Raw genomic sequence first — 115,343 nt, 5'->3', positions numbered from 1 at the left:
TGTCATAACAGAGCTTGCAGTCTCATGCGAACTGCGGTTCCAGGAATTTTCAACGATAGCTCCGGCAATTAATGCTCACAGATTATGACATTTAAGTAGCAGAAATTAAGTATGCGAATCGATATTTGGTGTGTGTTCAATTTCTACGTCATATAGAGGAGATTTCATGAATATTTCATATAAAGCATTTTTAATCACCAGCACGCTCAGCTTCCTGACTATTACCGGAGCTCAGGCAGGATATGAGCACATGAAATTGGAGGAAACACGGAAGATAAAAGGGGACTTGACGTATGGTGGTCAAGCAATAGTCCCAAGCATGAAGGGTCATTCAGTCAGGGTCAGGGTGGATTCCGATGCAGGCCACGAGCACATTAAATTGGAGGAAACACGGAAGATAAAAGGAGATTTGACGTATGGCGGCCAGAAAATAATCCCCAGTATGAAGGATCATTCGATCGGAGTCAGAGCGGATTCCGATGCAGGACATGAGCACGTTAAATTGGAGGAAACACGGAAGATAAAAGGAGATTTGACGTATGGCGGCCAGGAAATATCCCGGATATGAAGGGCCATTCACGGAGCCGCGGCAGACTCCTGTAGGTCAACATGCGTATGCATACATAAGAAGAAGGGCCTTAAATCTTTTTGGCCCAGATATCCACGACTAACCATTATGAATAATACCCCACCCCTGAGGTGGGGTTGTAGTGGAGGTAGGTGCGTTGAGCCTGAGATCGATCGTGATACATCAGGTCGATCAGGGATTGTTTGGATTAAAAGTAGCGTGTTCTTCAATTCGGTTTTCTTAAACGGTTGGAATATGGTGATTCCGGCGTATTAAGAATTTTTATTATCAATATCATGCAAGAGGGATTTCTAATGATTTCAACGAAGAAACTAGCTCGCCTGGTGCCATTAGCGGCCATATGCGTGCTTACGCTGTCAGCGGGTACTGCCAGTGCAATGGATGAAACTGCACCACTGTCAGCTTCTCAATATCCTGAGAAACCACTGCCCACTTATCAATATCCAAATGTTTATAATAATTATCTGCAGCCGATAGCAACCTCCATCGATTATCACACTCGTGTGATCTATCTCTTCAACTATGAGAATGACAAGCTAATAATAGTGGACCCAACCAGTATCCCCGGCTGGCCGGGAGATCTTCCTCTGCAGCACACGGTGGTGATGCCGGAAGGAAATAAGATTTATATAACGTCCGATAACACGCCGGATCATCCTTCCTACATTATCGCCCTGAACGTCAACAGCATCAATTGGGATGCGGGTTCGGCTTCGCTAACAGTGGACTCATTGTTGCCGGTCGATACCCCAAACACGCCTTCGGAACTCCCGTTTGTCAAATCGGTTAATGACGTCCAGGCTGTTCCTAACTGGATGATAGGCAGGGGAACTCAGATTCATGGTCCCACGATATTGCCTTACTCGGATTTCCTTTATTTCACGGAGTTTACTTCGGACAGAGTGCGTGTGATCAATCACAAGACGAATCAATTCGCGAGTGTGGACCCTATCGTCATACCTGGATACACGGAACAGACACATGGCGTGAATTTCAACAGGTCAGGCACCGTTGGCCTTGGAACGGGGTATTTCTTTGATAACAGTGTGATTGATGTATACAAATCCAACCGGGAAACCGGAGCGCTGCAGGTGGTAGGCCAGATCATGCTGGGCAATGAGAAAAGGCATGCGGCTTTAACCCACTTCGTGTATTGGCTGGACGAACGATATGCGGTTACCGCCTCCATGCAATTCGATAAAACCTCGCTCACTCCGTCAACCACAAACAAAATCATCCCACCCAGTGTATGGATACTCGATACTTTGGCGGGAACCGCCAAAAAAATTGTCGACCATACCAATAATGTCAATGGTGCTGGCGTCCTTCGTTCAGCATCGGATATTGCTGTAGTGAATGGCAAGCTCTATGTTGCGGAAGAAGATACGCTTGACAATACATTCGCGAATGATGGGTTCATTTCGGTTTTCGATTTAACCAATCGAGATAAACCGCGATTCATAAAAAGACTCAAACCGGGTTTCGAGCTCCCCAGAGGGTATACCGTCGCGCACACGATTAGCCCAACTCCGGATAATCGTTACTTGTTGGTGGCAAGCTGGGTTTCCGGGTACGTGATCAAAATTGATACCACCACGGATACAGTCACCAAGGTATGGGGGCCTAACGACGGCCTTGTGCAACCGCATGGCATATTCGCGGCAGGCGGTCTTCGCTAATTCTTAATCATCGCCATCCCCGGCCCATCTTCATTCATTACCGATTCATCATGAGGTGAAATGGAAGATGGGTCGCTTTAATGATCATCAAGATTTCGCGAGTTTAAATACCATTGCTAAAATACTGCGGTTAATTCCGCCGCATCCTTGCCCAGCAAGGATACCCGCATGTCCGGGAAATTGCCTGTCGAGATTCATTTCAAATACAGTAGTGTAACCCGGCAATTTAATTCGAGAATCTAAATCTCGTTCCCATCTCGCGGACACTTGTGTTCATCCAGATTAATCAAATTTTACATCATCAGCTGGAATGATAATTTGAAAACATCCACTTTGTCGCCGACCACATCTGGTGCGTAGTTCGAGCCTTTGGTGCGGAGATCGCCATGCTGGTAATACGCCGCAATACGCATCTTAAAGTCATCAATGATATAGTTCACGCCTGCCTCGATTTCCTCTCGCTTGCTGCTGTGATCAGGCTGAATACTGGTGAATCTTCCATAAGGCTGGAATTGTCCTATCCCTACCGTGACGGGTATCAGATAAAGCCCGGTAACCGTCCATGATTTTCCATCGAATATGCAAAAGCAGTCCGGATCGGCAAAGGCCGAGGGGGAATAATTGGCATAAAATTGCTTATATTCCCCATTGACGGTGAATACCCCCATATTTTTAGGCAGAACTTTTTCAAACAGGGCATCGCCGACAAGACCAAGGAAATCACTGCGATTCGCGAATGAGCCGGCGCCGTCTTTTTGATACGAAGCGCCGACCGCAAGCGCGAGAATGTCTCCGGCTTTACCAAAGTAAGTACTGCGGGTGTAATAGCCTGGATTCTTTTCCGGATTCAGGAAATTGTAAGTCAGGCGTCCGGCCCACGACACACTATTACCCTGGTTGGGTCCCATATGCATCGGGGTGGATGACTGGAGGCCTCTATACACGCCTCCGGCATAACCCAGCGTACCTTTGATGAAACCTGGCTCAATGCTGCCCCAGAAAGTGCCGCCGTCATCGTGGCCATAGCGGCCCGCGCCTCCGCTGCCAAATTTAGTACTGAAATCTTGCGGAAAAAAAGGCGTCTTGAAGGCATCATGAGTCGCCTGGTGAAAAGGACCGCTTAATTCTCCCCGTTCTGTCGGTATCTGCATGCGTCCGCCCCAAATATTGATATAACGGTTAATTTCGACTTTTCCTATCGCGGCGAGAATATTATAGGACATCTTGGGGTTATCCCCCGGATGGGTGTTATTGCAGAAAATGCATTCGGTATAGCTTTCGAATTTGAGATATTTATGGATCTGCCCGTTGAGAAAGACACGGGCATTGTCGATGCTGAAGTGATCCCGGAAGTCCCCCGTGTCCCGGTTTTCCACCCACACGCCCGAACCGCGGAAACCAGCGCCGAGGGTAAACCATCTGGTGTCATCAATGGCCCACTTAGGTCTCATCCCGGGGTGACCCAGACCGTTCAGAGCGAGTGCCTCGGGTAGCGAAGACAGAGAACTTGCCGTTAGGGCCGCTAACATCGCGACTCTAGCGTACAAACAATTTTTCTTTTTTTGTTTGAACCGTTTGGCTGGGAGTGATGCGCTCATGTGCCCTTCTGTTTTCCACATTTTCTTCCCATCAATTCTCATGATGATGCATCTCCCATAGAATAAAGATTATCAATTAGATTCGGATGTCATCTCCTTTATTGTGCCGTTATGCAATGCGTTTTTTTTGAAGATTGCTTCGCAAAAGTTTCACACGGCAACATTGCACGGCGTTTACGAGAACGTTAAGTTTAATTGAAACGATGATACTTAAAGCCTACAGCCCGCAGGCTTTCCTATGCTTACAGAATAACAATTGATGGCGAGCACTTATATAGATTCATTGAAGCAACCATTTTTAAAGCCTGGCTAATAGTTGCGGAGCTGATCTCAATTATCATGTGCCCATCCTTCCCCGCCACCTGGTAGAAACGATGAACACATGATGTACAAATACCGGCTTCCATACTCCATGCTTATAAATATTATTGTCTGGTAATGGATTGGGTACTTGTGATGAACCAGATTTGCGGTAAAAGGATTGAACTGGCCCCACCGAGTTCTGGAAAGGCAGATTTGCCTGATCGATGAAAATGAAGGGTGCGGGTATTAACGCTAATCAGCTTTGATCCGCGCAATAACAGATGAGTGCCGAACAAAAAAAGAACCCGGCGCAGAATTAACTTCTACTGCGCCGGGTTGACGTGCCTATATCGGATAGACACCAGAACGTCTATCAAGGAGAAGATAGACATCGCTACTCTCTCATAATGGTATGTCGAGCTTATGACAGCGGAAGGATATGCCAGGCGTGTGCTTGGCGATTGGTCGAACCTAGAAGCCTATCTTTCCGCGCTAGGCGTCGTTGCAAATCATGGTTCAAAGATGCGGTAATGAAGAAATGGATCAAAGGATCGCTACAGTCGGATACTCCACCATGCCGAAGAGCAATCGAACACCCAGCGCCTTTGAAAACGACAATAAGCCGCTACACAAGGTTTTTTCTTGCAATACTCAATACCAAGAGATTCCCGATACTTTTACTTTTTTAATGGCCTTGCACCTGTGCTTTGTATATGTCGGAAAGAACTTCACAGTATTTTATGGGATAGCGCGTATACCAATGTGGCAGGGTATATGACTCGCACAATTTATCCATGGATCAATCTTGATCCCGTGAATCCATTCAATGGGCGAAGGTCAAGTTTATGATTTTCATGCGTCTCGTCAACTTTCGTAATCATTCTGTCACGTGAGACCCCTAAACTCTGTGCCATGCAAGTCAATGAACAGATCAAGAAACTGAAATGAAATATTGGAGTATCCGACGTCGCGCGCAAGCAGAAAATGGATTCACGTTACTCGAGTTGCTGGTCGTCATGGTCATCATTGGACTGCTGGCCGGTTATGTGGCGCCCAAGTATTTTTCCCAGGTGGGCAAGTCCGAAGTCAAAGCAGCTCAGGCGCAAATTGATGCCATAGAGAAGGCGCTGGATCAGTATCGCCTGGATATCGGCCGCTATCCCGCCACTGAGCAAGGGTTGGCCGCGCTGGTGACACGTCCGGGCAATGAGCTGAGATGGCAGGGGCCTTACCTCAAAAAGATGGTGCCGCCTGATCCGTGGGGGCGGCCATACATTTATAAAAATCCGGGCGAACGCTCGGAATTCGATTTGTACTCCCACGGTAAGGACGGTCAGCCTGGCGGGACGGGCGACGCGGCGGATATCACGAACTGGTAGGTTGAGATGCGTTACGAAGTGAAAGCTGTGCTTACCGGACAAGGCACGGTATTTCTCGAACTCGATGCGGAGAACGAGGATGACGCCCGCCTCCAGATAACGTCGCAGGGCGGCATGGTTTTGAATGTGCGCCGAAGGTTTACCGGCTGGATGCCGAAATCCAGATTGCGTTTTCCGCTGGCGCATTTCAGCCAGGAGTTGCTATCCCTGCTGGAAGCGGGACTCAGCCTGGTGGAGAGTATCGAGACGCTATTGGATAAAGAGCAGGATGCCGCCGTGCGAAAAATTATCGAAGGCCTGCTGGCGCGGCTCTATGAAGGCATCACTTTATCGCGTGCATTGGAGCTGTATCCCCAAGCATTTCCCCCCCTTTATGTCGCGACTGCGCGGGCCAGCGAGCGCACCGGCGATCTTCCCGAAGCACTGACGCGTTTCATCAGCTATCAGACGCAGATGGATCTGGTTCGCAAGAAACTGATCGGCGCCTCCATTTACCCGGTTCTTTTGCTGGTGATCGGGTTGCTCGTGGCAGTATTTCTGCTGATCTTCGTCGTACCGAAGTTCAGCGCCATTTACGAGGACATCGGGTCCGATTTGCCCTGGCTTTCCGTCATGCTGATTGAATGGGGGCATTTCGTGCATAAGCAGGGGTGGCAATTGGCAGTCACCGGAACGGCCGTGCTCGGCGTTGTTATCTACGCTATAACGCGGCCATCGTTCAGAGTGTGGCTGGCCCAGCAATTATGGCGCATCCCCGCCATTGGCGAGCGTATGCGAGTTTATCAGCTTGCCCGTTTCTACCGGACGCTGGGCATGCTGTTACGCGGCGGCATTCCGATAACAAAAGCGCTGGAAATGGTCAGCGGCCTGCTGCAGCCGCACTTTCGGCCCAGGGTGCAAGCAGCCGCCTCTCGCATAAGCGAGGGAAAAACAATCTCCAGCGCGATGGAAACAGAGGGGCTGACCACCGCGGTGGGCGATCGCATGCTGCGGGTCGGAGAAAGAACCGGCCTCATGGGAGAAATGATGGAGCGCATCGGCCATTTTCACGATGAGGAAATTGCACGCTGGGTCGAGTGGATGACGAAACTGATCGAACCCTTGCTCATGGCGGTGATTGGCGGCGTGATCGGTGGAATTATCATACTCATGTATATGCCGATATTCCAGTTGGCGGGAAGTGTCAATTGAGTCAATCAGCTGAAGCCGCCTTGCCGCTATCGATGGCTACAACGCTGCCGGTAGATGTGCTTTCCGAAAATATGGCTGAAGCGGCGCGTGATCTCGCGTTATCTTCGGCCGCAACGCCGCTGGTGGATGCACATCGGCTTGAGCAGGCGCGTGCGGAGGCCTTGGTCCGGGGCGTTTCAGTGATGGCGGTTCTGGAAGAAACCTGCGGCCTTGCGCCCGATCCGCTGGTTGCGGAACTCGGCCGTCTATTCCGGATGCCGGTATTGACGATGGAAGGTTTGCGGGCATTTCATCCCGCATTTGAGACGCTGCCTTTTAATGAGGCGGTTATGCGGGAATGTGTATTGCTTCGGCGGGAGAAACAATACGTTCTTGCCGTGGGCAATCCATTCTCGCCCAACCTGAGATCGTGGGCGGAAGACCGGTTTGCTGTCGCGGCGGCATGGCATCTAGTGCATCCTGCCGACCTGGCCGCCTTTTTTGCGCTGCAGGAAAAGACGATGCGCGCAATGGATAGCGTGCTTCCCGCAGCGGAACGCGGGAGTACGAAAGCGGGCGAGGAGGATCTCTCACTCAAGACGATCAACGAAGGCAGCAGCCCGGTGGTGCGGCTGGTGCATTCCACGCTGTATGACGCCCATAAGTCGCAGGCAAGCGATATTCATCTTGAAATGGTGGTGGGCGCATTGTCGATCAAGTATCGGATCGATGGCGTGCTGACCCTGATCGGGGTGGTGCAGGGCCCTGACCTGGCCGAGCAAGTCATTTCCCGGATCAAGGTGATGTCAGATCTGGATATTGCCGAGCGCCGCGTACCGCAAGATGGCCGCTTCAAGATCTCGATCCAGGGACGGGAGATCGATTTCCGCGTCTCGATCATGCCGAGTATTTTTGGCGAGGATGCCGTGCTGCGTATTCTCGACCGGCAGGCGCTTGCCGACCATGTCGAGGGACTGACATTGAACCACCTCGGTTTCAATCAGGCCGCCATCGCAAGTTTCCGCCGTCTCAGTTCCGAACCGTATGGCATGTTGCTGGTTACCGGTCCCACGGGCAGCGGCAAGACCACAACGCTGTATGCCGCGATTTCGGAAGTCAATGATGGACAAGACAAAATCATCACCATAGAAGACCCTATCGAGTACCAGCTACCCGGCGTGCTGCAGATACCGGTGAACGAAAAAAAGGGACTAACCTTTGTACGGGGTTTACGCTCGATTTTGCGCCACGATCCGGACAAGATCATGGTCGGCGAAATCCGTGACCCGGAAACGGCGCAGATCGCCATACAAGCGGCATTGACGGGCCATCTTGTATTTACCACGGTACATGCCAATAACGTGTTCGACGTCATCGGCCGTTTTTCACATATGGGGGTGGACCCCTATAGTTTTGTCTCCGCCTTGAACGGAATCGCCGCGCAAAGGCTGATTCGTCTGCTTTGCTCACATTGCGCGGTGGAAGAACGGCCAGACGAGCAACTGATCACGGAATCCGGCATGACTTCCGAGCAAGCCGACACATTCCGGTTCCGCGTTGGCAAAGGCTGCGGCCAGTGCCGGGGGAGCGGTTACCGTGGAAGAAATGCAATCGCGGAAATGCTGATATTGAACGACGAAATCCGTGAACTCATCATAGCGCGTGAGCCCATACGCCGGATAAAAGAGGCGGCGCGGCGCGGCGGGACTCGCTTCCTGCGCGAAGCGGCGCTGGAGATGGTAAAGACCGGACAAACAAGCTTGCAGGAGGCCAATCGTGTCACCATTGTGGCGTGATCAGATACGGGTTTTCTTTGCCCCCGGCCGGGTCGAGCTGGTCCGTTCGTACCGGGGAATAAAGCCGGTGCAGGCTGCCAAGCTTACAGCAGCTTGCGAACGCGAGCAGGATGCGCCTGCCTGGGAGCAGCCTCTGCGGCAATTGGACCGGATGATCGCGGATGCCGCCGGGCTGGATATGATTATTACGCTATCCAACGATTTTGTGCGCTACGCGGTGGTATCACCGCAAGTGCAGATCGTGACCCCCGCCGAGCTGTACGCGTATGCGGCTTTTCACATGCGCGAGGTGTACGGAGAGAGAGCCGCGGCCTGGACACTCGCCATGAGTTCCTGGGACCCCTGCAACGGCGGCATTTGTGCTGCGATAGAAAGCACCCTGCTTCAGCAATTGAATGAACTCGCTATGCAACACAAAGTCAGGTTGAAAAGTATAGCGCCGTACCTGGCCAGCTCCTTCGATCAATGGTGCAAACGATTCAAGGGAGAACGGATATGGTTTGCCCTTGTGGAAACCGGGCGCCTTTGCCTCGCCTCGTTATCGAACGGCGTCTGGCAGGGGATACGCAACCAGCGTATGTTGCATAACGCAGAAGACGAATTACTTGCGGCGCTGGATCAGGAAGCAATACTGTTTTCAGCGCGCAAGGAAGCCGTCGAACAGGTCTATCTGTTTGCGCCGGAGCACCCGGAATTGGCGTTACCGAGCGATTGCGGCTGGCGGATTATTCCATTGCAGACCGGGAATATGCCCGCGCCGCCGCTTTATCCGGTCGCTGTCGCGGCTCCAGACCGGAAAAACTGATGCGTAGCCTGAATCTGAAATTTCCTGACAGTGGGCAGGAAGCAAGAAATGCCGGATACGCCATGCTGCTGGTGGGTATGCTGGCTTTGGCCGGTGTGCTGCATCAATTCCAAGAGGCAACGGACGAAGTGGCCTACTGGGATTTGCGCATTGCCTCAATGGATCGCCAGACGGGAAGGAAGACGACGCCACTCGTTTCTCCAGGTCAGGGAGGAGGAGGAGGACGGGAAGTAAAGCAGGAGATTAGAAGAGCCAACGCGGTGCTGAGCGAGATCGACTTGCCGTGGGGTGCGCTCTTTGATTCTGTCGAGTATGCAACAGGCCCCGAGGTAGCCTTGCTCTCGTTCCAGCCGGATGCCGCCGGCCGCACGATGCTGATGGGTGGCGAGGCAAAGAGTATGCCGGCACTGCTTGACTTCGTCAGCGCCCTGGAGCGCGAACCCGTTCTCAAGGATGCCTATCTGCTTAAGTATGAAATCAAGCAGGACGATCCACATCGGCCGATTGTTTTTTCCGTTATGGCATCATGGATCGAAGCGTCCTGACAAATGCATTGCTGCGGGTGCGCTGGCAAACGGAGCGGCTCGGCAATGCCGGAAAAATCGGCTTCGGACTGCTGGTTTTCTCGGTTGTATTTTTCTTTTCGGCGGTGTTGCCGCGCCAAACCGAGTCAATCGCACTCATGGAGAAAGCCGAAACGATGCGATTGCACTTTCGGGCGGAACCGATGCGTGTGTCAGGCGGTAAAAAAATACAAAGGGATCAGGGGTTGGGGGATTTCTATGCCTTCTTCCCGAATATCGATTCATCACCGTTCTGGATCAGGGAACTCGTGCAGGTTGCGGAGACAGCCAAGGTGGAGATCAGCGGTAGCGAATATCGTATGGTGCGCGACAAGGGATGGAAGCTTGCGCGCTATGAAATGATGCTGCCGGTTCGGGGCGGCTATCCGCAAATACGCGCTTTTATCGCCGATGCCTTGCGGGTTGTTCCCGCCATGGCGCTCGTGGATATTGCGATCAAACGTGAAGGCGTAGAGTCCGATTTACTCGAAGCGAGTCTCAAGTTTCATCTCTATCTGAACGACGGCAAGAGATGAAGACAACGGAACGGGGGCGCGTATTGTGGCTGGGAGGAGCGTTGCTGGCGACACTTCTCGCCACCCAGTGGGTGAGCGGTGGAGATGGAGGCGCGGATCCGGGATCCGCCGCTCCCGAACAGAAGGCCCCAAGGGAGCTAAAAGGAGAGATGAAGGGGGAGACGAAGGAGATGCGCGCCACTGAAGATGACACCGCGCAACTGGAACTTGAGCGCCTGGAACGCAGAAAATTCAGTGCACAGGCTGGCGATCTCTTTAGCCGTCAATCATGGATACCGCCTCCTCCTCCCGCAAAGCCCCAGCCACCCTCTCCGCCGCCTCTGACGTTCAAATATCTCGGCAAGGTAACCGAGGGGGATGAAACACAGGTCTTTCTCGCTTTGGCTGAACGCAACTACGTCGTCAAGGTTGGAGAAAACATAGATAGCCAATATCGGGTGGATGAGGTGACCGATCACACCGTCACCCTAACTTATATACCGCTCAATGCCAAGCAGGTGCTTTCGACAGGTGGCGGAGTATAAGGAAACCTGCGATGAAAACTGGAAAGTACATTTTGATTATGATGATCCCGGCCCTGTTTGTCGGATGCGCGACAAATAAGGCTTTTGTCGAAGGCAAGCAGCTTATTGCCGAGGGCAAGGTGGATAGCGGCCTGGCAAGCCTGGAAAAGGCGGCACGCGAAGAACCGGACAATCTGGAGATTCGCGCGGTACTCGCGCGTCAGCGCGAGGCGGTGGCGGCACGCTTTCTCACCGAGGCCCAGAATGCCAGGTCCTCGGGCGATCTCGATGCCGCGGAGCAGGGATTTCGCCATGTACTTGAGTTGAATCAGCACAATGAACGTGCGCAGGTGGGTTTGGCGGCCATCGATATGGACCGCCGTCATATCGAGGTGTTGAAACAGGCGGAAGCATTGCTTGAGCGCAACGACTATCCCGCCGCGGAAGCCGGAATCCGGTCGGTACTGCAGGAAAACCCTATGCAGGGGGATGCCCGCCGGCTGATAAAACGGCTTACCGAGCTTGAGTTGCAAGACGGGGCCGCCATGGAGCCACCCTTGTTGAAAACAGGTTTCAAGCAACCGATTACCCTTGAATTTCGCGATACCGGTTTGAAATCGATATTTGAAATCATGGCGCGTACCGCAGGCATCAACTTTGTATTCGACAAGGACGTCAAGCAGGATACCAAGACCACCGTTTTTCTGCGCAACACCCACATTGAGGATGTGTTCAAGTTGCTGCTCATGACAAATCAGCTGACACACAAAGTACTGAACGAAAATTCGGTGTTGATTTATCCCAATACACCCGCCAAGCTGAAGGAATACCAGGAACTGGCGGTGCGCAGTTTTTATGTCGCGAACGTGGAAGTGAAGCAGATGGTCGCCATGGTCAAGGGGCTGGTCAAAACCAAGGATATCCATGTGGATGAGGCGCTAAACCTCTTCGTCATGAAAGACACGCCGGATGCAATTCGACTTGTCGAGCGGCTGGTTACACTGAATGATCTGGCCGATCCTGAAGTCATGCTGGAAGTCGAAGTACTGGAAATCGGACGCAATAAGCTGCTTAATCTTGGTTTGCAGTATCCCGACAAGATCAATGTGAACATGCTTAACGCAGGCGCTACCGCCGCCGGCATTCCGGCTGGTTTCGAGATCAGTAGCGCCGGCGTCAATCGCAACGGGTCCAATCTGGACCAGTTAACCGGATTCATCGCCAATCCCGCGCTGATCGTCAATCTCAAGCAACAGGATGGGATCATCAACGTGCTTGCCAATCCGCGCATTCGTGTCAAGAACCGCGAGAAAGCAAAAATTCTCATCGGCGACAAGGTTCCGGTTGTCACCACGACTGCCACCGCCAATGTCGGCGTGGCCTCATCGGTGAGTTATCTTGACGTGGGACTCAAACTGGATGTCGAATCCACGGTTTCGCTTCAGGATGAGGTCTCAATGAAGGTCAGTCTCGAAGTCAGCAATATCGTCAAGGAAGTGCCGATAGCAAACGGGGGGCTTGCCTACCAGGTCGGTACCCGTACCGCGACGACCACGCTGATGCTGAAGGATGGCGAAACCCAGGTTCTCGCAGGATTGATCAGCGACGATGAGCGCGTCACCTTAACCAAGGTTCCCGGATTGGGGGATTTGCCCTGGATAGGTAGATTATTCTTGAGTCAGAATCTTACGCGCAACAAGAACGAGATCGCGCTGCTGATAACGCCGCGTGTCCTGCGCAATATTTCGCGGCGGGCAAAAACGGACAGCGAGTTTCATTTTGGCACAGAGAATACCGTGGGGATGCTGCCGGTGAAGATCGGCAAGGTTGCGGCGCGATCGCTGGCGATATCATCCACACCCACGGGAGGCATGGCGGCGGCTCCGAGAGATATCCCACGCCCTCCTCCTTCCGATGAGCTCCGGCCGGCACGTGATGCCGCTCCCCAAGCCGCGTCGCCGGTACTATCGTTGATCGCGCCGGAACAGGCGGGGATGGGCAAGGATTTCACCGTCAGCGCGAATCTTACGGGCGCGGAAAATCTGCCCGCCGCGGAACTGGAACTGAGTTACGACGCAACCCAGCTTGAAGCGCAGGGGGAAGGGGAGAAATCCGGGACGCGCCAATTGAAACTGGGCAAGGGTGGAGGAGTGGTGGATCTGGCATTCAAGATCATTGCGCAAAAACCAGGCACGGCTCAGGTCAGTGTCAAAAGCATTACATTCCAGGGAGACAGTGAGAATCCAGCACCAGAGGTTATATTACCGCCCGCGGTGAATATCGAGATTAAATGATTCCAATCAAGAGCCCGGCGAGTAACCACGGCTTTTCGCTGGTCGAATTGACGGTTGTGATGGCCATCATGGCGGTTTTGGTTTCTTCGGCCATACCGTTGTATGAACTCACCGCGCAGCGCGAAAAAGAAAAAGAATTGCGGGTGGGTCTGCGGCAAATCCGGGAAGCGCTCGATGCCTATAAACGGGCAGTGAATGAAGGGCGGGTCGCTAGAAAAGCGGATGAATCGGAATATCCGCGCAAGCTGGAGGATCTGGTTGCCGGGGTACCCGATGCCAAGGAGCCGGAAAAACGCAAGATCTATTTTTTGCGGCGATTGCCCCGCGATCCCATGTCCACCGACCCGGCGCTGGCTGATGCCGAAACCTGGGGCAAACGTTCTTATGAAAGCCCACCGGACAATCCGCAGGAAGGTAACGATGTATTCGATGTGTACTCCCGCTCGCAACAAATTGGCTTGAATGGCATTGCTTACGACAGGTGGTGAGAAATGCGTGAGGCTTATTCCGCCTTCATTCTGAAGATCAGGCAAGGCACCGGAAAAGCCGGCGAGAAGGTTCCAGCAGAGGGCTGGAGATTTTCCGGTTTTACCCTGATCGAACTACTGGTTGTGATGGCCATCATTGCAACGCTGCTAAGCATTGTGGTGCCCAGGTATTTCAATTCGCTCGATAGATCCAAAGAAGTGGTGCTGCGACAGGATCTTAGCATCATGCGCGATGCCATTGATAAATTTTATAGTGATACCGGAAAATACCCAAGCGAACTGATCGAATTGGTGGAAAAGCGGTATCTGCGCGCTATTCCGGTCGATCCCCTGACCGAAAGCGCGGCAACGTGGGTTGCCGTGCCTCCCCGTGAGGGCAGTGGCATTTACGATGTGCGCAGTGGTTCACCTGAGCAGGCAAAAGATGGCACATTTTACGAGGCGTGGTGAAAAAGGGGTCTGAGACATGGGTGCGGAAAGAGGATTCACCTATATCTGGATACTCTTCGCGGTGGCGGTGGCGGGTATTGTTTTGGCTGCTGCGGGACAACTATGGCAAACCGAGGCGCAACGGGAAAAAGAAGTGGAGCTTATGTTCGTGGGAGAACAGTTCAGGCAGGCGATCGGGTCATACTACGAGAGCTCTCCGGGAATGCCCAAGCGTTACCCCGATTCGCAGGAAAGATTGCTTTTCGACGACCGTTTCCCGATACCCAAACGTCATCTACGCAAAATCTATTTTGATCCCATGACGGGCAGAGCCGAGTGGGGGCTGATCAGAAAGCCCGGCATCGGAATTGTCGGGATCCACAGTCTTTCGACTCGGAAACCAGTTAAGCGGGCAAATTTTCACGAGCGCTATGCGAAGTTCGCCGACGCCGTGAGTTATGAGGACTGGACGTTCGTCTATACGCCGGGAGAAACGGGTGGAACCGCGCAGCAACCGGGATCGCAACCCCAATCTCAGTCCAAATCTCGGCCCGAATCTCAATCGCAACCAAAGCCCCAACCCCAGCCGAAATCCCCGGCACAGCCGGACGCGCCGCCGGACGCGCCGCCACCCCCCGCCTCATCTGATCCATCGGCTGCGGCGGGGGGTTCAATTCCCCCATCGCCAGCCTATTGAACGCATGCCTTAGCTCGGGAAACCATTCATCACGGCAACAACCCAGGTATGAGGCCGCCGGGAATCGGTCAGTGGAGAGATGCCGCGGCTGCGTTACACCCCCCCATCGGTGCCCGCACCCCCGCTGCGGGTCGTGCCATTTCATGTTGCTACGCATAACCCCCTGCGTCCAAACAACCGCGCACTCCGCCCCATCCAATTGCCGGATTCAGGTTAAACCCAGATCCGGATCTGTGCCGCGGCGCCATGAGCCCCCATATGCCGCCTGGCATGATCCTTTCTGCTTACAGCATATTCATGAATCTGACACACCATCTTAATTATTTTGTCATCCGGAGCACTGAGAATAGGTGGGCTTTCAAAATTGATCAAAAAATAAACGTGCCGATGTCGTGGCCGAGTATGCGACGCAAATAAAATCAAGGCATAAGAAATACCATGGGGGGAACCATTACTCTGACTGAACGAGAAATGGAATATCTATTCCGGATCATCGAGTCATCAACTTCCATTTTCCAACGCCATCAATTCTTCCTATGGTCGCAAGGCGAGCTACAGAGCCTTTTGCCGCACGGACTGCTCATATGCCTATTCGATGAAGGGTCCGGACAGTCGATCAACATAGAGAAATTCAGCCGTACCAATATAAGTGAAATCAGGTTTTCAGAGCTTTGCCGTCCGGATGGAGGCATTATATTCCGTGTCATGTCAGCATGGAGCGCGGGTAAGAACCAGCCATTCCTGCTTTGTCCGCACAATCCAAATGGCATTACCTACAAACATTTTGCGAATGATCTCAAGCGCGACGATCTGGAGCGCCTCGCGGCGCACGGAATGTTCGATGCCCAGGGCCGCACCAGTAGTCTATTCGCCTTTACGCAAATTTCCGGCACGTTAACCGAGCGCCACGCATACTTTCTTGAACTGCTGACACCGCATATGCACATGGCGTTGGTACGCATGCTATTCCATGAACGGCATCGCCAGCATGGCGCCATAGCGGGAAAAAGCGGAAAACTCATCACGGACCGGGAAACGGAAGTTCTGCGCTACGTACAGATGGGCAAGAACAATCTTGAAATCGGGAGCCTGCTTAATATCAGCCCGCTTACCGTTAAAAACCATGTCCAAAAAATCCTGCGCAAACTGAATGTCAACAACCGGGCGCATGCAGTGGCCAAGGCGATGGCATTGAAGATCACGCTCTAGCCGGTGAGGCATCCGGGCTCGAGCGACTGCATAGTCCGAACGCCTTATGGAAAATTCATTGACTTATCGATTCGCCGTCATATTGGGTCTTTAACCTTACAGGGCAGCATGAAAAGAATTCATATTGATCAGGTGTCGTTACGGTACAGAAAAATAGACAGGAAGGACTACAGAAACCAAGGTTGGGATTCATAAGCACTTAACCATCACTGCATATAGTGGCAAGCATCCGGCAGAAAGCCCAAGCACTTCACGCCGGATGGGAATAAAGCCAAACCCGTTGCGAGGCGGGGACGGAAAGCTGCGGGCCTAAGCGCAAGCGGAGGTAGCCGGGTTGCTCCAGGATGGCTGATCAAGTGGGCCACGAGTCGCATGGATCAGCCGGTTGGAATCGAATATCAACGCAACTCATTTAACCTTTTAGGGAGTATCAGTAATGAAAATGAACTTCAAGCTTAAGGCACTCGCAGTTGCCGCCATCATGGCAGCCTCGGCGCCAGCTTTTGCCGCTATCGACGGCGGTGTGACCGGCAACGGCGAACTGCTGCTCAATGTGCGCTACTACGGTGGCGATTCCGCAACCACCGGCGGGGATGACATCTCGGGCCTGTTCGATCTCGGCTTCCATCTGAACGACATGCTCGCCGCGAATGGCCAGACCGGTTTCAGCAAAACCTGGGACCTGGCCACCGGTGCCTATGGCGCCTCATGGAATCAACTACTTAATTTTGTCGGTGCGAACAAAGGTCAAATCGAATTCAATGTGATCGCGCTGGATGACACCGATCGGAATCTCACCGGCGGTTCGCGTTATCTGATGACGGGAAATGTGGATTCTTGGCCAAGCCAAGGAAATACAAACGTGAAAACGATGAACGTCATGGAGCAGTATCTCGATGCCAACAACAGCCGTGGCACGCATGCCACCGCTGCTAATGGCGCCAGCACTGCCACACCGACAGACGCTCCCAATACCTTCTTCGGGGCAATCAATGGTTTTGGGCAGGGCGACAACTGGTTGGCGAAGACCACTGTCGATACTACTCAAGTATTGGGCACGGAGCAGAACTTCTGGTTCTTGACAACTTCTTCCACTTCCAATCTCGCCCAGGCCACCAAGACCCCTTTTGGTGTTGATCTGAATCATGACGGCGTTATCGGTGCAGGCGAGTTCACCAAAGTTACATTGAGCCAAGACGGCGTCCTCAGCATTACCAGCCCGGTGCCGGAAGCCGACACCTGGGCCATGCTGCTGGCCGGGCTCGGCATGCTCGGCGCGATGGTCCGCCGCCGCGCAGGGGCCTAAAACCGCTGCCACTCGCTTCTTCGATCCGCTCCCGCCTCCCGCTTGGGGAGGCGGAGGGATGAATACGCATATCAACCCGTTAAAAGGATATCGAAATGAAAATGAAATTGAGTAAAATCGCGCTGGCCGTGGCCGCGCTGGGGACGACTCCGGTTGCTTTCGCCCTCACCCCCGCACAGGTTGCCGCCGGCCCTACCACCTATGTATGGTTGTCCGGCGCATCCGCCCCCACCAATGCCGTGTTCCGCAGCGTGATGTCGCTCTGCAACGGCCTGGCGGGCAACGGCGGCGCCAATGATGCCCACATGTACCTGGAAAGCACCGGCACCGAGCCCGGCAAGAGCAGCGGCGACCGGGTCGCCTATGCCTGCACCATGAGTGCCGCCGCCGGTTCGCTGGCGGGCAAGAAAGTGGTGGTGTACCACACGGTTGAAGCCGGTTCCTTCAACGCCTACGCCCCGCACCTGAGCATGGCGGGCGAGCCCAATCCCAACGGTTACCTGCCGGGCAATATCAAGCGCATCAATAACCTGGCGTTGCTGGGCGGTGCGGGTAAATGCGCGGCGGCCGGCGCGGGCAGCACCAACGTCGTCCTGAATGGCGTGTCCTATCCCATCGGCCGCTACAACAACTGTAGCGACACGGTTACCAAGACCTTCACCGCCACCCTCAAGGGCGATGCCTCGGGCCTTCCCGGCCAGAGCTATCCCGACGGCGGTTTTTCCGACACCGAGTACCTGATCAACAAGCAGAACCTGGAAATCGGACGGGATCTGAGCGCCATTGGCAGCGAGGTGGCAACCAACATTGGCCAGGCCTTCGGCGTGGCGGTAAGCTACCCGCTGTACCTTCAGTTGCAGAAGAATGACGTGGCCGACGGCTTGCTGGCCGCGACCTGCGATGATGGCACGCCTACCGCACCCAACCTTACGCCTGCCTGCCAGCCGAGCATTCCCGCCCAACGCTATACCGCTGTGGCTGGCCAAGGTACGGTCGGCAGCGTAGACGGCAGCCTGTTCGGCGGTCCTGCCGGTTCCGTGGTCAATCTGGCGCGCCGCGTGCCTACCTCCGGCACCCAGTCCGCTTCCAACATTCGCTTCCTGGCCAAGCCTTGCGCCACCGGATTGTCCCAAGGCTCGCTGGAACCGGCACGGGCCACCGACAGCACGGCTACCGCTATCGTGACCGAGCAGTCCAGCACCGGCGGCGTGAAAACCGCGCTGAACACAGCAACCGGCGCGGGTCAATTTGGATTGGGCGTGGTATCCATGGAAAACACCCCGGCGCCTACCGCTACGGCTGACCGTTGGGCCTTTGTCAAGCTGGATCGTGTTGTCCCCAATTCCGACGCCCAGCAGCGTGAAGAGGCGATGGACGGTTCTTACAACTTCTGGTTTGAGCTGGCAGCATTCACCGCCGGCGGTTCGGTCAGCCCCGCCAGCGCCAGTGGCGCCGCCCTGATCGCGGCCGTCACCGGCACTCTGGGCGAAAGCGATCTGAAGGGCATCTTCGCCACACCGGTGGCCGGTGCCAGCGGTCCCACCTCCAAGGGCGCGCGGCTCGGCAACTCTTGCCAGCCTGCTGTCCAGTAATAATCTAGCGTAAAAGGCGGTGCAATGCCGCCAGTCGGTGTTCGGGACAACCCTTTCGAGGGTTGTCCCATTTGTACATATATAGAAGGCGATTTGCGCCGGGTGGCCAAAGTGGGTTTGGATGTTGCGAATGATTAGGAAACCGCTGAATCAGTCTCCGATTTTGCTGGCGGGCGGTAAGTCTTGGTGCAGCGGGAGCGGTGGTAGTCTCACCCCTTTCTGGGGTGCGCGGGGTGATTCTTTCCATCTTGCGGGCGGTGTGCCCCGCAGGGGATTGATTCGGCGATTTCTTGGCAAGGTACTGCGAGCGGGATGCCTGGTTTTTCTGGCGGGATGGATGCATGCGTCCCATGCGCAGGATGCGATATTCGATGTATTCGAATATCGCATCCAGGGTACGACATTGTTGCCCGTCACCGTCGTGGAGCAGGCGGTTTATCCCTACCTGGGCGAAAAGAAATCGTTGCAGGAAGTGGAACAGGCGCGCGATGCATTGGAACGCGCCTATCATGAGTCGGGTTACCTGACGGTTCTGGTGAGCATTCCGCAACAAAAAGTCGATGACGGCGTTGTCAGGCTGACGGTGACTGAAGCGCCGGTGAAACGCTTGCGCGTGGTTGATTCGCGCTATTTCAGCCCGGCTGATATCAAAGCCGCGGTGCCTGAACTGGCGGAAGGAAATGTGCCGAACTTCACCGCATTGAGCTCTGTCGAATTGACATTGTATTTATGTTCGCTTAGCGCCCCAAGGCGCACCAGGCACTGAGCAACCGTAAGAAGCGGCAAAATCCAGTATAAAAGAAAATAAAACCAGCCTCCGCTTAAGGATAATGCGGCCGCGACTATCATCCAGAATGCGAAGCGTACCCACTTTGGCGTCGGGTTCCGCCGCTGGAATTCATCACGCACGCCGGCGGCTTCGGGCCGCTTTCCTCGAATCAGGCGCCAAATGTTGAGCCCAAAAATGTCACCAAGAAATAGACGCACGAGTTGCTGCCGCGACATCGGAATGCTCCATTCAAGTCCCGATTTACGGGTAAAGTCAGGATCCTTGTCTGTATAGAAGTACTTGTGATGCGCCAAATGCACTTGGGCATAACCCTCAACCGATAGCACGAGCAACGGATAAGCGGCAAACAAGTTAGTAATTAGGTCGCCATAGCGTCCGCGTGAGCCTAATCTATGAACTTGCTCATGCACGAGCAGACCCAGCAAATTCTGGCGGGTACCTACCAGAAAAATTGCGAGGAGGCTTGCCCATATACTCTCGACCCAGATCGCGAGCGTGATTGCGGCGGCGATCACACACCAGGCACCCAATAACTGCCATATAAATAAAAGAGGGCGGGCTCCTACCAGGCTTCTGACATGGGCCTTGATCTCGGCTTCTCGTATTCGATCACCTGGTTTTATTATTGGAGGGAGAGCCTCTCTGTTAATAAGGGATATATCCATATCACTTGAGCTCCTTGGATACCGAAGGCACCTTGTTGCGAAGAAGAGTCGGCCGTTTTGCGATCAACGTTCGTCCCGTTTTCCTATTTGTCTCGTACCAGGCTTAAGAGTCAACACGGATCGCAGGTTTTTATCGCTAAAAATATTGCTCCCACAATCAAGCGAATGATCATCAATATGGAGCTTGTCTAAGAAGAAAAATGAAAAACCAGGAAACCATGAAGAGGTTTTGCTGGCAGGTACAAATATATACCTGGATATTCCGGCTCTAATTGGGATAACACCTCGAATTCAGGTGCTATTTCCCCAATTGCTCCAAGTGCGGACGTGTTAGGCGATGTAAAATCTGTTGGCGTTTGGAGCGAGCAATTTATTGAAGCAGGCGGCATCGGATGACCCATCCTCACCTCTGCAATCCATTATAGTACTTAACGATTGAATGCGTCTATGAGCGTTCCGGCTTATTTGGGATCTTGCCCTAAAATCATCCGCATGAGAGATTTTTATCGTAGCATAGTAGCGCTTCTCTACGAGTGTGTATAGCTATCTAGATGCCTTACTGGTAGAGTCCCCGGTGTACTCGTCATAACATCCCGGTTTCAGCTTCAGTTCAGAAACAAGAGATTGTTCGACCATGCGAGTATCCGTATCACCGTTCGCAGTCATGAACAGAATTTCCCAACTCGGATTCCTTTTTGACGTCACATTCTCATCCATCATCAGCTCACTGCGAGGATTCTACTCGTTGCTGCCTCATGAAAAGCAGATGCTGCGGGTCGTTGCGGCTGTCTGATGACCCGTAAAATATTGCTATTTCAGCACCGATTCTTCTGGAGACAATTTTTATGGATCACGAAAGTCAATATCGGTTATTTCTGGAGAGGATGACTGACGAATTGGGCTCTAGCCAAGTGCTTGACCAGTCGGCGGCCGAAGGCAAATATGGTGTTTGCACCACTGGTGTACACAGGACTATTCCGGGCGCAGTTTGTCCTATTTCCCAAGACCAGATTAAGGCCATCGTCAAAGCTTCGCGGGAGCTGAAGGTACCGTTGTACCCTGTCAGTACCGGTAATAATTGGGGTTATGGCAGCGCAAATCCAGTTATCGATGGGTGTGTGATTGTTGATCTTTCAGGCATGACCCGCATTACGCTGGACATCGATGCCGGACTGGCGACACTTGAGCCGGGGGTCACGCAGCGACTTCTGCAGAAGTATCTTGATGAAAACTCGCTAAGATTTCTTTGTCCGGTTACCGGTGCCGGTCCTGATTGCAGTCTGGTAGGAAACGCGCTTGAGCGTGGTTATGGCATGACTCCGCATGCTGACCACTTTCTTTCGGTGACGTCACTGGAGGCAGTACTTTCCGATGGCAGAGTTTACAGGCCTCCACTGGCCGAACTGGGTTGCATTGAGGTGGACAGGGCTTTCAAATGGGGGGTTGGGCCATTTCTCGATGGTATTTTTTCTCAGGGCGCATTTGGTATTGTCACGCAGATGACAATTGCGCTTGCACCGATTCCCGAGCGGGTGGAAGCTTTTTTTTTCGGGTTGCCGCATGATGCCGATATCGAACGCGCGGTGGAAGCGGTACGCGTTTTATTGAGCGAGGTGGGGGGAACGCTTGGATTAATCAACCTGCTGAATACGCGCAGAGTGTTATCGATGATGGAGCCCTATCCTCGCGATCAGCTTGATGAAAATGGCCTCATCGATGAACAGTATCTTTTGAAAATGGCTCGTCGAAATCAGGTCATGCCTTGGATGGGGACGGGCGCAATATATGGCAATGTACAAGTGGTTCGCGCCGTCAAGTCCGTGATAAAAAAGAGACTCTCAGGTATTGTCAAAAAATTGGTTTTTTTCACGCCGGAGTCGGTGGGCAATCTTAAACGGCTGAGTCATTTCATCCCCGGTGAATCGGGCCTGGGGCTGCAAAATATGCTTGGTCTGCTTGACAAGACCTTGCAGGCGCTGGCGGGCAGACCTAGCGAGATCGCGCTGCCTTTGGCTTACTGGATCTCGGGTAAGCGGCCGGCGGATAACTCACCGATGAACCCCGCACGGGACGGCTGCGGCTTGATATGGTATTCGCCCCTGGTGCCCATGCGTGCGGATACTGTCAGGGCGTATGCGCGGATGGTGCATGAGGTCTGCCTCGCGCATGGTTTTGAGCCACTGATAACGCTAACCAGTTTATCCGATCGCTGTTTCAACAGTACCGTACCATTGCTCTTCGATCGCGCCAGTGAAGAAGCGGTAGAACGTGGCAGGCAATGCTACGATGCGCTCTTCGAGGCGGGGCGCGCAATCGGCTGTATTCCTTATCGTGCCACCGTCGACTCGATGCAGCATTTCATAAAACTTGAAACGCCTTACTGGCAAGCTGTTGCCGCACTCAAACGGGAGTTGGATCCCGACGGATTGATAGCGCCTGGGAGATATTCCCAGGGTTGAGCCTGCTGAAGCCCTGCTATCCAAATTCGGTAGCTGGAAGGGTGAAGTGTGCGGTTTTTGAAGTACAGGGCAAGGCGCAGCGACGCGGAATGCCGTTTATACCAGGGATGTTGCGAATGACGCAGTGCCTGCGCAAAAGTTATGCAATCCGCCCCTTGGCGGACTCGTCCAGAAGGTGGGAATCATGGTCCGAGATTGATAAATGAGCGGTCAATCGCCAGATTTAGGATTATTGTGACAGGCAAAAAAAGCGCCCACCAGGGTGGGCGCTTTTGTTTCTGGCTAAGCCTATTATTATGGTATTGCGGTTGATCAGGCTTTGCGGCGGCGGACTGCTGTGCCTAAGCCGAGAAGACCGATGCCGACCAGTCCAAGTATGCCGGGTTCGGGGATTTGAGTGTCGCCACGCAAATTAGCCGTACCTTGAAAGCACCACGCTCCTGCCTGAGCCGTCCCGTTCTGGCATCCGTTGGCAAGACCATGCAATTGATCGAAGGGATTCAGGACTCTGTTGTTAAATGAACTGGTCAACACAATGTCGGTAGGATTGCCCGCGGCATCCAGAACACCGTTTGCGTCGAGATATGAAATTACCGCAGCTTCGCCGGGACCCGTTACATCAAATAAACCGAAACCCGTACCACTTGCGGTTGCACCAGTCAAGACGCCGCCGCCATTAACAACCGCCAGGGGATCGGCGATACCGCCGAGATTGCCGTGACCCGCCAGCGTTACCCATGGATTCCCGCCATTAAGCGCCTGGATGGTGGCGATATTGGTCGGCGAGTCCTGGCTCAGTAAATTGATAGGTGAAGAGTTGCTGAAAAAAACCGAAACCGTTGCACTGGTGAACTCAACATAAGAGGAGCTGAAGTTCTGTGAATCATTGAAGTGCGCGACATAAAACAACCCGCAATTGCCACTTCCATCGGCGCAATAGGTATTATCCCCGTTAAGCGTGGTGATGTACCCATAGGCGGTCGCGTTCTGTCCGTTCCCGGTGATAAGGGTTTGGGCAAGCGTGGCGGTTTCCAGGTGTATGTTAGTAGGAGCTGCTCCCAATGCTCCGAAATCAACACCGCCAACAACTATCGCAGATGCTGGAGCCGACGCGGCAATACCTATTGCGGCAAGAAGTGTTGTTATAGTTTTGTTCATTTTATGATCCTTAAAGGTTATAGAAGTAATATTATTGGTTCCAACCCCACCGGGGAATTTAATATCGGTGAATCTTTTGAGCTGCTACTTTCTTATAAGCAAACTCCGTGCCTGTTATTAAATTATTTATTAACATGATGATATATATGGAATAAATCATGCATAGCAAGGGGCTAGGTAAAATCCTATCGTCAGGTTTGTCAAAACCTGTGACAAAAGTACTGAACTTTGATAGTACCTTGGTACTAGTCAAATAGTCTTGAGAATTACCCCTAGTACTTATCTCTGATCCTCAGCGAAACGGGAGGCGCTCCCAGCTGAGTCTGCTGAATGTTTATCACGGTGACACAAAAAACGCCCATCATGGTGGGCGTGTCTGTTTCTGGTTAAAGCGTTACGGCGGCAACGGCGGTATTGCGGTGGGTCAGGCTTTGCAGCGGCGCCCCAATCCGAGAAGACCGAGCTGAGCAGCCCGAGTTTGCCAGGCTCTGGAATCCGAGCACATCCGGGTATATTCGATGTCTTGAAAGCACCAAGCTCCTGGGCGCTGCAATCATTGGCAAGACCATGCGCTAAGTTGAAAGAATTCAACACGGCGCTATCAAATGAACGGGTCAGCACAATGTCTGTGTGCACCACCTGCAGCATCCGACACCCCGCATGCGTTAAGGTAAGAAGCGGCCGGCAAGGTCGTCAGCTGACGCTACCGCAGCCTGGTGAAGCATCGTCCGCGGCACCTAGAATGGACGATAAACAGAAAAATAGGGAACTCGGCGACGAACGCGCCTTAGAATGGGCTACCGATCAGCTGTATTCAAAAATACCGGCAGTAGTACCTTAAAATCTTGGGTACCACTTCCTGTTCAGCGCTTCCTTAACAAAGTTTACTGTAGCCACATAAAAAAGCGCCCACCATGGTGGGCGCTTTTATTTCTGCTAAAGCCTGTTACTGCGGTATTGAGGCTAATCAGGCTTTGCGGCGGCGAACTGCTGCGCCCAATCCGAGAAGACCGATGCCCACCAGCCCAAGTATGCCGGGTTCGGGGATCTGGGTGTCACCGCGTATATTTGCCGTACCTTGAAAGCACCAGGCTCCCGGGGCAGCTGTTCCATCCTGGCAGCCATTGGCAAAACCATTCGCTACGTCGAAGGAATTCAACACTTCGTTGTTAAACGAGCTGGTGAGCACGATGTCCGTTGCACCACCCGCGGCATCCAGCACGCCGTTTGCGTTGAGGAACGAGATTACCGAGGCATCGCCGGGGCCTGTCACATCAAACAGCCCGAAACCAGTTCCGCTCAAGGTTGCACCGGTTAAGATACCGCCACCGTTAACAACTGCCAGGGGATCGGCGATACCGCCCAGATTGCCGTGACCCGTCAGCGTTACCCAGGGATTTCCGCCGTTAAACGCCTGGATGGTCGCTAAATTGGTCGGCGAATCCTGATTCAGCAAATTGATAGGGGAGACATTGCTGTAATAAACCGAAACGGTTGCACTGGTGAATTCGACGTAAGAGGGACTGAAGTTCTGCGAACCGCTAAAGGTCGCAGTATAGAACAGTCCGCAATTACCGCTGCCGTCGGCGCAATAGGTGTTATCGCCATTGACAGTGGTAATGTATCCGTAGACAGATGCACTTTGCCCGTTGCCATTTACGAAGGTTTGTGCGAGCGTAGCGGTCTCTATATGTGTACGGGTAGGATCTCCTCCCAATACCCCGAAATCAATCCCACCGACGATAATCGCCGATGCCGGAGCCGATGCTGCAATGCCTACTGCCGCAAGAACCGAAGTTATAGTTTTATTCATAATGTGACCCTCAAAAGATTAAAAGTAATTATTTGGTTCCAACTCCGCTGTGGGAGCTTGAATTCCCCGAGCTCTTTGCTACTCGGTTTTATATAAGCAAGCCTTGTGCCTAGGATAGATGTTTTTTATATAAGCTTATGATCTATAAATGAATTAAATAATACCTTAAACAATTTTGAGGTAGTTCTTTTATCAAAGTGTAAAAATACTCGACAAAAATTCCGAACTTTCCTGAGGGCTATCTTATAAGAACGCTTAGCGCTAATAGCGGGAATATCCTATAAGTCATTGATATTTAAATGATAGTATCGATTATTAATCGAAATATTTCGCAGATCTCTCGTATCCCGGTGTAAAAATACTCGACAAGAAAAATCAGACATTCTCTGCAACGGCATCAGGGCTTTCTTGAGAGTTCAGCGAGCAGTAGCTTGATCGCTCATCAAATGACCGTTACGGGTGATTATTACTTGGGTTGCAAGCTTTTAAACATGGCTTGTCCATAGTAATTATGGATAAAGGTCGTGGGATGCATGATATCCCAGAAAGCGAAAGGCTGTGCTAAGGCGGCGGTCACATCGACATCCGGACAAGTCGTGGGATCTATAAAAAAACAACTTGCGGCCCCGGTTCCACCAGGAAGCGTTTCAAGGGCGGGCGGCATGGTAATGATGGGATTTTCGCTTTCGTTCAGGAGGTCTTGTGATACCTTGAACAGGTCGACGAGGAAAATCCTGATTCCTGGTAGTCTGGGCGTAAGCTCATTTAGGGCTTGAGACAGTAGCGCATTATGGCCTTCGGTGAGCAGCAGGAATTCCGCTCCCAGCCCTTTTTCCTGAATAAAGGGGGTTAAGCCCAAGTTAGGCAGATTTGGTATGAGGAAATTGCGTGCACCGAGGGAATGGAGCGTTTGTATGGCCTTAGTGATGTTTGCCACAGTATTAGCGGGCGAAGGTGGACTCATTCCTGCTTCCAGGCCCAGTAGATAGTCATTCACCCCCGTCCAAACCGTGTATAACGCAGTGTCTTTGGCTCGTTTGCCTTTTAATGCTTTGCGGAATAATTCTATTTGACCGAGCGCTCCCGGTACATAAATCCCTCCGGGCATCTGGTTCAAGTAGCCTGACGTCGACCCCCCAAACGCAAAGTTGATGCCTCCTTGAGCGGGAAGATTGATATTGGAAAGAAAAGGGTTAAGCGATGCGCTGTCGTTACCTCGCAACAGGCGCCATAGATATTCGACCGCAACCGGACCATTGGAGAAGCGCCCGTTGTAGTATGTGCGGTGGGGACTCTCTGAAGGGGGGATAGGCGGATCAATTCTCTGGACTCTGGTAAGAATAATATCGTTACCGGTGTCAGACAAGCTATCGCCAAATACATAAAGCGTGTCGTATTTGGGTGGTGCAGCCCAAACGACAGGCAGCGAAAACACTGTTATCAGCAGCACACATGCGCTGAGTATCTTTCTCATTCCACCCTCCACCTATGATTTTTTGCTTCGGGGTATCTCCAGGATCTTATTGTAGAGACGTGGAATGTAGAGAGCAATCAAAACTATTTTCCCAAGCTACAAGCGGGCGAATTTAGATTTCCGGCCATAAAACAAGCCCGTGGCACTGCGGCTCAGTTGTTGTACCATTGGAGTTTCCGCGCTAATCCTATTTCCTCATGCCGCGAAAAGAAATAGGGATAGAGAGACTTTTCGCCAGATTTGCACGAGCCAGCCAAGGAAGCAATCTGGGCGTCCACATAATCCAGCTCAAGGTGCATCAATACCGCCGGCGCCTGGACACGCCGGCAGGTTCGTTCCTCTCCGATCTGGCGAAGTCCGAGCATACGTTTGTAGAACCCTGCATGACGCGGGTTGACCTCGATAAACAAGTCTGTCGCTTTATGAATATTGCGCCCAAAAATGTAAGCAAGGTGAAAAAGTGAAGCCAGCATTTCTTTTGAGCTGTACTCGGAATCTATAGCGAGTTTTGAGAGTTCGCAGACTTTTCTACCCCCTCCACGAAAGCTATTGATTTCCTGCTCGTAAAGCTCGTCCGCGAGCAGACCCCTTTCGGAGTCCATGCCCAGCGTTAACGTCCCGAAAATTTGATGCTCGCTGGATGCCTCGAGCGTCAATTGGTTGATGTTATTCAGCATCGCCGCTGCGGCGGTGTCCGTATGGTAACCGCGCCACGAGTACATGCGCTCAATAAGCATGCCGGCTCTGGCGCGTTGTCTGGGTGTATCCACCAAGCGAATATGGTAACCACTGCGCTTCAGAACAAATTCTTCATCGGGGGTTTTGTCGAAGTGGCGCTCAATCGACGAAGAGTGTGGTATAGCGTAGTTCTCGCTGATTCCCGCCGGGAAGTGAGAGCGGATATTGGGGTGCAGATATTCTTTAGTATTTAGTTGCATGTCAGAGGGTCCAGAGATTTAGTAGACATAGGTCTCTTCCGGGATGCAATACCTGAGGTGTATGGGGTATGCACGCAATTTCAGTATGGCCACCGTTTCCCCGATAGATGAATGTATGAGAACTGACCGGGCTGCACTCACCATGGGAGGACACTTGCTTGGTTGCCACGTCGTGAAGTGTTCTTGCTTGAGCTAACCGAATTCGTTGCCCTACCATTAAGCACAATCCATGCCACAACATTCATCCATTAATAATCATAAAGTTATTAGTTATGCCAGATAGATTTTGTCTCCAAATTCGACTGTTTATTGTCGCTTTAAAAATAACTATATGTTTATGAACTAAATTTTTTGTCGTCAAAAGGAGACAATTTTGGTCGGGTTTATTGACAACTACCCGATGAAACGGATATTCAGGAAGGGAGAATTGGAAGGCGATAAAAAAGCGCGATTTATCGATGCGCCCGCACCCAGTCGCGCCATTGGATAAACAGCCCTGGATCGAGTGCAGCGATGGCCGAGCGTTGCCAGAGCGGCTCCGCCCAGAAATCGTCCTGATCGAACCCGCACATGTGCCCACCCGCCTCTTGCAGAATGAGACTGCCTGCGGCGTAATCCCACAGTTTTTGTCCCCCATGCAGAGAAAGATCAAATCTTCCGGCGGCGGTGTAGCACCATTCCAGTGCACAGGAGCCGAAGTTGCGTTGGGAAGAGAACGGCCGCTTGGTGCAGACTCCCTCCGCAAGTTTGGCGCTAAGCCGCTTCAAATCCACGTTCGCCATCGCGCTTCTGAGTAGCGGGACATGTTCTTTGATCGGCAGCTTTTCGCCGTTGAGATAGGCCCCGCCGCCTTGCTCCGCGTAGAACATTTCGTCCGCGACCGGGTTATAGACCACACCAAGAATGCTTCTTCCCTGCCGCATCAGTGCCACCGAAACGGCAAAATAGGGTAGGCCATTGACAAAATTAGAGGTACCATCTATCGGATCCATGCACCACAGTCCGGCATCCCCTGCAAGCCACTGGTCGATTTGCTCCTGTTCCGTCATCTCTTCTCCCACCACGGCACCGGGGCAAATTTTTCGCAACTCGCACGACAGCGCTTCCTGCGTGGCAAGATCAGCTTCGGTAATCAGGCTGCCATCAGCCTTTCGCTGGCGCGCAACTCTTAGGTACCGCGGCACAATCTCCTGTTGTGCAACCGCCCTAATAGCACTAATGACCGCATCCAGCACCTGTTATTCCGTCCGCCATTTGATCGAACAACCGATGCTGGGGATCTGATCATCAGGCCCGCGCCCGGTTTTCACGACCTGAAGCATGCCTTCGAACAGGTCGCGGCGGGCGTTAACCGGCGCGGCCTCCTTGCGGGAGGCATCCAGCCGACCGCGGTACTGTAGTTCAAGTTTGTTGTTAAACCCAAAGAAATCCGGTGTGCACACCGCGCCATATGCTTTCGCTACCTGCTGGGTTTCATCCCACACGTAGGGGAAAGGAAAATCGTGTTCCCTTGCTATCCGTACCATGTTATCGAATGAGTCCTCGGGATAGTCGGCAGGATCGTTCGACATGATGGCGATGGCACCTATACCATGCGTCCTCAATTCTCTTACGTCGCGGACAATACGATCCCGGATCGCCTTTACATAGGGACAGTGGTTGCAGATAAACATCACAAGCAACCCCCTGTCACCCTCTACCGAGGCCAGCGTGTAGCGTTTCCCATCTACACCTGGTAAATTAAAATCTGGCGCCTTCCAGCCGAAATCACAAACAGGCGTTTCCAGGCTAGCCATGTCTCTCCTCCCATATAAATGACAAAAAATGCTTTCGATACATCCATGCCGGGCGAAAAATGCCAAGTGGAATCAGCACGGATAAGATCTTAACTTACCGTATATAATTGAAAGCCAAACACTGAGATATTCTTGAATAGCGCGTCCGGACAATATTCACATTCCTCGGAGTGCTGTTATATTATCATGGGGGACTGATTATTGATTGCCGTGCTCTGGAAACGATGGCACTTCCCCGTTTTTACTGTCCTGAACCGATTATCGCGGGGCAGATCATCAAGTTACCCGCTGGCGTCGCACACCATGCCTTAGGCGTATTGAGACTGGAACAAGGCGATAAATTGATTTTATTTGATGGTAGCGGGGGCGAATTCCAGGCGACTATGGCGCGTATTGGCAAAGGCGGTGCGACAGCGGCGGTTGAAGAATACCTGGAAATTGAACGTGAGTCGCCACTTGCCATCACGCTTGCACAGGCTATATGTGCGAATGAAAAAATGGATTGGATTGTGCAGAAGGCCGTGGAACTGGGCGTTTCACGTGTTCAGCCTCTCGTCACAAAGCTGAGCACAGTAAAACTTTCGGGCGAGCGAGCGGAAAGACGCATAAAGCATTGGCAAAAAATAGTGGTTTCAGCTTGCGAGCAGTGCGGGAGAAATCGCGTGCCGCAAGTGTTGCCGTTGCTATCATTATCCGGCTGGCTCGGTTCGCAGATGGATGAGCGGAGAAATTTAAGTAATGGAGCTCCGCCCAATCCATGTTTTATGCTCTTGCCCACTGCCCGGAAGGGATTGCATGATTTTCGCGAACCCGCCGCTATTACTGCTTTAACTATAGTAGTGGGGCCGGAAGGCGGTTTCACGCCTGAGGAAGAGGCGGCCGCTCTGACGACCGGTTTTATTCCGATACGCCTGGGTCGGCGCATCCTCCGTACAGAGAGCGCCGCATTGGCAGCAGTTGCGGCGATACAGGCACTATGGGGTGACTATTGATTCCGCCGCACCTGGATCGCACACAGCTTGAGGTATGCGCCTATCAAGACCCGGGATTTACCGATATATAAAGTGCAAGCATGAAACCTGACGCCGACTTTGTAAGCTGGTTCCGTTCAGTGGCACCTTATATCAACGCGTTTCGCGGCAAGACCTTCGTCGTTGCTTTCGGTGGCGAAGTGGTGGCTGATGGAAAGTTTGTCGAGCTGGTTCATGATCTCAACTTGCTGGCGAGCCTCGGTGTGCGGCTGGTGCTGGTGCATGGCGCGCGTCCGCAGATCGAAGCGCGATTGAATGAACGCCAGCTTCAGACGGCATATGTTAGAGGAATGCGCGTCACCGATGCCGCCACGCTGCAATGCGTGAAAGAATCGATAGGGCGCGTCCGCGTCGAAATTGAGGCTCTGTTGTCGATGGGATTGCCAAACTCACCCATGGCCAATGCCGATATTCGCGTCGCCAGCGGAAATTTCGTCACGGCCCGCCCGGTGGGCGTGATCGAAGGTATTGACCTGATGCATACCGGCGAGGTGCGCAAGGTGGATATTGCGGCTATCCGCTCGCGGCTGGAACAGGGTGAGGTGGCGCTGCTTTCGCCACTGGGATATTCACCCACTGGTGAGATTTTTAATTTGACCCTCGAAAACGTTGCGGCTGAAGCGGCAATTGCGCTCAAAGCTGAGAAGCTTATTTTTTTGATGGACACCGCAGGCGTAGAGAAGGAATATGGTAGTGGCGCAGAGCCACCACTGCTACGCGAACTGACCGTCGCCGAGAGCAAGGCGTTGCTCACGAACCTTGCAAACAAGAACACCCAACTTTCCGATGACGCCCAGCTGTACCTGCCTTTCGCCGTAAGCGCCTGCGAAGGTGGCGTATCGCGTGTCCACCTCATCAGCCGTCATGTGGATGGTGCCATGTTGCAGGAATTATTCACTCATAGCGGTATCGGCAGCATGATATCGAAAGGGCCGTTGCAGAACCTGCGGGAAGCAGGAATTGAAGATGTGGGCGGTATCCTGCAATTGATTGAACCGCTCGAAATCGATGGTACGCTGGTGCGGCGGAACCGCGAACTGCTGGAAATGGAAATCGATCGCTTTGTCGTGGTAGAGCATGACGGCATGATCGTAGGCTGCGCCGCACTCTACCCTTTTCCCGACGACAAGGCAGGTGAGCTTGCATGCCTCACCGTCCACTCCGATTATCGAAGTACCGGATGCGGCGATGCGTTGCTCAAGAACATTGAGACGAAGCTCCGGTTGCAAGGCGGTAAAAAATTATTTGTCCTCACCACTCGGACCGCTCACTGGTTTGTCGAGCGGGGTTTTATCGAAACCGGTGTAGCGGAATTACCAAAAGCCAAACAGGGACTCTACAATTATCAGCGCCGTTCCAAGGTATTCGTCAAAGAAATATAATTACGCCGATTGTTTTCTGCGGCAAGTCACTATTTCGGCATCCACTGGTCGCGTTCATTGATGGTATGCTGCCGTGCGTGGTTTACGCGATAGCACGAAGTAGCCATAATGAGCTCACAATTTCTTATCTGGAGACCATCAATGGCAAGAGTCGTTAAATGCATCAAACTCGGGCGAGAAGCAGAAGGGCTGGATTTTCCGCCTTATCCGGGTGAGTTGGGAAAGCGTATTGCCGATAACGTATCAAAAGAGGCGTGGGCAGGGTGGATCAAACACCAGACCATGCTGGTCAATGAAAACCGCCTGAATCTTGCAGAAATCAAGGCCCGTAAATATCTGGCCGAACAGATGGAAGCCTATTTTTTTGGAACCGGGGCGGAACAGCCTGCGGGCTATGTGCCTCCCACGAAATGACAAAGGGCAGGGAAGAATGGCCGCGTCCTTTGCATGGACGGCAAGCCCGCCATTCCGCCTATTTCTAACTGAATCCGCGTAGAACAACTTTTTTTATGCCAAATCTCCCAACCGGCAGCCAGTTTCTCAACCGCGAACTCGGCCAGATCGAGTTTAACCGGCGGGTTCTAGCTCAGGCCGATAATAAAGACAATCCTCTTCTGGAGCGGCTGAAATTTCTTTGCATCGTCAGCAGTAATCTCGATGAGTTTTTCGAGGTTCGCGTCGCCGGGTTAAAGGAGCAGATCACTCTGGATACGCACGGTTTCGGACCCGATGGCATGTTGCCGCAGCAGGTATTCAAGCAGGTCGCCGAGCACGCTCATTCGCTGGTGGCGCGCCAATACCAGTTATTGAATCAGGAGGTCCTGCCCGGACTTGCAAACGAAGGTATCCGCTTCCTGCGCCGCGCTGCCTGGAATGATGCCCAGTGCGAATGGATCAAGGCTTTTTTCTTTCGCGAACTGATGCCTGTGCTCACTCCCATAGGCCTTGACATCTCGCACCCTTTTCCGCGAGTACTCAACAAAAGTTTGAATTTTGCAGTCGAGCTGGAAGGCAAGGATGCTTTCGGGCGCAGTTCCGGAACAGCTATCGTGCAAGCCCCCCGGGTATTGCCGCGCGTAATTCTTCTGCCGAGCGAGATCAGTACCTGCGAATATAACTTCGTATTTCTGTCATCCATTCTGCATGCCCATGTGGGTGAATTGTTCTCCGGCATGAGCGTGCTGGGCTGCTACCAATTTCGTGCCACCCGGAATAGCGACTTGTTCGTGGATGAGGAGGAGGTTAAAAATCTGCGCATCGCGCTGCAGGGAGAATTGCCTCAGCGCCATTTCGGCAACGCGGTACGGCTGGAAGTGGCAGATAACTGCCCGCAACACATGGCGGATTTTTTGCTAGAGCAGCTCGGCCTTTCGCGCGATGACTTCTATCAAGTGGAAGGACCGGTGAATCTTGTACGGCTGATGCAGGTGCCTGACCGCATTGCGCGTCCCAATCTGAAATACTCCCCCTTTATTCCCGGTCTGCCGCTCACGCTGCAAAAGAAAAAGGCCGCCGACATTTTTCAGATAATTCGTAAAAACGATGTTCTCCTGCATCACCCGTATCAATCGTTCCAGCCAGTGATTCACTTCATTCAACAGGCCTCGACGGATCCCGACGTCGTGGCAATCAAACAGACGGTATACCGCACGGGAACGGATTCATTGGTCATGATGGCGCTTATCGCCGCGGCAAGTAGCGGTAAGGAAGTCACGGTCGTGGTGGAATTGCTGGCGCGCTTCGATGAAGAGGCCAACATAAACTGGGCCAGCCGTCTGGAGGAAGTCGGCGCACATGTGGTGTATGGCGTGGTGGCTCACAAAACCCACGCCAAGATGGCAATGGTAGTACGGCGCGAAGAGGGCAAACTCCGGCGTTATGTGCACGTGAGTACCGGTAATTATCATCCCAGCACTGCCCGGCTTTACACCGATTTCGGTTTGTTTACCTGCAATGAGGAAGTCTGCGCCGATGTGAATGAAGTCTTCATGCAATTGACCGGTCTCGGCAAGGCGGGAAAATTAAAGCATTTATGGCAGTCTCCCTTCAGTTTTCACAGCCAGATGCTGGTCGCTATCGATAAAGAGGCGCAGAACGCCAAAGCGGGAAAACCCTCGCGTATCATCGCTAAAATGAATGCGTTACTTGAGCCGGAAATTATTAAAGCGCTTTATGCCGCTTCAGGCGCGGGGGTAAAGATCGATCTCATCGTTCGCGGTGTGTGCGCCTTGCGCCCCGGCATTGCGGGATTATCGGAAAACATCCGCGTGCGTTCGATAATTGGACGCTTCCTTGAGCACACCCGAATTTTCTATTTCCGAAGTGGCGGCGCCCATGCTATGTATCTTTCCAGCGCCGACTGGATGGATCGGAACTTTTTTCGCCGCATTGAAATATGCTTTCCTGTCCTGGAGCCCAAGCTGAAAAAGCGTGTGCTCGTCGAAGGTTTGAATATATACCTCAAGGACAACACACAAGCATGGGAAATGGACAGCGACGGTAATTATCGTCTCAGGCTGGCCCGTGCAAGCAAAAAATTCTGCGCCCAAGAAGTTCTGCTGACGGAACTGGTGGCAGCGCAGCAGACCGAGGTGTAGAGCGCGGGGCTCATGCCTACCGAAATCGAACTCAAATTGCGTTTGCCGCCGGCCGCTACCGCCAGGTTGCAGCGCAACCCACTGCTGAAATCCTTAAGTATTTCAAATTCCGTCACGCGGAAACTTTACAGCATCTACTATGACACGCCTGATTTTGCTCTCAGGCGCAATGGAATCGCACTGCGGTTGCGCCGTGAAGGCAAGCAGTGGGTGCAGACTATCAAGGGTGGAGGCAGCGCCGCAGCGGGATTGCATCAGCGCGACGAGTCGGAAGCGCCTGTGCTGAAGGCGCGACCCGATTTCACCAAAATCTCCGATCCACAGCTTATTAAACTGATTAGTACCGCCAGTTTGCGTGAGCAACTGCATCCGGTGTTTACGACGGTGTTCAACCGCCATACGCGCATACTGCGCCTGCCTGACGGCGGCGAAGCGGAGTTCTGTCTCGATCGGGGAACGATTGTCGCCGGTGATATCAGCACGCCAATTTGTGAAATTGAACTGGAGCTGGAATCGGGGAGTCCGTTGCCATTATTCCAGCTTGCGCAGGATCTGCTGCACGACATTCCCCTCAGGCTGGAAAATGTCAGTAAAGCAGAGCGTGGCTATGTACTGGCTTCCGGCTCCGGTTCTCCGCCGCTTAAGGCCCAGCCAGTCCAACTTGCGGCCGAAATGAGCGTCAGTGAAGCGTTCAAAGCGATCACATGGAATTGCCTCGGTCATTTGCACAGCAACGAAGCCGGTATGCTGGATGGAAGCGATATCGAATACCTGCATCAAATGCGTGTTGCTTTGCGCAGACAACGTTCGGCCTTGAGTATTTTTTCCAGGGTATTTTCCAAGACAGCATTTTTACCCATCGCGCAGGAATTGAAGTGGCTGGCCGGGCAGTTTGGCCCGGCGCGGGATTGGGATGTATTCGTCAAGGAAACATTCGCTGCGGTTTACCCCGCCTTTCCCAATCATCAGGGCATGGTGGCGCTGCGCGGAAAGTGTGAGCGACTGCGCCGCCATCACAACGATACTGCGCGTAAGGCCATAGAATCCAGGCATTATACGGAATTGATGTTGAAGCTGGGTGCGTGGTTATGCACGGAATCCTGGCTCGCCCAGCCGGATCTGGCGGCATCCGACAATCCGGCTGGCAGATCTGATGTACCAGTGAGAGAATTCGCTGGAACGCTATTGGCGCATCGCCATCGTCAACTGAAGAAATACGGTAAGAAACTGGAGAGTCTCAGTGTACCGGAATTACACGCGTTGCGCATCGTCGCCAAGAAACAACGTTACGCCGCCGAGTTTTTTGCCGGATTCTTTCCGCATAAGGAATCCACCAAACGTTACATTCAGTCTTTATCCACGCTTCAAGATATTTTGGGCGCAATGAACGATACTGCCGTTGTCGAGCGCTTGCTGAGCGAAGTATCTATTACCAGAGATGAAAGTGGGGAGCATGAAGCAGCCGGCATCATACGGGGCTGGAGTGCGAGCCTGGCACTGATAAAGAAGCAGGAACTGAACGCCGCCTGGAAACATTTCCATAAAAATGACCCATTCTGGTAAATGGTGCTTGTGCCATGCAGCCGTCAATGGGAGGCATGCGTTGTCCATCCACCGGCAGGTCTTATTTCGGACAAAAAAAGGCGGTCGATGTTGACCGCCTTTTTGTATATCCGGACTTCCGTCACCCTTCATGGGCCGAAAGGGAAGTATCGCCTGGATCAGTTTTCCCTACTTATTTGATAACGGCCTTCAACTCACCCTTGGCGTATTTGTTTGCCATATTGTCCAGCAGGACAGGTTTGATCTTGTCGGCCTGGCCGGCGCAACCAAATGCTTCGAAGCGTGCCTTGCAAATATCCTTCGCCGCAGCGGTTGCATCCTTGAGAAATTTGCGCGGATCGAACTCGCTCTTGTTTTTGGCAAGATGGCGGCGGATCGCACCTGTCATGGCGAGGCGGATGTCGGTATCGATATTGATCTTGCGCACACCATGCTTGATGCCTTCCTGGATTTCCTCCACCGGGACGCCATAAGTTTCCTTCATTTCTCCACCATATTCGCGGATGATATCGAGCCACTCCTGCGGAACAGAACTGGAACCGTGCATGACCAGATGAGTATTGGGAATACGCTGATGGATTTCCTTGACGCGTTCGATAGCGAGAATGTCTCCAGTTGGCTTGCGCGTGAATTTGTATGCGCCATGAGAAGTCCCGATGGCAATGGCCAGCGCATCCACGCCCGTTTGTTTGACGAAGTCCGCCGCCTGCTCCGGGTCGGTCAGCAGCTGATCGTGCGATAGCTTTCCTTCGGCCCCATGGCCGTCTTCCGCTTCACCCATGCCGGACTCGAGCGAGCCCAGACAACCCAGTTCGCCTTCGACGGAAACACCCACGGAGTGGGCCATCTCGACCACCTTGGCGGTGACCTCAACGTTGTATTCATAGGATGATGGCGTCTTCGCGTCCGACTCCAGCGAACCGTCCATCATCACGCTGGAAAAACCGCTACGGATGGCGTTAATGCATACCGCCGGAGAAGCACCGTGATCCTGATGCATAACGACGGGAATATGCGGGTAAGACTCCACCGCCGCTGCAATCAGGTGGCGCAGAAAAGCTTCACCGGCATATTTACGGGCACCGGCGGAACCCTGCATGATTACTGGGCTGTTGCATTCATCGGCCGCCTGCATGATGGCCTGAATCTGCTCCAGATTATTTACATTGAAAGCGGGCAGACCATAGCCATTTTCCGCCGCATGATCCAAAAGTTGACGCAATGATACGAGTGCCATTTGAGCCTCCTCTAAGTTAGAATCTGTATAGGGTGAATATCATGTAACCATAGTTCTGACACGTTACTCAGATTTCATGCTTCACCGACGCCTTTCTGTATTCTCCCACCTTGACGATCTTCATGGTATTGGTGCCGCCCGCCTTGCCCACCGGTTCGCCGATGGTCATGATGATCAGATCGCCATTGCGTACCACGCCCCGCTTGAGCAGTTCGTTTTCCGCATGATTCAGGATGATCTCGGGATCATTCGAACCCCCGCCGAATTTTATCGGATAAACACCGCGAAACAAGGTCATCTTACGGCGAGTATCCTCTTGCGGGCTTAAAGCAAATATAGGTACATTAGAGCTTCTACGTGACATCAGCAATACTGTTCTGCCGCTCTGTGTAAGCGCGGCAATGGCGCGGAGTTTCAGACCACCGGCAGTGAACATGGTGGCGCGAGCGATCGCTTCCTCAATGGTGTCCGGAAGCCCGCCCTGAAGCCGGCGAAGTTCGCTGCTCGCCAGATATTCCTTTTCCGCTTCAAGACAAACCCTGGCCATGGCCGCAACGGATTCGACCGGGTACTGTCCGGCAGCGGACTCCGCGGACAGCATTACCGCGTCGGTGCCGTCCAGCACCGCATTCGCGACATCGGATACTTCGGCACGGGTAGGTACCGGACTGGTGACCATTGATTCCATCATCTGCGTAGCGGTGACCACCAGTTTATTGTTGGCGCGTGCCGTGCGGATCATGCGTTTCTGCAGCGCCGGTACCACCGCGTCGCCGACTTCCACCGCAAGATCACCACGTGCTACCATAATGGCATCGGATGCCTGCAAGATATCATCCAGCGCCAGAATGGCCTCGGATCGCTCAATTTTTGCCATCAGTAAACTTTTGCCACCCGCTTCCTGCATCACTTCGCGTGCCCAACGCATATCCTCTCCCGAACGCGGGAAGGATACCGCGAGGTAGTCCGCCTTGAGCGCCGCAGCCGTCCTGATATCTTCCACGTCCTTGCTGGTCAACGCGGGGGCGCTGAGTCCGCCGCCTTTGCGGTTGATACCCTTGTTGTTGGACAGCACGCCGCCCTGTTCAACCACGCAATACACCCGGGGTCCCTTGACATCGGAGACGCCGAGCACGATACGGCCATCATCCAGGATGAGTGTCGCACCCGTTTCGACGTCATTGGGAAGCTCTTTGTAATCCAGCCCCACCCGTTCCTGATCGCCAAGCGTACATTCGGCGTCGAGTATGAATTTGTCGCCGGTCTTGAGCGCGATTTTTCCTTTCTCAAATTTGCCAATCCGGATTTTTGGTCCCTGCAAATCCGCCAATACCCCCACGGCATGGCCTGCAGCGCGTGCCAGCGAACGCGTCAGTTCGGCACATTCGATGTGCTCCTCTCGGGTGCCATGAGAGAAGTTGATACGTACTACATCCACACCGGCATTTATCATGCGTTCCAGAACCTTGGGATCCCGGGATGCAGGGCCAAGCGTAGCAACAATTTTTGTTCTTCGAATCATCCTAAATCCGGTAGTTGTAGCAAACTGACTCAAGAGTAAAGGCTACACAATATAAAAAATCTTTGTCGACCATGGCGCCGAGCTTAAAAATGAATCAAGAACAAGTGCCGCCTACCTGCTCCAGGAGCATTTCCGGATAGGTGCTGCGCATCGGTTTTACCCGGACAAAATCAGCGTGCACGCTGCTCGAGTATTTCCACGGCAGGCAGTTTCTTGCCTTCCAGAAATTCCAGGAAGGCGCCGCCCGCGGTGGAAATGTACGATATCTTGTCATAGATACCGTATTTTTGGATCGCGGCGATGGTATCGCCCCCACCCGCCAGGGTGAATGCCTTGGTATCGGCAATTGCCATGGCGATGGTTCTGGTACCGGAGCCGAACTGATCAAATTCGAATACGCCAACAGGGCCATTCCATACCACGGTGCCGGCTTTCATGATGATATCCGCCAATTCTTGGGCGCTCTTTGGACCAATATCGAAGATCATCTCATCATCGGCGACCGAATCGGCGTCTTTCAATATTGCGGGTTCGTTGGCATCGAATTTTTTTCCCACCACGACATCCACCGCGATAGGAATGGACGCCTGGCGTTTCGCCATCTTATCCATCAACGTCTTCGCGGTTGGAACCAGGTCGTCTTCGCACAAGGATTTTCCGGTATTCTTGCCGGCAGCTTTGAGGAAGGTATTGGCGATGCCGCCGCCAACCACCATCTGATCCACTTTCTCAGAGAGAGACTCAAGCACGGTAAGCTTGGTCGAAACTTTCGAGCCTCCAACGATGGCGACCATGGGACGCGCCGGATTCAGTAGCGCTTTGGTCAGTGCCTCCAGTTCTTCCGTCAGCAAAATACCGGCGCAAGCAACCGGGGCATACTTGGCAATACCATGGGTCGAGGCCTCAGCGCGATGCGCTGTGCCGAAGGCATCCATCACAAATACATCGCACAACCTGGCATATTTTTGCGCGGTTTCATCAACATTCTTCTTTTCGCCTTTGTTGATACGGCAGTTTTCCAGAACGACCAACTCCCCTTCTGCGACCTCAAATCCGCTATCTACCCAATCCTTGATCAGGCGTATGGGTTTTCCCAGACGGACCGCGATATTATCGGCAACCGGCTTGAGTGAATTCTCCTCGGACCACACGCCTTCTTCGGGGCGGCCCAGATGCGAAGTCACCATGACCCTGGCCCCTTGTTTCAGACAGTGATTGATGGTGGCCATGGAAGCGGTAATACGCGCATCGGATGTAACCTTGCCGTCTTTAACAGGTACATTCAGATCGGCGCGAATGAATACACGCTTGCCTTTAAGATCGAGGTCGATGACTTTGATGACAGACACGGGAAGCTCCAAATTTGTGCGGCATAAGGACGGCTTGCGCGCAATTCCTTATGCCTGGTCGAAATGAAAGTGGAAGATGGAAAGAGGATCGGGCGAATTTTTTATATTCCGCCGATTCCAGACACGTCACAATAACTATTTGGCAGCGGCAACACGGACCATTTCCAGAATCTTGCTGGAGTAACCCCATTCGTTGTCGTACCAGGAAACAACCTTTACGAAACTGCCATCCAAAGACATGCCGGCCTCCGCGTCAAAGATGGAGGTACAGCTTTCACCCCGAAAATCGGTGGAAACCACTTTCTCATCGGTATAACCCAGTACACCCTTCATGGATCCCTCCGATGCTTTCTTCATGGCGGCACAGATTTCCTCGTAGGTGGCATCCTTGTTCAATTCGACCGTAAGGTCGACCACCGATACGTCGGAAGTCGGTACGCGAAAGGCCATGCCGGTAAGTTTCTTGTTCAGTTCGGGAATAACCGCGCCCACCGCTTTGGCCGCGCCGGTCGAGGACGGGATGATGTTTTCGAGTATACCGCGTCCTCCGCGCCAATCCTTGTTGGAAGGTCCATCGACAGTCTTCTGCGTGGCGGTGGCGGCATGTACGGTAGTCATCAAGCCGCGCTTGATACCGAAGGTGTCGTTCAATACCTTGGCGACAGGGGCAAGACAGTTGGTGGTACATGAAGCATTGGAAATGATGGGTTGTCCAGTATATGTTTTATCATTCACGCCATAAACAAACATGGGTGTGTCATCCTTGGACGGCGCTGACATGATGACCTTCTTGGCACCGGCCGCAATGTGTTTCTGGCAAGTTTCCTTGGTGAGAAAAAGCCCGGTAGACTCAATGACAATATCGGCACCTACCTCGTTCCACTTCAGTTCAGCCGGATCCTTGATGGCGGTCAGGCGGATCTTCTGACCGTTGACGACCAGAGTGTCACCTTCGATAGAGACATCGCCCTTGAAGCGGCCATGCACGGAATCGTGTTGCAGCATATAGGCCAGGTAGTCTGGTTCAAGCAGATCGTTAATCGCGACGACTTCGATGTCTTTGAAATTTTGTATCGCCGCACGAAATACCATGCGTCCAATACGGCCAAACCCATTGATACCGACTTTAATTGTCATATTTTCAACTCCTTGGATAAAAAAATCGAACCGTAGCGCAAAGAATCTCCATGCCGCGAGTTTCCGCCGGGAATTAAATAACGCTATTCACCGCTTTTATCACGTTCTCGACGGTGAAGCCGAAATGCTTGAATAGATCGCCGGCTGGCGCTGACTCGCCAAATGTATCCATGCCGACCACCGCGCCTTCAAGTCCAACATATTTGCGCCAGTAATCGGTGACACCTGCCTCCACCGCCACGCGGCCTATGCCCTTTGGCAACACGCTATCTTTATAAGCCGGGTCCTGGCGATCAAACAGGTTTGTGCAAGGCATTGAAACCACACGCACGTGGACACCTGTTTCAGCAAGTGCCTTTTGCGCCATTATTGCCAGTCCCACTTCGGAACCGGTGGCGATAATGACTGCCTGTGGCTTGTCGCCTGCGGCCTCGGAAAGGACATAACCCCCCTTGTCGATCAGCTTGAGAGTGGTGGCATCGCGCTTCTGAAAAGGCAGATTCTGGCGGCTGAAGATCAGTATTGAGGGACCATCCTTGCGTTCAATTGCGCGTGCCCAGGCGACAGTGGATTCAACCGTATCACAAGGTCGCCATACGTCCATGTTGGGGATATAACGTAACGTCGCAGTCTGCTCCACCGGCTGGTGTGTCGGGCCATCTTCGCCCAGGCCTATCGAGTCATGGGTAAACACAAACAACGTGCGAATTTTCATTAGTGCCGCCATGCGCAAGGCATTGCGGGCATATTCCGAAAACATCAGGAAGGTTGCGCCATACGGGATGATGCCGCCGTGCAGGGACAGTCCGTTCATCATTGCGCTCATGCCGAATTCGCGCACACCGTAATAAACGTAGTTGCCCCCGTTCTCCTGGTTGCAATCCTTGGAGCCTGACCAGAGGGTAAGATTGGACCCGGCCAGATCCGCCGAACCACCGACCAGTTCCGGCAACGCCGACGCCAAGCCTTCAATGGCGTTTTGCGAAGCCTTGCGGGTGGCGATCGTTTCCTGCTTGGCATCGACACGGCCGATCAGGCCATCCACATGCTCGCGCCAGGCCTCCGGCAATTCTCCCGACATGCGCCGCGTGAACTCGGCGGCCTCCGCGGGATATTTCTCGCTATACTCGGCGAACTTGCGGTTCCACTCGCTCTCCAGCTTTTCACCTTTTGCGCGGCCATCCCACATTGCGTAGACATCGTTGGGGATTTCGAATGGCAGATGATGCCAGCCGATATGTGGCCGGGTGGCGGCTATCTCTACGTCGCCCAGCGCGGCGCCATGCACTTCGTGAGTATCGGCCTTGTTGGGAGAACCCATGCCGATGACGGTTTTGCAGCAGATCATCGAGGGTTTGCCGCTGGCCCGCTTGGCCGCCTCGATCGCCGCCTCGATGGCTACGGGATCATGGCCGTTCACATTGGGAACGACATGCCAGCCGTAAGCTTCGAAACGCTTGGGCGTGTCATCGGTGAACCATCCTTCCACATGACCGTCGATGGAAATGCCATTGTCGTCATAAAAACAGATCAGTTTGCCGAGTCCCAGCGTGCCTGCCAACGAACAGGCCTCATGAGAAATTCCTTCCATAAGGCAACCATCGCCAAGAAATACATACGTGTAATGATTGACGATATCAAAGCCGGGCCGGTTGAAATCCGCGGCAAGTATTTTCTCGGCAAGTGCCATGCCTACCGCGTTGGCGAGCCCTTGTCCCAAGGGGCCGGTGGTGGTTTCCACGCCGGGCGTATAGCCGTATTCGGGATGGCCAGGCGTCTTGGAATGAAGCTGACGGAAGCGTTTGATTTCCTCCATCGGCAAATCATAGCCGGTAAGATGCAGCAAAGCATAAATCAGCATCGAACCATGCCCATTGGACAGCACAAACCGGTCGCGGTCCACCCATTTGGGATTGGCGGGGTTGTGGCGCAAATGATGAATCCATAATACCTCGGCTATCTCCGCCATACCCATGGGCATGCCGGGGTGGCCTGAATTGGCTTTTTGCACAGCGTCCATAGCCAGCGCGCGGATAGCGCTGGTAAGATTCTTGAACACCGGCGCATCAAAATCTCTAAATGTTCCCATGGACACAAACTCCCTCGTTCAATAGATATATGGCAATAAAAAACTACCCCCTAACCCGGGCAGCGGCGTAGGTCGGCAAAACCGTTATTATCGCTTAAGATACGATGTCAGACAACCGTTGACGCTAATGCCGGATTCCAAATGGGTGGGCAGTAAACCTAAAAGCGCTAGGGGTGAGTGGCTGCTACGCGCTATTGCTCTGACCGCATATCCGTTAATCTGGATGATTCCGGTAAATGAGGGGGGTAAACAGAATAATTTTTCAGTGATTGCGCAGCTTGATCCCCAGGAGTTTGAGCTTGCGGTAAAGATGAGTGCGTTCCAGCCCCGCTCTCTCCGCCACCCGAGTCATATTGCCGCTTTCCTGATCAATGAGCTGTTCAAAATAAATTTTCTCAAACATATCGCGTGCCTCGCGTAATGGAATATTAAGCGGAACACCCGCTACCGCTTGGGCGGGAGATGAAGAAATCAGTATCTGTTTTACATCATCCGCCGATATTTCGTCGTCAGCGCATGTGAGGGCCAGAGAGTGCACCGCGCCGGTGAGCTGCGCAAGATTGCCGGGCCAGTCGTAATTTCGCAGGCCGTTGAGTGCGGCGGTACTAAATTGCCGCAGGGGTACTTCGCCTGATTCAATACAGCGCGAGAGAATCTGGTTGGCCAGTTCGGGAATGTCTTCCCGATGTTCTCTCAGTGCGGGAACGTTGATGCAAAGGCCACTCAAAATTTCATATAATTTCTGGTCATAGGCGCCCTGCGCAGTTAACCCCGCCAACGGCATCGATGTGGCGCACACTAACCGCACGCTGTACTTTTCCAGTTTGCCCAGCAGCAGCAGCAGACCTTTTTGTGCCAATCTGTTGAGATCTCCAATCTCCTTGAGAAACAACAAACCGCCTTTTGCGCGTTCAAGCAGATCAAATGGGGCGTTCGCAAGCGCCGTGAGGGTATCCGGCTCCACCCAGGGGGTGTTTGGGCGATGTAGAAATCGTGCGCACAAATCCGCACCGGTTCCTGGTTCGCCGGTGAGCAATAGCGGCGTTCTAAGGTTGGCTACCTGTTCCAGCCTTTTCTTCAGGTCGGCGATCAATGGCCCCCTGCCCAGGGTAGCAAGCGGAAGTATCGTGGGAAGGTTGCCTTGTCCGCCACGCAGCGCGCGCCCTACCGTGCTCAATAGCTTTTGCAGCGGCACCGGTTTCTCCAAATAACCGGATGCCCCCATCCGGGTTGCCTCTACCGCCGTGTCTATGGTGCCATGTCCTGACATCATTACCACCGGCATGGTGAGCAATCCGCCACTTGCCCATTCCTTCAGCAACGTGATGCCGTCGGTATCCGGCATCCAGATATCCAGCAGTACCAGATCGGGCCGCGTTTGCTTGCGCCAGTTGCGTGCTTGTCCCGCATTTTCTGCAAGGGCTACTTGATAGCCTTCATCCCGCAAGATTTCGGACAATAACTCACGTATACCGATTTCGTCATCAACGACAAGTATTGTATTGTTGCTCATAATTCAATCTAAAATCCTTAGTTGGATTGAGTGCGATCCGCCTGGTAGCGAATTCATCAAAAATATGAAGATTAAGTTGGATAAAAAATATTTATAAATCATAGCCTCCGGCTGAAGAAACGAGCAATCAATTGTTCCCTTGCCTAACCGGAAGGGTAATTGAAACTCGCGCGCCGTGAGGCTGGATATTCTCTATTTGGATCGTTCCGCTGTGTTCTTCGACTATTTTTTTTACAATGGGTAGTCCGAGTCCCGTGCCCCTGGATTTGGTGGTCACGTACGGCTCGAATACGCGAGCCCTGACTTGTTCCGGGAATCCCGCACCGTTATCACTTACGCTAAACTGTACTCCACCGGGTGCAATTTCGGTTCGCACCGTGATTGCGGGTTCGGGGACACCTATCAGTGTATCTTGAGCATTTTGCAGGAGATTGTGAATAACCTGGCGTAACCGTGCGGAATCACCCCTTACGGCCGGCAGATCTGACGCCAGAGTCAAATAAATGTGCGGTTGCGGATTTCCAGGCGCCGCTATGCTTGCAGCCTCATACAATGCGAGCACTTCCCGCACCAGACCGTTGAAATCCAGTTCATGGAATTCCAGTTCAGGCGCCCGCGCATATTCGCTGAATTCATTGACCATCTTCTTAAGCGCCTCGACCTGATTGACGATAGTTTCGGTGGAGCGCTGCAAAATATGTGCATCCTGCGTACCTAATTTCTCCGCGAGCTTGTGCTGCATACGTTCTGCGGACAGCTGTATCGGTGTGAGCGGATTCTTGATCTCGTGGGCCAGGCGCCGCGCCACCTCGCCCCACGCGGCGGTACGCTGAGCCTGCAATAAACTGGTAATGTCATCAAATACCACCACACCTCCGCCGCCTGATACGTCCGGCAGGCGTGTCCCGCGAAGCAGCAATACCTGGCTGGCACGGTCCCTTAGGCGCTCTACCTGACACTGCCATTCGCCTCTTTTCCCTGAATGAAATCCTTCAAGAATTTCTGCCTTGAAAGAGTTAAGTTGAGGTTCGCGCGCCGCACATTCTTCAATGGTTAATCCCTGAAGACTCATCAGCGGAACCTTCAGAATTTGCTCCGCGCTAAGATTGGCAGTACGCATGCGCAAGTTTTCGTCGAATACCAAAACGCCCGATGAGAGGTTGGCCAATATATTTTCCAGATAAGCCCGGGCGCTTTCCACTTCCTGCTGATTGCGTTCAGCGGTCACGCGAGCTTCCTCCAGTTGCTGGGTCATGAGGTTGAATGATTCAGTCAACACGCCCAGTTCATCCCGGCTTTGAACTGGATGACGTCTGCTGAAATCGCCTTGCGCCACAGCCCGGGTACCTTCGGCCAGCATGCCCAGCGGCGCGCTCAACCGCTCACTGATGAGGAACGCCGCTGCTAGTGCGGAAAAAAGCGAAAGCAGGAGCGCGAGTGTGAGCGTCACCCCATACAGCCCCTTCAGGCCTTCGCGCGAGAGCAACAATTCCTGATAATCGCGATATGCCGCCTGCACTATTTCCGCATCTTCGGTTAGCTGTTTCGGTACCGGTTGCAATAATTGCAATACCCATGCATCTCCTTGCGTGCCGGTTCCATGGATAGGCATCACTACTCTCAAATACAAGCCTTTATCAGGAATCGATTCAACCGTGCTGTAGACATTTTCTGTTCTTACCTGCCGCATTACTGCCGTACTCAATGTTTCCGGGAATAACCCTTTGTCATGTAAGCCGGCAAATACGATTATTTCGCCGTTCTGATCAAACAATGCGGCTTCCTGTATCTGCGATTGATTCAGCAATTGATCCAGCGCCGGGAGCGGTGAGGCAGATTCTTCGGACAGCGTAAGTGCGGCGGCTTTAGCTTTATTGCGTAGTTCCACCAGTAGATTGTCAAGGATGGTGCGCCCCAGATTCAATCCCCCTTCGAGCGCCCGATCCACCTTGACATCGAACCAGGATTCGATGCTTTTCCCGAGAAACTGCACCGAGACGCCATATACCAGCGCACCCGGCAGGATCGCCATCAGGGAAAAGATCAGCAACAGGCGCAGCGCCAGCCTGGAACCGAAGACGCCAGCCTTGAGCCTGTGTTTGAGTCTCCATAGCAAATATCCCACCACTGCCATGAGAAACAGCACGAAGCCGACGTTGATCCGGATCAGAAGTCTATACTTTCGCTCAAAGAGTCCTGTGTCGGCCCCCGCGGTGGCGAGCAGAAATAACATGACGGCACCGAGGCTCACTCCGATGATGATGACATATTTCACGGCCGAGTACCATCTTGGAACTTGGGTAATGGTAACCTTGTGCTCCACCGTAGGGTGCCGGTGCTGAAATCCCACTCCCTGGAGCCAAGTGTTTCCACTTGGAAAGGCTTAGGTAATGCCGATATATCAAGTCGCATCCGCAATTCCACTGTATATTCCATATCCGGCTTTAGCTCGGAGCTTGCGATAAGGGGACGATCGCGCACGCGACTTAGCGCTTGTAACGCTTCCTTAAGGGTGTTGAAATTCTGTGACAATGTTCCGCGACTCAGACGGTACTGACGGGTCAGCGCGTAATAGCTCAAGCCCTCACGTACCCTGCTCTGTGCAACTCTTTCATCCAGCCAGTACCATCGGAAATTCATCAGATTGAGTTCGGTGACGAAGTAAAGCACAATGCCTTTCTCAAGTGCGCGTTCCAGCTTGGGGTTAAGCGCGATCTCGAAATCAGCGTCAAACTGATAACCTTCGTCTGCCGCGTCTATCACGATGGATTTTATCTGTATGCCTTCCGCATGAGCACCAGTGCTCAGCGGCAACACCAGGCTCAGCAGTATTGCCGCTGCTCCCTGCAACAAGCGCGCGAAGGAATCAGACTTTGTGCAGCAAGGCATAAAAGAAACCGTCATGATGAGAATTCGGCAACAGTTGCCCATCGATTGTTTCAACCTGGGACAGAGGCAACAGACGGGCATCTGAATGATGGTGCAGAAACTTCTCCACCTGCAGCTTGTTTTCTTCGGCAAATATCGAACAGGTGGCATAGAGCAATTTACCATCTCTGATCAGGATCTGCCACAAGGCATCCAGGATTTCGCCCTGCTTCTGGCCAAACCGGGAGAGATCACTTTCACGCCTTAGCCATTTGATATCCGGGTGGCGGCACACCACGCCCGAGGCGGAGCAAGGTACATCGGCCAGAATGCGATCGAATGGCTTGCCATCCCACCATTCCGCCGGGTGCGCGGCGTCCCCGCGAATGATGCGGTGGATGTCTAATTCCAGGCGAGATAGATTTTCTGCTATGCGAGCGACTCGCACGCTGTCATTGTCTAATGCGGTTAATTCCACTTTCGCCAATTCCAGCAAATGCGCGCTTTTGCCCCCGGGCGCGGCACAAGCATCCAAAACACGCATGCCGTTGTGTGCGTCCAGCAATGGCGCGGCGAGTTGGGCGCCGGCATCTTGGACCGAGACCAGTCCTTGCGCAAATCCCGGCAGCCTATCAACTGCGACCGGTTGCACCAACTCAAGCGCGCCATTCCATAATTGTCGCGCATCCATGCCGGCTTGATTGAGAAGTTTCTCGTATTCCGCCACGCTGATTTTGCGCCGGTTGACCCTCAGCGTCATGGGTGGGCGCCGATTACCGGCCTCCAATATTGCCTGATAGTTTTGCGGATAGTGCGCGTGGAGTTTGTCTATCCACCACTGTGAATGAGAATACCGTCCCACCTCACTTTCAGCCGCCCGTTCGAGAAGACTTGCGCGTTGTCGTACGAAGTTGCGCAATACCGCATTGACCAGTCCTTGCGCACCTTTATTGCCGCTTACAACATGAGTAGCGGATACGGCGTGATCCACGATCGCATGCGCGGAGGCTTTGCTATATGCCAGCTGATACAGGCCGACCAATAATAAATGACGTATATCCTGGTTCCACAATGGCTTGTTCAGCAATAAGCCAAGCACGCTGTCGAGCTGGCCGTAGAAACGCAGCACACCATAGCTTAAATCCTGAATTGCGCCGCGTTGTTGACCGGAAAGATCGAGGTGGGCACGCCAGACTCCCTGCAATACCTCTGTCAGGCTCGCGCCGGCCAATACTTTGCCCACCGCTGCGGCAGCCAAACGCTGAGTGGTAATCATGCCGGCATTCAACCTAAATCCGGCAATTGTAGCGGACTCATCAGGCAGGTGAAGCTCAAGTATGGCAAGAAATCATTATGGGTCATGGTCCCGAGCGGAGAAATGAGTAATCAGCTATCGCGTTTAGGTTCAAATAGATCGCCCGGCCGCAGTGAATGCCCCGACAGAAATTCTGCTGCACCCATTTTTTTCCCATCAGATCTCTGCAAGACTTCCAGTACAAGCGACCCTTTGCCGCATGCGACCACGATTCCGTCGCGTCCTGTTGCAACAACTTCTCCCGGCTGGCCAGCGGCATCCACGGCGACCTTCGCCTGCCATATTTTCATAGAGTTTCCACATACCTGCGAATAAGCGCCGGGGCGAGGATTGAACGCCCGCACTACCCGATTGATGTTTTCCGCGCTTAATCGCCAGTCAATTTCCGCTTCCTTTTTTTCCAGTTTCGGTGCATATGTCGCGGCAATTTCATCCTGGGGAGCTTCGGCAAGCATATTTCCACACAAATGCGCCAATGCTTCAACAATACAAACTGCTCCCAGCAAGGCAAGCCTATCATGCAGAGTCTGCGCGGTATCATTCTGTGCAATTGCGACGCTTCGTTGCAATAGGATTGCGCCTGTATCTAGGCCGCGATCCATTTGTATGATAGTGATCCCGGTCTCCTGATCACCCGCCAATATTGCCCGCTGGATCGGGGCCGCACCCCGCCAGCGAGGCAGCAAGGAAGCGTGGATATTAAGACAACCCAGTCGAGGAATACTCAAAATGGCTGAAGGAAGGATCAATCCATAAGCGACAACTATCATGACATCTGCATTGATGGCGGCGAGCTGCGCATGCAACTCCGGCTGTTTAAGCGAGTATGGCTGCAGTACCGTAAGTTTGCGTTGCTGCGCAAGTAATTTGATCGCGCTTGCGGTGGGTTTCATACCCCGTCCGGAAGGGCGGTCTGGCTGGGTCAACACCAGTGCAATCTCGTGCCCGGCATTTGCCAGGGCTTCAAGCGCAGGGACGGAAAATGGCGGAGTGCCCGCAAAAATAATTTTCATATGAGGTGCGGTTTAACCGGGAGCGTACATGAACAAGCCTTACAAAGAGAAGGCGTGATCGCCACTGCAAGAAACCGCTGAACAAAATATCTCGTCAGCGCGCGCTGCGAGTTACGTGTCTTGGCGTAGTGAATCAAGCCAGGACTCAAATCGTACACTTCGTGATTATCCCGATTTTCCAGACAGCGTGCTCTTATAGCCTTGGATCTACGCAGGGTTTCTCAATTCAGCGGTCAACTACTGTGCCAGCGGGCCTGGAAACGGGCTCTCACATTACCTTGCGTCGCTGCTTTTTGAACTTGGTCTGAATACGTGATTGCTTCATCCGCGACCAGTATTCAACAAATACCTTACCTACCAAATGATCCATTTCGTGTTGAATGCATACCGCCAGCAAGCCATCGGCGTCGAGCACAAACGGATTACCCTCGCGATCCCACGCCTCGACTGTGATCCGCTCCGCGCGCTCGACTTTCCCGAAGATTCCAGGTACCGACAGACAACCTTCTTCGTAGTCGGACTCACCGCTGCGAGCGGTAATTTCAGGGTTGATCAATACGTGCAACTGGTTATGGGTATCGGAGACGTCGATGACGATGACACGCTGGTGCACGTCAACCTGGGTCGCGGCCAGTCCAATTCCCGGAGCGGAGTACATGGTTTCCGCCATATCATTCACCAGAGCACGAGTCTCGTCAGTAACCTTCGGCACTTGGCTCGCCACGGTATGCAGCCGTTCATCCGGGTACTGTAGTATCTTCAGAAGTGCCATGAGCCTAAATTCAGTAGTTGGCCGCTCATTTAATAGATCAATATCATGATTAATAACAATATTTCGTATTATTTAACTTTCATCCTCCGGGTAAAGCCGCTATGGATGAATAGTATCGTTTCCGGGGCATATACCTGCGTTGTTCGCAACATCTTGGAATGGAACGGTCATTCCATGTTGTCATGCCTTGCCTCTGCATCCCAAAAACCGCGCACTTCACCCTGTCCAACATGACTGGTTTAGGATAAAAAGACTTGCGCATTTAATAATCTAAATGCAGAATTTAAATTGTATTATTACGATATTCTGTTTGACCCCTTGTCTTGGGTCTACGTCTGCGGTCTCGGTACCGGTGATTCTCCACGCGTAAGTCCATTATATCCTGATTTGGGCCGGAGGCTTGAGCCCGGTCAGTCCGCCGAAGACACCGATACGAAATTTCGGACAGTCTGATTATCAATTCGTTGATCTGGACAATAGGTTGAGCTTTTCTTGGGTTTTCCGGAAGAGTCAATCGTTTCTCGGTAATCAAAAAATACTGTTAGCTTGTGGGTCATCACGCAGCGTGATTACCGTAGCGTTTATCCAAAAGCTGACTCACCAATGAAGATCAGACGCAAAAATTGTTCCGGGTCATGGCGCCAAAAATATGAGCTTCGAAATGTGCGATCAAACTGCCGGATCATGGGTCGATTAAGATGAAATCGACAGAAGGTATCGAATCCTGGCTTGCGCTTGGCTTGATTGATGGTCTCGGTGACGAGTCAATTCGGCGATTGCTGGTGGCTTTCGGCAGTCCCGCAGGTATTTTCTCCGCAGAAACTGCTGCACTCGAACGCCTCGTGAAAAGAAAAGTAGCCGACAGCATTGTACAAGGGGCGGATAGGAAGAAAATTGCGGTAACGCTCAGATGGCTTGAAGATCCCGCGAACTCGATTATGACGCTGGCTGACCCCGATTATTCCCCGATGCTGCTCAATATTGCGGATCCACCCCCGCTTCTTTATCTCAAGGGGAAGCGGGAGTTGTTGAGTTCACGCGCTCTTGCGGTGGTGGGCAGCCGTAATGCCACACCCCAAGGGCTTGCCAACGCGGAAGCTTTTGCCGAGGCCGCAAGCAATGCGGGATTGTGCATCGTGAGTGGAATGGCACTTGGTGTTGATGCGGCGGCGCATCGTGGAGGTCTGCGTGGAACAGCAGCCAGTATCGCGGTCGTGGGAACCGGACTGGATATCGTTTATCCTGCCCGCAACCGTGATCTTGCCCATGAGCTGGCGGAACATGGAGTGCTTGTTTCCGAGTTTCCATTGGGCACTCCTGCCGTGGGTAGCAATTTTCCACGCCGCAACCGCATTATAAGCGGCATCAGCCAGGGTTGCCTGGTAGTGGAAGCCGCGTTGCAAAGTGGCTCTCTTATTACCGCCCGGCAGGCGCTGGAGCAGGGCCGCGACGTATTTGCCATTCCCGGTTCGATTCATTCTCCATTATCGAAGGGTTGTCACGCGCTTATCAAACAGGGGGCAAAACTGGTAGAAAGTGCCGAAGATATACTGGATGAGCTTGGGTATGAGGCCGCGCGAAGTGAAGTCGACCATACAGATGAACCTGCTGCGAAAGAATCGCTATTGCTGAGATATCTCGGCCATGATGCCGCCAATATCGATACACTGTGCATCCGCAGCGGCTTGACGGCGGAAACGGTATCGGCGATGCTATTGTCACTTGAGCTGGATGGCGTGGTCGCCACGCTGCCGGGTGGGTGCTATCAGCGGCTTCGGTAGTTACTACGGCAGATAGTCCAATTGTTCTCGCCATCCGTGTATCCAAAAACGGTTGAGTGTGAAGTAACCGTAATTCTTGCATAGTTGGATTGTTGCCGCCCGGTAATAGTGTGTGCTTTCTCAGGACCGCCACTCAACTACGGAATGTTCACAGGAGTTTCATGGGAAAAACCTTAATCATCGCTGAGAAACCTTCCGTCGCCGCCGATATCGCGCGGGTACTAGGAGGCTTTACCAAGCATACCGATTATTTCGAGAACGATACGTACGTGCTGTCGTCGGCTGTCGGCCACTTGCTTGAGCTGGCGGTACCTGAGCAATACGAAGTCAAACGCGGAAAATGGAGTTTTTCCAATTTACCGGTAATTCCGCCATACTTTGATCTCAATCCTATCGAGAAATCAGAATCACGCCTAAAGCTTTTAACTAAGCTCATCAAACGCAAGGATGTGAGCGAACTTATCAATGCCTGCGATGCAGGACGCGAGGGCGAATTGATTTTTCGTTACATTGTGCGTCATGCGGGCAACAAGAAACCGGTGAAGCGACTTTGGCTGCAATCGATGACTCCCGCCTCGATCCGCGAGGGGTTTACCAAATTACTTGACGACGCTGCTGTTCAGCCGCTGGCGGAAGCGGCCGTGAGCCGCTCGGAAGCCGATTGGCTCGTGGGAATAAATGGTACTCGCGCCATGACCGCGTTTAATTCTCAGGAGGGTGGCTTTCATAAAACCACTGTGGGACGGGTGCAAACTCCCACACTGGCAATTCTGATTGAACGGGAAGATACGATCAGGAAATTTATTCCCCGCAGTTACTGGGAAGTACACGGCACATTTGCCGCCAATGCGGGAACTTATAACGGACGCTGGTTCGATGAAAAGTTTTCAAAAGATAAAAAGGATAGCGAACAAAAGGCCGAGCGATTATGGGACCAGAACAAGGCTGAGGTTATTCGCGCCAAATGTCAGGATAAGCCTGGCATTGTCAGCGAAGAAAGCAAACCAACCGCAGAAATCTGTCCGCTGCTATATGATCTCACCAGCTTGCAGCGCGATGCTAACGGGCGCTTTGGTTTTTCCGCCAAAACAACGCTGGGACTGGCCCAGGCGCTATATGAAAAGCATAAAGCATTGACCTATCCGCGTACTGATTCGCGTGCGCTGCCGGAAGACTATATTGGAACCGTCAAGGATACCCTTAATTCTCTGGAAAAGACCCGGTATCGCATATTTGCCAGACAGATTCTCAAAGCGGACTGGGTCAAGCCCAATAAGCGGGTATTTAATAATGCGAAGATTTCTGATCACTTCGCCATTATTCCAACTTTGCTTGAACCCAGAGGTCTAAGCGAGGCGGAAGAGAAACTTTATGATCTTGTAACCAAGCGGTTTTTAGCCATTTTTTATCCCGCTGCGGAATTTCTTGTAACCACTCGAATCACCCGTGTAGAGAACGAGCCATTCAAAACCGAAGGTAAGGTGATGATCAATCCCGGCTGGCAGGCGGTTTACGGCAAAGAGGCTCAGATGGAGGATGCGGATGATGGCTCGACTCTGGTTGCGGTGACTTCCAACGAGCCGGTGCTCACCAGAGAGATTAACGTCGTGGCCAGCAAGACCCGGCCACCGGCCAGATTCAATGAAGCTACGCTGCTATCCGCCATGGAAGGCGCGGGTAAGCTGGTGGAAGATGAGGATCTTCGGGAAGCCATGAGCGCGAAAGGGCTAGGCACACCCGCTACCCGGGCTTCGATCATCGAAGGCCTGGTATTCGAAAACTATATGCAGCGCGTGGGAAGGGAACTGCATCCTACCGCCAAGGCATTCTCGTTAATTACATTGCTGCGTGGATTGAAGGTGCCCGAACTTACCTCACCGGAATTAACGGGTGACTGGGAATTCAAACTCCGTCAGATCGAGCAGGGCAAACTCGAACGCAACAAATTCATGGAAGAAATTGCCGGCATGACGAATCATATGGTGACGCAGGCGAAAAGTCATCGCGGTGAAACCATAAGCGGGGATTTTTCCACGCTCAAGTCCCCTTGCCCCAAATGCGGTAGCGTAGTACAGGAGACTTACAAAAAATTTCAGTGTCAGAAATGCGATTTTGCATTATGGAAAATTCTGGCTGGCCGGCAATTCGAAACTGAGGAAATGGAGCAACTGATCACCCGGCGCGAAGTGGGTCCGTTGCAAGGCTTTCGTAGCAAAATGGGGCGACTGTTCAATGCCAATATTAAGCTTACCGACGAATTTGAAATGAAATTTGATTTTGGTGGCGACAGTGAAGACAGTGCCGGACCTATCGATTTTTCCGGCCAGGAATCGCTGGGAAAATGTCCCCGCTGCGACGGCGGGGTATTTGATCACGGGATGAGTTACGCGTGCGAGAAGGCTGTCGGTTCTGCGCATACCTGCAATTTTAAAATCGGAAAAATAATCCTCGCACGTCCCCTTGAACGGGAACAGGTCAGCAAATTGTTGCGCTCCGGCAAAACCGACTTGCTAACAAAATTCATATCCAAGAAGGGAAGGCCGTTTTCAGCCTATCTTGTGGTCGGTGCGGACGGAAAAGTGGGGTTTGAGTTTGAGCCAAGAGAAACAAAAACAAAAGCAACCATTGCAACTGTGGAAACCAAGATGGCGAGACCAAAATCCAGAACATCCGCCGTCAGGAAAACTAATAGCGGTAAATCATAGTCCCGGCCATTTTCGCCGCTTGCCGGGCGTCCTGGGATTATCTGGGTTTAGGGCTTCGATAGGTCAGGTGGATTGGCTGAGATGCGGTATTCGACTTTCATCCTTCAGTGGTCGGTACCTGATTTTTTTCAATATAGGAAACAATATCTCCCACACTGGTAAATCCTTTCGCTTCTTCGCTATCAAAATTAATACCGAATGTATCTTCCGCATCGAATAAAAGTTGGATCGTATCCATGGAATCAAGTCCAAGGTCTTCAAATTTTGAAGACCTGTTTATGGTGGAAGCATCCAGATTCTCCACTTTTGTCGCGATAAACTGTACTACCTTTGCTTCAATATCCGCTGTATCCATAATCTGGTTCCATTCCTTCATTCAAGGGTTGTGAAGATAATACTTGCATTGTTGCCACCAAAACCAAAAGCATTACATAGCCCGTTTCGTGGGTTCCGCTGCTGTGCGCGGTTGGGTATGTAATCAAGATCGCATTCCGGATCAGCCTCATCAAGATTGATAGTTGGATGTATGGTACCCGTATGCAGGGCCATGATAGTGGCAATGCTACCCATGGCGGCCGATGCGCCGATCGAATGTCCGATCATGGATTTGGTGGCATTCACGGCAATATCCCCTGCCCGGGTGCCAAAAAGATTCTTAATGGCCCGGGTTTCCACGATATCTCCAAGGGGTGTGGATGTCGCATGCGCGTTGATATGGTCAATGGAGTCAATATTCATTCCAGCGTCCAGCACCGCCGTCCGCATTGCCGTTATCTGGCCCTCCATGTCGGGCATCACGATATGCGTCGCATCACATGCCTGTCCATACCCAGCAAGGCAAGCGTACATTTTTGCCCCTCGCAGCTGGGCCTGATCTTCCCTCTCCAGGATGAGCATACCCGCGCCCTCCGCCATCGCAAATCCATCCCGACCCTTGGCGAAAGGCCGGGATGCTCGTGCCGGATCAGCATTAGAGCCGGTAGTCAGCGCATGCAGAACTTCGAAACTTGTCATGGTTAGAGGCAATACGCAACCCTCCGCACCACCGGCAATCACCGCATCGGCCCTTCCCGTCCGCAAAAGATCAAGAGCCATGCCAATCGCATTGGCTCCGGAGGAACATGCCGTGCTGCAGGTCAGATTCACCCCTTTAAATCGATGTTTGATCGCGATCCAGGCAGCCGCGGCGTTTGCCATGGTCCGAGGTACTGTAAACGGTGGGATAGGCTGATTCCGGAACTTGCGCGTAGCAGAGGATTCGAAGGTACCGAAACCGCCCATTCCCGAACCGATACTTATGGCTACACGCTGAGGCGCGTATGTATCAAGTCCACCCGCGTCTTCCAGCGCGAGTTTAGCGGCCAGCAGCGCCAGTTGGGTGAATCTGTCCGTTTGGTCTATATACTTGGCAGTCAGAAAGCTGGCGGGATCGAACCCCGGGATCTCTCCCGCTACCTGGGAGCGCTGACTGGATGGATCGAAGCCCGTAATCGTTCGGATACCACTGACACCATTGACGGCCGCTGTCCAGAATTGGTCAACGCCTATGCCAATTGGCGAGACAATCCCCATTCCTGTAACGACTATGCGCATACGCAATCAGGATTAATCATCAAATTCGAAAAGTAGCGCAAGAAAGAAAAAATAAAGTGGATAGTTTGCACGACAAAACAGCGATTCCATCTGTCGCAGGTTGAATTAAAGGAACTGGTTGATCTTCGGCTGCTACCTGGTTTCTCGGATCGCGAATTACTGCGCATTAAATATGACGGGGAACAGGTATCTCAATAGAGCTCCCATGATCCAGATAATGAGTATTAGACTGCCGATAACGGCTAATCCCTCGGCAATTGCGGATAAGAGCGTTGCCGCAAGGCTATCGAATTCCTGTTGTCCGGATTCATTACGCCGGCGGACCCGACGTTGTCTCACCCACATCTGCAGCATAAAAACGACAGGGATAAGAGCCAGGGAAATTAACAGGTTATACTCAGGACTGTCCATTAATCATTAACCTCTTCGTGAAGTATTGCCAGGAAAATTTTATCTGTTTTTTACTTTTTCTTGTAGCCAGTAAGACCTCAATAATTCTTTCACTCCATTTTTTTGTTTGCTGATAAGCCATTTTATTGAGCAGGAGAAACAAAAGTTTCGTTTGCCGATTCAGACCAAGCGTTATCGCTTTTGATTCTTCCTTTTGCGGGTTACGCACTTTTGTCACAAGTAAATGATATCGCAAATGCCTCAATGGTAAAATCAACAATTGTGCGAGCTCAGTATCCGGCACGGTGGTAGTGGCCTGATGCGCGCTTTGGTATGTGAAGCATTGCTGAAAACCGGTTGTCTTAAGTCGGCAATTATAATAGCACACGTCATCAATGTGCCATCGAGTTAACGCACTGTGTTAAATGCAGGCTGATAACGGGTGAAATCGAGCAGAGCAAATTCAATAATCGATTAAGTTTATTTGATTTCCCGGATAACCAACATATGATGCCTAGCCTGATGGCTCGCTTATTAGCCATACCCTGTTATGAATGAAAGGCCGGATCCGCCAATAGACGGAGCCATCACTATATGCCCGGTCACAAATCATCGCGAGATGGGCGTATTTATCGATATCCCCTGGCGCATATATGCGGACGATCCGATGTGGGTACCCCCCCTACGTCTGGAGCGGCGTCTGCACTTCTCCAGATTTAATCCCTTTTTCAAGCATGGAGAATGGCAGGCATGGATTGCATACCGGGGTAACCAGCCAGTGGGAAGGATCAGTGCACAAATTGATCAGCTGCACCGGCAGCGCTATGGTGCGGATACCGGGCATTTTGGTCTGCTGGAAGGAATAGATGATACAGAGGTATTCGCTGTGCTTATGCGTACCGCCGAGGAATGGTTGGCTGCCCGGCATACCAGGCATGTCAGCGGACCATTCAATCTATCCATCAATCAGGAGTGCGGCATTCTCGTGGAGGGTTTTGATACGCCGCCGATGGTAATGATGCCGCATTCACGCCGCTGGTACGGTAAATTACTTGAAGAACAGGGATATCAACCGCTGAAGGATCTACTTGCCTATTGGGCGGAGACTAACCAAAAGATGCCCCGATTGATGAGCAGCGTGATTGAAAGATTTTCCGGACAGGTGCGATTACGAACGCTACGCCGCGACAAATTTGATGAAGAGATGGAAATTTTGCGTGATATATTCAACGATGCCTGGTCGGAGAATTGGGGCTTTGTTCCTTTTACCCAGGCCGAGTTTGCCGAACTCGGCAGCAGTCTTCGTCTACTCGTGCCCGATGAGTTTATTCGGATTGCAGAAGTGGATGGTCGCCCGGCGGCATTTATGGCGGGCCTGCCCAATCTAAACGAGATATTCGCCGAACTTGATGGCAGTTTGTTTCCGCTTGGCTGGATTCGAATGATCAGGTACCTTAAATCCAGAAAAGTTCGTACCGGCCGGATACCCTTGATGGGAGTGCGCAAGCAGTTTCAGAGTTCCCCGATTGGCATGGCGCTGGCGATCATGGTAATTGATGCGCCCCGGCAGGCAGGGCTTTCCAGGGGAATCCAGGCGGTTGAATTGTCATGGATACTGGAGGACAACAAGGCAATGCGGGGAATTCTGGATTACCTCGGCTGCCGGCAGTACAAACGTTACCGGATTTTTGGCAAGACGCTGTAATCGATATATGACAGGCAAGATAGTATGAGTATCCAGATAATCCCTTAGGACATGAGATGATGGCGAGACGGTGTTGCGGGTTGAGGGAGGCTCATGGCTTATCCCATGGACGCCGGGCAAGCGGCGGGAATGGCCACAAACTGTCCGCCGGCACTCGCGGGGACTCCAGGATTTGCGTGATGGGTTATCTGGATTAACGTTTGCAATGAATAAAATTAATCAATTTACCGCTATCGTACTGGCCGCGGACCGCGCGACGGGTGATCCGGTTGCGACTAAAGCAGGCGTGGCCTGCAAGGCGTTTGCACCGATTTATGGAACGCCGATGATCATCCGAGTGCTGGATGCACTGGAGGCCAGCGATATGGTAAAGACGATTATTGTATGCGGCCCGCCCAAATCAGCGCTCCCAGGCTGTCCCGAGCTGGAAAGGCGGATCGCGAGCGGGCGCGTCAGCTGGCTGCCGAACCTGGACTCTCCCAGCCGCAGCGCCAATAGCGGACTCGCACACATCGATCAGAATGCTCCGGTGTTACTGACGACAGCCGACCATGCTTTATTGACATCTCCAATTGTGCGCTATTTCTTGGGCGAATCGCAAAAGGCGGGAAGTGACGCCACCGTAGGAGTGGTCAAATATGAAGATGTCGCCGCGGCATTTCCCGGTGCCAAGCGAACCGTCATACGGTTGCAGGATGGCGGCGTCTGCGGCTGCAATCTTTATGCATTTATTAATTCTCGTGGCCGTGGCTTGGTCTCGTTCTGGCAGCGGGCGGAGGATTTACGCAAGCGTCCCTGGTTACTGATCGGGCAGACCTTTGGTTTCAAGGCTGTATTCTTGTATTTGCTGGGATTATTGACACTCGCCCGAGGATTGAAAGCCGTTACGGCCAGGACCGGAATCGAGGTACAGCCGGTTTTTTTGCCTTTCCCCCAAGCTGGGGTTGATGTGGACAAAGTTGAGGATATGCTGCTTGTGGAATCCGTCCTGGCGGGAGCAATGCCGCTTGCTCAAGAGAAAACAGACTCGCCCGACCCGTTTCCCTAGGTCTATGGCCGTTTCAGGATGAAGTAAAAGAATCCGTGAAAATAATAGAACGATATATTACGCGTGAATTGTTAATACCATTTACGGTGGTGATCGTCATTTTGGCGGCATTATTCTCGAGTTTCAGCAGTGCACGCTTCCTGGCGGGGGCAGTCACAGAATCGCTGGGTATCGCCGCCATGCTGAAGCTGGTGCTGCTGAAGACGCTGATTGCCCTGGAAGTGCTGATGCCGATCGCTCTTTATGTCGCTATTGTCATGGGTCTTGGGCGGCTGCACAGGGATCAGGAAATTAATGTACTGCGTTCCGCCGGTGTCAGCGATAATCGCATAATTTATGCTGTACTCATCGTTGCCATTCCCGTGGGAATTATCAGCGGTGCGCTGTCTATCTTCATACGCCCATGGGCTTATGAAGAAAGTTATATTCTGAACGCGCAGGCGGAAGCTGAATTAAATTTGGATCGATTCCAAGCCGGGCGTTTCTATGGAAGCGAAAGTAGCGGCAGGGTCATTTATCTTCATACCAAGGACAGCACCGGCAAGGAGATGAAGGATGTGTTTCATTACATCAGAAAGAAAGACAGCAGCGAGATCATTGTAGCCAAGGAAGCCTATCCGCAGGAGCCGGCAGCCGGGCAACGTCCTCAAGTACATTTGCGTGATGGCGCTACTTACCGGCTGATGCATTCTGAAATGAGAGATACGGCAGTCCGGTTCGAGAAGCTGGTGTATTTTACTGATAGCGGCAACGTGCTGGATTACAAGCGCAAAGCCGCCGCCACCACGGCGTTGCAGAAATCCGATCAGCCGCGCGACATCGCGGAATTCCAATGGCGGCTTTCACGTCCCATTGCCACCATTCTGCTGGCACTTATCGCCGTGCCTTTCAGCCGCGCTTCACCTCGCCAGGATAAAGGGGAGAAGACTTATTATGCCGCCGCTTTGGTTTTTGCGATCTACTATATCCTGAATGGACTGGCTCAAACATGGGTGGAGCAGGGGACCATCGGCAGAGTACCCGGTGTCTGGTGGCTTTACGTCTTGATGTCCGTGGTCGCATTCATTTTGCTGTCACCGGGTTATTGGCGAAAGCTATTTCCTCGGCGATGACAATAGCCAACCGTTACCTGGCCTTGCAGGTTTTAATGGGCTTGGGCATTGCGACTGCGGTGCTTTTGCCGCTATTCAGTTTTCTCGACTTGCTGGATCAGCTTGACGACGTGGGAAAAGGGACTTATCGCATCCAGGATGCGTTCCTGCATACCGCATTACTGCTGCCGCGCAGGTTTGTCCAGCTTGCGCCTTTTATTACGCTGCTGGGCAATGTGATTGCTTTGGGACGGCTAGCTGTTAATTCAGAATTGACCGCATTACGGGTAGCGGGTATTTCTCCCATTCGTATCAGTCTTGCTCCATTGGGAGTGGGACTGATTCTCCTATTATTCATTGCTGTACTAGAACAATTTGTCGCGCCGCAACTTCAACAGAGAGCCATCTCCTCCCGCGCTGTCGCGCTTGACAAGAGCGCTGCGCTTGGCAAACATCTGGGTATCTGGACCCGGGACGAGCGGAATATATTACGTATCGGCGAGATGCTGCATGCAAAAAAGGCTGCGGATATTGAGGTAATGCATTTTGATGATAACGGGTTCCTGCTAACCTATACCTATGCTAAACATGCGGATCTTGTTGCTGATGATCTATGGGAATTAAGCGACGTCACCATCAAGACATTTGCGGAACAACGCATCGAGTCCGTGAGCAAAAAATCGATGAACTGGAAATCATTTCTGAATCCAGATGATATCTCGACATTGACCAAGTCACCTGAGAGTCTTTCCCCCATTGAATTGTTTCTGCATGTGCGTTTCTTGCGTGCGACGGGGCAGGAGGCCGATGCCTATGCGCTGGCTTTGTGGAGGAAGGCTGGTGGAGCGCTGATGACAATTGCCATGTTGTTGCTTTCCATTCCTTTTGTTTTCGGATCGGTACGGACAGGCCTCGGCAATAAGCTGGTGCTCTCATCCATGCTTGGAATCAGTGTTTACTTGTTTGATCAGGTTATCGCGAATGCGGGTCTATTGCTGCATTTGAATCCTGCGCTAACGGCTCTTTTTCCTGGGCTACTGTTGATTGCTATTGCTAATTTCTGGTTGCGGCGGGTTTTTTAGCTGCTTGCTTATTATTTTCCATTAGAGTAAAAGGATTCGGCGCTCGTTTCTGACAGCGTATTGCCGTGGTAGTGCGGCATACATGTCGATCTATCTGTGCTGGCATATGGCCGGTATTCGCATGAATATAACGGGCCATCCAATAATCCTGAATCCGATAGTTGATACCGCTCATTTAATAGATCAGTGTTAAGACTAATAACAATATTTCATATTGACTCCCCCCTTCTGGGTGAGGCTGCCACGGGATGAATTGCATAGTTCGCATGATTGCGCCTTGCCCTGTATCCCGAAAACCGCACACTTCACCCCGCTCAGTTACCGGATCTAGGGCGATCCCAAGTCCAGACGCAGATAAATGACCCGGGATATTCCAGTGGTAACCTACATTTATCTCCTCGGAGATAGCGAGACGAACGTCTGGGGTCTGAGCGGCCGCGAGCGGCTACGACGGATGTTAGGAGCATTCAATCAAACCAGGACGGTTGATAATCCGGAGCAGATTCCAGCACATGCGCCGGCAATATTTTTGCGGGCGGATCATTTGTTTGACGCCAGGGTCTTGGCGGCATTGATTAATACGCGAGTGAACCTAGTGCTTAGCAGCGATATAGGCCAGCCGGTTGCAATCCGGATTACGGATGGAAATATGCGCCATGTGCTCGCGAATTTCATGGACGGGGGAGAAGGAGAGGCTCTCTCCGCCTTGCCGCGTTATACGCTGAAAGACTTGAATCTGTTGGGTCTTCAGCAGAATCTCAAGAAAAGGGATCTGCCCTACCTGTTATTTATCAGCAGCGATAACAGGAGGCAGCTTGAATTAGAACTATTTGCCCGATCCTACAAAGGCGTGACCGACCTCGTGACGAAATGGCTCTGGCCCATACCCGCCTTCTGGGCTGTGCGTATTTGTGTACGCTTCGGTATACGGCCAAACCAGGTTACCTTGCTCAGTCTTGTATTTGCACTGCTGGCCGGAGTTGCCTTCTGGCATGGCCACTATGGCATGGGGCTGGTGATGGGATGGTTGATGACCTTTATGGATACCGTCGACGGGAAGCTGGCGCGAGTAACCGTCACCTCAAGCCGTTTTGGAGATGTGCTCGATCACGGCCTGGATATTATTCATCCACCGCTATGGTATATGGCTTGGGGTGTAGGCTTGACGGGAGCACTCACGCAGGTATCGGATCTGCCAATAATATTCTCGTTGATACTCATCGGTTACGTGGGCGGCCGATTGTGTGAAGGAATTTTCCAGTTTTGGATTGCATCGTTTGATATTTTTATCTGGCGGCCGCTGGATTCATTTAATCGGCTTGTTACTGCCCGGCGCAATCCCAACCTGATCCTGTTGACATTTGGCTGGTTCATTGGCCGACCGGACGTCGGTCTCTGGTCGGTAATTATCTGGCATCTTTTCTCGACTGTCTTTCTTGCTGTTCGGGTAATGATGGGTTGGCAAGCATGGCGGTCCCACGGGTCTTTACGATCATGGTTTGAGGACATTGTTCCGGGTCAGGATGAAGGGAGACTGGCAGTTCGTATTTTTGCACCCTTGGCGGTTAGGAGAAATGATAGAAAATTCACGGATAAATAGATTGAGAGCTGGGGAGGCCGCAATCGGATTGCTTTTCAATCCTTTCAGCGGACGTATTCGCAAGCGCAAGGATGCAATAAGGCGAGCCCTCGCCGAGATTCCGGGCGCAACCTGCCGTGAAGTCACGAACGCGCCTGAGATTAACGCATCGGTGGATGCCTTTGTCCAGGCAGATGTTGATTTGCTGGTAATTGTTGGTGGGGATGGTACCGTTCAGGGAGTTTTGTGTCATTTGTTTGCAACGCAACCACTCGCCAGATGGCCCTTACTGATGGTTGTCCCGGGTGGTACCACCAACATGACGGCGCTGGATCTGGGTATTTGCGGTGAACTGGAATTTATCGTCCAGCAATTGAAGGAGCATCTGCTGAAGCGGGTACCTCCCGTGTTGATACAACGCCATGTACTGTGTATCGAACAAGCGGGGATGGCAAAGGTTTATGGGATGTTTTTTGGTGTGGGACTTATTGCCCGTGCTGTGATATTTTCTCGGAGCAAGATAAAACAGCTGGGTATTACCGGAGAAATTTATTCAGCTCTTATTACACTTGGCTACCTTGTCGGCTTGATTTTTGGGCGTCGCCACGGAGCCTGGGCACCGGTTCAAATGTCGATTATCGAGAGGAATATCGAACTGCATCGTGGAACCTACGCGTTCCTTTTCGCCAGTAGTCTGGATCGTCTGCTGTTTGGCATGCGTCCGTACTGGGGAAGCCAAGAGGAGCCGCTGCATATAACATTCGTCCGGCAGGGGTCGAAACGTCCCTTGCGTTCGCTATGGGTGCTCCTTTCAGGCCGCGGGAACACACTTAAGGAGCAAGATGGTTATCATAGTTGCAATACCAGAGCGCTGGAGCTGTTGATAGATGACGATTACATCGTCGATGGTGAATCCTATCGGGCATCAAGCGGGAATGGGCCATTGCGTATCACAGCCGCCGGTCCAATTATCTTCGTGGGAGCCGGTAAGGTAAACTCACAGTCATGACAGACCGCGCCTCAATATTTGATCAACACATTCCCAGTGATCTAGTCGCTGAGATGGCCTCGCTGAGTTCGAGGTCTGTATCGCCGGATTTTCTCGTTCTGGTCGAAGCATTGAAATTACGTTTCGGCTCCTCGCTGGAGGCCATTCTTCTTTATGGATCCTGCCTGCGATCCGGTGATCTCGGTGAGGGGGTGGTAGATTTCTACGCGATAGTGAACAGCTACGGGAAAGCTTATCCAGAGCGTTATCTTGGTTACCTTAACGCCTGGTTAGCTCCAAATGTGTTCTATCTTGAAGTGGCCGCACAGGAAGATATGCAGGAAAAGAAATTCCGGGCCAAGTATGCGGTGGTCTCAATGGCAGACTTCGAGCAAGGCACCCGGCGTTGGTTTCATCCATATTTGTGGGCACGCTTTGCTCAACCTTCCCGATTGTTGTATGCGCGTGACGAGAACATCCGCAAGCATATTTACACTGCGCTGGCCCAAGCTGTGGTGACATTCCTGAAATCCAGTCTCCCCATGTTAAACGCGTCCGTGGCGAATGTCGAAGCAATCTGGGTCAACGGTTTGACGCAAACCTATGCAGCCGAATTGCGGCCCGAACGTGCAACACGGGCGCAACAGCTCGCCCAGATCAACCTGGATGATTATACGCGCTTGACTGAGCATGCCGCGCCGGCATTGGTGGGAGTCCTGGAGGCGCTGCCAGACGGGCACTATCGATGCCTGATCGATGAGGCGGACCGCAAGCGTGCGCGCTGGCGCTGGCGGTTACGGCGCTGGCAGGGAACAGTCTTGTCGGTGCTTCGTCTGACAAAGGCGGCGTTCACTTTCAGCGACAGCATTAGTTATGCTGCATGGAAAATCGAACGCCATACCGGGGTTCGTGTCGAGGTGACGCCCATGTTGCGACGACACCCAGTGTTATGGGGTTTTAAGATTTCATGGCAATTGTTGCGGCGTGGCGTGATACGCTGATACCCGCCATTTATAAGCAAGCTACCGGTCAGTTGAATGAGTGGTCAGCTTGACGGATTTGGGATTAAGAATCTTTACTTAAATATTCTTGTGCAATGCGGGCCCATCAACCATGCCATAGTTAGCCAAAATGGGGCCATCGAGGGTAGCCTGCGTGGGGGAGGGCGGAAGGCCTATTTCGAGTTGAGCGAGTAGTTCAAATAAGCTTGTTAATCCAATTCAAATTTTTGTCGAGAGCAGGCTAAGCGGGTTGCGGTCATTGAAGTCCACCGGGATTCATGTTCGGTATCTATCCCTTTGACTATCGTCTGTTATGGGCAAGGATAGAGACCGGGAGGGCTGAGCCTGGGACTGAACTTTACGCGTGGATTGATGATCAGCATAGTAATGCTGGACAGGCCCCAGTTTATCGTCAAGGTTGTATACCAGCGGACGTCCCGTTGCTATGGACAATTTCATTAGTTGGGAAACGGACAATCCATGCAACTGCATCATCAATGAACGTAAGACGTGGCGGTGAGATACCACGAGAACCCGCTTCCCGCGCTGGATCTCAGGCACGATTGTTTCCTGCCAATAAGGCAAGACTCGGGAGAGGGCCTGCTGCATGCTCTCCGCGAGTGGCAAGTCTTTCTTGTCCACATCAGAATAGCGAAGCTGATTTCCCGGGTAACGTGCGTCACCGGGACGGAGCGGCGGGGGTGTTGCATTAAATCGTAACTGAGGACTAAGGACAGGCCATATGCCAAATTTCCCGATAGCATTAACGCGATGGACTCCCTCCAGCGCGCCATAATGGCGCTCGTTCAAGCGCCAACTCTGCCGTGTAGTCAATCCGTCAAGTCCCATCGCTGATAATACGATACGCGCCGTATCGGTGGCTCGTCTAAGTTCCGAAGTAAAACATATGTCGAACTCGCAACCCGCCTCCTTGAGCAGGCGACCAGCCTGCTCCGCCTGATGTTCCCCCCGTTGACTCAATGCGACATCGTTCCAGCCGGTAAAATACCCATCCCGGTTCGAGATGCTTTCTCCATGTCGCAACAGAACAAGTTGTATCATCGTCGACTCATTTCAAAAATCATATCAGTCGTTAACCAGTCAAAAGTTTAACAAGTTTAATGAGTGATGGAAGCCAGTCTGTCCGGGAATGTTGCCAGTATCATGCAGGCCCGCTATAGCAGATTATCTGGATACAGCGTCTACGGAATTGTAGCAATTGTAAAGCGAAGCATTAATCTGAAGCCCCTTTTTTGACGATGGCCCATCGATACCCAGGCTGCCGAACATACCATTACCCGAATTCATAAGCAACCACCGGGGAATTAAGGTTACCCGAATATGAATTAATTCATTCTGAATCCAATAATTGGATGGGGTGGCGCATGTAGTTTTTGGGGTGCAGGGCAAGGCGCTCCGACGCGGAATGATCACGCAGGTGGAGAAGCGCTTTTCGCTGAAAAGGTTGTCTCCTACAGGGGCGTCCCCTCATTCCAAGGCATTGCACCCAACGCAGCCCTGGGCCGCAAAAACCCGCCTAATTTACCCTGTAGCGCTTTACCAGAAAAATGAAAGTCAAATAGTATACGTATCATGGCGGCATGATGCTCATGTCCAACAGGACAAAATATAATGGATGATATGCTGGTTAGTTTCAGCATCAGTTTCATTTGAGCGGTGGAAGTCAGGCGCTCCAGGCCAACCGAAATCCATAAATTCCAGGCCATTAAAATACTTTGTCTTTGCGTAACGCGGAATAACATGGAAGTGTACATCTGGGTCAACCATCATTAGCATCAGATAATTAAGTTTGTCGTAATTAAACGCTTTTGCTAAAGCAGGTTCCAGCTGCGCTGTTATTTTGTGAAGCTCGGTATAACTCGCTTGACTCAGTTTAGAGAATTCGTGAGCCGGCTCATGAGCGGCGAGAACAAGAGAACCAAGCGTTAACTGCACTGGGCGGAGCATGACACTCCAGTATTGATATCGATGAATTATTGTGTGTGGTGCTCCAAACTTTCGCATTGTCGCGTTAAAGATTGGTGCATCCGGTCGTGGTAAACTAACCATTCAAGAAGCCCATGTACTTTTCTCGGGCTGATGCATTTCGCCCAGGAATATTTCAATCAAGTTTATGAATCATCGTGCTGGGTTGTCAGGGTACTATTTGTATGACCTTCACACAACTCCTCGCATAAAAAAGCATCTTCGAAGACTCAGCCGATGATTACTTGAATCACCCTGAAACGAAACCCGATACCACCGTTTCCTGCGCGATTATTAACGAACGATGGTGTTTTATCTCTGGGGTGTAGGATTACGTAAAACTGTCGCGGGCGGGCAAACTCGAAGTGACTAACCTATGTACAGGCAGTTATGCGGCATTCTATCCTGATCTATTTTGTTGAAAAGTGCTTCAGCCTTTGCCAGATCTCCGATGAAATCAATTTCACACCAGAGGTGTCCGGGCACAGAGTACGTATTCACTAGTTGCTTGGCGGCCAAGCCATCCACGATGGAAAGATACCAGTATTTAAGCTTTGCTTGGTCTCGAAGCGCATCTTCGACCGCGTTGCGAAACAATTGCGGTCCGTTCTCGCGAAAAAAAATAAGACCGATGGATTCGCAGTCGACTTGATCTGCGGATAAGCTCTTACTTACGTGCTTGACCCATCCGTTTTCGTCCAACTGCACCTTCATGTCGTCTGCATCATAGATGGGTTTGTGACTCACGCTGAGAGTAATGGGTGCGGAGGCCGAGTTCAATACCTGTATCAATAGCGCTTCATCAAAAATAGTATCTCCGTTCAGGAGCAGAAAGTCGTAATCCATGGCGGAACGTGCAATCCAGCAACTGGCCAGGTTATCTGCAACTTCGAAGAATGGATTAAAAATCGTATTAATCTGCGCCCGGTTCGCATAGTTTTGCAACAGCGCTTCAACCAAGCTGGATTTGAAACCGGTAACGACAGTGATGTTATGAATTCCGGCGGCGAGTAACGCATCAATTTGCCATTCAATAATTGGCTTGCCTCCAATCGGCAACAGACATTTTGGGATGTTTTCGGTTAGCGGCAGCAGTCGCCGCCCCTGACCGGCGCTGAGAATAATCGTTTTGATAGGCCTTTTTTCTTTGCTGCCAGTCATATCCGCCAACCTTTCGAATGTTCAAGAAATGCGACAAACTATGCGTACTGAACCATTTTTCGCATCGTATTCGCTTTGGCGTGGATCACTACTCCATCTGCGGAGCGCTGCTTGAGCTATCGATTTCATACCATCGGAACAGTAGCGGATTGATTCTTCTCAGGTGAGCAGTGGACTCAGATCGGGTAACGTATCTACCTCTGCCGGAAAGGGGTTGGTATCCCCCGGGCGCACTCTCCCCAGAAATGCGATCTTGTTCATCTGCGCACTCTGATAATCAATCAGCGCATCGCCTATCATCAGCACCCGTTCGGGGGAAAGGGCGTGGGACGACAAAATATCCGCAATGAGCATCTGTTTTGGCGTTGGGGAACCGCGCACCGCGGTGAAATAGGATGCCAGGCCACGACGCGTGACAATCGTATTAAGCTCTGTTTCCGGCGTACCGGATGCGACAAATAAAGGTATTCTTGGGGCCTCTTTACGAATCAGTTCGGCTGCACCGGGCACTGTTTCGCTGGCAATGACCGCCTCGATCACCAGTTCGGAGAAAAGTCGATCCAGCTGCCGCTCTTCATCCGCCGTCAAAGGTGGTCTGTCCAACAGATGTTTCTGAAAATAATGAAATTTCTGGTAACGAGACATCCCGCCGTTTGCGGTGTGATACTGCATCACTGCAGTCATTACCGTTTCGCCATAGGACCGGTAGAGATTACCGAAGGCTTGTGTTTTGATGTCTCCAGACTCAACTATTACACCATCGAAATCGAAAATGATGGCTTGCCAGTGCGCTGTCTTCATGCTTTGTTGGCGGATACTGAAGGGGTGGCATCATCATCGTCGCCGGAATGATGCATGGTTTTGTGAATATCCCTGAGGCAATCAAGCAGCCCCTGGCCAAGATCGACATGTTCATTAAGCACCAGTTTGCGGCCGATGCGGGGTTGAAATGCGTAGGGGGTTACCTCATAGTGATGCACGGCATTGCCTTCATCAAAATTCAATGCTATTTCCCAGGGCATGATTTCCGAGATCATCGTCATGACATCCTTGATCCGCAACCGCTCCTGTCCTGTCAAGATCAAATGACGGTTGGCGAACTCGGCCGATAGCACCTGTACACTCATGCGCGCCGCGTCCTCCACATGAATATATTCGCGGAGCGCTTCGCCGGTACCGTGGTAGGTTATCGAATGCCGTTCAACGGCTTCGTGCAGCATCCGGTAGATTCCATTGCGGGCATCAGCGCGCCTCCCATACAAAGATCCATAGCGTAAAATACTATAGTCCAGTCCATAGCGCTCGTGATAGGTTTCTATAAAGCGCTCCGCCGCTTGCTTGCTGGCACGGTAAAACGAACCGGATTCGGAATAAACGTAAATCGTGCTGGCAAAGACGAAGCGGCGGGCTCCAGCGAGACGGGCAGCCTCCAGCACGTGCATATTACCCAATACATTGATCGTGGCGGTAGCCAATGGTTTGTCATGAGCCTCATCAATGTCCGCGATTGCCGCAAAATTGTAGACCACGTCTGCGCCCTTGGCCGCTTCCGTCACCTGGTCAAGATCCATGATGTCGCCAATGATCATTTCCTGATCGGGACCCTGATAGCGTGATGGACACCGGTCAAACAGACGCACCCGATAGCCGGCGGCGGATAATGCGTCGGCGACATGACTGCCAAGAAAACCACTGGCGCCATATACGATAGCGATTTCGTTAGCCATTCCTTTTTTTACCTGTTTTTCATTAAACCAGCATTGACAAGGCCTTGCCGCAGATTCTCCGCCGCCTCGATTTCCATGCGCTGACGAGACTCCCTGGCAAGTGAGCCAATATGTGAAGTGAGAATAATATTGTCGCATTTGAGCAATGGACCGTGATAAGGCTCTTGCTCGAAAACGTCCAACGCAGCCGCACTGAGTTGTCCGCAAGCCAGTGCCTCGGCCAGGGCGGTTTCGTCAATAAGACCGCCGCGAGCCGTATTTATTACCACCGCGCCGGGTTTCATGCGTGCGAAAGTTTCCCCATTTAGCAGATGGTGAGTGTCAGCATCATACGTCAGGTGGAGACTCACGATATCCGCCTCCGCCAGAAGTTGCTCAAGCGGTACTAATTCTATACCTTGAGGTGGCTGCTTTACATAGGAATCATGTGCTACCACCCTGGCATCAAAAGCCTGGCATAAACGGGCAACCCGCCCACCGACGCGTCCCAGGCCAATGATGCCCACCGACTGGGCAGCGAGTAACTGGCCCTGCGTTCTTGGCCATTCTTCCGTTCGCACCTGTCGATCAATCTGGCATATTCGCCGCAGCGCAGCCAATATCAGACCCATGGTAAGCTCAGCCACGGCCTGAGCTGGCGCCTCCGGGGTATTAAGGACAGCGATACCGTAACGCTTTGCTGCCGCGAGATCGACACTATCCAGGCCGCTTCCACAGCGGGAGATGACTTTTAGTTTTTTTGCGGAGGCGAGAACCCGTTCTGTCAGAGGTTCTATACCAGCTATCATCCCGACAGTATCCGCACCCAGCAATTCGATAGCTTCGTCTTCGGTCAGTTTACGTTTATAGGGATTCCCGGCAATATCCATGCCCTCCCTTTGTAAGTACTGGAGATGGGGATTGTTGTCCACATCGAACGACGAGGTGGAAATAACAAGTTTGCTCATAGCGCTGCCCTTATATTTTGCATATGACCGCGGCAAAGTGTGTCGAGAATGCGAATATCCAAACCATAGCCGAGAAAGTTGAAGCCAGCATCAATATTGCGTCGCAACATCTCGGGATCCGGTTCGACCACGTGAATACCTCCAGGTTTGCCTAATCGGCGTCCTGCTTCCCTAACTTTTTCAATAGCGGATTGAACATCCGGATAATCGAGTTCGCCGGGCCGTCCCATGGAACCGGACAAATCGTAAGGCCCGATGATATAGGCGTCAATGCCGGGAACGGAGAGAATGGAATCAATGGCATTGACCGCATCTATATGCTCAATCATGGCCACGATGATGGCGTTATCTTCCAACCAGTGCCGGTATTCTTGAAATCTTGCGCCATAACCTTGAGCACGTGCCAGGCCGACTCCGCGCCGGCCTCGAGGCGGATAATAAACGGCCTGTACCGCGGCCTCCGCATCAGCGGCGGTTTTGACCATAGGCACCATCACTCCCGCCGCGCCCGCATCCATAACCCGCTTGATCTGATCGGGATGATTCGACGTCAGTCGCACGATGGCCGGGCATTGCTGGCTGTCGAGCACCTGGATCAGCATTTGAACTTCGCTGAGTTCCAGAACACTGTGTTCCATATCCAATACCAGCCAGTCAAATCCCGCAGCGGCCATAATTTCGGCGATTGCTGGATGTCCCAACGTGATCCATGAACCGATGGTTAAGGCATTCCGAGTCAGTTTTGATTTCAATTGCATAGGTGCTCCACAAGGAAAAGCTACTTGAACGGGTGTGCGAGAGTACTTGATTCAATATGAGGCCAGCAGGGGGTCGGCTTCCATCAGTCCAGCCACACGCTCCAAATCAGCCTGCGTATCCACCGCCTGAGTATTGAACTTCGTTCTCACCATCTTTATGCGATGACCATGCTCCAGCAGTCGTAGCATGTCCACGGACTCTAGTTGTTCCAACGGAGTGGGCGGTAATCGGGCAAAATCGAGCAACGTTTCCCGGCGGAACGGGATAATACATACCTGTTTGTAGGCACAGGTATGCACAAAATTAGATTGAGCTGAAGCCGGAGCAGTCGGTATTGGCTGCCGCGACATATATATGGCGTCACCCTGTTGATTCATTACCACTTTAATGGTGTTGATATCATAGAAGTCAGCCCTGTTATCAATACTGCGGACCAGGTTGACACAACCCAGTTGTGGGTCATGGCGGAATGGCTCCACCGCGGCGTCAATCATCTCTGGATGGGTCATCGGTTCGTCGCCCTGTACCATGACTATAAGTTCCGCATCAATCCCGGCAACTGCTTCGGCAACCCGATCGCTGGCGCGTTCATGAGTATCGGCGGTCATTATCACGGGAGCGCCAAAATCCTGCGCTACTTGCCGGATTTCCTCATCGCAAGTGGCAATGTAGGTAGCATCAAGGGCTTTACTCAAGGCAACACGCTTGTAGACGTGTTCCAGCATGGTTCGGCCCAACAGCTTTGAAAGCGGTTTGCCGGGAAAACGCGATGAACCCATACGTGCCGGTATTACAGCAATTGTTTTCATTAGTTATCTATATTTATTGGAGGGTTTGTTGTCATAAGGATTCGCTCCATGTTTCACCAATAGTTAACAGTTATTTGGCTCTACATGTTAGCGACAATGGAGCTTGTTCGCTCTGGCCGTTATCCTACCATCAGAGGGAATGCTCTGCGATAATTTGAACCCGTTTTCGCCGGGTAGAATCGTTGAACATGTCATCCGTGGGACCAGGTAGGTGCGCGCCTTTTGGGTAGATACAGAATTTCAAGGCAATGATCAAATGGCTTCATGCTTTTTGAGCATCGTTGCATATTTTGCGCCTCCACGCGCCTGGGTTCTGGTTTAATCCAGATAATCCATGAAGGGGTTCTATAGCCTATCGAGTGCTGCTGCCTCGGCGTCCATAGACCCGCCAGCCATGGGCTTCTTCCAACTATACTTCTGAGACCGTCCGGCGGCGCTACACTGGTAAACCCATATCTACGAGTGTACAATTACGCCCTTTTCGCCACCCAGGGTATCTAATCATTCAATTAAATGATGGATATACTGCCCCATCCCGCCGGAGCTGAATGCGTGGGTATGAAAGCCCTTTTTTTTCTTCGTCATTATAATGACATTGATCATGTTACCCCGGTGATCTACAAGTGGGTCAACTCGGGTCACACCTGCGATATCGTGCTGATAGGCAACTCGCGGTTCCGTAATGACTACCGCATTGAATTTCTGCGCAAGCTCAACGGCGTGCGCATGGCTCACATCCGTGACTTGCTGCCGCCAGTTGAATTTGCCCGCTGGTTTCTGCAAACGCTGATACTGATCCGCAATGTGCGCTACCCTTTCCTGGCACCGGTAACGGGGGCATTCAACAAACTCTATGATACCAGACGGCGCGCACCGGTGTGGCACAGCACCACCCAACGGCTGCTGGCCCGCAGCTTCGGGGATACGCATGAGGGCGTGGTGGTATTTGACTGGATCGAAAGAAACTCCTCCATCTGCGTGGAATGGGTAGGGGTCATGCTATCGACGGCCCGCGCCATGGGGCTTGGCACCGTATCGCTGCCGCATGGAGACAGCCCGCATGCGAGCCAGTTGATCCGGCGGCGTGAGTTGCGCCTGGAGCCCGACACCACCTTTGCCAATGCAGGGATATTCGACAAAGTGGTGGTTCCGAATGAACTCTGCTCCGTGCGTTTTCGGCCCTTCATGGACAACCAGAAGCTTGCCGTCCTGGGCTCGCCGCGCTACTGTGACGAATGGCTCGCCAAGCTGGCCACGCTGATGCCGCCTTCGCCGCTGACGCGCTCCGGCAGCCGGCTCAAAGTCGTCCTCTTTCTGAGGAAGAGCAACTTTTCCACCTTCTGGGAAGAAGTGGGTGAAGTGGTGCGCGTTGTTGCCGGCTTTCCGGGGGTGGAGCTGATCATCAAGCCGCATACCCGTGGCGGCGCCCAGCAATCCCTGACCAGCGATGCCTCGCTGCGGCGCCTGCCGAACGTGAGCGTGGCTGGAGACATTCATTCCATCCATCTGATGAACTGGGCGGACGTGATCATTGACCTGGCCACCTCGGTGGTATTTGAAGCGGTCAAGGCGAAGAAGCCGGTACTGGCGGGCGATTATCTGCATGCGGGCCGCTCCGCCCTGGCGGAATATCTGCCCGAGACGGAACTGCGCTGCCGGGATGACGTTTATCGGCAGATAGAAGGATTTCTGACTCACGGCTGTGATAATTTTTATATTGAAGCGCACCACCAGCGTTTCGTGAAGGAAATGATCAATGTGGGGGACGCGGACGTACTCTCCCGCTACGTAGCGTTGCTGGAGGAGCAAGGACGGGCTCGGACCAGCCAAGGTCAACCTTATCCGGACGAATGCGCTGTAAAGGTCGCGTCCGGATGATTTCCCGATGTGGCCGGGGCTTTTTTAAAGGAAGTTACTAAACCGCCATGCCGGTTCAATCTTCGGTTTCCCCCATGTCCAACCCCTCCATCGACGTGGTGATCCCGGTTTATAATGCACCCGAGTTGACGCGACGCTGTATTGATTCTGTCGTGGCTCACCTCAGCGGCTCCATAAAGCATATTTATATTCAGGATGATGCATCCGGCGCTGAAACGCGTCAGATGCTCGATCACTTACCGTATGAGCACATCCATGTCCATCATGCCCCGAAGAATCAGGGCTTTGGCGCATCGGTAAATGAAGCGGTTAATCGATGCGGCGCATCCGCTGTGCTGGTACTCAATTCAGATATCGAAGTCAGCGAGGATTTTCTGCCGCCGTTGTATGCCGCGTTAGCGGCCGACCCGCAGCTGGCGGTGATCATTCCCGCCGGCAATGACTATGCCAGGCATGATTTGGATTGCTATCTGCGTCAGCCCGGTGGCTACATTTCAACGCACCGTCTGCAAGGCCACGCGTTTCTGGTTCGCCGCGACATTTTCATGGAAATCGGTGGTTTCGACCCGGCGTTCGGTCGCGGATATTATGAGGATATAGACCTCGGCAGACGGCTAGACCTGGGGGGATGGCGCTTCGGTGTACATCCCGATGCTTATGTATACCATAAAGGCGGCGGGTCGTTCGGACGCGGGCGTGCATTCAGGGAACTGGCGCGCCGCAACCGCAATCTCTACTACTCGCGTTACCCCAATGCGCGGCGCAATGTGTTGCTCCTCTCGGGTAATTCCGTACTGGCACATTTTCCCCCGAATCTTCTGGACAAGATCGAGAACGTGTTTCACGAAGGAGGATACGTTCATTGGCTTACGCCACAACCCGCACGATTGCTTCCATGCCTGCAAATGCGGCACGGCTTCAGTATAGAGCTCATGCTACGGGGCTGGCGTGCCGACAAGCGCATCACCGAAGTGTGGGTTTTATCGGATGCCCCGCGCGCGTGGCGTGCTTTGCTCGGCTTTTGGGCGCGCATCCATGACCTTAAAGTACTATTATGGGAGGAGGCCGCTACAACGGAGGCTGAGGCACCTTAATCCTTTATCTGCATCTGGTCGTGGCAAACTTACCGGAAGGTGAAAATCAAACGATGCGGAGGATCTTCGCGGATCATAGCGCCGAACTTGAAAATGAGTGAGAAATGAGGCGCTTAATTGCCGGATTGGCTTCAATCTTTAGGAGTTAATCTAAAAGCATATTGTCGATCGGAACGTAAAAATGCGCATAACTATACTTGGATGCACCGGCGGCGCGGCGGCAGATTTAAGAAGCACTTGCCTGATGCTGGACGACGATATTCTGGTTGATGTGGGTACCGGTGCGGGAGATTTAACCGTGAGCCAGATGCTGCGGGTCGATACGGTATTTCTTACCCACTCCCATCTTGACCATGTAGCACTGCTGCCGATGCTGGCTGACGTTGTAGGACCACGCCGGAATACGCCTCTCACGGTTTATGCCTTGCCTGAAACAATCGCCATCCTTAAGCAGGATATGTTCAATTTCCGCCTTTGGCCGGATTACACTGTCCTGCCGTCGCCGGAGAAACCCTATGTCGTATTCAAGCCCATCGTAGTGGGGGGGGTGGTGGAATCATCGGGAAGAAAAATCACTCCGCTACCGGTACGGCATGCTGTGCCGGGAGTGGCCTATCAACTTGACAGTGGCAATGCAAGCTTTGTCTTCAGTGGTGATACCACCTACCATGAACCGTTCTGGAACGCGCTGAACGCCATCAGCAATTTGCGCTACCTGATGATCGAGGCAACGTTTCTCAACTACAACACGGCAGGTGCGGAGGCCTCCGGTCATATGCGTCCGGAATTGCTGGCAAAGGGGTTAAAACAGCTCAATAAGAAGGTGCGCTTTCTGATTACTCATATGGAGCCGGGCAACGAGGATGCCACGATGGCAGAAATCCAGGTAGCGGCGGGAGAGTTCAAACCGGAAAGATTGAAGCGCGGGCAGGTATTCGAGCTTTAAGAAATCTTTGAATAAGCCTTCGCTCTCGCCCAGTGATACGTTTCACGGAGAATTTATTCAATGGTTCCCAGGTTTTGCGTCCCGTTTTCTACAGCCATTTCTTCCTGCGAAACAGGGCCAGCATTCCAACGCTAATTGTGACCATCACCCCCAGCACCACGAAAAATCCCCACTCCCATTCGAGTCCCGGCAGGTGTTTAAAATTCATGCCATAGATGCCCGCAATCAATGTCAGAGGCATGAATATGGTGGTGATAACGGTGAGAACTTTCATCACTATACTGATGCGATAGCTCACGCTGGATACGTAAATATCGAGCATGCCTGCTGTCAAGTCGCGCAGGGATTCGATCGACTCGATAATATGAATGATGTGATCGTATACGTCCCGCAGATAAAGTAATGTATTGCGGGTGAACAGCGGCGAATCCCCCCGTTGCAATGAACTGATCACTTCCCGTAGCGGCCACAGCGATTTACGTAGAAAAACTCCTTCACGCTTTAGGCGGTAGATTGAATGCAGGGTACTGGGTTGAGGGTCGGCTATCAACTCTGTCTCCAGCACTTCAGTTTTCTCGTCGAGCTGCTCAAGAATGACGAAGTAGCTGTCGATAATGGAATCAATCAAACTATACATTAGAAAATCCGCACCCGATTTCCTGATCTGACCTTTACCAGCATGTAGTCGCTCACGCACCGCCCCGAATTGGGCGCTATCCGCTTCAAGAAATGATAGTACGAAATTTCTTCCTAGCACCAGGCTGACCTGATCCGAATCTAGTCTTTCTTCCTTGCCATTGTATTCATAACTAAAGGTTTTCAGCACTACGTAGAGATAACCGCCGTAATCCTCCAGCTTAGAACGCTGTTCAGTGTTGAATATGTCCTCCAGCACCAATGGATGGAGGTCAAAACAAGCACCGATTTGCTCCATCATGCGGGTATCACCCAGGCCATGAACATTGAGCCACTTGATCCCATGCGCAAACCTGGTTTTATCAGCCAGATCCGAAGCAGTTATCTCTGACTCGCGCACACCATTGTCGTCATAATCCATCAAAATGATGCGGGGGGTGACATTTTTCTTTTTGCCGATATGCACCAGGGTACCCGGCGGCAAACCGGCTTTCGTGGATCTCTTTTTTGAGTGGGATGCCATCGACCTTATCCGGGTTATACACCGGTTGTACTTCTGGCTGTTTTGCAACTTATGTTTTCTTCCAGCCCCCCTTTGATACGAAAATTGAAACCAAGAGTGGCCCATTCCTCGATTTCAGCGGACAGCGCGGTATCGGTCAGCGGGTTGCGTTGCAACCATCCCGGTTCGATAATCAGTTCGAATTCTGTATTGTCCAGACGCACTTCGAGCTGAGGCAACTTAATATCGCTGCGGCTGCGGTGAAACAATGTCGCCAGACGCAGCGCAAATAGCAGCGCAAAATCCAGCGGTTCGATAACAGCCCCTCGCGCTTTACCGATAAGTCCCCGATGAGCAAGTGTAAGCATACTCAGTCGCTCTTGTTCCATTTTTGAGAACCCCGGCATGTCGGCATTACCGAGAATATATGCCGAATGCTTGTGATAGCCGGAATGGGCCACTGAAATACCGACTTCATGCAGCCGTGCTGCCCATGACAGGCTTTGCAGCATTTCTTCGATCTCATCAGGGAAATCCGCCAGCAATTGTTTTCCCAGCAGCAGCGCCGACGACTCCACTCGCCTCGCCTGAGCTGAATCTACCCGGTAGCGTTGCATGAATTGTCTTACTGTCACTTCCCGCATATCCTGATTATGGAAACGTCCCAGCAGATCATAGAGCACGCCTTGGCGCAATGCTCCCATAGCCTGTGACATGCGGTGGATGCCCAACTCGGAGAACGCGGCGGACATGATGGCGAAGCCGCCAGGGATGACAGGTGCCCGATCAGCACGCAGGCCGGCAATTTCCAGTTTTTTAGTATCGCCAGCCTTGAGGAGATAGTCGCGAAAACTGTCCAATCCTTCCAGAGTGATATCCCCATCGCTAGCGCCATTATCAAGATTGTTCAGCTCTATTATGTCACCCAGCGCGCGCGCAGTGCCGGACGAGCCGAATGCCTCCTGCCAATGGGTACTGGAGAATCCCGTGGCGATAGCCTGTACTTCGCTCCGCGCCGCGAGCTCGGCCCGCTTCATCGCGCCCTTGGTGATCTTACCATCCGGGAAAAAAAGCAGGCTGTAACTGACGCAGCCCATATAGAGACTCTCCAGCTTGACGGGTTTCAGACGTTTGCCGATGATAAATTCGGTAGAACCTCCGCCGATGTCCATAACCAGACGATCATTGGTGGACGATGGCAGACTATGTGCGACACCCAAGTAGATCAGCCGCGCTTCCTCCCGCCCCGCGATAACTTCGATGGGGAATCCGATGGCGGCCTCCGCTTTTTTTAAAAATGCCGGCGCATTCTTCGCGACTCTTAGCGTGTTTGTTGCGACTGCTCGAACGGAGTGTGGGGGGAAACCGCGCAGACGCTCACCAAAACGTTTCAGGCACTCCAATGCGCGTGCCTGGGAATCCTCGTCCAATCGCTTATCGGCAGTGAGGCCGGCGGCGAGCCGCACCATTTCGCGCAAGCTGTCCAAGGGATAAATCTGTTTTCCCACCACCCGCGCTACCTGCAAACGAAAGCTGTTAGAGCCGAGGTCTACTGCCGCGAGAGTGGAATATTCGAGCATAGTTTTCCGATTCCAAACGTTGCTAGACAGCTTTATTCTCTGACTTCGCGTTCAATCTCTTCAACTGTCACATGCCGCACATCCTTGCCCTTAACCATATAGATCACATATTCCGCCATATTTTTGGCGTGATCGCCAATACGTTCGATTGCTTTCGCTACAAACAGGATTTCCAGGGCAGTGGAAATTTTGCGCGGATCTTCCATCATAAATGTAATGAGCTGACGCATGATGGAGCGGAATTCCTCATCGACCTGTTCATCCTGACGCACGACACGGGCGGCCGCTGTCAGATCCAGGCGGGCAAAGGCATCCAAGGATTTGTGCAGCATTTCCATCGCGATATTGGCGACGTGTCTGATCTCGACAAACCGCGGCATATGCATGCGATCGGCTGCGTAAATCAGCTTGGCCATGCGCGCAATTTTTTCTGCCTCATCGCCAATGCGTTCCAGATCGGTGATGGTTTTAATGACTGTCATGATCATGCGTAAATCGCCGGCGGCAGGTTGGCGGCGCGCGATGATCTGGCTGCAAATCTCGTCGATCGACACTTCCATCGCATTGACTCGGTGGTCATCGGCAACAATATTCTCGATCAGACTTTCGTTGCCGCTGGTAAGCGCCTCAATAGCTTTTTCGATCTGTTCTTCCACAAATCCGCCCATATGCAACACGCGCGTGCGCACCGCCTCAAGATCGGCATCAAATTGCTTGGATATGTGTTCGCTACTTGCCATTGCATGGCCTTGATTGGTTAGAAAAAACAAAAAATGATACTCGCAAGTTGTGACAGTTTTGTTGCTTTTCGCATTCCATCAGATCAGATAACGATCGTCCGGATGCCGGTATCGGCGCCCAGCAGCAGCACATCTGCGCCGCGGTTTGCGAAAAGACCATTGGTGACAACACCCGTTATCTGATTAAGTGTTGTCTCCAACTCAATGGGATTCAGGATTTGCAAGCCATGCACATCCAGGATTATATTGCCGTTATCCGTGATAAATCCCTCGCGTAACACCGGCCTTCCCCCCAGCCGCGTGATCTCGCGTGCCACATAGCCGCGGGCCATGGGTATCACTTCCACCGGGAGTGGAAATTTGCCGAGCACTTGCACCAGCTTACTCTGGTCCGCAATGCAGATAAATTTTTTCGCCACGGCAGCAACAATTTTCTCACGTGTCAGTGCGCCACCGCCTCCTTTTATCATGGCCAAGTGCTCAGTGATTTCGTCTGTGCCGTCTACGTATACCGGGAGCACATCGATGCTGTTCAGATCGACAACCTCGATGCCATGTGCGCGAAGGCGCTGAGCTGTATCCTCTGAGCTTGCCACCGCACCTTCAATTTTGCGTTTGATATTAGACAATTCATCTATGAAATAATTTGCGGTGGAGCCGGTGCCCACTCCAACCACACAGCCAGCGGGGACATACTGAATAGCAGCTTGCGCGGCCGCACGTTTTTGGTCGTCTTGCGTCATGATGTATTTTGTGAATAAAAATAAATGATTTTTTATCAGGATAATCCTATCCGCCAATTTTAACAATGCAGCGGGATGTCCGGGTGGGCTGTCCAACTTAAAGCAGATCATCCGCAAAGCGTCTCGTCGGGTCTATTTCATGGATTTTCTCAGTCAATGGAACAACTATTGATTTTCAAAACCGTCAGAACTTGTCCCGGCCAATCACTTTTCAGAGACGATTCTTCAAGTTCAACAAGCTGCTAGGCAACCTCCGGCATGCTAAAATCCGCAATTTCCGACTTTGCGAGCATACGCAGCGATGAAAAACGATTATCTCGAAAGAATTCTCACCGCTCAGGTTTATGATGTGGCGGAAGAGACCCCATTGGAGCTGGCATCCAATCTGTCTGCGCGCATTCACAACCAACTATTCTTGAAGCGCGAGGATATGCAGCCGGTGTTTTCATTCAAAGTGCGCGGGGCCTACAATAAAATGGTCAAGCTTTCTCCTGCGATGCTCAAGCGTGGTGTGGTGACCGCTTCCGCCGGCAACCATGCGCAGGGAGTGGCGCTCGCGGCGCAGCGGCTTCATTGCCGGGCAACCATTGTGATGCCTGTTACCACACCGCAAATCAAAATGCAGGCAGTAGAGGCGCGTGGAGCGACCGTGATTACCCATGGCGACTCCTACGATGAGGCCTATGCTCACGCATTGAAGTTTGCAACAGAGAAACGCGTGACTTTTGTGCATCCCTATGATGATCCCGATGTAATCGCGGGGCAAGGCACCGTTGGAATGGAGATTCTGCGTCAGCGGACCGGTCCTATTCACGCCATATTTGCACCGATAGGCGGCGGCGGCCTTATTTCCGGCATTGCCGCCTATGTGAAAAGACTGTATCCGGAAATCAAGATTATCGGCGTCGAACCTGTGGACGCGAATACGATGTATCAGTCGTTGCGTGCGGGGCGCCGAATCAAGCTTGCGCAGGTGGGGCTGTTCGCGGATGGTGTGGCGGTGAAGCAAGTGGGGGTGGAACCTTTCCGTTTGTGCCGTGAATTGCTGGACGAAGTCCTCCTGGTGGATACGGATACCCTCTGCGCCGCGATCAAGGATGTGTTCGAAGACACTCGTACCATCCTGGAGCCTTCGGGGGCACTCTCGATCGCTGGCGCGAAACTTTATGCGAAGCGAGAAAATATTCGCGATAAAAATCTGATCGCGATCGCTTCCGGCGCGAACATGAATTTTGACCGGCTGCGTCATATTTCCGAGCGAGCCGAATTGGGGGAGCAGCGGGAAGCGGTGATGGCGGTTACCATCCCCGAACAGCCTGGCAGCTTCAGGAAATTTTGCGCCATGCTGGGAACGAAGAGTATTACGGAATTCAACTATCGTTACGCCGATCCAAAAGAAGCCCACGTATTTGTCGGAGTGTCGGTACGCAATCGCGAAGAAGCGTCAAAGCTGATCATGAATCTGGAAAGGAGCGGCCTGCGCACCATGGATTTAACAGACAATGAAATGGCAAAGCTACATATACGACACTTGGTGGGAGGGCGCGCCCATGAAGTAAAAAATGAGCTTCTCTATCGTTTTGAGTTTCCCGATCGTCCCGGGGGGCTGATGAAGTTTCTGAACAGCATGAGTCATCACTGGAACATCAGCCTGTTCCATTATCGCAATCATGGTGCCGACTACGGCCGAGTGCTGGTGGGAATCGAGGTACCCCCTGAAGAAAAGGCCCAGTTCAAGGCATTTCTCAAGCAGATGGACAATCATTACTGGGACGAGAGCAACAATCCTGCATATAAATTGTTTCTAGCGTAGGAATGAGGCCGGCACATGGCTGCTGCTGTCTCTTGGAATAGAACGACCATCCGCGTTGTGACTTGCCCCTAATCCTGGAAATCGCCCACTTCACATCCAACTGCCGGATCTTAGGCTGAGAAGAGACAATCATATAAATGGACCGCACGCCAGAATATGGAAACCAGACGATATTTACGGCAGCCGGCTTCCTGCTATCGACTGTCTTGAGCTTGGATAATGTGCATGCCAACAGCTTAAAGAATCTGTGGAAAGATAGCGGAATGGAGTTTGGCGACTGGAAGCGGCATCCCATTTATCGGTGCACCGGCTGATTATTACGCGGTCACGCTGGATATGAACTGGAAGCCTGCGAGAAGACTAAAAATTGACTGGAAATCAATGGTGAAATTGAATATTCATCCAGACATCCGTTATGACAGAGCACAGGGTATTGATGTAGCATTCCGTCCTTTTTGTGGAAGGAAGGATCCGTTCTTGTTTCCGCTGGATGCTACGTTCCTTTTTTATTTCGGTATTTCAGGGTCAGGATGTGTGTTGCCGGCTAAACGGCAATTTATGAAGTCAGCTTTTTTATGATCGAGAGAAGCGGCGGTGGATTGACGGCGCGTAATACCATACCTGAGAGCCTCTAACGATTTTCTATTTTCTTACTAAGATCTTTATGTCCAGGGAACTAAGGAAATTCAAAAATGAAACGTCTGCCCAAATGCAGAAGCTGGATAACATTTGCCGTAGTAGGCAGCCTATTGTCAATCGCCATGGCCTCAAGCAGCGCTTATGCCAATAATGTAGTAAATTTCTTTAGAGATAGCGGTATAAAGGTGGGCGGGTGGATTAATGCCGGAGCGACCTTCAATCCAAATTTTCCGGGCAATGGCTACAATGGCCCCGTTACTTTCGCTGACCGGGCGAATCGTTTTCAGCTGAATCAGTTTAATATATTCATACAGCGTACCATATTGACGGAAGGCAAATCATTCGATATCGGTGGCCGCTTTGATTTCATGTTTGGCACAGATGCTATTTATACCCAGGCATTTGGTATCCCTCCTTTTGATGTAAATTCGGGGCAGCCGTTGAACAGAGGAAATTGGGATCTGGATCTATGCTGTTCTTCGACTCGTACCTATGGTATCGCGCTCCCCCAGGCTTATGTGGAAGCCTACATTCCAGTTGGGAATGGGCTGACCGTCAAAGCAGGCCATTTTTATTCGCCTACCGGGTACGAGACTGTACCCGCTCCTGACAATTTTTTCTATACTCACGCCTATACTTTTAATAATGGCGAGCCATTTACCCATGTCGGGCTGTTGGGTAACTACCCCGTCAATAAGAATTGGTCGCTTATGGGTGGCGCAACTACCGGCAGCGCTACCGGTGGATGGGATGGAAACTTTAATAAGCAACTGGGTAACTGGGGTGGATTGGGCGGGATTACCTGGACCAGCGATGACATGAGAAGCTCGATTAATGTGACGGGTACATACAGTGAGACTTCCACGCGAAGCAATCAGCCTTGGGGTATGTACAGTGTTGTGTTGCAGCACAGGATTACGACCAAAACACACTTTGTTTTGCATCACACGCATGGTTATGCGGGTGGCGTTTTGTTGAACGGTGCGCCTAAAAACACTGAATGGTATGGTATCAATACGCATTTGTATTATGACCTTCTGAACGACCTGTCCATAGGAATCCGTGGAGAGTGGTTTCATGACAGGGATGGTTTTCGTGTTTTCTCGCCATTCCGGGTGCTCGCCGCCACCAATAATGCGGGATTCAGTTTTGCAGGTGCTTTTGCACCTACTGCTGTGCCTGCTAATTATTATGCGGTCACTCTGGGCATGAATTGGAAACCGGCAAAAAGACTTAAAGTTGACTGGAAGCCGATGCAAAAGCTGAATATCCGTCCCAATATTCGTTATGACAGGGCAGATGGCATCGATCAGTCCTATCGACCTTTTGATAACAGAAAGGATCAATTCCTGTTCTCCCTGGATGCAACCATTCCTTTCTGATTCCGCTATTTCGGTCAGACGGGCCAGCCGGTTACGTATAACTAAATCCGCGTCGTCTGTTTATTCTTCACGCGCGGCGTGTTTAGGCTGCACTGCTTCCAGTGCCATTTGCCGGTGAGCGGCGGCTTCCTTTATATTAGCTTCCACGGTCCCTTCATATTTGCGCGCCAGAGCCCAAGTATGTGATTTCATATTCTCAGCTTGCCGACCAGATAACGGTGCCCGTCCTTTAAACAATCGAAGTGTGTGACGTCAAGCAAACTATAATGGGCTAATAACACTTTGTCAATTCATATATGTTATAAGTCTTTCTAAATTCTATTAGATTGATATTTATGTTGTATTATGCTATCAATGAGCTTTAATTATTTTTAAAAGCGCAAGACGACAGGCATGATGGGTGAACGACAGAAACAATTACTTAAATTGCTGCGCGGTAGCAAGCCGGGTTTGAGCGTGGAGGAGCTTTCGAAAGGGCTTGAGATTACGCGGAATGCGGTGCGGCAGCATCTTTCTTCCCTGGAAGCGGCGGGATTGGTGGCGATCGGTACGACGCGACCTTCCGGGGGAGGGCGACCGCAGCAGCTTTATGTTCTGACCGAGCTTGGCAAGGAGATGTCTCCACGTCAATATTCCTGGCTTGCACAGTTGGTGGTGGCATCGGTTCGGCGTGAAGAAGGGGTCGAAGACATGGGTAAGCGCATGAATGAGATCGGCGCGAATGTGGCTCAGCAGATACGCAGTCAGTATCCTCATCTGAGCACGCACCAAGAGAAGGTGGAGAAGCTTACCGAGGTAATGGACCAGCTTGGATATAATGCGAGGAATGCGACGGTCTCGGGAGGTGAGGCGGTAATCGAAGCCGATAATTGTGTATTTCACACCATGGCTAAAAAGGATCTCGAGATTTGCCACCTGGATAGAGGCCTGATGGAGACTTTTACCGACAGCAAGGTTGAGCAGCATGAATGCATGGCGCGTGGGGGCGACGTGTGTCGGTTCAAGCTTACCTCCAACGTAGAATAATTCGTTTGAATTAGCTTCCTTTTCCCAAAGTGCGATTTTTTCATCACGTGGAATTTCGCGCGGCCGCAGGCGATCTAGGACGGTTCCCTAGCAGTTCCCGATAGAATAATCATCGGCCTTAAAATCCTCGAATCTGTCATTTTCCTCAGTTATTTTTCGTTTCCGTTCTTTAAAGTTCGGCATATTGCTAGAATTGGGCCTGAATCCGGTAGTTTACCGCGCTCAGCAATTTCAGCGTCTGATCCAAAACGACTTTTGTGTGTCATTTAACTGATATCTTTGCTAAATTGACTACGGTGGACTCTGCGGGCTTCCGTGGCACCACGCTGCGCTGCAACGCCGTACGAGGAGCTCCATTGAAGAATCCGTTTGAAAGGAGGATGATGCGACCATGTTTCGAGGTGTCCGTGCCCCTCCGGGGTTCACATGTGATGGCGGAACGTGATCGAATTGAAAGTCGATTATAAAGATGTCATGATGATACCCTCTGCCATTTTGCTGAGAATAATAAACCCTGGAGAAGGGTGTTAATGCAATTACAGCATCCTAGTTCAGATAAACACGACGATAATCATGGACAGATCCGGGGCCTCTCCCAAGCGCATGTTGATTTTTATTTTCGTTGTTGTAAATCACGCAACTTCACAAATAATTAACAATTAGATCACAATAAGTTCACATATATCGTGTTACGTTTCGAAAAACAATACCTATTCTAACTGTAGTGTTTCTACGGGGGGATCCACCATGACATGCCTGCCAGAACGCAGAGTCCAAATGCGGGTTGCCTTTATAGGTAGCTTGCTAGCAGCGGCCATGCATCTGACTGAAGCTCACGCTGAACCAACAGCGTATACAGCGTCCAATATTGCTGCCAATAACACTGCTGCAGCTAATCTTGCGACCAGCCCTCCCGCGGATGCGTCATCCAATTCTGTAGTGGATTTCTTTAAAAAAAGTGGCATAAGGGTGGGCGGATGGATCAATGGTGGAGCAACCTTCAATCCGAGTCACATCGACGGATTCAATGGCCCAGTCACTTTTGGTGACCAGGCCAATCGATTTCAGTTGAATCAGTTTAATGTATTTCTAGAACGTGCTGTCGTGGCACAAGGCAGCAAGTGGGATTTCGGGGGACGTTTCGATGTCCTGTTTGGAACGGATGCCATTTTTTCGCAGGCATATGGCGTTCCCGCATTCGATGTGAATTCCGGACAACCTCTGGCCAGAAGCAATTGGGATCTTGATTTATGCTGTGCCTCGACGCGTTACTATGGGATCGCGATCCCACAGGCTTATGCGGAAGTTTATGTGCCAGTCGGCAATGGCCTGAATGTCAAGGTCGGTCATTTCTACACGCCAATCGGTTATGAGTCGGTTCCGGCACCCAACAATTTCTTCTATTCTCATGCCTACACCATGCAGTATGGCGAACCCTTTACTCATACCGGTGCGTTGGGTAATTATTATATCAACAAGAACTGGATGCTTATGGGTGGTACGACCACCGGCAGCGCTACCGGTGGGTGGGATGGCGGTTTTGATAAACAGTTGGGGAACTGGGGCGGCCTGGCTGGTATCACCTGGACCAGCGATGATCTGGGAAGCTCTGCCAATATCAGTGGAAGTTACGCTCAGACTTCCACAAGAAGTAACGAGCCGTGGGGGATGTACAGCATTGTGCTGAAGCACCGCATTACACCTAATACAAATTTCGTTTTGCAACACGACCATGGTTATGCCGGAGGAGTTCTAGTGAACGGTGTGGTCCAGAATGCCGAGTGGTATGGCATCAACACGCACACGTACTATGACATCACCCCTGAGCTGGCGATCGGCGTCCGTGCCGAGTGGTTTCGCGATAGAGATGGCTTTCGTGTCTTTTCCCCCGGCCGTGTAGCTGCCGCCACCAATAACCGGGGGCTAAGTTATGCGCTGGGATCGAACCAGTTTGGCAACTCCACCAGTGCGCCGGCCGATTATTACGCGGTTACCGTGGGCATGAACTGGAAGGCAGCAAGGACGCTGAAGATGGATTGGAAAGCGATGAAACAATTTAACGTTCGCCCCAACGTCCGCTATGATGCTGCAGATGGCTTGCATAACGTAGACTACCGGCCCTTCGGCGGACATAAGGACCAGGTCGTGTTATCGCTCGATTTCATGTTGCCGTTCTGATACCAAGATTTAGTTGCGTATCGATCCGAATAGCAGCTTCGGCAAAAGCAGTAAACGGTACTTCTCATGGGATGCTTCTATTCAACTATCAAACTAGGATAACCATAAACTCATTCTTATGTGGGGGATTCCCGCATCCATGAACTTTTCCCCTGTGATCTGAAAACCGAATTTGACATAAAACCCAGAGGCGTGTAATTGCGCACTCAGAGTTACCTGTTGCATTTGCTTTTTCTTTGCTTCTTCCAGCACCCGTAGCAATAGGGCGCTACCCACGCCTTTACCTCGCCACTCCCTCAGCACCGCCATGCGTCCAATAACACCGTTCGGCAATAGCCGAGCCGTGGCAATAGCGTTCTGTGCTGCATCCACTGCAAGCAAATGCAGCCCATTCATGTCGAACTCATCCCATTCGAGTTCCACAGGAACACATTGTTCGCGAACAAACACCGTTTCCCGCACGCTACGCAATGCCAGGCCATCATCTTGCCAACTTGCTATGCGTATCGTGTAGACGTTCATCCGGGTCCATAAACGGATCTAAAAGGCAGTCGCTTGCCGGGGCAATACGCTATGATCGATAGGACAAATGCGCCCGCGCGGCGCTGGAGCCGCACCACTTCCCATCGTTGCGCTTCATTTCCCTCCAAAAACCGCTCACAGCTTCACCCCATCCAACTATCGTATTCAGGTTATTCAAATGGATGGCGAAGCACGATCGTTTCTTCCCGGTCCGGCCCAGTTGATATCATATCTATCGGAACTTCGCACACTTCTTCCATGCGTCTCAGGTAATTCTGCGCCGCTTTGGGGAGCTGTTCAGAATTCTTAATCCCTACTGTGCTGTCCCCCCACCCTGGCATTTCTTCATAAACAGGTTCGCAATAGGCCAACTCGTCGGCACCCACCGGCAGGATGCTACTGAATCTTTCCTCTTCACCATTGCCAATCACTTTGTAACCCACGCAGAGCCTCAGTGTTTCCACACCATCCAGTACGTCCAGTTTAGTAACACACAGGCCGGATACCCCATTAATCTGAATGGAGCGTTTTAACGCGGCGGCATCGAACCAACCGCAACGCCGCGGACGCCCCGTGGTTGCACCAAACTCGTTGCCGCGTTTAGCCAAATGCCTGCCGACATCGTCGTCCAGTTCCGTAGGAAAGGGCCCTGCACCGACCCGTGTAGTGTATGCCTTCGTGATGCCCAATACATAATGCAGCATTTGCGGGCCAATCCCGCTCCCGGTCGTCGCCGCGCCGGCGATGCAATTGCTCGACGTAACAAAAGGGTAGGTGCCGTGATCCACATCAAGCAGTGTTCCCTGCGCGCCTTCGAACAGCAGGTTATTGCCAGCTCTATTGGCTTCAAACAAAAGTCGCGGCACATCCGCCATCATTGGCTTGATGCGTTCTGCCAAGACTAGCGTCTCATCCATGGTTTGCTGAAAATCCACTATTGGCGCCTGAAAATAATTCTTCAGCACGAAGTTATGATAATCCAGCATCTCACCCAGTTTGGCGGCGAAGCGGTCACGGTGAAACAGATCCTGCAAGCGCACCGCGCGCCGCGCCACCTTATCCTCGTAAGCAGGACCGATGCCACGTCCGGTGGTACCGATTTTACCCGTCCCCTTGGCGGTTTCCCGGGCATTATCCAGCGCGACGTGACAAGGGAGAATAAGCGGGCATGCTTCACTTATGAGCAGCCTTCCCTGTACGTCGATCCCTGCTTGCTCCAGCATATTGACTTCGTCCAGCAATGCCTGCGGAGATACGACTACACCGTTGCCGATATAGCAGGCAACATCGCCACGCAATATCCCGGAAGGGATTAAATGCAGTACTGTTCGCTTGCCGGCAATAACCAGCGTGTGTCCAGCATTATGGCCTCCCTGAAAACGAACCACGCCTTGGGCGTGATCTGTAAGCCAGTCCACTATTTTGCCTTTGCCCTCATCGCCCCATTGCGTGCCAATGACGACCACATTTTTTGTCATGTCTAAATTTTCTAAAATAAGCCCGGTGCTGAGTCCGTATGGCGGAAAAATCAGGACTCTCCGAGCAGGTACCTTTCTAACCAGCCTGTTTAAATTGAAATCAGATATCGATTACAATCCACTCTTGATCCTGCAATACCAACTTCCTGTCACAGTTATATGTATTCTGGCCAGGCTCATGTCCAGGCAATTCAACCACGACTATCTGCCCTTCGCAGCGAAGTTGCCCGATTTTTTCTTCCAGTGGTTTATCACCATGGGCATGAGGTGCAAGGACTCCCTTGGGATAAGCATCAGATTGAACCAATCCAGCCAGTTCCCGCAAATCCATACTAAAACCCGTGGCTGGGCGTGCTCTTCCGAATGCCTTGCCGATCTCATCATAGCGCCCGCCCAGCGCAATCGCATTGGGGCAGTTCCCGGTGTAAGCCGCGAACACCATGCCGCTATGATAGTGATAGCCGCGCAAATCTGCCAGATCAAAAGCCACAGTATTCACCATGGACTTCAGTTGCGACGCCACCGTTTCCAGCTCATCCAATGCACATCTGATTTCAGGGTAATCTGGCAGGGATTTACGCGCAAGGGCTAGTATCCTGCTATCGCCATATAGTTCCGGCAACAGCAACAGCGCCTCCCGGGCACGCGCGTGCACACGTGTGCTCAGCCCAGCACAGAGGGCTTTCAATCCACAAATATCTTTGGCTTGCAATACATTGAACAGCTCCGTCTCCAGCTCCACGGGAATCCTTGCACCCCTGACCAAGCCCCGGAAAACGGCAACATGACCGAGATCAAGATGAATACCGTTTATGCCGGCAATTTCCAACGTTTGCAGCATGAGCCGTTGAACTTCCAGATCGCTTTCCAGCCCGGCGTGGCCATATAGTTCCGCCCCGATCTGAAGGGGCTCGCGAGTCCGGGTCAACCCCGACGGAAGGGCATGCAGCACGCTTCCCGCGTAACATAGGCGGGTAATTCCCTTGCGGTTCAGTAAATGTGCATCGATACGCGCAGTCTGGGGAGTCATATCCGCACGCAGACCCATCATACGGCCGCTCAACTGATCCACTACCTTGAACATACGCAAGTCCGTTTCGCCACCACTGCCCGAGAGCAGAGATTCCACATATTCCAATAGCGGCGGACCTACCAGTTCGTAGCCGTGCACCAAGAGCCAGTCGATAATACGCCGTCGCATCATCTCGATACGACGCGCTTCGGCTGGCAGGATATCCTCGACGTATTCGGGAAGGATCCATTTGCGCATGTTAACGATTCAGTATGTCAGAACAGAAGTTTGATAGGACAGAGGGATCTAGCGGTCTAAACCTAAATCGGGTAGCGACCACTCACTTAATAGATTGGTATTACGATTAATAATGTATTTAGTATTATTGACTTTTATTTCCGGGGTGATGCCGCGATAGGGTGAATTGCAAAGTCTCCGCGGCACATGGCAGTGTTGTTCAAGCCGGCAAAGCCTCAATTCACAAAATAAAGCAACAGTAGTCCCGCCAGCATGGAGGTTAAACCGATGAAGCGTATCTGACTGTCACCGGCTTCTATCAGTTTCCTGAATGTCTCACGCCAGACACTGGGCAACAGGAAAGGGAGAAGTCCTTCTATCACCAGCATCAGCGCAAATGCGAGCAACAAAGTGTCCCACATGTCGCCACAATCCTAGTAAACACCTCAATAAATTCACAATGCTATATAGACTTCCTTGCCGTCCCCAGAACAAGCATGCGGCAATAGAATGATAGTATGCGGCATTTTATTGGTTAGCAGGTCTGTCACGAACATCAGGGTAAAACGGCAATGCCACCCCATACCGGAGTTGGGGAATCACACGTATGCTATTTAGGGCTGCGGCCCGAATTCTTTAAATACTTGAAAAATTCGGAATTGGGCTCAAGAACCATCATATCCCCTTTATTCTTGAAACTCTGTCTATACGCTTCCAGGCTACGATAAAAAGCATAGAATTCCGGATTCGGCTGGAAAGCCTCGGCGTAAATTGCAGAAGCCCTGGCATCCCCCGCGCCTTTTACTTCCTGGGCTTGCCGATAAGCTTCCGCAAGGATGACTTCCCGCTGGCGATCGGCATCTGCGCGAATCTTCTCGGACTCGGCCGCGCCGGTCGAACGCAATTCATTCGCGACACGTTTCCGCTCCGCTTCCATGCGACGGTAGACCGACTCGCTGACTTCCTGCGGCAAGTCCACGCGTTTGAGACGTACATCCACAACTTCCACTCCAATCTTACGGGCATCGGCATCCGCTTTCTGCCGCATGATTTCCATAATTTTATCGCGCTCCCCGGAAACGACATCATGTACGGTGCGATTGCCGAATTCGTCGCGCAAACTGGAATTTACCGTTTGTGACAGCCGGGTTTGCGCCAGTATCTCGTCTCCGCGCACACTGACGTAATACTGCTTGACATCGACAATGCGCCACTTCACGAATAAATCTACCAGTACGTTCTTTTTTTCCGACGTTATGAAACGTTCCGGCTCGGCTGTATCCATGGTCAGGATACGCGAATCAAAATAACGTACGTTTTGTGCCAGGGGAATCTTGAAATAAAGACCCGGCGAGGTTTTTACGTCAACTACCTCACCCAGCTGAAACAGGATCGCCTGCTGGCGCTGATCCACAATATAAAGTGATGAACTGGCAAGAAGAAAGAGGGCGATAACGGCACCCAATATCATTGAGGTATAGTTTTTCACTTATCTTGTCTCCCGTTCACGACCGCGAAATGCCTCACGCGTGCGGGCAGCGTCGGGGACTGCTTCCGGCGCTGCTGGGGGCATCACATCGGGCGATAAAGTAGTGGGTGATGAAGGTCCACTCATTTGGATCAGCTTGTCCAGTGGCAGATAAAGCAAATTATTGCCGTTTTTCTGGTCCACCAGTATCTTGCTCGTACTGGAAAGTACCTGCTGCATCATATCCAGATAGAGGCGGTCACGCGTGACGCCAGGTGCCTTGTTATACTCCGCAAGAACCTGTTTAAAGCGGCTGGCATCACCCTCGGAACTCACGATCACCCGTTGCTTATATCCTTCAGACTCCTCCAGCAGGCGTGCGGCGTTACCTTTGGCTTTCGGGATAACATCGTTGGCATAAGCCTGGCCTTCATTTTTCTGCCGCTCTCTATCCTGGCCCGCCTTGACGGCATCGTCGAAAGCCGCTTGCACCTGCTCGGGCGGTTGCGCATTCTGCATGGTTACTTTGCTGATGGCGATCCCTATTTTGTAACGATCGAGAATACCCTGCATCAGTTCGGTCGCCTTCGCCGCCACTTGCTCGCGCCCTTCGTATAGTACGAAGTCCATCTTGCTTTTACCGATAATTTCACGAATGGCGGTTTCAGCCGCCTGTAACACCGCGTTTTCCGGCTCCCGATTGTTAAACAGGAATTCCTCAGGATTTTTAAGGATGTATTGCACGGCAAACTGAATATCAATGATGTTTTCATCGTCAGTCAACATCAGTGATTCCTTCAATACTTTACTTCTCACATTGTTGCGATAACCGATTTCCACCGTGCGAACCTGACTGACGTTAACGGTTTCCACTATTTCAACCGGGTATGGCACATGCCAGCGCAGGCCCGCCTGGGTGGTTTCCACATACTTTCCGAAACGCAGGACCAGACCGCGCTGGCCTTCATTGATAATATAAAAGCCGCTTGCTATCCATAGCAGCAAAAGTAATCCGATCAGCAATCCGATGCTTCCGCCATATCGCCTCGGCGAGCCGCCGCCAGATCCCTCGCCGCCGCCCGACCCGTTACCGGTACCACCTTTGCGTTTAAAAAGATTATTGAGTTTTTTATTAAAATTGCGCCACAATTGATCCAGATCAGGTGGACCGGAATTACCTTTTTTTCTTCCCCACTGAGGATCGTTTAATCCCATGATGATTCCTATTGTTCTGTTTAATATAGATACAACCACCAAACTCGCATTGGTAAAAAAGACCTGACTTCCATCTATCGTGGAAATGCAGACCGGACTGCCTGTGTATACCCAATAGAGTAGTTAAGCCGCGTATCCGCTTATCACGCTTCCGGTTTCTGACAAGTCTTCATGCCGTTGTATAATATGCTCCTGCATTGCTTCCGATAGTGCCAGTTTAATAAACTCCAGTCCTTCACCGGTTTTCGCACTTAATCGAATTTGTGCGATTCTACCACACTCATCGCGCCCATATCCCGCCCCGCCTGCCGATAAATTCATCAGATCTATCTTGTTCAATACCAGTATCTGTGGAACCGAATCGGCACCGATTTCCTTCAATACTTTGTTTACTTCAGCAATTTGTTCATCCCGATTGGAGCTGCCCGCATCCACGACGTGAAGTAACATGTCGGCTTCCACCGTTTCCTCCAGTGTAGCGCGGAATGCGGCTACGAGCGTATGTGGCAAGTCGCGAATGAAGCCTACTGTGTCCGAAATCACGAGTGAACCATGATCCGGGATAAATAGTTTGCGAGTGGTGGCATCAAGGGTGGCGAATAACTGATCGGCGACATAAGTATGCGCACGGGTTAGCTGATTGAATAAGGTGGACTTGCCTGCATTGGTATAGCCGACAATGGAGACCGACATCACTTGGGCGCGTTGCCTGGAACGGCGCTGTAGCTTGCGTTGGCGCTGAAATTTTACGAGTTTCTCCTTAAGCAGTTTAACCCGCTTGCCGAGTAAGCGCCGGTCGGTTTCCAATTGGGTTTCGCCGGGACCACGCAAACCGATACCGCCCTTTTGTCGCTCCAAGTGCGTCCAGCCGCGTACGAGGCGGGTGGAGAGATGCTCAAGTTGCGCCAGTTCCACTTGCAGCTTGCCCTCGTGGCTTTTGGCGCGTTGGGCAAAAATATCTAAAATCAAGCTGGTGCGATCAATTACACGGCACTTAAGGTGCCGCTCCAGATTACGTTGCTGGGCAGGAGAAAGGTCGTGATTGAAAATCACCAATGATGCGCCCGTCTGTTCCAATGCCATCGTAATCTCATCAACCTTGCCGCGCCCCGCGAAAGTGGCGGGATCAGGCCGGGAACGTTTCCCCTTGATTACTGCGCGAATGGTAAGCGCATCACTCGCGGCAAGTTGCCGTAGTTCCTCCAGATTCTCGGCGTAATCGCCGTCGCTAAAATCGAGGCTAACCAGAACGGCGGAGTTAGCTTCGGCTGTGTTGCCCGCGGGAAGATCAAGCATCAGGTATAGCGGGTGCCTCAAATGGAATGGTAACTGCCCTGGCGGGGACAACGGTAGAGATTGCGTGCTTGTACACCATCTGCGTGACGGTGTTTTTCAGCAGCACCACATACTGATCGAAAGAGTCAATATGACCTTGCAGCTTGATACCATTTACCAGATAAATCGATACCGGAATATGCTCCTTTCTCAATGTATTCAGAAACGGGTCTTGTAACAATTGCCCTTTTGCACTCATGGGGGACTCCATATTTTAATTATTCAAAAAGTAACTCTACTTGATTTTCAGGAGTAAATCCATATTCCTGATTGAAAGATAAAACTAAGGGCATTCAATAAATTGGACGGGCGGCGAGCAATAATATGCTTAATGTTGATTCGTCAAAAATTGAATTGATTTATGCTGAAGACAATATAGAAAAATGGTTGCCACTTTTAGGAGCCGCTACGGCAATCACTGCCTGCTGGCTTGCAACTCGAATCGAGAGTATTGAGTTGCCCGCTACTTGAATTTGCCCAAGCTGCACTTCCAGCTTGGGCAAAATTAAAAAAATGCTCATGAACAGCGAGTGCTAGGGTGAGCATCGCAAATTTTAGCCAAACGGCTTTGGTTTTGGTGTTTCATTGGTGGAAGGTGGAAGGATGGGTAGCTTGAACTCGGGTTGCTTCCCGGTCAGCGTCTTTAAGAAAGCCACGATTTTGGCATTTTCTTCCTTGCTGAAGGTGCGGCCCAGCTGTAGCTTGCCCATGGTGTCTACCGCTTCTTCCAGGGTGGCGGCGGCGCCGTCATGAAAATAGGGGTAGGTCAATTCCACGTTTCGCAGGGTCGGAACCTTGAACATGAAGCGGTCGGCGTCCTTGCCGGTTACTGCAAACCGGCCTTCGGCCTTGCTCTTCGTTTTATAGGGCTCATGAACACCAAATTTCTGGAATGAGCCCCCACCTACGGCAGCACCGTTATGGCACCCCGTGCATCCACTCTCTTTGAATAGCTTATAGCCCTCCAATTCTGCTTGGTTCAGGGCTTTTTTATCTCCTTTGAGCCATTTATCGAAACGAGAATCGGGTGTTACCAGCGTCTCTTCGAATGCTGCAATCGCATCGGTTACCATGCCGATATCAATCTTATCGGAGCGAAACAGTTGCTTGAAGCGAGCCCGATAGTCTGGAATGGAGCGCAATACATCCACTGCCAGTTCATGGGTAAATCCCATCTCTCCAGGGTTTGCAATGGGCCCGCCCGCCTGTTCTTTCAAGTCCTTGGCTCGACCGTCCCAGAACTGCGCCAGATTCAGGCTGGAGTTCAACACGGTGGGTGCGCTGATCGGCCCCTCATGCCAATTGTGACCAATTGAGGTTGGCAGATTATCTGTGCCACCCATACTCAGGTTGTGACAAGAGTTACAGGAAATGAATCCAGACTTCGATAGGCGCGGATCGAAAAAGAGCATCTTGCCCAGTTCTACCATGTCTGCATTCTTTGGTTTCGCGGCCTCGATTGGCTGGATGGGTTCATTGGCAGCAAGCGCAGCGGCCGGGGCGGCAATGGCTCCAATGGATAGCAGCGATATGACTAATGTCCGCATTATCATCGGTAATCTCTCCTAAAAACGCGGCTGTAGTGGCGCAGCCGATTACGCCTACAAACTATCCGTCAGGGCGCCTTTTTGGCGGTATGGGCGCCTCTCAAAATTCAATGCTACAGGCAGACTCGTTTATCATAGTGGAGCAAAGAAGGTTAATCCAGTATCCGTTCCGGGATATGAGAAAAATGTTTCTCATTCGGCAATTGAGGAGCAATGAGATAGGGCGGCAAAACGGGGCAAGCAGGCGATCCATGAATGGACGCTCGAAAACTCAGAATTTGGAAGGGACCCATAATTGCCTTAACAGGCTGGAGACAATGTTACACGGTGTGCATATACTAAATTTGTTCATTTTTTTTATTCGCTCTGTTTAGGGGACGCGATCGCAGTCTGTTCCCTGCCGCCGGAATGACCACCGGATCCATCGTAACCGCTACCATCAAAGGGAGTGCGATTGAGCAGGCGAGCCAACTCGGTTAGCGCTTGGCGATAGACCTGGCGTTTGAATTCGACCACGGATTCCAGTTCCACCCAATATTGATTCCAGCGCCAGGCGTCGAATTCCGGACGAACGCTGGTGCGAAGCGACACATCACAATCACGGCCGAGCAGGCGCAAGAGATACCAGATTTGCTTCTGCCCTTTGTAGTTTCCCCGCCAGTCGCGTCTTATCCATTGATCAGGCACTTCATAGCGCAGCCAGTCGCGCGTGCGGCCAATAATCTCGACATGCCGGGGGTGTAGACCTACTTCTTCCGTCAATTCCCGATACATCGCCTGTTCCGGACTCTCACCCGGCTTGATGCCGCCTTGGGGAAATTGCCAAGAATCCTGTTTGATGCGCTTGCCCCAAAAGACCTCGTTCTTGGAGTTCAATAAAATAATACCGACATTGGAGCGATATCCGTTGCGGTCGATCATGCGATTCACCCGTTTGATCCGTCACAAGAGGACAAATTTTTCCATATTTTATCCTAGATTGAAAGCTGTCATGAGATTAATAAACTCCATATTTGGTTAACGCTACTTTTTGAGTCCATCGTGCCTCTTCTCACCCGGTACCATTTCCACCTCAACGGGTTTTAACGCACTACCTTTGGTTATCCACATTGCTTGCTTCCTACCGATCGGGGTGCGCGCAGACTTCGACTTCGGGCTCGCCGCTCAGCTTCCTTCCCGCTGGAATGGTTTGCCGGAACGGATTCCCGCAGCAATCCGCCGATATAACATTCAGGGCAGGCATCATGGTTTTTCAGAGTAGAATTATTGTAATTTCAATTGTTATAACGGAACGCACATGCGGGTATCAGCTTTTTTTATTTCCACCCTTAAGGAGGCGCCCGCCGAAGCCGAGTTGGTGAGCCACAAATTGATGTTGCGGGCGGGGCTTATCAGGCGCCTGGGAAGCGGTCTTTATACTTGGATGCCGCTGGGGTTGAGCGTCCTGCGCAAGGTTGAAAATATCGTGCGAGAGGAAATGGACAAGAGCGGTGCGGTGGAGCTTTTGATGCCTGCCGTACAGCCTGCTGAGTTATGGCAGGAAACCGGACGCTGGGATGTATTCGGTCCACAGATGTTGAAAATCAAGGATAGGCATCAGCGCGATTTCTGTTTTGGTCCCACACATGAAGAAGTCATTACCGACATTGTGCGGCGAGAGATCAAAAGTTATCGCCAATTGCCGTTTACTTTTTATCAGATTCAAACCAAGTTCCGCGATGAGATCCGGCCCCGATTCGGGGTGATGAGGGCGCGCGAATTTATCATGAAAGATGCTTATTCATTCCATGCCGGCATTGCCAGCCTGGAGACGACTTACGGAATAATGCATGATACCTACCACCGGATATTCACCCGCATGGGATTGAGATTTCGTGCGGTCACTGCGGACACCGGGGCGATAGGTGGAAGCGGTTCGCACGAGTTTCATGTTCTGGCGGATTCGGGCGAGGATGCAATCGTTTTTTGCCCGGGTTCGGATTACGCCGCCAATATCGAAATGGCTGAATCGCTGCGGCCGGCACAGTCACGCGACGCGGCTGGCGGCATCATGCGGAAAGTCGAAACGGAAGGTATGAAGACTTGCGAAAAGGTTGCCGCATTCCTCAACCTTCCTGTCGAACAGACTGTAAAAACCCTCGCGGTTATAGCAAGCGGCGGGATGTATTTATTATTGCTGCGTGGTGATCATCATCTTAACGAGACGAAAATTCGCAAAATCCCTTTTCTTGCCGATTTCCGCCTGGCGACCGAGACAGAAATTCTTGCGGAAACCGGTTCTCCCCCGGGCTACATAGGACCTGTCGGCCTAAAGCTTCCGGTTGTCGCGGATTACTCCGTAACGGTAATGAGCAATTTCGTTTGTGGTGCAAACGAAGAAAATTATCACCTCGCTAACGTTAATTTTGGCCGTGATACAAAAGAACCTGACTATACATTGGACATCCGCAACGTGGTTTCCGGAGACCCGTCTCCGGATGGCAAGGGGCGGCTGGAGATCTGCCGCGGCATAGAGGTGGGGCATATTTTCCAGTTACGCACCAAATATTCAGAAGCGATGAAAGCCGCCTATCTTGATGAATCCGGCCTATCGCGGCCGATGGAAATGGGATGTTATGGTATCGGGATCTCGCGTATCGTGGCTGCAGCCATCGAGCAGAGCCATGACGAGCGCGGCATTATTTTCTCGGATGCGATAGCCCCATTTCAGATTGCTATCGTTCCTATCGGACTGAGGAAGAATGCGCCAGTGCGAATCGAGACGGAGAAGCTGTATGCGGAGCTTGTTAATGCCGGCATCGGTGTTCTGCTTGACGATCGTGATGAGCGGCCTGGTGTGATGTTTGCCGATATGGAGTTGATCGGCATCCCTCATCGCATTGTTATCGGTGAACGGGGTTTAAAGGAGGGAAATATTGAGTATCAAGGACGGCGGGATGAGAAGTCTCAGGCTATTCCCTTGCGGGATATTGTTGAGTTTATACAAAAGAAGATTGAGATCTGACTCGCCTCTTCCGATTTTTCCCATTGCTTTTTTCAGACCGTCGCTGCTTGCCCCGAAGCCATCTCTATCCTATGAATTTATTTGCGTTTTCGTTGACTTGTTTCACCAGGGCGGCTGCTCTGAGGATCTGCGGAACTCTCTCGCATGAATTCCTCCAGACTTTCTCGCGAAATTAACCCCACCTTATAGGCTGCCGGCTGACCGGCGGGATCGAATAAATAGGTCGTGGGCAGCATCGATACGGGACCGATTTGAGCGGCAATTTTTCTGTCCCCAAACACGATAGGATAGGAAATCGAGAGCGAGTCGGCGTATTTCAGCACCGTCTGCGGATTTTGGTAGTCCATCGCTATGCCGATTACCACGACGTCCTTGCGGCTCTCATAGAGCGACACGAGATCAGGAATCTCCTTTAAGCAGGGCGGGCACCAAGTGGCCCAGAAATTTATTAAGACCCATTTGCCTTTATAGTCGGAAAGCGTGAGTTTTTTGCCGGTAGAATCCGTGAAGACGAACCCCCTCGCCTCTGCGCCAAGCGGCAGCGACAGGAGCAGGCAGAAGATGACGATGAGCGTGCGCTGCATCATTTTTTACTGAGTGACTCCGGGGGGAGTTACGTTTTGTCCCAGTGGATCATCCGATAGTGTTGTCGGGTGTTCGGAGGGCGTTTCCGCAAAAAGTAGCGACAGCGGCACATTCATTTTCTCATTCAAGTCCGTTGAAATGCTATCGAGCAACCGCTCCAACCTCGCATCACCCGCCACGACGGTATGCATCGCTTCGGGGCGAAATATAAACAGCCGATAAATATCCGAAATCATGATCTTACCGGGATCAATTATCTGAACCCATCCTCCTGTTTTTACCTGCCGAACCAGATCGGCGCGGCTCATCAACTCGAGTATCTGTTCCAATTCTTCAAAACTTAACATGAGTTGCTTGTGAAGGCTAGCATAGGTTTCGACCCTTCCGCTGCCGAGAGCGTTTCCCAGTACCTTCAGTAAACGCAACGCATCAAGAAATCGCCTGCCCTCCACTGCTGGACCACGCCGCCATTCAGTAAAATGCCAACTTGAGAGAGAGGCGGCAATCACCGCGCCCAATAACACCATCAGCCAGGAGAGATAAACCCACAACAAGAAAATCGGGACAGTGGCAAACGCGCCATAAACCGCCTGATAAGTAGGAAAATGAGTAATATAAAATGCGAACCCTTGTTTCATTATCTCGAATCCCACCGCTGCCGCCACACCACCGGCAATTGCATGACGCCATGCAACCCGGCGGTTAGGCACAATGAGATAGGGAATCGAAAAAGCGATACTTGTCAGCAGCAGTGGCGCCAGTTGCAAAAGCGCGACTTTGATGCCGGGAATATCCTGGGTTAATCCCATGGATATTCCGATCAACCAGGAAGTCAGCGACAAACTCGCACCAATCAACAGCGGTCCGATCGTCAGCATGGTCCAGTAGATCAGCAGACGATGGAGGAGCGGACGCAACCGGGTGACGCGCCAGATTGCATTCAGCGCTTTATCAATCGTCAACATCAGGGCAAGTGCCGTCCCCCCCAGGAACGCCGTGCCAATGGCGGTGAGTTGTACCGCATTATCGGCGAATTTCTGCATGTATACGGCAATAACCCGGTTCGCCGCTTCCGGCACCATTGTGGTGAGGATAAATGCCTTTATGTGATCGGAATACTCGGTAAATGCGGGGAATGCGGCTATCACAGACAAGGCGATAGCGATCAACGGAACCAGTGAAAGTAGTGTGGTGAAGGTGAGACTGGCTGCAACTTCGGTGCAGTTATGCTGAGTGAAGCGAACAAAAACATAACGTATGAAATCCAGGAATCTCAAGGATTTCATGAGTGGCAATACCGGCCGGCGGGAGGGAGCGGGAAAATCGCCAAGCCTTTCACAGTGCGAGGCAAGGCGGCTGATCCCGCTATCCGTTTCAAGAAGAGCATATTCCGCCCCGGCAATTCTTTCACTACACCTGCGGGTGAGCGCGTTCCAACTTGCTATGCAGCTTGTTGAGCGCGCTGAGATAAGCTTTCGCGGATGCCACCACGATGTCGGTGTCAGCGCCGTTTCCGTTGACGATGCGTCCCGATTTTTGCAGTCGTACGGTCACTTCACCTTGTGAATCGGTGCCGCTGGTGATGGCGTTAACCGAAAACAACTGCAAGTCGGCGCCACTGGCCAGGATTTTCTCGATTGCGCGGAAAGTGGCGTCTACTGGCCCGCTACCATCCGATTCGGCGCGCGATTCCTTGCCATCTTCGGCAATCACTATGCTGGCATGGGGTGTTTCGCCCGTTTCGCTATGTGCAATCAGCGATAAAAGCTTGTAGTGTTCATGTAAAGTCACGGTGTCTTCCGAAACCAGAGCGTGCAGATCTTCATCGAAAATATCATGCTTCTTGTCTGCCAATTCTTTGAAACGCATGAATGTGGCATTTAGCACTTCTTCCGATTCCAGCTCGATACCGAGTTCCGCTAACCGGCTGCGAAAGGCATTGCGCCCGGAGTGCTTGCCCAGCAGCAATTTATTTGCGCCCCAACCGACATCCTCGGCACGCATGATTTCGTAGGTCTCACGATGCTTTAGCACGCCATCCTGGTGTATGCCTGATTCATGGGCGAACGCATTTGCGCCAACAATAGCCTTGTTCGGCTGCACCGGAAAACCGGTTATGCCTGATACCAGTTTGCTGGCTGGTACGATGTGAACGGTATCTACGCGCGTGTCGCAGGGAAAGAAATCCTGACGCGTGCGTACCGCCATCACGATTTCCTCCAATGAAGCATTGCCTGCTCGCTCCCCCAATCCATTTACCGTGCATTCCACTTGCCGGGCGCCGTGCATTACCGCTGACAACGAGTTAGCTACCGCCAATCCAAGATCATTATGGCAGTGGACGGAGAACACCACCTTATCTGAATTGGGTATGCGCTCGCGCAACGTACGGATAAGCCCACCAAATTGCTCCGGCATCGTGTAGCCAACGGTATCGGGAATATTCAGGGTTCTTGCACCCGCATCGATGACCGCTTCCAGGACACGGCAGAGGAATGCAATATCCGAGCGGCCTGCGTCCTCAGGGGAGAATTCCACATCGTCCGTGTATTGACGGGCCCATTTCACAGCCTTCACAGCCTGCTCGACCACTTGGTCGGCGGACATGCGCAGTTTCTTCTCCATGTGAATCGGGGAGGTGGCAATAAAAGTATGAATACGTGCCGACCCGGCTCCCTGCAAGGCTTCGCCGGCGCGCTTGATATCCGCTTCGGTGGCCCGTGCCAGGCCACACACCGTACTGTCCTTGATCGCATCAGCTACCGCTTTTACCGCATCGAAATCACCGTTGGACGCGGCAGGAAAACCGGCTTCTATTATGTCCACTCGCATGCGCTCCAGTTGTCGCGCAATACGTACTTTTTCCTCCCTGGTCATGGATGCGCCGGGACTCTGCTCACCGTCACGCAGCGTCGTGTCAAAAATAATCAAATGATCTTTCACTGTTTTCTCCGTTTCAGAAAGAATAATTACATGTGATACAGAATCCAGGAACAGATTCCACGGGGGTAAAAACTTGGAGGGGGGGTTTAGTAGTTAGCGCGCAAAGCGCAGCAGTGGTCTCGCCAGAAGTGGCGGATGGCATAAAAAACGGAGAGGGAGAGTGGAGTAAGTCTGTTTCATGTGAGAAATATAAAGGGTTTCCCGAGTTCGTGCAATAGTTTCCAGAAGTGACGTGGGGGCTGGCCCTTTATTATGAACCCTTACCTGTCAAGTCATTGCATCTCGATGGATTTCACAAATTCTTGAGATCATTGCGACGCTTTTTTCACATGACTTGTGCTAGCGTGCCTCGTATGCCTTATCTCCACCGGATTCGTTTTTAAGACTCTGCACAATCGAATTGATCATGCTCGCATAAATTTGAGGTGAGAGATAACGAAGGGAGCGCAAGCCGATGCAAACGAGTTTTGGATCGATGAAAATGAAAGCGTGCGTGGGGCCTGATAGCGCATTGATGAAAGCACACGCGCTGATTGACTGGCATGGACTTCATATCCGGCTTGCGGAACTCAATAAATGGGAAGCCAGCCGGATGGGAGGACAAGAGATCATAGATCCATTAGTCATGTTCAAAGCACTATTGCTGGGGCAGTGGCACAACTTATCGGACTCGAAACTGGAAGAAGCGTTGCGCGTACGTATTGACTTCATGCATTTCTGCGGCATGGATCTTTCTGACGATGCGCCGGATGAAACCATGCTGTGCCGTTTTCGCAATCGCTTGATCGCATCGGGCAGGCTCGCTGGATTGCTCGCTGACGTGAATTCAGCGTTGCAGACCCATGGTCTTTCGGTCAAGCGTGCCCGGGGTGCAATCATCGATGTCACGCTGGTGTGGACGGCAGCTCGTCCCCGGCGTGACAAGGCCATCGAGCTGGATGCCACAGGCGCGCCAAAATTCCATGAAGACGGCACCTTGCCGGGTAGCACGGCAACGACATCGCCCAAATGGGCTAATTGTGCCGGAACCCGGAGCGCTGACCCGGATGCGACCTGGGTCAGGAAAGGCAAAAAAAATCACTTTGGCTATAACCTATAACCGTTACGTAAACGTGGCCGGTGAGAATAATTAAAGAGTTTCTAAGAAATTTGATCCTTGTCTTTCGGGTAAGGCGGTCCAACGCCCGGACTTGGGTAAAACGGTATATGGACGGTCCCCACCCTGGCGAGGGCCGGCTCCACCTCAAATTTGCCGATAGCTGCCATTTGATACGCAGATGACATTTTATCGCGAGGGCATCGGATCCCGGCTGGGAAAAAACCGGCACCCGTATGAGGAAAAACGAGCGAATGTAATGACCCGGGCAGGTTTCGCCGCGGCCCGGGATCAAATTAATAGGAAGGCCTGTTAGAAAGCAACCTGATATTGCACGACGAATTGGTTTCTATTGGAAATCGTATGTCCGGCGGTATTGAATATCGGCCTGTTTTGCCAGTCGAAAGTAACCTTGCTGTTGTGGCCTTTTATCAGCCAATTAAGTCCTAGGTTGAATACATTCATTTGATCGCGTAGGGCTTCCCAATTCGCACTCGTTATGGAGGCGTAGGGCTGAAGCTGACCATTGTTTGCCCCAATCAGATCTTTAGGCAACAAATATCCAATCTGGGCATACCAGAGATCGCCCGTACCAAACATCGGGAAGGTGTTGCCCGCCCCATTGAAGCTGGCACCCGCACCGACGCCGTTAGCCGAGTTCTGGCCGTTCCCGTTCATGCGAAGATAATTCGGCCCATAATTCAGACTGGTGTATCCGATATAAGCGGAGATAGCCGTTTCTTTCACCTTATCCACCGGCGCATCCAGATAGCCCGCGACTGACCAGTGTGTCATATCATGAAACCGAGCATCCGCGATCGAGGTGCCCGTCCACATGGCGTCTTTCTGTGTGGCAAAACCCGCTTCAAGATTCAGTATACTCTTCTTGCCCAGATAGGTTCCCTGCATATAAGGATTGGTATTCGGTTCCGTATCCCAGAAATTCCAATAGAACATTCCCGTAAAATTCTTTTTATGGCCAACCTGGGCAAAATTGGCAATCGTTGGCGAAATAGCGCCGTCATTCGCTATTCCGTCGTTTGTTATCGGAAACGAATCGTTCGCCGCTACCATATAGCGAAACTTGCTGATCTGGCCGCGAAGATATACACCTAACTGCCTATTAAACAAGGATGTCCGTTCGGTGGTGTACTGAAGACCAACCGGAACATCCATCGTCATAATGGTGCTGACACTGGGAGCGCTGAAGCGGGACAGGCCGTTGAACATGCCGAGGCCTCCCCCCACAACCATTTGGTGTCCTTCGGTCAGCCGCAATTCACCGAAGGCATCATGAAAATAGGCCGCAATATGCCGATTGTTATTCATTTGGGACAGGAAGTTGAAATTATTCATCCCGTACTGGGTGTAAAAGTATACCCGATCGGTGATTTGTCCTTGCAGGACGACACGGGTCCGGCGAAGCCCGATGTCGGTCGAGTCGTCCACCGGCTGGCCCTGTATGAGCGATCCCGGATTATTTTGTTCATACCGTAACTGAACCTGGTTAAGAAAGCCGAATTTGAGATACTGGCTGCCATCCCCATTTAGATTCCACTTGAATGGGTCTTTTTCTTTCCAATCTGCGAAACCAAATCCCCCTTTCGATGGGGCCGCGACCATTCCTTTTGATTTGTCCGCGGGATTCATGGTCGCTGGCGCGCCTTGGGGGGCTTGAGCCATGCCAGCATCCTTGCCCGTGGCCGGTGCCTGGCCCGAACCTGCACTAGCGGATGGGGTTGTGGGTTTGTCGGGCACTCTTTCGAACGAACCCATGCGTACACGTCCCTCCCCTGGTTCGGAATAGATCTGCTTGGTTTTGCTATCCACATACAAATCGATGGCCTGAGCATACAGCGAGGTTGAGAACATAAAGCCGGATAAAAAGGTTAATGTAAGACTAGGTTTCATCGGGTGCTCCGGATTTCAGAATTGAATATGGCGCGGCTAAAGTTTTTAAAAATATCAAGATCGCAAGTATTCTTGGTTATGTCGTTGAAATAATTTATCGACGAGATCCGATATCTGAAAGAACTTATTTCGGTAGGAAAATAGCATGGCCCGTGTCAAAGAAATGTCATGCAGATGTGAAGAATGCTGGAACATTCGTTAAGACAATGTCAAGCTGGAGTGAAGAATTCATCAGGGAATTTAGCGGGAGACTTCTGCGAACTGGCCGCGCTGTCGTTTGGCAATACCGGTGATCGGGCACAGCATGAAGCGCGGGAAGCGCGGTCCATGCAGACTGTTAAGGTTGTGAGATTGATGAAGTTGCGCGCTTTCCCAGAATGCTGGGCCGGCTCACGCTATTGCTGAAAGAAGGCATGAGGGATCGCCTGGGTCAGTTATTCATGGTGCTTTAGCTTGGAAACAGCGGGACAGAATAGCTTCTCGCGCCTTATCGTATGTCGCTGTCGATGGCGAAAATGCCATGCGTCGATGCTGGCCAGATGTGCAAGGAGAGGGGATCTGTTCGAGCGATGGAACCGGCAGTCGGAGTAGGGGTGAATGGTGATTGTCACTGTGGAGGCTTTCGCGAATGAGGAGATCCATTATCAGCAGACCAATGTACGTAACCTGCATAGATATCCTTCGTTCACGTCAATGCCTTGTCGATGGAGCAGTGGGGATACTGGCTGATACCCGTGCATGTGCTGATTTTTGGGGATGCGAAGCTCAAGCGGGATGCGAGCGCACGCAGGAGCCGGAAGAAAAAGCCGATCATGCAGAAGCGGTTATGCAGCAAGCATGTGAAGTCGCGGCGATACATAAAACCACCGGACAATTAATTTTGTTTTAAGGGAATCTCTCTCAGGTCGAGAGCGCGATCACCGCAGCAACCACCAGACCCTATTCCTACTCCATTTAAAACTTTTCAGCAGCATAGGCAAATCCTGTTGCGGCTACATGAGCTGCACTTGAAGTGATAATGATCACCTAGTTTTGTCGTTTCGCCGGGAAGCTCAATCAGCGTGATCCGCCCGGTAATCACCGTTCTGATCGGACCGGAGCCAAATACACCATATCACTGGATAGCTTGGTGGATAGGTAAGTTGTCTTTTGCTGTCTATCCTGGGGCCAAGGTGCCTTAACCGGGTTTTACGTTCTATTGCGCCCTAAACTCCTGAGCAGCGGATGACGCGCGGCGAGCGGCTTGCCCTAGGGAACCTTTGGCTCGGTCCTCACGTCCTCGCTCTTCGTACCCCACCTTGTATCTGCCTTTGCATTGTTTTCCGCACGACTGGCATTAATGCAGTTTGGCGTCGCGTCGTACTTGCCGGGATCGGACCTGCACTGGATCAGTTTTGCCGCGCGTTCGGCATCGTTTGTCTGGTACCAGTCAATGGACCGGACTTCTTCTTCTATTTTACGGGTTTCGCAACCGGCCAGCATCGATCCCAGGAACGTGCTTGCCGCCAGGGAAACCATAACTACTTGCCTTTTCATAATTGAGCTCTCTCAATAAATAACTCGTGACCAGCGTTAAAGCCGGAAAGAAATCCATTCGTTCACATTATTTCGCCTGTCCCGGATGCGGACGGTTCAAGTATGCACGGCGAGGCTCTACCGTTCTGTCTGCTAGCGAACCCATCGGCACGGAGGATCTGCTCCGGTCGCATCCGGAAAAGATCATCATAACCCCTGTGTTCCTGCCTCTTGGGATCGGCTCACAAAATGGAAAAAATCGTACGCTAAGCCTCGGCAGACACTCGTAGCGGTTGGAACTTACCCCGTTCATCGCACGTCAAGATGTGATCAGACCAGCTCTTACCGGGCATTAATAAGTTAAAGCTGCTTTATCTTTTCGAGGGATTGGCAATATTGGTCAGCTCGGGTGGCATCACCCGCCATTGGAAATGTGATCAATCAAGAGAAAGGATTGATTTGGCCAAACCAAATTGAAAGTTCCATAATGAAGTGCTCCTGCAAGCTTTCGCAACTGAGAGAAACCAGCTATGTCTAAGAATTGTTCCGAGAACTTACAATGCGGGAGCGTGTGATCGAAATGTGGAACTTCGAATTACGCCGTTGTATCCTGAAGCTGATCATGGCGTTGGTGATAAGCGGTTGCGTTCCTGAAAAGCCCTGGCATGTAGAAGAGGTGACCGGCCATTTGCCGGATCTGGATTTTTCTTTGACGTCTGATAGCGAACGCCTCGTCACAGCAAAAACATATAAGGGCTATATATTATTGCTGTACTTCGGATTCACAAATTGCGAAGCTGAATGTCCTATTTCCATGGCTCGTTTAAGCCGTGTAGTACAGCTTTTGGGCGATAATGCCGATCGCACACGAATCCTGTTTGTCACACTTGATCCTGCTCATGATAACCCTGAAGTCTTGCGCCGCTATGTAGCGCAATTTGATCCTGAACACGCGATTGGATTGACCGGCACAACAGGCGATATCCAGAATCTTACGAAACGATATCGGGCTGCTTACCGTTCCCGTTCCAAAATTGACAAGACCAATGACATCACCCACGGGGATGCCGTATATATTTTTGATTCACAAGGTCAAGCGCGTCTGCTGGCGACATCTGGCGACTCGGACGAGAATCTGGCAGAGGATATCCGGCGCCTCCTGCGCGATTCGCATCCATTGCGTTAGAAGAGCACTCGCTTGAAATAAAGCCAGCATACGGCAGTTCTGCCAAAGCAACGCCTTATAGCGCTTATTTATTATGGATTTGCTGTATTGGTTCATACCTTGGGAAGAGTCGGTGGTGGTTGTAGCCGCAACCGGTGTTGCGGCAATCTTATTTTCAAGAGGTTGCGCCAGAAGCCAGCCACAACTTCGCCAAAAAGTATATTTCTGGATGGGGCTTGCCTTCCTATATCTCGTTTCTCATACGCAGTTTGATTACTACTCCGAGCATCAATTTTTCATTCATCGGCTTCAGCACCTTGTATTGCATCATCTTGGGCCTTTCCTGATCATATTAAGCAGCCCATTATCCATACTTCTGCTTGGCATGCCCCGGAAGGGGAGGCATCTCTGCCGTCTGGCAGTCCGTTGGAAACCCCTGCAATATCTCGCATATGTCTTATGCAATCCCATCGTGGCCGTAATACTCTTCAGCGGCCTCATCGGCTTCTGGTTGTTGCCTTCCATTCATTTTACGGCAATGATCGATTGGCGTTTGTATCGTCTGATGAACTGGAGCATGCTCATAAATGGGCTGATTTTCTGGGGCCTTGTGCTAAATCCAGGCCCTGTATTTTCAACGCATTTATCGCCAGGGACTCGTATTGCAATGATGCTTGCCGTCATTCCACCCCAAATCGTGTTGGGCGCAATGATCTTTTTCGCCTCCCGTGAACTCTATCCTATTTATACTATTTGTGGTCGAGCTATTGGCGGCCTAAGTGCAATAGGAGATCAGCAAATCGGCGGAATAATTCTTTGGATCCACGGTGCAATGATGAGCGTGGTGGGAATATTGATTGTAGTGCGCAAGGAGTTGATGCCCCAGAGGTTACTTACAAAACGGCAGGCAAGTTGAGCAGAGATTACCCTAAAGAAAAACGGCGGGAATCGACCATCAAGTTATGTGGATATCGATGAGGCATATCGTTGGAAAACTGATCATTTTCGCAGCGCTTTTCGTAACAGGGACACGTCGCGTGGCGTCACGGGAGTCGCTGTATTGCCCCAGCTGTTGCGCACGTAGGTGAGGACGTCCGCGATGTCGCGGTCAGTAAATTTTTTTTCAAAGCTCGGCATTTCTTTCGGTTTCGGTCCATTTTCCGTCAGTGGTCCTTTTCCCCCTTCCAACACCTGGCGGATCAGGGAGGTGGCATCCTCGGAGAGAACCATTGAATTGCCGCCAAGCCGAGGAATTTTCGGAGGCTTGCCTGTGCCGCTGTCTCCATGGCATTTAGCGCAAAATCCCGCATACAGGCCGGCGCCGGGACGTTCGAATTGATCGCTGCCGGCTCCGGTCAACACTATCTTACTTGGCACTGCGGAAGGTTTATAGGGTTTATAGGATGTTTTTTCCTTTCGCGCTGGAAGAGATTTAAGATAGTGTGCAATAGCGTCCAAATCTTCTTTCCGTAAATGCTGTGTGCTGTTTTCGATAACGGTGACCATGCTGCCAAATGCTACCGCGTATCCGCTATGGCCTGTTTCCAGGAACATTGAAATTTCTGTCTCGGACCATCTACCCAGGCCGGATGCGTGGGTTCCGGTCAGATTCGCGGCATACCAGTTATCCACTACCGCGCCGCTCAAGTAGTCGGACGATGATTCTGAATATCCTTTTTCCTGATAGGCCAAGCCGCGCGGGGTATGGCAGGCCCCACAGTGGCCTAGCGTTTGCACCAGATATGCGCCACGGTTCCACTGCGCATCGCGGTCGGCACGCGGCTTATAGCGTTTTTGATTTACGAATGCCGCACTCCAGAACATAAGAGTCCAGCGCTGATTGAAAGGAAAAGGCAGTCTGGTCTGAGGCGGCGTGTGGCTGACAGCCTTCACTTCCTTCATAAAATAAGCATAGAGTGCCTGAATATCGCTATCCAGTGTCGCCGCGAAGGAGGCATATGGCATCGCCGGATAAAGACGCCTGCCGTCTCTGGCAATGCCTTCGCGAACGGCCCGGCTAAAATCAGCGTAACTATATTGACCGATGCCGGAGATCGGATCGGGTGTAATATTCGTCGAATAAATAATCCCAAATGGCGAGTTGATCGGCAATCCGCCAGCAAACGGAGGGTGGTCTGGCCCGGCGGTATGACAGCTCACGCAATCCGCGACCTTGGCAAGATATCTCCCACGTGCCACCATGGCAGGATCGGCGGCTTGGGCGTTTGCGGCAATCATCCATATAGCAATCCATGAATAACCTGCGGCTTTGCTCAGCGCCCTGTTAATCGAATCCGTGAATGGGGTTCCCGGTATCATTTGATCAAGTCCAGGCGCTACAAGGCGATACCAATAAAACTGCGCAACCGGTAAATAAAATTGCGACGATAAAAACGAAACTCGACATTATTCCCAGCATCGCCAGAAATAATGCCTGGCCCCCATCAACTTCGAAGACAGCCTCCCCTGTGTCAGTCCCGGAAAATCGGTGACCTGTTCGTCGCCATGACGTCCATGCGACATATCCCGAAATCAGCCCGCCCAGCAAACAGATCAGACTGATTGCTGCGAGTATTGCAGGCAAATTGACCCAGAGCGGGGCGGAAAGCGGAACCAGATGCGGATAGCACGCATACGCCGCAATGGGTTCACTCACGGACATCTGGGTGACCCATGCGGCGGGTGCGCCGAATAATGCTAGTAATGTTCTGTATGTACCCATCGAACCATGATAAAGAGCACGATGTTGTTGGGGGTATCCTGTTTATTGGAAAAGCTTATTTCAAATTTATAGATAAGGAAATATGTACAACGTAGTGAAAACGAACAGCCAGACCACATCGACGAAGTGCCAATAGACTCCGCCTATCGTCACAGCGGCGTAGCGCCTATCGTCAAAATAACCGAGCGCCATCCAGATCAGCAGGAGCAACAGGACGACCAGCCCTATGATGACGTGACACAGATGAAATCCTGTGATCGTGAAGTACAGCGACCCGTACAAACTCGACGTCATATCATAAGTTTTCCTATCCCATTCCGTGAGTTGAATCATTACGAAGCAAATGCCGAGTGCGATCGCCAATATCATCGCGGCGATGCTCCAATATATTTGTCTTCGCCGGATACAATGCTCGCTGATCCAAACGCAAGCGCTGCTGGCGAGCAATATCGCTGTATTGACAGCCGGCATGAGTAGTACGGGCAAACCTTCCGGTGGCCATTGCTGTTCGGTTTGTGCAGCCAGATAGAAGTATGCAAACAACAGATATCCAAAAAGAGATCCTTCCGTTACGATCAACGCCAGAATCCCCCACCAGCCACCTGATAGCTTGCCCTTGCTTCCCACCGGCAAGAGCTGATTGAATGGACTCGCATCAGTCATGAGCCTCTCCGTGCGAGTGAGCAGCGCTGGGTACTCGTTGAGCCAGCGCCTTTTGAGGCCACATCCATATTATTAGCGCAATACAGCCCGCTGCAGCCATTATCCCCGCAAAGTTCCACCAATGAAGCAGCAACCCAACGAACATCAATGAAACGAACAGTCCCACAAAGAACGGCGTGGAGGAGTCTTCCGGCATTTTAAGTATGGTTACTGGCTTGGCATCGATAGGTGAAGTACCTATAGTTTCCCGCCCCTGCGTCAATAAATACCCTTCTGTCAGGCTGGAACGTCCGGTGTCTTCGTCAAGCCGATCTTCCCATAATGGATGGCGGCTCGCGATAATGGGGATGGCTGCAAAGTTGTAAGCCGGCGGCGGTGAAGATACAGACCACTCTAGTGTCGCCGCGTCCCACGGATTTGCTCCCACCCGGGCACCGCGCTTGAGGCTGAGCGCGACGTTGACCAGAAAAATCAGGATGCCGACGGCAAATATGAAAGAGCCGATGGATATGATCATGTTGACCGTATCCCATCCCATGCGGGATGAATATGTATAAATACGCCGCGGCATCCCCAGCAGGCCGGCCACGTGCATCGGAAAAAAACCTATGTTAAAGCCGATGAACATGACCCAGAAGCTCCATTTGCCCATTTTTTCATCCATCATTCGGCCGGTGAATTTGGGAAACCAGTAATAGATGCCGCCCACGACTGGGAATACATTGATGCCAATTAATACATAGTGCAGGTGTGCGACGATGAAGTAGGTTTCGTTAAGCTGCCAATCGAGTGATACGGCTGCCGTCATCACACCAGACAAACCACCGATTACAAATAGCATGACAAAGCCGGCAAAAAATAGAAATGGTGTCTTGAATACAGGTTTTCCGAGCCAGATAGTTGCGATCCACGCAAATACGGCGACCGAGCTTGGGATTGAAATTACCATACTGGCGGCACCAAAAATTGACAGGGCAACCGTAGGCAAACCGGTAGCAAACATGTGATGAATCCATACTTCAAATCCAACCAGCATGGTTGCTATGGTGGCAAGAGCCATCGCCGCGTAACCAACCAAGGGACGACGGCAGAATGTAGGTAATGCATCCGAAACGATGCCCATCGCGGGAAGCACGATCGCATACACCCATGGATGACCGAAAATCCAGAACAAGTGTTGCCACAGCAGTGGTTTTCCCCCATTGGCGACATCAAAAAAATGGGTGCCGATCTGACGGTCAAGCCACAGAAGAAAAAAGGCGAGACTGACCGCGGGGATAGCCAGAAGATTAGCCACGGATGCGGTGAGTGTGCCCCACACCAGAATGGGTACCCGATTGATTGTCATGCCCGGTGCTCGCATCCGAAATAGCGTAACCACAAAATTGACCGATCCGACAGTCGTTGATATTCCCAACAGCACCATGCCGAGTGCAAAGACATCGATATTGGGACCGGTGTTATAAATGGGCCCCGAAAATGGGACGTAGTTGAACCAACCGGCATTGGGTGCCTGGCCGAGAGGAAAGCTCGCGTACATGAAAATGCCCGCAAATAGAAAGATCCAGTAGGAGAGCGCGTTTAGGCGGGGGAATGCCATGTCTCGCGAGCCCAATAATAACGGCCAGAGATAATTGGAAAATCCAGACAATATCGGCAAGGCGTACAAGAAAATCATGGTCACGCCGTGCATCGTGAACAGCTGGCTATATTGTTCCGGCGTCAGCAGGGCATGATTCGATCCCGCGAGTTGTATACGCATGATCAGCGCCTCAATGCCGCCCATCAGCAGGAAAATAAATGCCGTGACGATATATCGCAGACCGATCGTCTTATGATCGACTGTAGAAAACCAGCCGCGCCAGCCCGGCAGCGATTCCCATATATGGGCGAGATGCGCTTCGGTACCCGAACCCATCGGAGCCCGCCCAAAGTCCGGCACGCGGTTAAGGCGATCATCCGGTGGATTATGTGTCATGTCAGAGATAGCCATACCTTC

Annotated in this window: 97 protein-coding genes, 1 pseudogene and 1 riboswitch; of the genes and pseudogenes, 45 read left to right on the top strand and 53 right to left on the bottom strand. The window is 52.0% G+C overall.

All coding sequences use genetic code 11. The features are described from left to right. Nucleotides 1-166: 166 nt before the first annotated feature. Nucleotides 167-568, top strand: coding sequence for a hypothetical protein (locus tag SQ11_RS02215; RefSeq protein WP_041512436.1), 402 nt, complete (start codon nt 167-169; stop codon nt 566-568). Between the two features lie 314 nt (nt 569-882). After that, nucleotides 883-2,268 carry a hypothetical protein gene (locus SQ11_RS02210; RefSeq protein ID WP_041512435.1) on the top strand — a complete coding sequence of 462 codons (1,386 nt, stop codon included), beginning with the start codon at nt 883-885 and terminating at the stop codon, nt 2,266-2,268. A gap of 293 nt (nt 2,269-2,561) precedes the next feature. On the opposite strand, the gene SQ11_RS02205 is transcribed toward SQ11_RS02210, so the two are convergent. Further along, complete coding sequence (locus SQ11_RS02205; protein ID WP_232297860.1) at nt 2,562-3,719, bottom strand: hypothetical protein; 1,158 nt, start codon at nt 3,717-3,719, stop codon at nt 2,562-2,564. A gap of 1,394 nt (nt 3,720-5,113) precedes the next feature. Between SQ11_RS02205 and gspG the strand changes: the two genes are divergently transcribed. From gspG to SQ11_RS18140, 15 genes and pseudogenes are all read left to right on the top strand, one after another. Then, entirely contained in the window at nt 5,114-5,548 is a 435-nt protein-coding gene (gene gspG / locus SQ11_RS02195) for a type II secretion system major pseudopilin GspG (RefSeq protein WP_041512433.1), read from the top strand. A 6-nt stretch (nt 5,549-5,554) separates the two neighbouring features. After that, nucleotides 5,555-6,739, top strand: coding sequence for a type II secretion system F family protein (locus tag SQ11_RS02190; RefSeq protein WP_041512432.1), 1,185 nt, complete (start codon nt 5,555-5,557; stop codon nt 6,737-6,739). 71 nt (nt 6,740-6,810) lie between these two features. Next, on the top strand, nt 6,811-8,514 hold the full coding sequence (locus tag SQ11_RS02185) for a GspE/PulE family protein (protein ID WP_041512529.1): 1,704 nt from the start codon (nt 6,811-6,813) through the stop codon (nt 8,512-8,514). Further along, entirely contained in the window at nt 8,495-9,319 is an 825-nt protein-coding gene (locus SQ11_RS02180) for a hypothetical protein (protein ID WP_041512431.1), read from the top strand. The genes SQ11_RS02185 and SQ11_RS02180 overlap by 20 nt, the downstream gene beginning before the upstream one ends. Beyond that, nucleotides 9,319-9,864, top strand: coding sequence for a fimbrial assembly protein (locus tag SQ11_RS02175; protein ID WP_041512430.1), 546 nt, complete (start codon nt 9,319-9,321; stop codon nt 9,862-9,864). Before SQ11_RS02180 ends, SQ11_RS02175 begins: the two co-directional genes overlap by 1 nt. Continuing rightward, on the top strand, nt 9,846-10,418 hold the full coding sequence (locus SQ11_RS02170) for a hypothetical protein (protein ID WP_041512429.1): 573 nt from the start codon (nt 9,846-9,848) through the stop codon (nt 10,416-10,418). The genes SQ11_RS02175 and SQ11_RS02170 overlap by 19 nt, the downstream gene beginning before the upstream one ends. Next, nucleotides 10,415-10,942 carry a hypothetical protein gene (locus SQ11_RS02165; protein WP_041512428.1) on the top strand — a complete coding sequence of 176 codons (528 nt, stop codon included), beginning with the start codon at nt 10,415-10,417 and terminating at the stop codon, nt 10,940-10,942. The genes SQ11_RS02170 and SQ11_RS02165 overlap by 4 nt, the downstream gene beginning before the upstream one ends. A gap of 11 nt (nt 10,943-10,953) precedes the next feature. Continuing rightward, nucleotides 10,954-13,215, top strand: coding sequence for a secretin and TonB N-terminal domain-containing protein (locus tag SQ11_RS02160; protein WP_041512427.1), 2,262 nt, complete (start codon nt 10,954-10,956; stop codon nt 13,213-13,215). After that, nucleotides 13,212-13,703, top strand: a complete 492-nt coding sequence (locus SQ11_RS02155) for a type II secretion system protein (RefSeq protein ID WP_041512426.1) — start codon at nt 13,212-13,214, stop codon at nt 13,701-13,703. Before SQ11_RS02160 ends, SQ11_RS02155 begins: the two co-directional genes overlap by 4 nt. Nucleotides 13,704-13,706: 3 nt before the next feature. Further along, nucleotides 13,707-14,153 carry a type II secretion system protein gene (locus SQ11_RS02150; RefSeq protein ID WP_198140775.1) on the top strand — a complete coding sequence of 149 codons (447 nt, stop codon included), beginning with the start codon at nt 13,707-13,709 and terminating at the stop codon, nt 14,151-14,153. Between the two features lie 16 nt (nt 14,154-14,169). Further along, the gene (locus SQ11_RS02145) at nt 14,170-14,829 is read left to right on the top strand and encodes a type II secretion system protein (protein ID WP_041512425.1); all 660 of its coding nucleotides are present in this window, start codon (nt 14,170-14,172) and stop codon (nt 14,827-14,829) included. A 438-nt stretch (nt 14,830-15,267) separates the two neighbouring features. Further along, nucleotides 15,268-16,038 (top strand): XrtB/PEP-CTERM-associated transcriptional regulator EpsA, encoded by a 771-nt coding sequence (epsA, locus tag SQ11_RS02140; RefSeq protein ID WP_269746021.1) that lies wholly within the window; start codon nt 15,268-15,270, stop codon nt 16,036-16,038. Between the two features lie 260 nt (nt 16,039-16,298). Then, nucleotides 16,299-16,380, top strand: a riboswitch (cyclic di-GMP riboswitch). Between the two features lie 94 nt (nt 16,381-16,474). Further along, nucleotides 16,475-17,344 carry a PEP-CTERM sorting domain-containing protein gene (locus tag SQ11_RS02135; RefSeq protein WP_041512424.1) on the top strand — a complete coding sequence of 290 codons (870 nt, stop codon included), beginning with the start codon at nt 16,475-16,477 and terminating at the stop codon, nt 17,342-17,344. 95 nt (nt 17,345-17,439) lie between these two features. Next, the gene (locus SQ11_RS02130) at nt 17,440-18,936 is read left to right on the top strand and encodes a hypothetical protein (protein WP_041512423.1); all 1,497 of its coding nucleotides are present in this window, start codon (nt 17,440-17,442) and stop codon (nt 18,934-18,936) included. 121 nt (nt 18,937-19,057) lie between these two features. Then, a pseudogene (locus tag SQ11_RS18140) lies at nt 19,058-19,468 on the top strand (POTRA domain-containing protein); the annotation flags it as partial. A gap of 95 nt (nt 19,469-19,563) precedes the next feature. Here SQ11_RS18140 and SQ11_RS16635 read toward each other — a convergent pair. Continuing rightward, a complete protein-coding gene (locus tag SQ11_RS16635) occupies nt 19,564-20,391 on the bottom strand; it encodes a fatty acid desaturase (protein WP_084226683.1) in 828 nt (275 codons plus the stop codon). Nucleotides 20,392-21,275: 884 nt separating this feature from the next. On the opposite strand from SQ11_RS16635, the gene SQ11_RS02120 reads away from it, so the two are divergent. Continuing rightward, a complete protein-coding gene (locus tag SQ11_RS02120; protein ID WP_041512526.1) occupies nt 21,276-22,850 on the top strand; it encodes an FAD-binding oxidoreductase in 1,575 nt (524 codons plus the stop codon). Between the two features lie 312 nt (nt 22,851-23,162). Here SQ11_RS02120 and SQ11_RS02115 read toward each other — a convergent pair whose 3' ends face one another. From SQ11_RS02115 to SQ11_RS02090, 6 genes are all read right to left on the bottom strand, one after another. After that, nucleotides 23,163-24,008 carry a PEP-CTERM sorting domain-containing protein gene (locus SQ11_RS02115; protein ID WP_041512421.1) on the bottom strand — a complete coding sequence of 282 codons (846 nt, stop codon included), beginning with the start codon at nt 24,006-24,008 and terminating at the stop codon, nt 23,163-23,165. A gap of 967 nt (nt 24,009-24,975) precedes the next feature. After that, nucleotides 24,976-25,821 (bottom strand): PEP-CTERM sorting domain-containing protein, encoded by an 846-nt coding sequence (locus SQ11_RS02110; RefSeq protein WP_041512420.1) that lies wholly within the window; start codon nt 25,819-25,821, stop codon nt 24,976-24,978. Between the two features lie 466 nt (nt 25,822-26,287). Beyond that, complete coding sequence (locus SQ11_RS02105; RefSeq protein WP_041512419.1) at nt 26,288-27,295, bottom strand: SGNH/GDSL hydrolase family protein; 1,008 nt, start codon at nt 27,293-27,295, stop codon at nt 26,288-26,290. A gap of 152 nt (nt 27,296-27,447) precedes the next feature. After that, nucleotides 27,448-28,233 (bottom strand): long-chain N-acyl amino acid synthase, encoded by a 786-nt coding sequence (locus tag SQ11_RS02100; RefSeq protein WP_198140774.1) that lies wholly within the window; start codon nt 28,231-28,233, stop codon nt 27,448-27,450. 452 nt (nt 28,234-28,685) lie between these two features. Further along, complete coding sequence (locus SQ11_RS02095; RefSeq protein ID WP_041512418.1) at nt 28,686-29,468, bottom strand: inositol monophosphatase; 783 nt, start codon at nt 29,466-29,468, stop codon at nt 28,686-28,688. Nucleotides 29,469-29,471: 3 nt separating this feature from the next. Beyond that, a complete protein-coding gene (locus SQ11_RS02090) occupies nt 29,472-30,029 on the bottom strand; it encodes a thioredoxin family protein (protein ID WP_041512417.1) in 558 nt (185 codons plus the stop codon). Nucleotides 30,030-30,253: 224 nt separating this feature from the next. Between SQ11_RS02090 and SQ11_RS02085 the strand changes: the two genes are divergently transcribed. The 5 genes from SQ11_RS02085 (at nt 30,254) to SQ11_RS02065 (ending at nt 36,602) form a co-directional block, all read left to right on the top strand. Then, entirely contained in the window at nt 30,254-31,021 is a 768-nt protein-coding gene (locus SQ11_RS02085; protein ID WP_041512416.1) for a 16S rRNA (uracil(1498)-N(3))-methyltransferase, read from the top strand. 80 nt (nt 31,022-31,101) lie between these two features. Then, on the top strand, nt 31,102-32,442 hold the full coding sequence (gene argA / locus SQ11_RS02080; RefSeq protein WP_041512415.1) for an amino-acid N-acetyltransferase: 1,341 nt from the start codon (nt 31,102-31,104) through the stop codon (nt 32,440-32,442). Nucleotides 32,443-32,583: 141 nt separating this feature from the next. Continuing rightward, entirely contained in the window at nt 32,584-32,856 is a 273-nt protein-coding gene (locus SQ11_RS02075) for an oxidative damage protection protein (RefSeq protein WP_041512414.1), read from the top strand. Between the two features lie 95 nt (nt 32,857-32,951). After that, nucleotides 32,952-35,039, top strand: a complete 2,088-nt coding sequence (ppk1, locus tag SQ11_RS02070; RefSeq protein ID WP_041512413.1) for a polyphosphate kinase 1 — start codon at nt 32,952-32,954, stop codon at nt 35,037-35,039. Nucleotides 35,040-35,051: 12 nt separating this feature from the next. Beyond that, complete coding sequence (locus tag SQ11_RS02065) at nt 35,052-36,602, top strand: CYTH and CHAD domain-containing protein (protein ID WP_052493929.1); 1,551 nt, start codon at nt 35,052-35,054, stop codon at nt 36,600-36,602. Nucleotides 36,603-36,774: 172 nt separating this feature from the next. Here the strand turns inward: SQ11_RS02065 and fba are convergent, their stop codons facing one another. The 11 genes from fba to def all read right to left on the bottom strand — a co-directional run bounded on the left by fba (nt 36,775) and on the right by def (nt 51,417). Beyond that, nucleotides 36,775-37,839 carry a class II fructose-bisphosphate aldolase gene (gene fba / locus SQ11_RS02060; protein WP_041512412.1) on the bottom strand — a complete coding sequence of 355 codons (1,065 nt, stop codon included), beginning with the start codon at nt 37,837-37,839 and terminating at the stop codon, nt 36,775-36,777. A 67-nt stretch (nt 37,840-37,906) separates the two neighbouring features. Next, the gene (gene pyk, locus SQ11_RS02055) at nt 37,907-39,361 is read right to left on the bottom strand and encodes a pyruvate kinase (RefSeq protein ID WP_041512411.1); all 1,455 of its coding nucleotides are present in this window, start codon (nt 39,359-39,361) and stop codon (nt 37,907-37,909) included. Nucleotides 39,362-39,531: 170 nt separating this feature from the next. Then, nucleotides 39,532-40,710, bottom strand: coding sequence for a phosphoglycerate kinase (locus SQ11_RS02050; protein ID WP_041512410.1), 1,179 nt, complete (start codon nt 40,708-40,710; stop codon nt 39,532-39,534). 135 nt (nt 40,711-40,845) lie between these two features. Further along, nucleotides 40,846-41,847 (bottom strand): type I glyceraldehyde-3-phosphate dehydrogenase, encoded by a 1,002-nt coding sequence (gap, locus tag SQ11_RS02045; RefSeq protein WP_041512409.1) that lies wholly within the window; start codon nt 41,845-41,847, stop codon nt 40,846-40,848. A 73-nt stretch (nt 41,848-41,920) separates the two neighbouring features. Then, nucleotides 41,921-43,936, bottom strand: coding sequence for a transketolase (gene tkt / locus SQ11_RS02040; RefSeq protein ID WP_041512408.1), 2,016 nt, complete (start codon nt 43,934-43,936; stop codon nt 41,921-41,923). A gap of 262 nt (nt 43,937-44,198) precedes the next feature. Next, on the bottom strand, nt 44,199-45,449 hold the full coding sequence (locus SQ11_RS02035; RefSeq protein WP_041512407.1) for a sigma-54 dependent transcriptional regulator: 1,251 nt from the start codon (nt 45,447-45,449) through the stop codon (nt 44,199-44,201). A 127-nt stretch (nt 45,450-45,576) separates the two neighbouring features. Further along, the gene (locus SQ11_RS02030) at nt 45,577-47,724 is read right to left on the bottom strand and encodes an ATP-binding protein (RefSeq protein WP_041512406.1); all 2,148 of its coding nucleotides are present in this window, start codon (nt 47,722-47,724) and stop codon (nt 45,577-45,579) included. Next, entirely contained in the window at nt 47,721-48,353 is a 633-nt protein-coding gene (locus SQ11_RS02025; protein ID WP_232297859.1) for a DUF4390 domain-containing protein, read from the bottom strand. The genes SQ11_RS02030 and SQ11_RS02025 overlap by 4 nt, the downstream gene beginning before the upstream one ends. Then, nucleotides 48,316-49,593 carry a 16S rRNA (cytosine(967)-C(5))-methyltransferase RsmB gene (gene rsmB / locus SQ11_RS02020; protein WP_041512522.1) on the bottom strand — a complete coding sequence of 426 codons (1,278 nt, stop codon included), beginning with the start codon at nt 49,591-49,593 and terminating at the stop codon, nt 48,316-48,318. The genes SQ11_RS02025 and rsmB overlap by 38 nt, the downstream gene beginning before the upstream one ends. 110 nt (nt 49,594-49,703) lie before the next feature. Then, nucleotides 49,704-50,645 (bottom strand): methionyl-tRNA formyltransferase, encoded by a 942-nt coding sequence (gene fmt / locus SQ11_RS02015; RefSeq protein WP_041512405.1) that lies wholly within the window; start codon nt 50,643-50,645, stop codon nt 49,704-49,706. A 268-nt stretch (nt 50,646-50,913) separates the two neighbouring features. Continuing rightward, nucleotides 50,914-51,417 (bottom strand): peptide deformylase, encoded by a 504-nt coding sequence (def, locus tag SQ11_RS02010; RefSeq protein ID WP_041512404.1) that lies wholly within the window; start codon nt 51,415-51,417, stop codon nt 50,914-50,916. 698 nt (nt 51,418-52,115) lie between these two features. Here def and dprA point away from each other — a divergent pair. Then, nucleotides 52,116-53,198, top strand: coding sequence for a DNA-processing protein DprA (gene dprA / locus SQ11_RS02005; protein ID WP_041512403.1), 1,083 nt, complete (start codon nt 52,116-52,118; stop codon nt 53,196-53,198). A gap of 161 nt (nt 53,199-53,359) precedes the next feature. Beyond that, nucleotides 53,360-55,903, top strand: coding sequence for a DNA topoisomerase III (locus SQ11_RS02000; protein ID WP_041512402.1), 2,544 nt, complete (start codon nt 53,360-53,362; stop codon nt 55,901-55,903). Nucleotides 55,904-56,000: 97 nt separating this feature from the next. Here the strand turns inward: SQ11_RS02000 and SQ11_RS01995 are convergent, their stop codons facing one another. Continuing rightward, nucleotides 56,001-56,258 (bottom strand): acyl carrier protein, encoded by a 258-nt coding sequence (locus SQ11_RS01995; protein ID WP_041512521.1) that lies wholly within the window; start codon nt 56,256-56,258, stop codon nt 56,001-56,003. Between the two features lie 17 nt (nt 56,259-56,275). Continuing rightward, nucleotides 56,276-57,496 carry a beta-ketoacyl synthase gene (locus SQ11_RS01990; RefSeq protein WP_041512401.1) on the bottom strand — a complete coding sequence of 407 codons (1,221 nt, stop codon included), beginning with the start codon at nt 57,494-57,496 and terminating at the stop codon, nt 56,276-56,278. A 940-nt stretch (nt 57,497-58,436) separates the two neighbouring features. Here SQ11_RS01990 and SQ11_RS01975 point away from each other — a divergent pair. The 7 genes from SQ11_RS01975 to SQ11_RS17770 all read left to right on the top strand — a co-directional run bounded on the left by SQ11_RS01975 (nt 58,437) and on the right by SQ11_RS17770 (nt 66,380). Beyond that, on the top strand, nt 58,437-59,591 hold the full coding sequence (locus SQ11_RS01975; RefSeq protein ID WP_198140773.1) for an N-acetyltransferase: 1,155 nt from the start codon (nt 58,437-58,439) through the stop codon (nt 59,589-59,591). A gap of 205 nt (nt 59,592-59,796) precedes the next feature. Then, on the top strand, nt 59,797-60,639 hold the full coding sequence (locus SQ11_RS01970; protein ID WP_041512397.1) for a nucleotidyltransferase family protein: 843 nt from the start codon (nt 59,797-59,799) through the stop codon (nt 60,637-60,639). Nucleotides 60,640-60,674: 35 nt separating this feature from the next. Continuing rightward, on the top strand, nt 60,675-61,751 hold the full coding sequence (gene lptF / locus SQ11_RS01965) for an LPS export ABC transporter permease LptF (protein WP_041512396.1): 1,077 nt from the start codon (nt 60,675-60,677) through the stop codon (nt 61,749-61,751). Continuing rightward, a complete protein-coding gene (gene lptG / locus SQ11_RS01960; protein WP_041512395.1) occupies nt 61,748-62,812 on the top strand; it encodes an LPS export ABC transporter permease LptG in 1,065 nt (354 codons plus the stop codon). The genes lptF and lptG overlap by 4 nt, the downstream gene beginning before the upstream one ends. A 376-nt stretch (nt 62,813-63,188) precedes the next feature. Further along, on the top strand, nt 63,189-64,412 hold the full coding sequence (locus SQ11_RS01955) for a CDP-alcohol phosphatidyltransferase family protein (RefSeq protein WP_306463958.1): 1,224 nt from the start codon (nt 63,189-63,191) through the stop codon (nt 64,410-64,412). 1 nt (nt 64,413) lies between these two features. Beyond that, entirely contained in the window at nt 64,414-65,400 is a 987-nt protein-coding gene (locus SQ11_RS17775) for a diacylglycerol kinase family protein (protein WP_041512393.1), read from the top strand. Further along, on the top strand, nt 65,397-66,380 hold the full coding sequence (locus tag SQ11_RS17770) for a hypothetical protein (RefSeq protein WP_052493926.1): 984 nt from the start codon (nt 65,397-65,399) through the stop codon (nt 66,378-66,380). Before SQ11_RS17775 ends, SQ11_RS17770 begins: the two co-directional genes overlap by 4 nt. A 276-nt stretch (nt 66,381-66,656) precedes the next feature. On the opposite strand, the gene SQ11_RS01940 is transcribed toward SQ11_RS17770, so the two are convergent. The 8 genes from SQ11_RS01940 to SQ11_RS01905 form a co-directional block, all read right to left on the bottom strand. Further along, nucleotides 66,657-67,442: a 2,3-diphosphoglycerate-dependent phosphoglycerate mutase gene (locus SQ11_RS01940; protein ID WP_084226682.1), complete on the bottom strand. Its 786-nt coding sequence runs from the start codon at nt 67,440-67,442 to the stop codon at nt 66,657-66,659. A 546-nt stretch (nt 67,443-67,988) separates the two neighbouring features. Further along, nucleotides 67,989-68,348 carry an HIT family protein gene (locus SQ11_RS01935; protein WP_232297858.1) on the bottom strand — a complete coding sequence of 120 codons (360 nt, stop codon included), beginning with the start codon at nt 68,346-68,348 and terminating at the stop codon, nt 67,989-67,991. Nucleotides 68,349-68,735: 387 nt separating this feature from the next. Next, nucleotides 68,736-69,527 carry a sugar phosphate nucleotidyltransferase gene (locus tag SQ11_RS01930; RefSeq protein WP_041512391.1) on the bottom strand — a complete coding sequence of 264 codons (792 nt, stop codon included), beginning with the start codon at nt 69,525-69,527 and terminating at the stop codon, nt 68,736-68,738. A 159-nt stretch (nt 69,528-69,686) separates the two neighbouring features. After that, nucleotides 69,687-70,328 carry an HAD family hydrolase gene (locus SQ11_RS01925; protein ID WP_041512390.1) on the bottom strand — a complete coding sequence of 214 codons (642 nt, stop codon included), beginning with the start codon at nt 70,326-70,328 and terminating at the stop codon, nt 69,687-69,689. Beyond that, nucleotides 70,325-71,254, bottom strand: coding sequence for an NAD(P)-dependent oxidoreductase (locus SQ11_RS01920; protein ID WP_041512389.1), 930 nt, complete (start codon nt 71,252-71,254; stop codon nt 70,325-70,327). The genes SQ11_RS01925 and SQ11_RS01920 overlap by 4 nt, the downstream gene beginning before the upstream one ends. An 8-nt stretch (nt 71,255-71,262) precedes the next feature. Continuing rightward, the gene (locus tag SQ11_RS01915) at nt 71,263-72,201 is read right to left on the bottom strand and encodes a phosphoglycerate dehydrogenase (protein ID WP_041512388.1); all 939 of its coding nucleotides are present in this window, start codon (nt 72,199-72,201) and stop codon (nt 71,263-71,265) included. Continuing rightward, entirely contained in the window at nt 72,198-72,959 is a 762-nt protein-coding gene (locus tag SQ11_RS01910; RefSeq protein WP_041512387.1) for an HpcH/HpaI aldolase/citrate lyase family protein, read from the bottom strand. Before SQ11_RS01910 ends, SQ11_RS01915 begins: the two co-directional genes overlap by 4 nt. Before the next feature lie 51 nt (nt 72,960-73,010). Next, nucleotides 73,011-73,769: a 3-deoxy-manno-octulosonate cytidylyltransferase gene (locus tag SQ11_RS01905; RefSeq protein WP_041512386.1), complete on the bottom strand. Its 759-nt coding sequence runs from the start codon at nt 73,767-73,769 to the stop codon at nt 73,011-73,013. Between the two features lie 558 nt (nt 73,770-74,327). Here SQ11_RS01905 and SQ11_RS01900 point away from each other — a divergent pair. The 3 genes from SQ11_RS01900 to SQ11_RS01890 all read left to right on the top strand — a co-directional run bounded on the left by SQ11_RS01900 (nt 74,328) and on the right by SQ11_RS01890 (nt 77,687). After that, nucleotides 74,328-75,647 carry a hypothetical protein gene (locus SQ11_RS01900; RefSeq protein ID WP_041512385.1) on the top strand — a complete coding sequence of 440 codons (1,320 nt, stop codon included), beginning with the start codon at nt 74,328-74,330 and terminating at the stop codon, nt 75,645-75,647. Between the two features lie 47 nt (nt 75,648-75,694). Beyond that, the gene (locus tag SQ11_RS01895) at nt 75,695-76,741 is read left to right on the top strand and encodes a glycosyltransferase family 2 protein (protein WP_232297857.1); all 1,047 of its coding nucleotides are present in this window, start codon (nt 75,695-75,697) and stop codon (nt 76,739-76,741) included. A 181-nt stretch (nt 76,742-76,922) separates the two neighbouring features. Continuing rightward, a complete protein-coding gene (locus SQ11_RS01890; RefSeq protein ID WP_041512384.1) occupies nt 76,923-77,687 on the top strand; it encodes a 3',5'-cyclic-nucleotide phosphodiesterase in 765 nt (254 codons plus the stop codon). Between the two features lie 88 nt (nt 77,688-77,775). Here SQ11_RS01890 and corA read toward each other — a convergent pair whose 3' ends face one another. From corA to rpiA, 4 genes are all read right to left on the bottom strand, one after another. Next, the gene (corA, locus tag SQ11_RS01885) at nt 77,776-78,846 is read right to left on the bottom strand and encodes a magnesium/cobalt transporter CorA (protein ID WP_041512383.1); all 1,071 of its coding nucleotides are present in this window, start codon (nt 78,844-78,846) and stop codon (nt 77,776-77,778) included. 14 nt (nt 78,847-78,860) lie between these two features. Next, nucleotides 78,861-80,405 (bottom strand): exopolyphosphatase, encoded by a 1,545-nt coding sequence (ppx, locus tag SQ11_RS01880; protein ID WP_052493925.1) that lies wholly within the window; start codon nt 80,403-80,405, stop codon nt 78,861-78,863. A 32-nt stretch (nt 80,406-80,437) separates the two neighbouring features. After that, on the bottom strand, nt 80,438-81,145 hold the full coding sequence (phoU, locus tag SQ11_RS01875) for a phosphate signaling complex protein PhoU (RefSeq protein WP_041512516.1): 708 nt from the start codon (nt 81,143-81,145) through the stop codon (nt 80,438-80,440). 83 nt (nt 81,146-81,228) lie between these two features. Then, the gene (gene rpiA, locus SQ11_RS01870) at nt 81,229-81,888 is read right to left on the bottom strand and encodes a ribose-5-phosphate isomerase RpiA (protein ID WP_198140772.1); all 660 of its coding nucleotides are present in this window, start codon (nt 81,886-81,888) and stop codon (nt 81,229-81,231) included. Between the two features lie 301 nt (nt 81,889-82,189). On the opposite strand from rpiA, the gene ilvA reads away from it, so the two are divergent. The 3 genes from ilvA (at nt 82,190) to SQ11_RS01860 (ending at nt 85,722) form a co-directional block, all read left to right on the top strand. Then, a complete protein-coding gene (ilvA, locus tag SQ11_RS01865) occupies nt 82,190-83,701 on the top strand; it encodes a threonine ammonia-lyase, biosynthetic (RefSeq protein ID WP_041512382.1) in 1,512 nt (503 codons plus the stop codon). Nucleotides 83,702-83,971: 270 nt separating this feature from the next. Further along, nucleotides 83,972-84,280 carry a porin gene (locus SQ11_RS17130; protein ID WP_232297856.1) on the top strand — a complete coding sequence of 103 codons (309 nt, stop codon included), beginning with the start codon at nt 83,972-83,974 and terminating at the stop codon, nt 84,278-84,280. Between the two features lie 113 nt (nt 84,281-84,393). After that, entirely contained in the window at nt 84,394-85,722 is a 1,329-nt protein-coding gene (locus SQ11_RS01860; RefSeq protein ID WP_041512381.1) for a porin, read from the top strand. A 60-nt stretch (nt 85,723-85,782) separates the two neighbouring features. Here SQ11_RS01860 and SQ11_RS18070 read toward each other — a convergent pair whose 3' ends face one another. After that, on the bottom strand, nt 85,783-85,914 hold the full coding sequence (locus SQ11_RS18070; RefSeq protein ID WP_269746020.1) for a hypothetical protein: 132 nt from the start codon (nt 85,912-85,914) through the stop codon (nt 85,783-85,785). 201 nt (nt 85,915-86,115) lie between these two features. Here SQ11_RS18070 and SQ11_RS01855 point away from each other — a divergent pair, with 201 nt between their 5' ends. Continuing rightward, a complete protein-coding gene (locus SQ11_RS01855; protein WP_232297855.1) occupies nt 86,116-86,748 on the top strand; it encodes a metalloregulator ArsR/SmtB family transcription factor in 633 nt (210 codons plus the stop codon). A gap of 747 nt (nt 86,749-87,495) precedes the next feature. After that, entirely contained in the window at nt 87,496-88,926 is a 1,431-nt protein-coding gene (locus SQ11_RS01850; RefSeq protein ID WP_041512380.1) for a porin, read from the top strand. A 93-nt stretch (nt 88,927-89,019) separates the two neighbouring features. Here the strand turns inward: SQ11_RS01850 and SQ11_RS01845 are convergent, their stop codons facing one another. The 8 genes from SQ11_RS01845 to hfq form a co-directional block, all read right to left on the bottom strand. Further along, nucleotides 89,020-89,448, bottom strand: a complete 429-nt coding sequence (locus tag SQ11_RS01845) for a GNAT family N-acetyltransferase (protein WP_041512379.1) — start codon at nt 89,446-89,448, stop codon at nt 89,020-89,022. A 170-nt stretch (nt 89,449-89,618) separates the two neighbouring features. Beyond that, a complete protein-coding gene (locus SQ11_RS01840; RefSeq protein WP_041512378.1) occupies nt 89,619-90,926 on the bottom strand; it encodes an adenylosuccinate synthase in 1,308 nt (435 codons plus the stop codon). A 100-nt stretch (nt 90,927-91,026) separates the two neighbouring features. Beyond that, nucleotides 91,027-92,196, bottom strand: a complete 1,170-nt coding sequence (locus SQ11_RS01835) for an ATP phosphoribosyltransferase regulatory subunit (protein WP_041512377.1) — start codon at nt 92,194-92,196, stop codon at nt 91,027-91,029. A 215-nt stretch (nt 92,197-92,411) separates the two neighbouring features. After that, nucleotides 92,412-92,597, bottom strand: coding sequence for a DUF2065 domain-containing protein (locus SQ11_RS01830; RefSeq protein ID WP_041512376.1), 186 nt, complete (start codon nt 92,595-92,597; stop codon nt 92,412-92,414). Between the two features lie 188 nt (nt 92,598-92,785). Beyond that, nucleotides 92,786-93,664 (bottom strand): protease modulator HflC, encoded by an 879-nt coding sequence (hflC, locus tag SQ11_RS01825; RefSeq protein ID WP_198140771.1) that lies wholly within the window; start codon nt 93,662-93,664, stop codon nt 92,786-92,788. After that, nucleotides 93,665-94,858 carry an FtsH protease activity modulator HflK gene (gene hflK / locus SQ11_RS01820; RefSeq protein ID WP_041512375.1) on the bottom strand — a complete coding sequence of 398 codons (1,194 nt, stop codon included), beginning with the start codon at nt 94,856-94,858 and terminating at the stop codon, nt 93,665-93,667. Nucleotides 94,859-94,981: 123 nt separating this feature from the next. Beyond that, nucleotides 94,982-96,154 (bottom strand): GTPase HflX, encoded by a 1,173-nt coding sequence (hflX, locus tag SQ11_RS01815; RefSeq protein ID WP_041512374.1) that lies wholly within the window; start codon nt 96,152-96,154, stop codon nt 94,982-94,984. After that, nucleotides 96,147-96,392 (bottom strand): RNA chaperone Hfq, encoded by a 246-nt coding sequence (gene hfq / locus SQ11_RS01810; RefSeq protein WP_041512373.1) that lies wholly within the window; start codon nt 96,390-96,392, stop codon nt 96,147-96,149. Before hfq ends, hflX begins: the two co-directional genes overlap by 8 nt. A 125-nt stretch (nt 96,393-96,517) precedes the next feature. Between hfq and SQ11_RS17125 the strand changes: the two genes are divergently transcribed. Continuing rightward, nucleotides 96,518-96,664: a hypothetical protein gene (locus SQ11_RS17125; RefSeq protein ID WP_156972383.1), complete on the top strand. Its 147-nt coding sequence runs from the start codon at nt 96,518-96,520 to the stop codon at nt 96,662-96,664. Nucleotides 96,665-96,747: 83 nt separating this feature from the next. Here SQ11_RS17125 and SQ11_RS01805 read toward each other — a convergent pair whose 3' ends face one another. Both SQ11_RS01805 and SQ11_RS01800 read right to left on the bottom strand, forming a co-directional pair. Beyond that, nucleotides 96,748-97,746, bottom strand: coding sequence for a cytochrome-c peroxidase (locus tag SQ11_RS01805; RefSeq protein WP_041512372.1), 999 nt, complete (start codon nt 97,744-97,746; stop codon nt 96,748-96,750). A 351-nt stretch (nt 97,747-98,097) separates the two neighbouring features. Next, nucleotides 98,098-98,661 carry an RNA pyrophosphohydrolase gene (locus tag SQ11_RS01800; RefSeq protein ID WP_041512371.1) on the bottom strand — a complete coding sequence of 188 codons (564 nt, stop codon included), beginning with the start codon at nt 98,659-98,661 and terminating at the stop codon, nt 98,098-98,100. 376 nt (nt 98,662-99,037) lie between these two features. Here SQ11_RS01800 and SQ11_RS01795 point away from each other — a divergent pair, with 376 nt between their 5' ends. Further along, entirely contained in the window at nt 99,038-100,744 is a 1,707-nt protein-coding gene (locus tag SQ11_RS01795) for a proline--tRNA ligase (RefSeq protein ID WP_041512370.1), read from the top strand. 77 nt (nt 100,745-100,821) lie between these two features. On the opposite strand, the gene SQ11_RS01790 is transcribed toward SQ11_RS01795, so the two are convergent. The 3 genes from SQ11_RS01790 to SQ11_RS01780 all read right to left on the bottom strand — a co-directional run bounded on the left by SQ11_RS01790 (nt 100,822) and on the right by SQ11_RS01780 (nt 104,272). Then, the gene (locus tag SQ11_RS01790; RefSeq protein WP_232297854.1) at nt 100,822-101,331 is read right to left on the bottom strand and encodes a TlpA disulfide reductase family protein; all 510 of its coding nucleotides are present in this window, start codon (nt 101,329-101,331) and stop codon (nt 100,822-100,824) included. Nucleotides 101,332-101,334: 3 nt separating this feature from the next. After that, nucleotides 101,335-102,615 carry a YihY family inner membrane protein gene (locus SQ11_RS01785; RefSeq protein WP_041512369.1) on the bottom strand — a complete coding sequence of 427 codons (1,281 nt, stop codon included), beginning with the start codon at nt 102,613-102,615 and terminating at the stop codon, nt 101,335-101,337. Nucleotides 102,616-102,739: 124 nt separating this feature from the next. Next, nucleotides 102,740-104,272: a 2-isopropylmalate synthase gene (locus SQ11_RS01780; RefSeq protein WP_041512368.1), complete on the bottom strand. Its 1,533-nt coding sequence runs from the start codon at nt 104,270-104,272 to the stop codon at nt 102,740-102,742. Nucleotides 104,273-104,726: 454 nt separating this feature from the next. Here SQ11_RS01780 and SQ11_RS01775 point away from each other — a divergent pair, with 454 nt between their 5' ends. Continuing rightward, entirely contained in the window at nt 104,727-105,371 is a 645-nt protein-coding gene (locus SQ11_RS01775; protein WP_052493924.1) for an IS5/IS1182 family transposase, read from the top strand. A 309-nt stretch (nt 105,372-105,680) separates the two neighbouring features. Here SQ11_RS01775 and SQ11_RS01770 read toward each other — a convergent pair whose 3' ends face one another. Beyond that, complete coding sequence (locus tag SQ11_RS01770; RefSeq protein WP_041512367.1) at nt 105,681-107,279, bottom strand: hypothetical protein; 1,599 nt, start codon at nt 107,277-107,279, stop codon at nt 105,681-105,683. 1,248 nt (nt 107,280-108,527) lie between these two features. Beyond that, nucleotides 108,528-108,815, bottom strand: a complete 288-nt coding sequence (locus SQ11_RS01760) for an EexN family lipoprotein (protein ID WP_156972382.1) — start codon at nt 108,813-108,815, stop codon at nt 108,528-108,530. 538 nt (nt 108,816-109,353) lie between these two features. Here SQ11_RS01760 and SQ11_RS01755 point away from each other — a divergent pair. Beyond that, entirely contained in the window at nt 109,354-109,980 is a 627-nt protein-coding gene (locus SQ11_RS01755) for an SCO family protein (protein WP_198140770.1), read from the top strand. 73 nt (nt 109,981-110,053) lie between these two features. After that, nucleotides 110,054-110,875: a cytochrome c oxidase assembly protein gene (locus SQ11_RS01750; RefSeq protein WP_052493923.1), complete on the top strand. Its 822-nt coding sequence runs from the start codon at nt 110,054-110,056 to the stop codon at nt 110,873-110,875. 83 nt (nt 110,876-110,958) lie between these two features. On the opposite strand, the gene SQ11_RS01745 is transcribed toward SQ11_RS01750, so the two are convergent. From SQ11_RS01745 to ctaD, 4 genes are all read right to left on the bottom strand, one after another. Then, entirely contained in the window at nt 110,959-112,197 is a 1,239-nt protein-coding gene (locus tag SQ11_RS01745) for a cytochrome c (protein WP_232297853.1), read from the bottom strand. An 85-nt stretch (nt 112,198-112,282) separates the two neighbouring features. Continuing rightward, entirely contained in the window at nt 112,283-112,681 is a 399-nt protein-coding gene (locus SQ11_RS01740; protein WP_041512364.1) for a hypothetical protein, read from the bottom strand. A gap of 66 nt (nt 112,682-112,747) precedes the next feature. Next, nucleotides 112,748-113,344, bottom strand: coding sequence for a cytochrome c oxidase subunit 3 (locus SQ11_RS01735; RefSeq protein WP_041512363.1), 597 nt, complete (start codon nt 113,342-113,344; stop codon nt 112,748-112,750). Next, complete coding sequence (ctaD, locus tag SQ11_RS01730) at nt 113,337-115,337, bottom strand: cytochrome c oxidase subunit I (RefSeq protein ID WP_041512362.1); 2,001 nt, start codon at nt 115,335-115,337, stop codon at nt 113,337-113,339. The genes SQ11_RS01735 and ctaD overlap by 8 nt, the downstream gene beginning before the upstream one ends. Nucleotides 115,338-115,343: the final 6 nt, after the last annotated feature.

Origin of the sequence: Nitrosospira sp. NpAV (assembly GCF_000832065.1) — a bacterium.
GTDB lineage: Bacteria > Pseudomonadota > Gammaproteobacteria > Burkholderiales > Nitrosomonadaceae > Nitrosospira.
Note: the sequence above shows the minus strand (reverse complement) of the source record. Positions and strands in the feature narration are given on the sequence as shown.

Bases quoted from the DNA above. Each gene is read 5' to 3' on its own strand.
- SQ11_RS01990 (WP_041512401.1), bottom strand. From the start codon at position 57,496: ATGCGCATAGTCGTTACAGGAATGGGGATTGTCTCGCCAATTGGCATA.
- SQ11_RS02075 (WP_041512414.1), top strand. From the start codon at position 32,584: ATGGCAAGAGTCGTTAAATGCATCAAACTCGGGCGAGAAGCAGAAGGG.
- SQ11_RS01920 (WP_041512389.1), bottom strand. From the start codon at position 71,254: ATGGCTAACGAAATCGCTATCGTATATGGCGCCAGTGGTTTTCTTGGC.
- SQ11_RS01755 (WP_198140770.1), top strand. From the start codon at position 109,354: ATGCGGGAGCGTGTGATCGAAATGTGGAACTTCGAATTACGCCGTTGT.
- SQ11_RS01835 (WP_041512377.1), bottom strand. From the start codon at position 92,196: ATGCGCAAATGGATCCTTCCCGAATACGTCGAGGATATCCTGCCAGCC.
- SQ11_RS02145 (WP_041512425.1), top strand. From the start codon at position 14,170: ATGGGTGCGGAAAGAGGATTCACCTATATCTGGATACTCTTCGCGGTG.
- hflX (WP_041512374.1), bottom strand. From the start codon at position 96,154: ATGCTTGATCTTCCCGCGGGCAACACAGCCGAAGCTAACTCCGCCGTT.
- SQ11_RS02135 (WP_041512424.1), top strand. From the start codon at position 16,475: ATGAAAATGAACTTCAAGCTTAAGGCACTCGCAGTTGCCGCCATCATG.
- SQ11_RS02120 (WP_041512526.1), top strand. From the start codon at position 21,276: ATGACTGACGAATTGGGCTCTAGCCAAGTGCTTGACCAGTCGGCGGCC.
- SQ11_RS02215 (WP_041512436.1), top strand. From the start codon at position 167: ATGAATATTTCATATAAAGCATTTTTAATCACCAGCACGCTCAGCTTC.
- SQ11_RS01935 (WP_232297858.1), bottom strand. From the start codon at position 68,348: ATGCTCCGCCCAGTGCAGTTAACGCTTGGTTCTCTTGTTCTCGCCGCT.
- SQ11_RS16635 (WP_084226683.1), bottom strand. From the start codon at position 20,391: ATGGATATATCCCTTATTAACAGAGAGGCTCTCCCTCCAATAATAAAA.
- tkt (WP_041512408.1), bottom strand. From the start codon at position 43,936: ATGGGAACATTTAGAGATTTTGATGCGCCGGTGTTCAAGAATCTTACC.
- ilvA (WP_041512382.1), top strand. From the start codon at position 82,190: ATGAAAAACGATTATCTCGAAAGAATTCTCACCGCTCAGGTTTATGAT.
- SQ11_RS01975 (WP_198140773.1), top strand. From the start codon at position 58,437: ATGAATGAAAGGCCGGATCCGCCAATAGACGGAGCCATCACTATATGC.
- gap (WP_041512409.1), bottom strand. From the start codon at position 41,847: ATGACAATTAAAGTCGGTATCAATGGGTTTGGCCGTATTGGACGCATG.
- SQ11_RS18070 (WP_269746020.1), bottom strand. From the start codon at position 85,914: ATGAAATCACATACTTGGGCTCTGGCGCGCAAATATGAAGGGACCGTG.
- SQ11_RS01795 (WP_041512370.1), top strand. From the start codon at position 99,038: ATGCGGGTATCAGCTTTTTTTATTTCCACCCTTAAGGAGGCGCCCGCC.
- SQ11_RS02170 (WP_041512429.1), top strand. From the start codon at position 9,846: ATGGATCGAAGCGTCCTGACAAATGCATTGCTGCGGGTGCGCTGGCAA.
- SQ11_RS02205 (WP_232297860.1), bottom strand. From the start codon at position 3,719: ATGAGACCTAAGTGGGCCATTGATGACACCAGATGGTTTACCCTCGGC.
- SQ11_RS01775 (WP_052493924.1), top strand. From the start codon at position 104,727: ATGCAAACGAGTTTTGGATCGATGAAAATGAAAGCGTGCGTGGGGCCT.
- SQ11_RS01890 (WP_041512384.1), top strand. From the start codon at position 76,923: ATGCGCATAACTATACTTGGATGCACCGGCGGCGCGGCGGCAGATTTA.
- SQ11_RS02035 (WP_041512407.1), bottom strand. From the start codon at position 45,449: ATGAGCAACAATACAATACTTGTCGTTGATGACGAAATCGGTATACGT.
- hfq (WP_041512373.1), bottom strand. From the start codon at position 96,392: ATGAGTGCAAAAGGGCAATTGTTACAAGACCCGTTTCTGAATACATTG.
- fba (WP_041512412.1), bottom strand. From the start codon at position 37,839: ATGGCACTCGTATCATTGCGTCAACTTTTGGATCATGCGGCGGAAAAT.
- SQ11_RS01995 (WP_041512521.1), bottom strand. From the start codon at position 56,258: ATGGATACAGCGGATATTGAAGCAAAGGTAGTACAGTTTATCGCGACA.
- SQ11_RS01905 (WP_041512386.1), bottom strand. From the start codon at position 73,769: ATGAAAACAATTGCTGTAATACCGGCACGTATGGGTTCATCGCGTTTT.
- SQ11_RS01790 (WP_232297854.1), bottom strand. From the start codon at position 101,331: ATGATGCAGCGCACGCTCATCGTCATCTTCTGCCTGCTCCTGTCGCTG.
- def (WP_041512404.1), bottom strand. From the start codon at position 51,417: ATGGCACTTCTGAAGATACTACAGTACCCGGATGAACGGCTGCATACC.
- SQ11_RS01735 (WP_041512363.1), bottom strand. From the start codon at position 113,344: ATGACTGATGCGAGTCCATTCAATCAGCTCTTGCCGGTGGGAAGCAAG.
- SQ11_RS02165 (WP_041512428.1), top strand. From the start codon at position 10,415: ATGAAGACAACGGAACGGGGGCGCGTATTGTGGCTGGGAGGAGCGTTG.
- SQ11_RS02155 (WP_041512426.1), top strand. From the start codon at position 13,212: ATGATTCCAATCAAGAGCCCGGCGAGTAACCACGGCTTTTCGCTGGTC.
- SQ11_RS01925 (WP_041512390.1), bottom strand. From the start codon at position 70,328: ATGAAGACAGCGCACTGGCAAGCCATCATTTTCGATTTCGATGGTGTA.
- SQ11_RS17125 (WP_156972383.1), top strand. From the start codon at position 96,518: ATGCTTAATGTTGATTCGTCAAAAATTGAATTGATTTATGCTGAAGAC.
- pyk (WP_041512411.1), bottom strand. From the start codon at position 39,361: ATGATTCGAAGAACAAAAATTGTTGCTACGCTTGGCCCTGCATCCCGG.
- ppx (WP_052493925.1), bottom strand. From the start codon at position 80,405: ATGCTCGAATATTCCACTCTCGCGGCAGTAGACCTCGGCTCTAACAGC.
- SQ11_RS01800 (WP_041512371.1), bottom strand. From the start codon at position 98,661: ATGATCGACCGCAACGGATATCGCTCCAATGTCGGTATTATTTTATTG.
- SQ11_RS01830 (WP_041512376.1), bottom strand. From the start codon at position 92,597: ATGTGGGACACTTTGTTGCTCGCATTTGCGCTGATGCTGGTGATAGAA.
- SQ11_RS02160 (WP_041512427.1), top strand. From the start codon at position 10,954: ATGAAAACTGGAAAGTACATTTTGATTATGATGATCCCGGCCCTGTTT.
- gspG (WP_041512433.1), top strand. From the start codon at position 5,114: ATGAAATATTGGAGTATCCGACGTCGCGCGCAAGCAGAAAATGGATTC.
- SQ11_RS01840 (WP_041512378.1), bottom strand. From the start codon at position 90,926: ATGACAAAAAATGTGGTCGTCATTGGCACGCAATGGGGCGATGAGGGC.
- SQ11_RS17770 (WP_052493926.1), top strand. From the start codon at position 65,397: ATGACAGACCGCGCCTCAATATTTGATCAACACATTCCCAGTGATCTA.
- SQ11_RS01760 (WP_156972382.1), bottom strand. From the start codon at position 108,815: ATGAAAAGGCAAGTAGTTATGGTTTCCCTGGCGGCAAGCACGTTCCTG.
- SQ11_RS01745 (WP_232297853.1), bottom strand. From the start codon at position 112,197: ATGATTGCCGCAAACGCCCAAGCCGCCGATCCTGCCATGGTGGCACGT.
- SQ11_RS01850 (WP_041512380.1), top strand. From the start codon at position 87,496: ATGACATGCCTGCCAGAACGCAGAGTCCAAATGCGGGTTGCCTTTATA.
- SQ11_RS01750 (WP_052493923.1), top strand. From the start codon at position 110,054: ATGGATTTGCTGTATTGGTTCATACCTTGGGAAGAGTCGGTGGTGGTT.
- SQ11_RS02150 (WP_198140775.1), top strand. From the start codon at position 13,707: ATGCGTGAGGCTTATTCCGCCTTCATTCTGAAGATCAGGCAAGGCACC.
- ctaD (WP_041512362.1), bottom strand. From the start codon at position 115,337: ATGGCTATCTCTGACATGACACATAATCCACCGGATGATCGCCTTAAC.
- SQ11_RS01785 (WP_041512369.1), bottom strand. From the start codon at position 102,615: ATGAAATCCTTGAGATTCCTGGATTTCATACGTTATGTTTTTGTTCGC.
- SQ11_RS02110 (WP_041512420.1), bottom strand. From the start codon at position 25,821: ATGAATAAAACTATAACTTCGGTTCTTGCGGCAGTAGGCATTGCAGCA.
- ppk1 (WP_041512413.1), top strand. From the start codon at position 32,952: ATGCCAAATCTCCCAACCGGCAGCCAGTTTCTCAACCGCGAACTCGGC.
- SQ11_RS01915 (WP_041512388.1), bottom strand. From the start codon at position 72,201: ATGAGCAAACTTGTTATTTCCACCTCGTCGTTCGATGTGGACAACAAT.
- phoU (WP_041512516.1), bottom strand. From the start codon at position 81,145: ATGGCAAGTAGCGAACACATATCCAAGCAATTTGATGCCGATCTTGAG.
- rpiA (WP_198140772.1), bottom strand. From the start codon at position 81,888: ATGACGCAAGACGACCAAAAACGTGCGGCCGCGCAAGCTGCTATTCAG.
- SQ11_RS02130 (WP_041512423.1), top strand. From the start codon at position 17,440: ATGAAAATGAAATTGAGTAAAATCGCGCTGGCCGTGGCCGCGCTGGGG.
- SQ11_RS02100 (WP_198140774.1), bottom strand. From the start codon at position 28,233: ATGCAACTAAATACTAAAGAATATCTGCACCCCAATATCCGCTCTCAC.
- SQ11_RS02085 (WP_041512416.1), top strand. From the start codon at position 30,254: ATGGCACTTCCCCGTTTTTACTGTCCTGAACCGATTATCGCGGGGCAG.
- SQ11_RS01860 (WP_041512381.1), top strand. From the start codon at position 84,394: ATGAAACGTCTGCCCAAATGCAGAAGCTGGATAACATTTGCCGTAGTA.
- corA (WP_041512383.1), bottom strand. From the start codon at position 78,846: ATGGCATCCCACTCAAAAAAGAGATCCACGAAAGCCGGTTTGCCGCCG.
- epsA (WP_269746021.1), top strand. From the start codon at position 15,268: ATGGGGGGAACCATTACTCTGACTGAACGAGAAATGGAATATCTATTC.
- SQ11_RS01940 (WP_084226682.1), bottom strand. From the start codon at position 67,442: ATGATACAACTTGTTCTGTTGCGACATGGAGAAAGCATCTCGAACCGG.
- rsmB (WP_041512522.1), bottom strand. From the start codon at position 49,593: ATGATTACCACTCAGCGTTTGGCTGCCGCAGCGGTGGGCAAAGTATTG.
- SQ11_RS02185 (WP_041512529.1), top strand. From the start codon at position 6,811: ATGGCTGAAGCGGCGCGTGATCTCGCGTTATCTTCGGCCGCAACGCCG.
- SQ11_RS01845 (WP_041512379.1), bottom strand. From the start codon at position 89,448: ATGAACGTCTACACGATACGCATAGCAAGTTGGCAAGATGATGGCCTG.
- SQ11_RS02090 (WP_041512417.1), bottom strand. From the start codon at position 30,029: ATGGCTAGCCTGGAAACGCCTGTTTGTGATTTCGGCTGGAAGGCGCCA.
- lptG (WP_041512395.1), top strand. From the start codon at position 61,748: ATGACAATAGCCAACCGTTACCTGGCCTTGCAGGTTTTAATGGGCTTG.
- SQ11_RS02175 (WP_041512430.1), top strand. From the start codon at position 9,319: ATGCGTAGCCTGAATCTGAAATTTCCTGACAGTGGGCAGGAAGCAAGA.
- SQ11_RS01930 (WP_041512391.1), bottom strand. From the start codon at position 69,527: ATGACTGGCAGCAAAGAAAAAAGGCCTATCAAAACGATTATTCTCAGC.
- fmt (WP_041512405.1), bottom strand. From the start codon at position 50,645: ATGAAAATTATTTTTGCGGGCACTCCGCCATTTTCCGTCCCTGCGCTT.
- SQ11_RS01740 (WP_041512364.1), bottom strand. From the start codon at position 112,681: ATGGGTACATACAGAACATTACTAGCATTATTCGGCGCACCCGCCGCA.
- dprA (WP_041512403.1), top strand. From the start codon at position 52,116: ATGAAATCGACAGAAGGTATCGAATCCTGGCTTGCGCTTGGCTTGATT.
- argA (WP_041512415.1), top strand. From the start codon at position 31,102: ATGAAACCTGACGCCGACTTTGTAAGCTGGTTCCGTTCAGTGGCACCT.
- SQ11_RS02105 (WP_041512419.1), bottom strand. From the start codon at position 27,295: ATGAGAAAGATACTCAGCGCATGTGTGCTGCTGATAACAGTGTTTTCG.
- SQ11_RS02210 (WP_041512435.1), top strand. From the start codon at position 883: ATGATTTCAACGAAGAAACTAGCTCGCCTGGTGCCATTAGCGGCCATA.
- SQ11_RS01895 (WP_232297857.1), top strand. From the start codon at position 75,695: ATGCCGGTTCAATCTTCGGTTTCCCCCATGTCCAACCCCTCCATCGAC.
- SQ11_RS02115 (WP_041512421.1), bottom strand. From the start codon at position 24,008: ATGAACAAAACTATAACAACACTTCTTGCCGCAATAGGTATTGCCGCG.
- SQ11_RS01805 (WP_041512372.1), bottom strand. From the start codon at position 97,746: ATGATAATGCGGACATTAGTCATATCGCTGCTATCCATTGGAGCCATT.
- SQ11_RS01910 (WP_041512387.1), bottom strand. From the start codon at position 72,959: ATGCAATTGAAATCAAAACTGACTCGGAATGCCTTAACCATCGGTTCA.
- SQ11_RS02065 (WP_052493929.1), top strand. From the start codon at position 35,052: ATGCCTACCGAAATCGAACTCAAATTGCGTTTGCCGCCGGCCGCTACC.
- hflK (WP_041512375.1), bottom strand. From the start codon at position 94,858: ATGGGATTAAACGATCCTCAGTGGGGAAGAAAAAAAGGTAATTCCGGT.
- SQ11_RS01770 (WP_041512367.1), bottom strand. From the start codon at position 107,279: ATGAAACCTAGTCTTACATTAACCTTTTTATCCGGCTTTATGTTCTCA.
- SQ11_RS01855 (WP_232297855.1), top strand. From the start codon at position 86,116: ATGATGGGTGAACGACAGAAACAATTACTTAAATTGCTGCGCGGTAGC.
- SQ11_RS01970 (WP_041512397.1), top strand. From the start codon at position 59,797: ATGAATAAAATTAATCAATTTACCGCTATCGTACTGGCCGCGGACCGC.
- SQ11_RS01900 (WP_041512385.1), top strand. From the start codon at position 74,328: ATGAAAGCCCTTTTTTTTCTTCGTCATTATAATGACATTGATCATGTT.
- SQ11_RS02190 (WP_041512432.1), top strand. From the start codon at position 5,555: ATGCGTTACGAAGTGAAAGCTGTGCTTACCGGACAAGGCACGGTATTT.
- SQ11_RS02025 (WP_232297859.1), bottom strand. From the start codon at position 48,353: ATGACGGTTTCTTTTATGCCTTGCTGCACAAAGTCTGATTCCTTCGCG.
- SQ11_RS02000 (WP_041512402.1), top strand. From the start codon at position 53,360: ATGGGAAAAACCTTAATCATCGCTGAGAAACCTTCCGTCGCCGCCGAT.